This window comes from Rossellomorea aquimaris (assembly GCF_008180865.1).
Classification (GTDB): Bacteria; Bacillota; Bacilli; order Bacillales; family Bacillaceae_B; genus Rossellomorea; species Rossellomorea yichunensis.
Map to the genome: position 1 here is coordinate 347295 of NZ_VTEX01000003.1, position 115343 is coordinate 462637.

114 protein-coding genes and 3 riboswitches (1 of these 117 only partly in view) are annotated in these 115343 nt (G+C 42.8%); of the genes, 16 read left to right on the top strand and 98 right to left on the bottom strand.

What is annotated here, in order from left to right; genetic code table 11:
* The 23 genes from trxB to uvrB all read right to left on the bottom strand — a co-directional run.
* A protein-coding gene (trxB, locus tag FZC88_RS14350) for a thioredoxin-disulfide reductase (RefSeq protein ID WP_148995371.1) crosses the window boundary here: on the bottom strand, positions 1-754 show its 5' portion. Its footprint begins 194 nt before the window's first position; 754 of the gene's 948 nt are visible here — the first part of the coding sequence; its start codon is at positions 752-754; its stop codon lies beyond the left edge, outside the window.
* Between the two features lie 151 nt (positions 755-905).
* Entirely contained in the window at positions 906-2417 is a 1512-nt protein-coding gene (locus FZC88_RS14355) for a tetratricopeptide repeat protein (RefSeq protein WP_148995372.1), read from the bottom strand.
* A gap of 123 nt (positions 2418-2540) precedes the next feature.
* Complete coding sequence (gene hisIE, locus FZC88_RS14360; protein ID WP_148995373.1) at positions 2541-3170, bottom strand: bifunctional phosphoribosyl-AMP cyclohydrolase/phosphoribosyl-ATP diphosphatase HisIE; 630 nt, start codon at positions 3168-3170, stop codon at positions 2541-2543.
* Positions 3167-3925, bottom strand: a complete 759-nt coding sequence (hisF, locus tag FZC88_RS14365) for an imidazole glycerol phosphate synthase subunit HisF (RefSeq protein WP_148995374.1) — start codon at positions 3923-3925, stop codon at positions 3167-3169. Before hisF ends, hisIE begins: the two co-directional genes overlap by 4 nt.
* Entirely contained in the window at positions 3919-4653 is a 735-nt protein-coding gene (gene hisA, locus FZC88_RS14370) for a 1-(5-phosphoribosyl)-5-[(5-phosphoribosylamino)methylideneamino]imidazole-4-carboxamide isomerase (protein WP_148995375.1), read from the bottom strand. The genes hisF and hisA overlap by 7 nt, the downstream gene beginning before the upstream one ends.
* Positions 4650-5285, bottom strand: a complete 636-nt coding sequence (hisH, locus tag FZC88_RS14375) for an imidazole glycerol phosphate synthase subunit HisH (RefSeq protein ID WP_148995376.1) — start codon at positions 5283-5285, stop codon at positions 4650-4652. The genes hisA and hisH overlap by 4 nt, the downstream gene beginning before the upstream one ends.
* Positions 5286-5288: 3 nt before the next feature.
* Positions 5289-5876, bottom strand: a complete 588-nt coding sequence (gene hisB, locus FZC88_RS14380; RefSeq protein ID WP_148995377.1) for an imidazoleglycerol-phosphate dehydratase HisB — start codon at positions 5874-5876, stop codon at positions 5289-5291.
* A gap of 52 nt (positions 5877-5928) precedes the next feature.
* Entirely contained in the window at positions 5929-7203 is a 1275-nt protein-coding gene (gene hisD, locus FZC88_RS14385) for a histidinol dehydrogenase (protein ID WP_148995378.1), read from the bottom strand.
* A gap of 179 nt (positions 7204-7382) precedes the next feature.
* Entirely contained in the window at positions 7383-8006 is a 624-nt protein-coding gene (gene hisG, locus FZC88_RS14390; protein WP_148995379.1) for an ATP phosphoribosyltransferase, read from the bottom strand.
* Complete coding sequence (locus FZC88_RS14395; RefSeq protein WP_148995380.1) at positions 8003-9190, bottom strand: ATP phosphoribosyltransferase regulatory subunit; 1188 nt, start codon at positions 9188-9190, stop codon at positions 8003-8005. Before FZC88_RS14395 ends, hisG begins: the two co-directional genes overlap by 4 nt.
* Before the next feature lie 222 nt (positions 9191-9412).
* Positions 9413-9952, bottom strand: a complete 540-nt coding sequence (locus FZC88_RS14400) for an acyltransferase (protein ID WP_148995381.1) — start codon at positions 9950-9952, stop codon at positions 9413-9415.
* Positions 9949-10599: a pyrophosphatase PpaX gene (ppaX, locus tag FZC88_RS14405; protein WP_148995382.1), complete on the bottom strand. Its 651-nt coding sequence runs from the start codon at positions 10597-10599 to the stop codon at positions 9949-9951. The genes FZC88_RS14400 and ppaX overlap by 4 nt, the downstream gene beginning before the upstream one ends.
* Complete coding sequence (locus FZC88_RS14410) at positions 10571-11536, bottom strand: nucleoside recognition domain-containing protein (RefSeq protein WP_148995383.1); 966 nt, start codon at positions 11534-11536, stop codon at positions 10571-10573. The genes ppaX and FZC88_RS14410 overlap by 29 nt, the downstream gene beginning before the upstream one ends.
* A gap of 19 nt (positions 11537-11555) precedes the next feature.
* A complete protein-coding gene (lgt, locus tag FZC88_RS14415; RefSeq protein WP_148995384.1) occupies positions 11556-12392 on the bottom strand; it encodes a prolipoprotein diacylglyceryl transferase in 837 nt (278 codons plus the stop codon).
* 48 nt (positions 12393-12440) lie between these two features.
* Positions 12441-13376 carry an HPr(Ser) kinase/phosphatase gene (gene hprK / locus FZC88_RS14420; protein WP_148995385.1) on the bottom strand — a complete coding sequence of 312 codons (936 nt, stop codon included), beginning with the start codon at positions 13374-13376 and terminating at the stop codon, positions 12441-12443.
* A gap of 144 nt (positions 13377-13520) precedes the next feature.
* A complete protein-coding gene (locus FZC88_RS14425) occupies positions 13521-13853 on the bottom strand; it encodes a hypothetical protein (RefSeq protein ID WP_187443636.1) in 333 nt (110 codons plus the stop codon).
* Positions 13854-13893: 40 nt separating this feature from the next.
* Positions 13894-14172, bottom strand: a complete 279-nt coding sequence (locus FZC88_RS14430) for a hypothetical protein (protein WP_148995387.1) — start codon at positions 14170-14172, stop codon at positions 13894-13896.
* A gap of 104 nt (positions 14173-14276) precedes the next feature.
* On the bottom strand, positions 14277-14633 hold the full coding sequence (locus FZC88_RS14435; RefSeq protein ID WP_148995388.1) for a phage holin family protein: 357 nt from the start codon (positions 14631-14633) through the stop codon (positions 14277-14279).
* On the bottom strand, positions 14633-14836 hold the full coding sequence (locus FZC88_RS14440) for a PspC domain-containing protein (RefSeq protein ID WP_148995389.1): 204 nt from the start codon (positions 14834-14836) through the stop codon (positions 14633-14635). Before FZC88_RS14440 ends, FZC88_RS14435 begins: the two co-directional genes overlap by 1 nt.
* A 21-nt stretch (positions 14837-14857) precedes the next feature.
* Positions 14858-15991: a DUF4097 family beta strand repeat-containing protein gene (locus FZC88_RS14445; protein WP_148995390.1), complete on the bottom strand. Its 1134-nt coding sequence runs from the start codon at positions 15989-15991 to the stop codon at positions 14858-14860.
* Positions 15992-16013: 22 nt separating this feature from the next.
* Positions 16014-16328: a magnetosome magnetite crystal formation protein family gene (locus FZC88_RS14450; protein WP_113970834.1), complete on the bottom strand. Its 315-nt coding sequence runs from the start codon at positions 16326-16328 to the stop codon at positions 16014-16016.
* 217 nt (positions 16329-16545) lie between these two features.
* The gene (gene uvrA / locus FZC88_RS14455) at positions 16546-19419 is read right to left on the bottom strand and encodes an excinuclease ABC subunit UvrA (protein ID WP_148995391.1); all 2874 of its coding nucleotides are present in this window, start codon (positions 19417-19419) and stop codon (positions 16546-16548) included.
* Between the two features lie 7 nt (positions 19420-19426).
* The gene (gene uvrB, locus FZC88_RS14460; protein ID WP_148995392.1) at positions 19427-21409 is read right to left on the bottom strand and encodes an excinuclease ABC subunit UvrB; all 1983 of its coding nucleotides are present in this window, start codon (positions 21407-21409) and stop codon (positions 19427-19429) included.
* Between the two features lie 623 nt (positions 21410-22032).
* Here uvrB and FZC88_RS14465 point away from each other — a divergent pair.
* Entirely contained in the window at positions 22033-24030 is a 1998-nt protein-coding gene (locus FZC88_RS14465) for an N-acetylmuramoyl-L-alanine amidase (protein ID WP_262371871.1), read from the top strand.
* A gap of 73 nt (positions 24031-24103) precedes the next feature.
* Here FZC88_RS14465 and FZC88_RS14470 read toward each other — a convergent pair whose 3' ends face one another.
* The 7 genes from FZC88_RS14470 to FZC88_RS24095 form a co-directional block, all read right to left on the bottom strand.
* Complete coding sequence (locus tag FZC88_RS14470; protein WP_148995393.1) at positions 24104-24334, bottom strand: CsbA family protein; 231 nt, start codon at positions 24332-24334, stop codon at positions 24104-24106.
* Between the two features lie 72 nt (positions 24335-24406).
* Complete coding sequence (locus FZC88_RS14475) at positions 24407-25048, bottom strand: HD domain-containing protein (protein WP_148995394.1); 642 nt, start codon at positions 25046-25048, stop codon at positions 24407-24409.
* A gap of 77 nt (positions 25049-25125) precedes the next feature.
* A complete protein-coding gene (locus FZC88_RS14480; RefSeq protein ID WP_187443637.1) occupies positions 25126-25896 on the bottom strand; it encodes an alpha/beta fold hydrolase in 771 nt (256 codons plus the stop codon).
* 70 nt (positions 25897-25966) lie between these two features.
* A complete protein-coding gene (locus FZC88_RS14485) occupies positions 25967-27142 on the bottom strand; it encodes a phosphoglycerate dehydrogenase (RefSeq protein ID WP_148995396.1) in 1176 nt (391 codons plus the stop codon).
* A gap of 2 nt (positions 27143-27144) precedes the next feature.
* Complete coding sequence (gene serC, locus FZC88_RS14490) at positions 27145-28224, bottom strand: 3-phosphoserine/phosphohydroxythreonine transaminase (RefSeq protein ID WP_148995397.1); 1080 nt, start codon at positions 28222-28224, stop codon at positions 27145-27147.
* Between the two features lie 753 nt (positions 28225-28977).
* Positions 28978-30300, bottom strand: coding sequence for a TrkH family potassium uptake protein (locus tag FZC88_RS14495; protein WP_187443638.1), 1323 nt, complete (start codon positions 30298-30300; stop codon positions 28978-28980).
* A 3-nt stretch (positions 30301-30303) separates the two neighbouring features.
* Complete coding sequence (locus tag FZC88_RS24095) at positions 30304-30960, bottom strand: potassium channel family protein (protein WP_187443639.1); 657 nt, start codon at positions 30958-30960, stop codon at positions 30304-30306.
* A 240-nt stretch (positions 30961-31200) separates the two neighbouring features.
* A riboswitch (cyclic di-AMP (ydaO/yuaA leader) is annotated at positions 31201-31339 on the bottom strand.
* Between the two features lie 201 nt (positions 31340-31540).
* On the opposite strand from FZC88_RS24095, the gene FZC88_RS14500 reads away from it, so the two are divergent.
* Complete coding sequence (locus tag FZC88_RS14500) at positions 31541-32242, top strand: DUF1206 domain-containing protein (protein ID WP_262371872.1); 702 nt, start codon at positions 31541-31543, stop codon at positions 32240-32242.
* Complete coding sequence (locus FZC88_RS24525; protein ID WP_262371882.1) at positions 32223-32387, top strand: DUF1206 domain-containing protein; 165 nt, start codon at positions 32223-32225, stop codon at positions 32385-32387. Before FZC88_RS14500 ends, FZC88_RS24525 begins: the two co-directional genes overlap by 20 nt.
* A 52-nt stretch (positions 32388-32439) precedes the next feature.
* On the opposite strand, the gene FZC88_RS14505 is transcribed toward FZC88_RS24525, so the two are convergent.
* Complete coding sequence (locus FZC88_RS14505; protein WP_148995398.1) at positions 32440-33378, bottom strand: polysaccharide deacetylase family protein; 939 nt, start codon at positions 33376-33378, stop codon at positions 32440-32442.
* 169 nt (positions 33379-33547) lie between these two features.
* Here FZC88_RS14505 and FZC88_RS14510 point away from each other — a divergent pair, with 169 nt between their 5' ends.
* From FZC88_RS14510 to FZC88_RS14525, 4 genes are all read left to right on the top strand, one after another.
* A complete protein-coding gene (locus tag FZC88_RS14510; protein ID WP_148995399.1) occupies positions 33548-34780 on the top strand; it encodes a hypothetical protein in 1233 nt (410 codons plus the stop codon).
* Between the two features lie 23 nt (positions 34781-34803).
* Positions 34804-35496, top strand: coding sequence for a response regulator transcription factor (locus FZC88_RS14515; RefSeq protein ID WP_148995400.1), 693 nt, complete (start codon positions 34804-34806; stop codon positions 35494-35496).
* Positions 35477-36871: a sensor histidine kinase gene (locus FZC88_RS14520; RefSeq protein ID WP_187443640.1), complete on the top strand. Its 1395-nt coding sequence runs from the start codon at positions 35477-35479 to the stop codon at positions 36869-36871. Before FZC88_RS14515 ends, FZC88_RS14520 begins: the two co-directional genes overlap by 20 nt.
* A gap of 178 nt (positions 36872-37049) precedes the next feature.
* Positions 37050-38285 carry a dicarboxylate/amino acid:cation symporter gene (locus FZC88_RS14525; protein WP_148995402.1) on the top strand — a complete coding sequence of 412 codons (1236 nt, stop codon included), beginning with the start codon at positions 37050-37052 and terminating at the stop codon, positions 38283-38285.
* Between the two features lie 46 nt (positions 38286-38331).
* On the opposite strand, the gene cobD is transcribed toward FZC88_RS14525, so the two are convergent.
* From cobD to FZC88_RS14815, 58 genes are all read right to left on the bottom strand, one after another.
* Positions 38332-39408 carry a threonine-phosphate decarboxylase CobD gene (cobD, locus tag FZC88_RS14530; protein ID WP_148995403.1) on the bottom strand — a complete coding sequence of 359 codons (1077 nt, stop codon included), beginning with the start codon at positions 39406-39408 and terminating at the stop codon, positions 38332-38334.
* Positions 39365-40345 (bottom strand): adenosylcobinamide-phosphate synthase CbiB, encoded by a 981-nt coding sequence (cbiB, locus tag FZC88_RS14535; RefSeq protein ID WP_316247536.1) that lies wholly within the window; start codon positions 40343-40345, stop codon positions 39365-39367. The genes cobD and cbiB overlap by 44 nt, the downstream gene beginning before the upstream one ends.
* A complete protein-coding gene (locus FZC88_RS14540) occupies positions 40345-41025 on the bottom strand; it encodes an adenosylcobinamide amidohydrolase (RefSeq protein WP_148995405.1) in 681 nt (226 codons plus the stop codon). The genes cbiB and FZC88_RS14540 overlap by 1 nt, the downstream gene beginning before the upstream one ends.
* Before the next feature lie 158 nt (positions 41026-41183).
* Positions 41184-41717: a chromate transporter gene (locus FZC88_RS14545; protein ID WP_148995406.1), complete on the bottom strand. Its 534-nt coding sequence runs from the start codon at positions 41715-41717 to the stop codon at positions 41184-41186.
* Positions 41714-42274: a chromate transporter gene (locus tag FZC88_RS14550; RefSeq protein WP_148995407.1), complete on the bottom strand. Its 561-nt coding sequence runs from the start codon at positions 42272-42274 to the stop codon at positions 41714-41716. Before FZC88_RS14550 ends, FZC88_RS14545 begins: the two co-directional genes overlap by 4 nt.
* A gap of 38 nt (positions 42275-42312) precedes the next feature.
* Positions 42313-43926, bottom strand: coding sequence for a gamma-glutamyltransferase family protein (locus FZC88_RS14555; RefSeq protein WP_148995408.1), 1614 nt, complete (start codon positions 43924-43926; stop codon positions 42313-42315).
* Positions 43923-44924 carry an ABC transporter ATP-binding protein gene (locus tag FZC88_RS14560; RefSeq protein WP_148970241.1) on the bottom strand — a complete coding sequence of 334 codons (1002 nt, stop codon included), beginning with the start codon at positions 44922-44924 and terminating at the stop codon, positions 43923-43925. The genes FZC88_RS14555 and FZC88_RS14560 overlap by 4 nt, the downstream gene beginning before the upstream one ends.
* Positions 44890-45897 carry an ABC transporter ATP-binding protein gene (locus tag FZC88_RS14565; protein WP_148995409.1) on the bottom strand — a complete coding sequence of 336 codons (1008 nt, stop codon included), beginning with the start codon at positions 45895-45897 and terminating at the stop codon, positions 44890-44892. The genes FZC88_RS14560 and FZC88_RS14565 overlap by 35 nt, the downstream gene beginning before the upstream one ends.
* A gap of 8 nt (positions 45898-45905) precedes the next feature.
* Positions 45906-47438, bottom strand: a complete 1533-nt coding sequence (locus tag FZC88_RS14570) for a glutathione ABC transporter substrate-binding protein (protein WP_148995410.1) — start codon at positions 47436-47438, stop codon at positions 45906-45908.
* 19 nt (positions 47439-47457) lie between these two features.
* Entirely contained in the window at positions 47458-48363 is a 906-nt protein-coding gene (locus FZC88_RS14575) for an ABC transporter permease (RefSeq protein ID WP_148970244.1), read from the bottom strand.
* A gap of 20 nt (positions 48364-48383) precedes the next feature.
* Positions 48384-49325, bottom strand: a complete 942-nt coding sequence (nikB, locus tag FZC88_RS14580) for a nickel ABC transporter permease (RefSeq protein WP_148995411.1) — start codon at positions 49323-49325, stop codon at positions 48384-48386.
* Between the two features lie 238 nt (positions 49326-49563).
* Positions 49564-50013: an Lrp/AsnC family transcriptional regulator gene (locus tag FZC88_RS14585; protein ID WP_148970246.1), complete on the bottom strand. Its 450-nt coding sequence runs from the start codon at positions 50011-50013 to the stop codon at positions 49564-49566.
* A 250-nt stretch (positions 50014-50263) separates the two neighbouring features.
* The gene (locus FZC88_RS14590; protein WP_148995412.1) at positions 50264-51460 is read right to left on the bottom strand and encodes a PDZ domain-containing protein; all 1197 of its coding nucleotides are present in this window, start codon (positions 51458-51460) and stop codon (positions 50264-50266) included.
* A gap of 236 nt (positions 51461-51696) precedes the next feature.
* Positions 51697-53142 (bottom strand): S41 family peptidase, encoded by a 1446-nt coding sequence (locus FZC88_RS14595; protein ID WP_148995413.1) that lies wholly within the window; start codon positions 53140-53142, stop codon positions 51697-51699.
* A 174-nt stretch (positions 53143-53316) separates the two neighbouring features.
* Entirely contained in the window at positions 53317-54390 is a 1074-nt protein-coding gene (gene metX, locus FZC88_RS14600; RefSeq protein ID WP_148995414.1) for a homoserine O-acetyltransferase MetX, read from the bottom strand.
* 395 nt (positions 54391-54785) lie between these two features.
* Entirely contained in the window at positions 54786-56081 is a 1296-nt protein-coding gene (locus FZC88_RS14605) for a homocysteine synthase (protein WP_148995415.1), read from the bottom strand.
* Between the two features lie 310 nt (positions 56082-56391).
* Positions 56392-56511: riboswitch (SAM riboswitch) on the bottom strand.
* A gap of 95 nt (positions 56512-56606) precedes the next feature.
* Positions 56607-57746, bottom strand: a complete 1140-nt coding sequence (locus tag FZC88_RS14610) for a trans-sulfuration enzyme family protein (protein ID WP_148995416.1) — start codon at positions 57744-57746, stop codon at positions 56607-56609.
* Between the two features lie 123 nt (positions 57747-57869).
* The gene (locus FZC88_RS14615) at positions 57870-58253 is read right to left on the bottom strand and encodes a DUF302 domain-containing protein (RefSeq protein ID WP_148970252.1); all 384 of its coding nucleotides are present in this window, start codon (positions 58251-58253) and stop codon (positions 57870-57872) included.
* Positions 58254-58344: 91 nt separating this feature from the next.
* A complete protein-coding gene (locus FZC88_RS14620; RefSeq protein ID WP_148995417.1) occupies positions 58345-58926 on the bottom strand; it encodes a peroxiredoxin family protein in 582 nt (193 codons plus the stop codon).
* On the bottom strand, positions 58919-59536 hold the full coding sequence (locus FZC88_RS14625; protein ID WP_148995418.1) for a hypothetical protein: 618 nt from the start codon (positions 59534-59536) through the stop codon (positions 58919-58921). The genes FZC88_RS14620 and FZC88_RS14625 overlap by 8 nt, the downstream gene beginning before the upstream one ends.
* Positions 59537-59568: 32 nt before the next feature.
* Positions 59569-60144 (bottom strand): class I SAM-dependent methyltransferase, encoded by a 576-nt coding sequence (locus tag FZC88_RS14630; RefSeq protein WP_148995419.1) that lies wholly within the window; start codon positions 60142-60144, stop codon positions 59569-59571.
* Between the two features lie 325 nt (positions 60145-60469).
* Positions 60470-60844, bottom strand: coding sequence for a hypothetical protein (locus FZC88_RS14635; protein ID WP_148995420.1), 375 nt, complete (start codon positions 60842-60844; stop codon positions 60470-60472).
* Positions 60845-60904: 60 nt separating this feature from the next.
* Positions 60905-61150, bottom strand: coding sequence for a type B 50S ribosomal protein L31 (locus FZC88_RS14640; RefSeq protein ID WP_148995421.1), 246 nt, complete (start codon positions 61148-61150; stop codon positions 60905-60907).
* Positions 61151-61177: 27 nt separating this feature from the next.
* Positions 61178-61447, bottom strand: coding sequence for a 30S ribosomal protein S14 (gene rpsN, locus FZC88_RS14645; protein WP_148995422.1), 270 nt, complete (start codon positions 61445-61447; stop codon positions 61178-61180).
* A 182-nt stretch (positions 61448-61629) separates the two neighbouring features.
* Complete coding sequence (locus FZC88_RS14650) at positions 61630-61866, bottom strand: hypothetical protein (RefSeq protein WP_187443641.1); 237 nt, start codon at positions 61864-61866, stop codon at positions 61630-61632.
* 128 nt (positions 61867-61994) lie between these two features.
* A riboswitch (cyclic di-GMP riboswitch) is annotated at positions 61995-62086 on the bottom strand.
* A gap of 180 nt (positions 62087-62266) precedes the next feature.
* Positions 62267-63625, bottom strand: coding sequence for a murein hydrolase activator EnvC family protein (locus tag FZC88_RS14655; protein WP_148995424.1), 1359 nt, complete (start codon positions 63623-63625; stop codon positions 62267-62269).
* A 39-nt stretch (positions 63626-63664) separates the two neighbouring features.
* Positions 63665-64549: a permease-like cell division protein FtsX gene (gene ftsX / locus FZC88_RS14660; RefSeq protein ID WP_148995425.1), complete on the bottom strand. Its 885-nt coding sequence runs from the start codon at positions 64547-64549 to the stop codon at positions 63665-63667.
* Positions 64539-65225, bottom strand: a complete 687-nt coding sequence (ftsE, locus tag FZC88_RS14665; protein WP_148970263.1) for a cell division ATP-binding protein FtsE — start codon at positions 65223-65225, stop codon at positions 64539-64541. Before ftsE ends, ftsX begins: the two co-directional genes overlap by 11 nt.
* A 509-nt stretch (positions 65226-65734) precedes the next feature.
* Entirely contained in the window at positions 65735-66052 is a 318-nt protein-coding gene (gene cccB / locus FZC88_RS14670; protein ID WP_148970264.1) for a cytochrome c551, read from the bottom strand.
* A gap of 80 nt (positions 66053-66132) precedes the next feature.
* Positions 66133-67005, bottom strand: coding sequence for a YitT family protein (locus FZC88_RS14675; RefSeq protein WP_187443642.1), 873 nt, complete (start codon positions 67003-67005; stop codon positions 66133-66135).
* A gap of 561 nt (positions 67006-67566) precedes the next feature.
* A protein-coding gene (prfB, locus tag FZC88_RS14680; RefSeq protein ID WP_148995426.1) for a peptide chain release factor 2 occupies positions 67567-68668 on the bottom strand; the annotation gives its coding sequence in 2 pieces (ribosomal slippage) (positions 67567-68595 and positions 68597-68668; 1101 coding nt in all).
* A 311-nt stretch (positions 68669-68979) separates the two neighbouring features.
* Positions 68980-71490 (bottom strand): preprotein translocase subunit SecA, encoded by a 2511-nt coding sequence (gene secA, locus FZC88_RS14685; protein WP_148995427.1) that lies wholly within the window; start codon positions 71488-71490, stop codon positions 68980-68982.
* 499 nt (positions 71491-71989) lie between these two features.
* Positions 71990-73120, bottom strand: coding sequence for a YecA family protein (locus FZC88_RS14690; RefSeq protein ID WP_187443643.1), 1131 nt, complete (start codon positions 73118-73120; stop codon positions 71990-71992).
* A gap of 129 nt (positions 73121-73249) precedes the next feature.
* Positions 73250-74086, bottom strand: coding sequence for a DUF1028 domain-containing protein (locus FZC88_RS14695; protein WP_148995429.1), 837 nt, complete (start codon positions 74084-74086; stop codon positions 73250-73252).
* Between the two features lie 14 nt (positions 74087-74100).
* Entirely contained in the window at positions 74101-75210 is a 1110-nt protein-coding gene (locus tag FZC88_RS14700; RefSeq protein ID WP_148995430.1) for an aminopeptidase, read from the bottom strand.
* 110 nt (positions 75211-75320) lie between these two features.
* Entirely contained in the window at positions 75321-75899 is a 579-nt protein-coding gene (gene hpf / locus FZC88_RS14705; protein WP_113971339.1) for a ribosome hibernation-promoting factor, HPF/YfiA family, read from the bottom strand.
* Positions 75900-76406: 507 nt separating this feature from the next.
* Positions 76407-76955: an REP-associated tyrosine transposase gene (locus tag FZC88_RS14710; RefSeq protein ID WP_148995431.1), complete on the bottom strand. Its 549-nt coding sequence runs from the start codon at positions 76953-76955 to the stop codon at positions 76407-76409.
* A 220-nt stretch (positions 76956-77175) separates the two neighbouring features.
* The gene (locus FZC88_RS14715) at positions 77176-77931 is read right to left on the bottom strand and encodes an ABC transporter permease (protein WP_148995432.1); all 756 of its coding nucleotides are present in this window, start codon (positions 77929-77931) and stop codon (positions 77176-77178) included.
* Positions 77932-77937: 6 nt separating this feature from the next.
* Positions 77938-78282 carry an MmcQ/YjbR family DNA-binding protein gene (locus tag FZC88_RS14720; RefSeq protein ID WP_262371873.1) on the bottom strand — a complete coding sequence of 115 codons (345 nt, stop codon included), beginning with the start codon at positions 78280-78282 and terminating at the stop codon, positions 77938-77940.
* 79 nt (positions 78283-78361) lie between these two features.
* A complete protein-coding gene (locus tag FZC88_RS14725) occupies positions 78362-78751 on the bottom strand; it encodes a DUF8042 domain-containing protein (protein WP_148995434.1) in 390 nt (129 codons plus the stop codon).
* A gap of 8 nt (positions 78752-78759) precedes the next feature.
* Positions 78760-79107 (bottom strand): flagellar protein FliT, encoded by a 348-nt coding sequence (gene fliT / locus FZC88_RS14730; RefSeq protein WP_148995435.1) that lies wholly within the window; start codon positions 79105-79107, stop codon positions 78760-78762.
* Complete coding sequence (gene fliS / locus FZC88_RS14735) at positions 79107-79511, bottom strand: flagellar export chaperone FliS (protein WP_148970275.1); 405 nt, start codon at positions 79509-79511, stop codon at positions 79107-79109. The genes fliT and fliS overlap by 1 nt, the downstream gene beginning before the upstream one ends.
* Positions 79512-79533: 22 nt before the next feature.
* A complete protein-coding gene (locus FZC88_RS14740; RefSeq protein ID WP_148970276.1) occupies positions 79534-81057 on the bottom strand; it encodes a flagellar hook-associated protein 2 in 1524 nt (507 codons plus the stop codon).
* A 15-nt stretch (positions 81058-81072) separates the two neighbouring features.
* The gene (flaG, locus tag FZC88_RS14745) at positions 81073-81432 is read right to left on the bottom strand and encodes a flagellar protein FlaG (RefSeq protein WP_148970277.1); all 360 of its coding nucleotides are present in this window, start codon (positions 81430-81432) and stop codon (positions 81073-81075) included.
* A 503-nt stretch (positions 81433-81935) separates the two neighbouring features.
* Positions 81936-82115 carry a hypothetical protein gene (locus FZC88_RS14750; RefSeq protein ID WP_148995436.1) on the bottom strand — a complete coding sequence of 60 codons (180 nt, stop codon included), beginning with the start codon at positions 82113-82115 and terminating at the stop codon, positions 81936-81938.
* Between the two features lie 435 nt (positions 82116-82550).
* A complete protein-coding gene (locus FZC88_RS14755; RefSeq protein WP_148995437.1) occupies positions 82551-83375 on the bottom strand; it encodes a flagellin N-terminal helical domain-containing protein in 825 nt (274 codons plus the stop codon).
* Positions 83376-83531: 156 nt separating this feature from the next.
* Complete coding sequence (csrA, locus tag FZC88_RS14760; RefSeq protein ID WP_148995438.1) at positions 83532-83753, bottom strand: carbon storage regulator CsrA; 222 nt, start codon at positions 83751-83753, stop codon at positions 83532-83534.
* A gap of 4 nt (positions 83754-83757) precedes the next feature.
* A complete protein-coding gene (gene fliW, locus FZC88_RS14765) occupies positions 83758-84201 on the bottom strand; it encodes a flagellar assembly protein FliW (protein WP_148995439.1) in 444 nt (147 codons plus the stop codon).
* 18 nt (positions 84202-84219) lie between these two features.
* Positions 84220-84810 (bottom strand): DUF6470 family protein, encoded by a 591-nt coding sequence (locus tag FZC88_RS14770; protein WP_148995440.1) that lies wholly within the window; start codon positions 84808-84810, stop codon positions 84220-84222.
* Positions 84811-84883: 73 nt separating this feature from the next.
* Positions 84884-85789, bottom strand: a complete 906-nt coding sequence (flgL, locus tag FZC88_RS14775) for a flagellar hook-associated protein FlgL (RefSeq protein WP_148995441.1) — start codon at positions 85787-85789, stop codon at positions 84884-84886.
* A 14-nt stretch (positions 85790-85803) separates the two neighbouring features.
* Entirely contained in the window at positions 85804-87381 is a 1578-nt protein-coding gene (gene flgK, locus FZC88_RS14780; protein WP_148995442.1) for a flagellar hook-associated protein FlgK, read from the bottom strand.
* 29 nt (positions 87382-87410) lie between these two features.
* Complete coding sequence (locus tag FZC88_RS14785; protein WP_148995443.1) at positions 87411-87905, bottom strand: flagellar protein FlgN; 495 nt, start codon at positions 87903-87905, stop codon at positions 87411-87413.
* Between the two features lie 16 nt (positions 87906-87921).
* Positions 87922-88188, bottom strand: a complete 267-nt coding sequence (gene flgM, locus FZC88_RS14790) for a flagellar biosynthesis anti-sigma factor FlgM (RefSeq protein ID WP_148995541.1) — start codon at positions 88186-88188, stop codon at positions 87922-87924.
* A gap of 114 nt (positions 88189-88302) precedes the next feature.
* Complete coding sequence (locus FZC88_RS14795; protein ID WP_148995444.1) at positions 88303-88719, bottom strand: TIGR03826 family flagellar region protein; 417 nt, start codon at positions 88717-88719, stop codon at positions 88303-88305.
* Between the two features lie 60 nt (positions 88720-88779).
* Positions 88780-89481 carry a ComF family protein gene (locus FZC88_RS14800; protein WP_148995445.1) on the bottom strand — a complete coding sequence of 234 codons (702 nt, stop codon included), beginning with the start codon at positions 89479-89481 and terminating at the stop codon, positions 88780-88782.
* Positions 89474-90958, bottom strand: coding sequence for an ATP-dependent helicase ComFA (locus tag FZC88_RS14805; RefSeq protein ID WP_262371874.1), 1485 nt, complete (start codon positions 90956-90958; stop codon positions 89474-89476). The genes FZC88_RS14800 and FZC88_RS14805 overlap by 8 nt, the downstream gene beginning before the upstream one ends.
* Positions 90959-91150: 192 nt before the next feature.
* The gene (locus FZC88_RS14810; protein WP_148995447.1) at positions 91151-92002 is read right to left on the bottom strand and encodes a DegV family protein; all 852 of its coding nucleotides are present in this window, start codon (positions 92000-92002) and stop codon (positions 91151-91153) included.
* 215 nt (positions 92003-92217) lie between these two features.
* Positions 92218-93120, bottom strand: a complete 903-nt coding sequence (locus FZC88_RS14815) for a DMT family transporter (protein ID WP_148995448.1) — start codon at positions 93118-93120, stop codon at positions 92218-92220.
* A 281-nt stretch (positions 93121-93401) separates the two neighbouring features.
* On the opposite strand from FZC88_RS14815, the gene murB reads away from it, so the two are divergent.
* Positions 93402-94322: a UDP-N-acetylmuramate dehydrogenase gene (gene murB / locus FZC88_RS14820; protein WP_148970291.1), complete on the top strand. Its 921-nt coding sequence runs from the start codon at positions 93402-93404 to the stop codon at positions 94320-94322.
* 341 nt (positions 94323-94663) lie between these two features.
* Here murB and FZC88_RS14825 read toward each other — a convergent pair whose 3' ends face one another.
* From FZC88_RS14825 to FZC88_RS14845, 5 genes are all read right to left on the bottom strand, one after another.
* Entirely contained in the window at positions 94664-95125 is a 462-nt protein-coding gene (locus FZC88_RS14825; RefSeq protein WP_148995449.1) for a hypothetical protein, read from the bottom strand.
* Between the two features lie 66 nt (positions 95126-95191).
* Positions 95192-96079, bottom strand: coding sequence for a helix-turn-helix domain-containing protein (locus FZC88_RS14830; protein ID WP_187443644.1), 888 nt, complete (start codon positions 96077-96079; stop codon positions 95192-95194).
* A 40-nt stretch (positions 96080-96119) separates the two neighbouring features.
* Positions 96120-97022 carry a helix-turn-helix domain-containing protein gene (locus tag FZC88_RS14835; RefSeq protein ID WP_148995451.1) on the bottom strand — a complete coding sequence of 301 codons (903 nt, stop codon included), beginning with the start codon at positions 97020-97022 and terminating at the stop codon, positions 96120-96122.
* 415 nt (positions 97023-97437) lie between these two features.
* A complete protein-coding gene (gloA2, locus tag FZC88_RS14840; RefSeq protein ID WP_148995452.1) occupies positions 97438-97827 on the bottom strand; it encodes an SMU1112c/YaeR family gloxylase I-like metalloprotein in 390 nt (129 codons plus the stop codon).
* 77 nt (positions 97828-97904) lie between these two features.
* On the bottom strand, positions 97905-98831 hold the full coding sequence (locus tag FZC88_RS14845) for a manganese-dependent inorganic pyrophosphatase (RefSeq protein ID WP_148995453.1): 927 nt from the start codon (positions 98829-98831) through the stop codon (positions 97905-97907).
* A 176-nt stretch (positions 98832-99007) separates the two neighbouring features.
* On the opposite strand from FZC88_RS14845, the gene FZC88_RS14850 reads away from it, so the two are divergent.
* Positions 99008-99289, top strand: coding sequence for a hypothetical protein (locus tag FZC88_RS14850; RefSeq protein ID WP_187443645.1), 282 nt, complete (start codon positions 99008-99010; stop codon positions 99287-99289).
* A gap of 105 nt (positions 99290-99394) precedes the next feature.
* On the opposite strand, the gene FZC88_RS14855 is transcribed toward FZC88_RS14850, so the two are convergent.
* Positions 99395-100429, bottom strand: a complete 1035-nt coding sequence (locus FZC88_RS14855) for a DctP family TRAP transporter solute-binding subunit (RefSeq protein ID WP_148995455.1) — start codon at positions 100427-100429, stop codon at positions 99395-99397.
* Positions 100430-100504: 75 nt separating this feature from the next.
* On the opposite strand from FZC88_RS14855, the gene FZC88_RS14860 reads away from it, so the two are divergent.
* From FZC88_RS14860 to FZC88_RS14885, 6 genes are all read left to right on the top strand, one after another.
* Positions 100505-102115 (top strand): ATP-binding protein, encoded by a 1611-nt coding sequence (locus FZC88_RS14860; RefSeq protein WP_148995456.1) that lies wholly within the window; start codon positions 100505-100507, stop codon positions 102113-102115.
* Positions 102099-102788: a response regulator gene (locus tag FZC88_RS14865; protein WP_148995457.1), complete on the top strand. Its 690-nt coding sequence runs from the start codon at positions 102099-102101 to the stop codon at positions 102786-102788. Before FZC88_RS14860 ends, FZC88_RS14865 begins: the two co-directional genes overlap by 17 nt.
* Positions 102789-102940: 152 nt before the next feature.
* Positions 102941-103939 carry a TAXI family TRAP transporter solute-binding subunit gene (locus FZC88_RS14870; RefSeq protein ID WP_148995458.1) on the top strand — a complete coding sequence of 333 codons (999 nt, stop codon included), beginning with the start codon at positions 102941-102943 and terminating at the stop codon, positions 103937-103939.
* Positions 103940-103981: 42 nt separating this feature from the next.
* Positions 103982-104455: a DUF1850 domain-containing protein gene (locus FZC88_RS14875; protein WP_222928946.1), complete on the top strand. Its 474-nt coding sequence runs from the start codon at positions 103982-103984 to the stop codon at positions 104453-104455.
* 15 nt (positions 104456-104470) lie between these two features.
* Complete coding sequence (locus FZC88_RS14880; RefSeq protein WP_148995543.1) at positions 104471-106633, top strand: TRAP transporter permease; 2163 nt, start codon at positions 104471-104473, stop codon at positions 106631-106633.
* A 15-nt stretch (positions 106634-106648) separates the two neighbouring features.
* Complete coding sequence (locus tag FZC88_RS14885; RefSeq protein ID WP_148995459.1) at positions 106649-107440, top strand: SDR family oxidoreductase; 792 nt, start codon at positions 106649-106651, stop codon at positions 107438-107440.
* A gap of 48 nt (positions 107441-107488) precedes the next feature.
* Here FZC88_RS14885 and FZC88_RS14890 read toward each other — a convergent pair whose 3' ends face one another.
* On the bottom strand, positions 107489-108559 hold the full coding sequence (locus tag FZC88_RS14890; RefSeq protein ID WP_148995460.1) for an SDR family oxidoreductase: 1071 nt from the start codon (positions 108557-108559) through the stop codon (positions 107489-107491).
* Positions 108560-108760: 201 nt separating this feature from the next.
* Positions 108761-110764 (bottom strand): penicillin-binding transpeptidase domain-containing protein, encoded by a 2004-nt coding sequence (locus tag FZC88_RS14895; RefSeq protein WP_148995461.1) that lies wholly within the window; start codon positions 110762-110764, stop codon positions 108761-108763.
* 445 nt (positions 110765-111209) lie between these two features.
* Between FZC88_RS14895 and trhO the strand changes: the two genes are divergently transcribed.
* Positions 111210-112175, top strand: a complete 966-nt coding sequence (gene trhO / locus FZC88_RS14900; RefSeq protein WP_148995462.1) for an oxygen-dependent tRNA uridine(34) hydroxylase TrhO — start codon at positions 111210-111212, stop codon at positions 112173-112175.
* Positions 112176-112741: 566 nt separating this feature from the next.
* On the opposite strand, the gene FZC88_RS14905 is transcribed toward trhO, so the two are convergent.
* Complete coding sequence (locus tag FZC88_RS14905) at positions 112742-115195, bottom strand: cell wall-binding repeat-containing protein (protein WP_148995463.1); 2454 nt, start codon at positions 115193-115195, stop codon at positions 112742-112744.
* Between the last annotated feature and the right edge of the window lie 148 nt (positions 115196-115343).

Consider the following 115343-nt stretch of genomic DNA (forward strand, 5'->3'; position numbering starts at 1 on the left):
CAAGGTTAGCAAATGGCTTCGTTAGTGGAAGCATTCCGATGTAGATGAAGACACCATCAGCCTGGAAATCAGTTTCTTCTCCATTTTCAGTGGATACAAGCGTCACACTTCCCACTTTGCCATCTTTGTCGTTGATTTCTTTCACCGTATGGTTCCAGATGAAATCAACTTTTTCGTTATCAAAGGCACGCTGTTGCAGGATCTTTTGAGCACGAAGCTCATCGCGACGGTGAACGATCGTTACTTTGTTAGCGAATCTTGTCAGGTAAACCCCTTCTTCTACAGCAGAGTCTCCTCCACCTACAACAACAAGGTCTTTTCCTTTAAAGAATGCTCCGTCACATACTGCACAGTAAGAAACTCCGCGTCCGCCAAGCTCTTTTTCACCAGGTACACCGATTTTTTTGTACTCTGCACCCGTTGTGATGATCACGGCACGGGCTTTGAATTCTTTTGAACCGGTTTTGACAATTTTAAACTCTTCTCCATCAACGATCTCTTTAATGTCTCCGTATGCGTATTCCGCACCGAATTTCTTCGCATGATCGAACATTTTATTAGAAAGATCAGGTCCCAGAATATGGTCGAAGCCCGGGTAGTTCTCCACTTCTTCCGTATTCGCCATTTGTCCGCCCGGTACTCCTCTTTCAAGCATAAGCGTTGAAAGACTTGCACGTGACGTATAAACAGCTGCAGTCATTCCTGCAGGGCCTGCACCTGCAATGATTACATCATAAATTTTTTCTTCAGACATGATGACATTCTCCTTCCGAAACAGTCGTAAGCATAATCTTTATTAAAATACTATGGTTAGAGGTAGTAATGGTGCTTGAGCCTTCCACCCATAGTATTAACTTCCTACACCTATCCTATAAAAAACAAGGTCACATCGTCCAAAAATATGCTCACGGAAGGTAACTTTCAACGACTGAGATATATTTTGTCAGTGTACTTGCAGATAAATTGAATCGATCACAAAGCTGCTTCTTCGTGACCTTTTCATTTCGCAGCCGACTCCATACGAATTCTGTTGCCGCTGCAAAAGCTTTGGCATTCTTGAAGGTTTCCCGTTCTTTTATGCCTCTGTATGCGATCGTAAACCAAGTAAGGAACAATCCGGACTCCACGCTTGTGATCGGACGATGATCCCCATAAAGGTGCAGAGCCACTTGATGCATATTCTGAATCTCCTGGTTCACTTTAATCGAGCTGTTTCCGTTGCTGTTTAACACTTGTGCTAAATAAACCTTTTCGACAATGGACAGGTCCTCCACATCACAGAAGTCAGCATGAGTTAGGATTGCTCTCTGATTATCCGAAATAGACGTAAGAAACAGACCGAATAATTTCTCTTCCGTATATTCACTTTGAAGCTTCTTCAATATCGATGTGACGTGATTTTCGAATCCCTCATCCTGCTTTTTATCGTTCCAAGGCTCGAGTCCTTCTTTTTCAGGGTTGATCTCCAATACCCTCTTCCACGCATTACGGGCTGTATCCTCATGACCCGTTTCATAAGCAGAATACGACAGCCAATAATAGAAGCTCGCATCGCCCTCGAAGCCAATCTTCTGAAGGGACTTCAACCAATCATAAGCCCGCTTCGAATGACCAACAAGCGCAAACGTAGCCCCCAGCTTGTAACGATGCTCATGAAGTAAGGGACGGACCTTCTCAAGACCCTGGATCAATTCGTCCAGCTCGTCATGACGCTTCTGATAGAAATAAAAAACAGCCGTATTGCACAAGGCATGAAGATTTCCAGGGTTCTTCTCCAGTACCTCTTCCAACGTAGCAGCTGCTTGGTCCACTTCTCCTAAGTAGAAGTAGGCAAGTGCTAAATTATTGTAAGCTGACCAGAATTCCGGATAATCTTCAATTACCTTCTGTAAAGTTTCCACGGCTTTCTGAAAATGCCCGGACTCAAGAAGATCTCTTGCTTTCTCCTGTTGGACGATAAGCTCATCATGCTCGTATAAATCGTCCACAATCAGATCGGAATCAAGCTCCAGAAGCTCTAATAAGTCTTCTGCATCCTCAACGAATTCACCATATTCTTCTTTATCAAGATAAGATGAAACCTGTTCGTACGCCTCTTTAAATAAGCCTAAATGGGCATAATTGTTGGCCAGAAAATAATGACACTCTGCCATACGGGGATCCAGATCATCCAAAATTTGATGCAATAAATCATTGGAACGCTTGTATTCACCAAGCTCTGTATACACAATCGATAATTGACAGGCAATCATCGGTTCTACTGGTTCTAATTGAAATGCTCTATTTAAATATTTTAACGATTTCTTAAGCTCTCGACGTTGATAAGCCTTCATCCCTTTGTTGTAGTAATACTCGCCAGTCGGGACAAAAGACAACACTTTCGCTTGCTCACTAACTAATTTTGACCCTTTTCTCATCAAAGTCCTCCGAAACGTTCATAGTATAACTACAGTAGTATATCATACAAAACCCCTGTACTAAACTACCATATTTTGAGGGACGGACCTTTGCGCGTACGCGAAGGTCCGTCCCTCAGGGAGTTATTTATTATGACGTTCCACAAGGACTTCTAACACATCCTGGAGTGGAAGTTTTTGTTCTCTTAAAAGGACGAGGACATGGTAGAACAGGTCGGCGACTTCCCATTTCAGTTCCTCACTGTCCCTGTTTTTCGCAGCGATGATTACTTCTGACGCTTCTTCGCCTACTTTTTTAAGGATTTTATCTACACCTTCTTCAAAGAGGTAGGTAGTGTACGCTCCTTCCGGCCTCTCGATTTCACGGTTTTCAATGAGTTTCTCCAGAGTGAGAAGGATATTTTCTGTTGATGATTTCTCCTCACCATACACTCCTTCATGGAAACAGCTTTCTTCCCCTTTATGACAGGCAGGGCCTTTTTTATCGACGAGGACAAGGATGGCATCTTTATCACAATCCCACGTGATGTTTTTGACGGTTTGGGTGTTCCCGCTTGTCTCACCTTTATGCCACAGCTCCCGGCGTGAACGGGAGAAAAACCACGTTTCTCCTGTCTCAACCGTTTTCTTGAGAGACGTTTCATTCATGTAGGCCAGTGTTAAAACTTCTTTTGTCGAAGCGTCCTGGATGATTGCAGGTACCAATCCTTTATCATCATACTTCACGGATGCGATCCAATTTTCATTTGTCATCGTACATGCACCTCCTGCTCTCTTAAGTAGCTCTTTACTTCTTCAACGCTCGTTTCTTTATAGTGAAAGATGGAGGCTGCAAGGGCCGCATCCGCTTTGCCTTCGGTGAATACTTCTTTGAAGTGCCCGGCATTTCCTGCACCGCCTGAAGCAATCACCGGAATCGAAACCGCTTCGCTGACTGCCTTCGTCAGTGCCAGATTGAACCCCTGCTTCTCTCCATCGCTATCCATGCTCGTTAACAAGATTTCTCCCGCACCGAGTGATTCTACTTTCTTCGCCCATTCAACGGCATCCAGATCTTTCAGCTTTCTGCCTCCATGGGTATAAACTTTCCAACCTTTGCTCTCTTCATCAAATTTGGCATCGATGGCCACTACGATACATTGAGATCCAAAGTAATCTGCTCCTTCACGGACAAGACCAGGACGCAGGACGGCTGCTGTGTTAAGAGAAACCTTGTCAGCTCCTGCGCGAAGGATGGCTTTCATATCTTCTACTGAGTTAATCCCCCCACCTACTGTAAAAGGGATAGCCAATTCCGCAGCTACATGCTGAACGACTTCCACCATCGTTTTCCGACCTTCATGTGAGGCTGAAATATCCAGGAAGACGAGTTCATCGGCACCTTGCTCGTCGTACACTTTAGCAAGCTCAACAGGGTCTCCCGCATCTCTCAGCTCCACAAATTGGATGCCTTTTACCACTCGTCCATCCTTCACGTCCAGACACGGAACAATCCGTTTCGTTAACATGTCTTCACCTCGTTTATTGCCTCGCCCACCGTGAACTTTCCTGTATAAAGTGATTTTCCGCAAATCGCACCGGAGACGCCTTGGTTTTCGTATTGCTTTAATTTCTTCAGATCTTCAAGTGAGCTAATGCCTCCAGATGCAATCACTGATTTCCCCGTTTGTTTGGCAAGATCCACAACCGCTTCAACATTGGGACCAGATAGCATTCCGTCTGTGGCAATATCGGTGAAAATGAACGTCTCCGCGCCGGCTTCAGCCAATTCTCTTCCAAGATCCACCGCTCTAAGGGAGGAAGTTTCCAACCAGCCATGAGTTGCCACATAGCCATCCTTTGCATCGAGTCCGATGGCAATCTTATCACCATATTCCGCCAGCCATTCCTTTACTAATTCAGTATTGGAAACCGCTATACTGCCTATGATGACACGGTCGACTCCCCGGCTTAAATAGTGCTCGATATCCTCTTTGGAGCGGATACCTCCACCAATCTGCACCTTGGCATCCAGCTTTTCTGCAACGGCGATCACGAATTCATCATTGATTCGGGAGCCTTCCTTTGCCCCATCAAGATCTACCATGTGAATCCACTCGGCCCCTTCATCGGCGAATTTCTTCGCCATATCAAACGAAGAGTCTCCATAAACCGTTTCTTGATTATAGTCACCTTGAACAAGGCGAACGCACTTTCCGCCCCTCATATCGATGGCTGGATAAATCGTAAAACTCACGAGACCGCCTCCTTCACTCGTTTTGTAAAGTTTTCTAACAGTTTCATTCCAAGGTCTCCGCTTTTTTCAGGATGAAACTGCATTCCGTATATATTTCCCCGACTCACGACGGCAGGGATTTCAACTCCTGCATAGTCAGCACTTGCCGCTATCACGTCCTTGGATCCTTCGTGTACATAATAGGAGTGAACGAAATACACATAACCTTCTGATAACCCTTCTAAAAGAGGGGATTTCTTTTGGTAACGCAGAAGATTCCACCCCATGTGAGGGACTTTGAATGAGTTTCCTTGGCTGTCCTCTTTCGGGATGTGAAGCACCTCACCTGGTAGAAGAGCCAATCCTTTTGTTGACCCATTCTCTTTACTTTCTTCAAAAAGGAGCTGCATGCCCAAACAAATGCCTAAGAGCGGCTTTCCACTTTGGGCAAAAGTAAGGATGGTTTCTTTTAAATGAGTGGTTTCGAGAAGGTTCATAGCATCTTTAAATGCTCCCACTCCGGGCAATATCAACCCATCTGCGTTCAGTAATTTCTCTTGTTGATCACTGATAAAATAAGGAACGTTCAACCGTTCGAGTGCTTTACTGACGCTGAACAGATTCCCCATCCCATAATCTACAATACCGATCATGAATTATAACATTCCCTTCGTTGACGGAACCCCTTTTACCCGGGGATCGATCGTGCTTGCTTCATCCAGGGCACGTCCCAGTGCTTTAAAGATCGCTTCAATGATATGGTGGGTATTGTGGCCATAATGAACGATGACATGAAGATTCATCCGTGCTTCAAGAGCAAGCTTCCAAAGGAATTCATGAATCAGTTCCGTATCGAAGGTCCCGACTTTCTGACTTGGAAGTTCTGCACGGAACTCGAGGTGAGGACGATTACTCAGGTCCACCACGACTTGGGCAAGGGCCTCATCCATGGGAACCATGGCTGAGCCGTAACGCTTGATCCCTTTTTTGTCTCCCAGTGACTCAAGTAACGCCTGTCCCAAGCAAATGCCGATATCTTCAGTGGTGTGATGGTCATCCACTTCAATATCGCCATTGGCCTCGATCGTACAATCAAATTGTCCATGTTTTATGAACAAATCCAGCATATGACTCATGAATGGGACCCCTGTCTCTACTTTAGAGTTCCCCTCTCCATCGATTCCAAAATTCAAACGAATATCCGTTTCATTCGTCTTTCGCACAATCTCTGCCCTTCTCACCATGATGTCCTCCTTATTGGAGGGACGGACCTCTGCAGAGGTCCGTCCCTCTTCCCTATTTTTCTTTATTGAATCGAATCTCCACCGCCCTTGCATGGGCTTCAAGACCTTCCAAGCGGGCAAGTTTTGCGATTTTTTGATAATTTTGCTGCAGTGCTGTCTCACTATAGGAAATGACACTTGTCTTTTTCATAAATTCATCTACATTTAATGGACTTGAAAAACGTGCTGTCCCGTTCGTCGGGAGTACGTGATTCGGTCCTGCAAAGTAATCCCCTACAGGCTCGGAACTGTAACGGCCAAGGAAGATTGCTCCGGCATGACGGATTCTCGCCATCGTTTCAAACGGCTTCTCCGTTAATATCTCTAAATGCTCCGCTGCGAGTTGATTCACAACATCAATACCTTCTTCTATGTCTCTCGTCACATAGATGGCCCCGAAATCACTGATGGATTGACGGGCAATGTCTTCTCTTGGAAGGGAGGAAACCTGTCGTTCCACCTGTAAGGATACCTCTTCTGCCAATGCAGACGAATTCGTCACGAGAACGGCAGATGCAAACACATCATGTTCTGCCTGTGAAAGAAGGTCAGCGGCAATTTCATCTGCACGCTGATGCTCATCGGCCAGGATCACGATTTCACTCGGACCGGCGATCATATCAATATCCACATCGCCGAATACTTCGCGTTTTGCCAGGGCGACATAAATGTTCCCCGGTCCAGTTATTTTATCCACGGGAGTGATGGATTCAGTTCCATATGCAAGTGCGGCTACCGCTTGAGCACCGCCGACTTTAAAGATGTCTTCCACTCCGGCAATTTTCGCTGCAACCAACACGCCGGGAGAAAGCTTCCCATCCTTTCCAGGAGGAGAAACCATCGTGATTCGTTTGACTCCCGCGACTTTAGCAGGCAGCACATTCATCAATACAGAGGAAGGATATGCAGCCGTTCCACCCGGCACGTACACACCGACTGAATCAAGGGGAGTCAGCTTTTGGCCAAGCATGGTTCCATCCTCATTCGTTGTAAACCAGGAAGACCTTTTTTGTTTCTCATGAAAGTCACGGATATTATCCGCTGCTTCTTCAATGATGGAAATCATCTCAGAATCCAGAGAAGCGAAGGCTTCCTCGATTTCACTCTGCGAAACTTTGTAGTTCTCTAATTGAACCCTATCAAATTTCTCTGTATACTCACGGATTGCGAGGTCGCCATTTTTCTGCACCGAAGAAATAATCCCCTGAACCGCTCTTCGCTGCTCCTCTGTACCACTGTCGACCGAGCGCTTAATCGACGCCCCGCTTATATCCTTAACAATCTTCATACAATTCACCAGCCTTCGAGAGGGACGGACCTGCTTACGAAAGCAGATGTCGTAATCCCTATGTAATCTATATTTAGAGGGACGGACCTTGCCTGAATAAACAAGCTTCCGAACCTCAGAGTCTCTTTATTAGTGTTGAAATCCCTGTATTAACCTGCTCCAGGCAAGGTCCGTCCCTCTCACCCGATGATGCGTGTCAGCCGGGTGACGAGGTCTTCGATTTTTTCGTCTTTCATTCGGTAGCTGACGGGGTTGACGATGAGTCTGGAGGTGATGTTAACGATGGTTTCGTATTCAACCAGACCATTTTCCTTCAGGGTTCTTCCCGTTGAGACGATATCGACGATGCGGTCAGCAAGTCCGATTAATGGGGCAAGCTCAATGGAACCGTTTAGTTTAATGATTTCCACCTGCTCACCCTGCTCGCGGAAATAGGAAGACGCAACATTCGGATATTTAGTTGCAATTTTCGGTGCCACATCACTCATTTTTGTATCCGGCAGTCCTGCGACTGCCAAGTAACAGCCACTGATCCGCAAATCCAGGAGCTCATATACGTCCCGCTCTTCTTCCAGCATAACGTCCTTACCGGCAATCCCTAAATCAGCGACTCCATGCTCCACATACGTCGGAACATCCATGGGTTTTGCCAGGATAAATCGTAAATCTTCCTGTGGTACTTCGATGATCAGCTTCCTCGAATCATCGAATTCAGGCGGCAGATTGTAATCTGCCTTCCTTAATAGTTCCACGGCTTCTTCAAATATCCTGCCTTTAGGCATGGCAATGGTTAACGCACTCATGATGTTTCACCGCCTTTCGGATCCTGTCCCACTACGAAGTGCACATTGCTGAAGCCCTTCGTAAACTCGTCCACATCTCCTACACCCTTCCAGTTCTGCAGCACCACTTTAACTCCTTCGCTTCGCAGCTCATGGGCAAGGCCAATAGCCTCTTTCCTCCGCTCATCACTGAACAGCACACATTGCTGAAGGGTGGAAGTTAACTCAACCTGCATCGCTTCAAGCACATAATCGAGACGCAATCCAAAGCCTGTCGCACCGGAGTTCTTCCCGAATTTTTCAAGCAGCTTGTCGTAGCGGCCGCCATTTCCGATCGCAAATCCCACATTTTCTCCGTACACTTCAAATAAAATACCGGAATAATAACTCATGTGACTGACCAGACTCAAGTCGAACTTCACATACTGCTCCACTTCGTAATCTTTTAAAATACTCCACAGATCTTTCAGCTGTTTTAATGCGTTCAGTCCTTTTTCCCCTTCTAAAAGAGAGTGGGCTTCTCCCAGCACATTTTCTGAACCCCGCAATTGCAGGAAACGGAACAATCTCTGTTTATCGATGGATGAGAGAGCCAGCTCATTGACATGCTGACGATATCCAACATAATTCTTCTCATATAAATATCTTCTTAACGTATCCGCCCGTTCTTCTGTACCGACGATTTGAGTGAACAGTTCCTGAACAAATCCGATGTGGCCGATGGAAATCTTGAAATGTTCCAACCCTGCTTCTTTTAAAACCGATACCATCAGGGCAATTACCTCAGCATCGGCACTGACTGAATCATCACCGATACATTCGATTCCCACTTGTTCAAATTCTGCCGGACGCCCGCCTTCCCGCTGCTGGGCCCTGAACACAGAATTCGAGTATGCCAGTCGCAGTGGTGCTTCATCCTTTAATAATTTTGACGCGGCAATCCGGGCAATCGGTGCTGTCATATCAGGTCTTAACACAAGGGTATGACCCTGTTGATCCAGAAGCTTGAATAGCTGCTGATCTAATATCGCCGATGCCTCACCAACTGTTTCATAATATTCAAGGCTGGGAGTCTCGATGAACTTGTAACCCCACAGCTTCATCGCCTGTTCCATTTTTTTTTTCGTCTGATCTTTAATTTCATATAAATCAGGAAATGTATCTCTCATTCCCAATGGCTTCTCGAACATGAATAACTTAGTCATAAGAACCACCTTTGGCGTATTAATTCATCTATTTTTCCCCAGTTAAGGGATTGCTACTACTTCTCGATTATTCAGAAATCCTTTAGTTCGCTAATGTGCTAATAAAATAAAGTTATTTGTAGTGTAGCGTTTCTTATTTTATTCGTCAACCGTTTGATTGGTGGATTTTTTAATAAAATAAAAAAGGCAAAAATAGAACTCAGTCTATCTTTGCCTTTTCCCTTATTCTTCTCTTTTCAATCCGTAGATGGCATCTTCTCGCCAGCGTTCGGCAAGTTCCTCTTTGGTGTAGATGATCCGCATGGGATTTCCACCGACGAACGCTCCTGACGGGACGTCTTTATGTACGAGGGTACCTGCCGATACGATGGCTCCGTCGCCAATCTGAACACCCGGTAATATCGTGGTGTTGGCCCCGATCATCACTTCCGATCCGATTTCCACATCACCTAATCGGTATTCCTTGATCAGGTATTCATGGGCAAGGATCGTCGTATTGTACCCGATGACCGTATTACGCCCGACCGATATTTTCTCTGGAAACATCACGTCAAGCATCACCATGAGGGCAAATGACGTATGTTCACCGATCTTCATCCTCAAAAAAGTCTTGTACAACCAGTTTTTCATCCCCAAAAAGGGTGTGTACCTTGCCAGTTGAATCACGATGAAATTTTTGACGACCTTCCCGAAAGGAACGGTTTTGTAAACATGCCAGAGAGAATTTGCTCCTTCTACAGGGTATCGGGTCGTTCGTCTCATGCAGTCGGAACTCCAACAATCGGTAATAAGTCTTTCATATTATCCAGCATGAAATCCGGTTCGTAGTGAGCCAGATGCTCTCTTCCCTTTGCACTCCACGCGACACCTGCCGACAGCACTCCTGCATTTTTCCCGGCTAAAATGTCGTGGTGATTGTCCCCGATCATGATTGCTTCTTCAGGCGAGGACCCCAATGCCACGAGAGCTTTCTCAATCGGTTCAGGATGAGGCTTTGCGTTCTCTACTTCGTCCAGGGTGATGATGACTTCAAAGAACGGACGAAGATTCATAAGGTCCAATCCTTTTAACACAACGTCACGGACTTTCGTTGAGACAATCGCTAATTTGTATCCATTTTCGTAAAGGGCTTGAACGGTTTCATACACCCCTTCAAACTCAGTCACAAGTGAATCATGATGCTCATGATTATAAGCACGGTAATGAACACACATTTCCTCCATCCTGTCAGGATCCAGTCCTCCAAATGACTCTTCCAATGGTGGCCCCATAAAAGGATGAACGTCCTTTTCTTCGTACTGCCCTGGATAATAATGATTCAATGTATGCAAAAAGGAAGAAATGATTAAATCATTGGTATTGATCAATGTTCCGTCTAAGTCAAATAATATTGTTGTAATCCTGCTCATAATGTCTCTCCTTTTCTTTCTTTGCATCGACCCTGTTCCAAATGTAGGCAACCGCCATCGTTAACAATATCGCAGTGACCAGCCTGATGATCAGGAGGGGCAGTACAGGAATGCCGAGTGGAATAAAGATTAACGTATCCTCCACCACTGCGTGACATGCGACTAAAAAGATAAAGGCGATTGTGACATCCTTCTTACTCACTCCATCTTCTTTTACTGCCTGGATCATGACTCCTGCTCCGTATGCCAGCCCGATGACGAGTCCCGCTACCATCGTGGAAGATGTATTTGCGTTCATGCCAAGTGCCCGTGTCGCAGGGGACATCCAGCGTGAAAAAACATCCATCCATTTCAGATCTTTCATTACTTGAATAATCATCATAAGAGGAATGACGATAAGAGCTAATTGGAGGACACCAAACCCTGCTTTTTCAAGTCCCAGGAGAATGATTTCTCCCCATCCGTCCGGCTCGGCTTGTTGCGGAGGCATCATTCCGTACTTGGCGATTTCAGATCCACCCTTCCAAACGAGATTGATGACAACCGCAGATATCAGGGCCAACCCGACCCTTACAGCGACTATCAGCCAAATCTTCACGCCCACCTTTGCGGCTACCGTTGATTCAATGAACAAATTATGAGAGAAGGAAAGCATCACGGCAATGATGAATACTTCTTTCACCGTTAAATCAAGGGATAGGATTCCTCCGATACCTGCGTACAAGTTAAGAAAATTGCCCAATACAAGAGGAATGGCCGCATCACCTGAAAGCCCGATAAGCTTCATGAACGGAGAAATCTTCTCCATGACCCAAGGAAGGACAGGTGTATATTGAAGCAAAAACACGATCAGCGTGATCGGAAAGATGACTTTTCCCAGTGACCACGTTGTTTTCAAACCTGTAAGTCCGCCATTCTTCAAAGATGACATCCACATACGCCCTACTCTCCTTTTGTTAAGCGTTTACGCTATCCGTCTTTTCATCATATGCCTTCTTCGCAAGGCCGGCTTTTCTTCTGTAAAAGAACACACCGATCGCTCCAATGATAAGAACAATCGAAATCACTTGTGCGAATCGTAAAGACCCCATCATCAGACTGTCCGTTCTCAATCCTTCAACAAAGAATCGACCGATGGAATACCAAATCACATATGTTAAGAACAGTTCTCCACGACGAAGACTGCTTGCTTTTCTTCTCAGGACAAGAAGAAGAATCAATCCGGCAAAACTCCATAGAGATTCGTACAGGAATGTAGGGTGATAGTACACTCCATTAATATACATTTGATTAATGATGAAATCAGGAAGCATCAGACTTTCAAGAAACGCACGGGACACTTCTCCACCATGGGCCTCCTGGTTTACAAAGTTCCCCCAGCGACCGATTGCCTGACCTAAAATAATGCTCGGTGCCGCAATATCAACTAGCTTCCAGAACGACAGCCCTTTGATTTTGGCAAATACAATCGTGGTGAGGACAGAACCGATCAACGCACCATGGATGGCGATTCCACCATTCCAGACTTTAATGATATCCCCGGGGTGATCGGCATAATAGTTATCCCATTCAAAGATGACATAATAAGCACGGGCACAAATGATGGCGATGGGAATCGCCCAAACGAGCAAATCGATGAATGTATCGGGGTGAAGACCCAGTCTTTTGCTCTCACGAATGACTAAATAGAGTCCTAATGCGATCCCAAGTCCGATGATGACACCGTACCAATGTACTTGGATCGGACCGAGTGAAATGGCAATGGAATCTATTGGCGTAATGTTCTCGTTCATTTTGTCTCTCCTTTTTTTCCATTAAGTTGGCTTATGAATGTTATCGGATCAGATATCTTCATTCTCTCCATCTTCAATCACATCAGACAACCGGTTTGTAAATTGCTCTGCTGCATTTACGCCCATTCGTTTCAGACGGAAGTTCATGGCAGCCACCTCGATGATAACCGCGAGATTTCGTCCGGGACGAACAGGTACGGTGTATTTAGTGATATCCGTATCGATGATTTTCATCGTCTCTTCTTCCAGTCCAAGACGGTCGTACTGTTTCGTTTTATCCCATAGCTCAAGATTGATGCAAAGGGTAATGCGCTTATGGCTGCGGACCGCTCCTGCACCAAATAACGTCATGACATTGATGATCCCCAAACCGCGAATTTCCAACAGATGTTCAATCAATTCAGGAGAGCTGCCGATCAGCGTATCCATGTCTTCCTGGCGAATTTCGACACAATCATCCGCTACAAGACGATGGCCTCTTTTCACTAGTTCAAGAGCGGTTTCACTTTTACCGACACCGCTTTTTCCTGTGATCAATACTCCGACTCCATAAATATCAACTAGTACACCATGAATCGCCGTTGTTGGGGCAAGCTTACTTTCCAGATAGTTAGTCAGCCTCGAAGAGAATCGGGTAGTTTTCATGGATGAACGCATGACAGGAACATCATAACGATTCGATGCTTCCACCAGCTCAGGCGGGATCTCCAGGTCTCTGGAAATGATGATACCAGGCGTAATATCTGTACAAAGCGCTTCCATTCTGCGCTTACGTTCTGCTTCATCTAATAACTCCAGAAAAGATAACTCGGTTTTTCCCAATAGTTGTATCCGTTCTGCAGGATAGTAGTTGAAATAACCGGCCATCTCCAAGCCTGGACGGGAAATGTCACTCGTTGTAATTGGTCTATGTAAGCCTTCTTCTCCACCGACAAGCTCTAATTTAAACTTCTCGACGATATCTTTAGTGCGGACCTTTGCCACATGCAGCTCCTCCTTCACGTTACACTCGCTTCATATTTATAAACGATTCTTACTCTAACCTATTTTAGCAATTATAGAAAAAAGCGCAAGGCAGCTTACTTGGTGAAGAAGCACTGAAACAAACGAATAGAAGCGCAGCCTTGGCTACGCTTCTATAAATGCTTTGATGTTCGTCAAGATCTGTTTATGAATAGAAATGGAATCCAGGACATGAAAATCATGTTCAAGGCTGTGGTTGGCCCCTTTAATGAGATGCATGTGCAGGCGGTGGTTCGACTTTAATTCATTAAATCGAGCTTCTTCATAGTGACGGTCCGCATCCCCAATAATATAGAGACCTTCCTGCTCACTACCCAGCATCGCTTGAAATACCTCATCTTCTTTAAGTAACGGAGTTAACCAGATGAGCTTTGCATTTTGAAAAGACTTTCTTGCTAATTCATTACTTAATGCAATGGTACCGAATGACTTAGCCACCATGTGAATATGCGGATAGTTCTTTCCTCGTAAAACCTGATCAAATTTCCTTCACATCGTGCTTTAAAGCATCATCTACTTCATCTATAGAAAATCCTTCATAGTCTGGCGTGGCATATTGATAGTTAATATGTAGCACGTCATATCCTTTATGTAAGTAGATTCCCGTTGAATAGTGAAGCAAAGGTGCCTGCACGGTGTACCCCAATCCTGGCAGGATGATGGCGATTCCTTCCGCCTCTTCTCCTTGGGACATTAATAATGTGTAAGGCACTTCGATGTCGCGATACCCCTTAATTGCATCCGATGTAACTTTCATGATTCAACCCTCCCATTCCCAAGTATTTCTATATCAATATAAAAATCCCCTTTTTTCCCACAAAAAAACTCCGGCTCAACAATCAAGCCGGAGTCTTTTCCTATTTACTTCTCTTCCATCGGATCCATGACGGCTTTTTGAATCACCAGATTGGCAAGGGACAAAATGATCGATGCCAGAAAAGCCATGCCAAAACCGGATAACTCAAAGCTGCTTCCCATCAGTCCATCAGTCAGCAGTAACGTAATGGCGTTAATGACGAAGAGAAACAGCCCCAGAGATAAAATCGTCACCGGCAGAGTCAGGATAATCAAAATCGGTTTCACCAGAACATTCAGTATCGATAGAATAAAGCTGGCTCCTACCGCTGCCCCGAACCCGGATACTTCAAATCCTTCAAAAAATCCTGCCAATGCAATAAAGATTACTGCATTGATTAAAATTCCAATAATCCATCTCATTATTTGATGGCTTCCTCCTCATTTGGCAGCACGAAGGCCAATAAACCGTATACGACAGCCAGAGGGAAGAATCCCGTCGGAATGAGCAGGATGATGAAAATCACCCTTAGAATCGTTGCATCGATCCTTACATAACGGGACAAACCCCCAAGCACCCCGGCAAGCTTTCTGTCAGACCTTGATCGTGCTAATTGTTTTCTCATCGTTATTCCTTCTTTCTCATCTTATGCGTTGTCCTTATTAACATTCTTCTGTTCATGCTTTTTTATGAGGACAGATCCTGCTTTTGTTTCCGCAAAAAGATGAAGCTTATCGTCTGAATCGGTTTTACGACTGAAACGAATCGACTTTTGGACCACTTCATTTTTTTCTTCCAATACATCAATACCCTGCAGTTCAAGCTTAAAACCACCGAAGTTTGATTTTGCCTCTCCGGAAATGTTGATGTTTTCAGGAACGAATAAATCGATGTTGCCCGTTACCGTTTTTGCGTGAAGCGTGTCGGCTTTCTCCCCGGTCAAGGCACAAACCACGTTTCCGTTCAGGGATTGCACATCTGAGATTGAGATATCCCCTTCGACATGGACCTTTCCGTTTATGGATTCTGCTTCAACATGGTGGGCTTTCGCGTTCAGGATTGAAATCGCACCGTTGGATGTTTCCACTTCTGCTTTTTTCGCTGTCAGGTGATCGATATGAATCTTTCCATTAGCAGCCTTGGCACGAAGATCCTGGACATCTAAATGTTTTGCCTTTAATCCCCCATTAAATAAACGGACAGAAATCCTTTTATATTGATGTTTCGGAATGTAGAGTTTAGAGTCCACTTTCATCCACTTTAATTGCGTGGAGTAATACAGTGTATCCCCGTCTACAGCAAAGGACGTATTCTCCATGAACTGCTTTCTTGCTTCTTCATGATCTTCCGTACGATACACCTTGGCCTCACACTCCACCCGGACTTCCTCACCATCCCAGGGGATCAGTTCCACCTTTCCATTGGCCACATCTACATCGATTTTCTCGAAGTCTGTATCGGGCTGTTGAAACACATGAGACAGCTCCACCGATTGATTCCACTGAAAATCGAAATCAAAATTCTTAATCTTGTTCAAAGCGCTATTCATGAAATCAAGAAGCTTATCTTTCGGATTTCCCGAATGAGTAGAGTGCTCTTTCTCACCCTTTTTATCCTCTTGAAAGATGGACACAAATTCATCAAGGAAATCTTTTTCCTTTGGCTTTTCCTTTGATGGTTTTGGCTTTTGGTCCAATGCTTCCAATAATGCCACTGCTTCCTGTGCCGAAATCGTCCCATTTTCCAACATATCCAAAATGCGTTTGCGTTCTTCATTCATACTCTTTCATCCCCTTTGTTGATTATAAAAGTACTTTAATGCCTTTATATACATTCCAAATGACCACGACAACACTAAGTAATATGGCTAAACCGATCATGATGACGGTGAATATCGGCAATCCCGCACCGCTCGCGAAAACCCCCATATCCAAAAACAAGCCTGCAATCACAAGGGGCACCGCAACGACCGGTAATAAGTGAGATAAAAATGCTGCTTTTGCATCCTTTTTCACATAAGGATTATCTGATACAAAATAAACGATCAGCGGAAAAAGGAAGCCTGCAAAAAATATACTGAAATAGCACAGGGCTGATAATACCTTATTGGTCTCCATCTTATCTTCATCATCTCCTCTACTATTATTTACGATACGTGAAGCAAAAGGTTTCAATGCATTTGTTTGTAATCTTATTTTCACATAGTGGGAATGTTCTTCACTCCAACCTGAGGCTGATTTTAGGTAGGTATGGAGTTGTGGTTTTTGTTGAGGGATTGACGACGGGGATGGTTTTTAGTTAAAAAGAGAGATGCACTTCGCATCTCTCCCATCATCAATTCGTCACTTCTTCTTTTTCCCTAATCTTCTTCTTCATTCGTTCACGGTCGCGCTCAAGCACAGGTTTCAGGTATTTTCCTGTATAGGAACCTTGTACTTCAGCCACTTTTTCAGGGGTTCCGCTTGCAACAATCGTACCACCTTTGTCCCCACCTTCAGGACCAAGATCTACAAGGTAATCGGCTGCTTTAATGACATCGAGATTATGTTCGATGACGAGGACCGTATCTCCGTTTTCAACAAGGCGTTGAAGAACAACTAAGAGTCTCGCGATGTCATCCACATGAAGTCCGGTTGTCGGCTCATCCAGAATGTATAGAGAGCGGCCGGTAGAACGACGATGCAATTCTGAAGCAAGCTTCACACGTTGGGCTTCTCCCCCTGATAACGTAGTGGCGGGTTGACCTAATGTGATGTAGCCAAGTCCTACATCAAAGATGGTTTGCAGCTTACGTTTGATCTTCGGGATGTTTTCGAAGAATTTCACTGCGTCTTCGACTGTCATCTCAAGTACATCAGAAATATTTTTATCTTTGTATTTCACTTCAAGTGTTTCCCGGTTGTATCGTTTCCCGTGGCAAACTTCACATGGAACGTACACATCAGGAAGGAAGTGCATTTCGATCTTGATGATCCCGTCTCCGCGACATGCTTCACAACGCCCGCCTTTAACATTAAAGCTGAAACGGCCCTTTTTATAGCCACGAACTTTCGCTTCATTGGTTGTGGCAAATACATCCCGGATATCATCGAATACCCCGGTATAAGTAGCCGGGTTGGATCTTGGGGTACGACCGATTGGTGATTGATCGATATCAATGACCTTATCAAGGTGTTCCATCCCCTTCACTTCTTTATGCTCACCAGGTTTTGATTTTGCATTATGAAGCTTTTGAGCCAGTGACTTATGCAGGATTTCATTGATCAAAGTACTTTTACCGGATCCCGATACTCCAGTCACAGCTGTGAATATGCCTAATGGCAGCTTCACTTTGACGTTGTTCAGGTTATTTTCTTTCGCTCCCACAATCTCTAAGTACCGGCCATCCGGTTTACGTCTCTCCTGTGGAAGAGGGATGAACTTCTTCCCTGAAAGGTACTGACCCGTTAATGAGTTCGGGTCATCCATCACTTCCTGTGGTGTTCCAGCAGACACCACTTCTCCCCCATGAACACCCGCTCCGGGTCCGATATCGATGAGGTAGTCAGCTGCCATCATCGTATCTTCATCATGCTCTACTACGATCAAGGTGTTTCCTATTTCCCTCATGTTCTTTAAGGTGTCGATCAGTCGGTCATTGTCCCGCTGGTGCAATCCGATGGACGGCTCATCAAGAATGTAGAGGACCCCCGTCAGACGGGAACCGATTTGAGTCGCTAAACGAATCCGTTGAGCTTCTCCTCCCGATAGCGTTCCTGCTGCCCGGCTTAATGTGAGGTACTCAAGTCCGACATTGACCAGGAATCCGAGGCGCTCACGGATCTCCCTCAAAATAAGATTGGCAATCTTCATATCTTTTTCCGATAGCTCGAGCTTAAGGAAAAACTCCTCTGCTTCTTCAATCGAAAATGCCGTTACTTCCCCTATATGAAGAGAATCTACTTTTACTGCTAAACTCTCTTCTTTTAAACGGTGGCCTTTACAAGTTGGGCAATCCTGCTGCGCCATGTATTTCTCCATCTGTTCACGGATATAATCAGAGCTTGTTTCGCGGTAACGGCGCTCAACATTCGGTATGACTCCCTCGAAACGAAGATAGTTTTCACGAACCTGGCCGAAATCGTTCTCGTAACGGAAGTAAATCTCATCCTTGCCGGATCCATATAGGATCTTATCCATTTGTTGTTTCGGAATGTCCTTTACTGGCATATCCATCGGAATTTCATAGTGATCACATACAGCCTTAAGAAGAGACGGATAGTATTGGGAGCTTGTCGGTTCCCACGGAGCAATCGCATGCTCGTTCAAAGAGCGATCCCAATTCGGGATTATCAACTCCTTATCAACCTCAAGCTTCGTTCCCAATCCGTCACAGCTTGTGCAGGCACCGTATGGACTATTGAAGGAAAACATTCTTGGCTCAAGCTCTGTGATAGAGAAACCACAGTATGGACAGGCGTGATGCTCACTGAATAAAAGTTCATCTTCATCTATTACATCAATGATTACTTGACCGTCTGCCAGTCTCAGTGCAGTTTCAAGGGAGTCAGACAGACGAGCCGCCACACCATCTTTCACGACGATTCGGTCAATGATCACTTCGATGGAGTGCTTTTTATTTTTTTCCAGGGAGATTTCTTCTCCTAGGTCCTGGACTTCTCCGTTGATACGAACTCGAACAAACCCTTGCTTCTTGATTTCTTCAAGGGTCTTCACATGAGTTCCTTTACGGCCTGATACAACTGGTGCGAGTACTTGAAGCTTAGTTCTTTCCGGGTATTCAAGAATACGGTCGACCATTTGTTCAATGGTTTGGGAGGAGATTTCGATCCCGTGATTTGGACAAATCGGTTTTCCTACTCTTGCAAACAACAGTCTTAGATAGTCGTAAATTTCGGTTACCGTTCCTACAGTCGAACGTGGATTACGACTCGTTGTTTTCTGATCGATGGAAATAGCCGGGGACAATCCTTCGATGGCATCGACATCAGGCTTATCCATTTGACCTAAAAATTGACGGGCATAGGCAGAAAGGGATTCGACATAACGTCTTTGTCCTTCTGCATAAATAGTATCAAAGGCAAGGGATGACTTACCTGAACCTGAAAGCCCCGTTAAAACGACCAGTTTATCCCGGGGGATTTTAATATCTATATTCTTTAAATTGTGAGCTCTAGCTCCTTGTACGATTATTTGATCTCGCGCCATAGTTCGTTCATCCTTCCGCCTTGAGCTCAAGAATGGTATCACGAAGCTGTGCAGCTCGCTCAAAGTCCAATGCCTTGGCTGCTTCCTTCATTTCCACTTCTAAGCTAGCAATAAGTTTTTGTCGCTCCGGTTTAGACATATTCGAAACTTTTGTCTGTTCTCCTTCATAAACCCCTGCTTCTTCTGCGGCATGAGTTGCCCTGATGACATCACGGATTTCTTTTTGTATGGTCGTCGGGGTAACGCCGTGTTTTTCATTATATTCTTCCTGTATCGTCCGACGACGTTCTGTTTCATCCAGTGCTTTTTGCATAGAGTCGGTAATTTTGTCCGCGTACATGATGACCTTACCGTTACTATTACGAGCTGCACGGCCAATCGTCTGGATAAGGGAACGTTCAGAACGCAGGAACCCTTCCTTATCGGCATCCAATATGGTGACGAGCGATACTTCGGGAATGTCCAATCCTTCACGGAGCAGGTTGATTCCCACTAATACATCATATTTACCTAAACGGAGGTCGCGAATAATTTCAATCCGTTCCAAGGTTTTGATTTCTGAATGCAGATATTGAACTTTAATACCCATTTCCTTTAAGTATGCCGAGAGATCCTCAGACATTTTCTTCGTAAGGGTAGTCACAAGGACACGTTCATTTTTCTCGATACGTTCGTTGATTTCACCCAGAAGGTCATCGATTTGTCCTTCGATGGGACGTACTTCGATGATCGGATCCAGCAGTCCTGTTGGACGAATGATCTGCTCGACCATCTCAGGACTATGCTCCAACTCATATGGTCCTGGAGTTGCCGAAACATAGAGGAGCTGCTGGGTTTTCTTCTCAAACTCTTCAAAGCGCAGGGGACGATTGTCCATGGCTGAAGGCAGACGGAAGCCGTGATCCACAAGCACCTTTTTACGGGCCTGGTCCCCGTTAAACATCCCCCTGATTTGAGGTAACGTCACATGGGACTCGTCGACCACAATTAAGAAATCGTCTGGAAAATAGTCCAGAAGAGTATACGGAGTCGATCCTGACGGCCTTAGTGTCAGGTGACGGGAGTAGTTTTCAATCCCCGAGCAAAAGCCCATCTCCCTCATCATTTCTAGATCATAACGTGTCCGCTGCTCCAGACGCTGAGCCTCGAGCAGTTTATTTTCTTCTTTCATGATGACTAATTGCTCTTCAAGTTCTTTTTCAATATTTTTGATGGCTACCTGCAATTTTTCTTCACGGGTTACGAAGTGGGAAGCCGGGAAAATCGCGATATGGTCTCGTTCGCCCATGATTTCACCTGTCAGGGCATCCACTTCACGAATCCGGTCAATTTCATCTCCGAAAAACTCTACACGCATACAGTGTTCATCCCGGGAAGCCGGGAAAATTTCCACTACGTCGCCTCGCACACGGAAAGTTCCACGCTGAAAATCGATGTCGTTTCGTTCATATTGGATATCCACAAGCTTACGCAGCAATTGATTTCGTTCGATTTCCATTCCTGTACGCAGGGAAAGAACGAGCTCCCGGTATTCCTCCGGGTTACCTAAACCGTAAATACAGGATACGCTGGCAATGATGATGACATCTTTTCGCTCAAACAAGGAAGATGTGGCGGAGTGTCTGAGTTTATCGATTTCATCATTGATGCTTGCATCCTTCTCGATAAACGTATCCGTCTGAGGAACGTATGCCTCCGGCTGATAATAGTCATAGTAACTGACAAAATATTCAACGGCGTTATCAGGGAAAAACTCTTTAAATTCACTGTAGAGCTGCCCCGCCAATGTTTTATTATGAGCAATGATGAGGGTCGGCTTTTCAACCTGCTTGATCACATTGGAGACAGTGAATGTTTTTCCTGTCCCTGTAGCTCCAAGTAAGGTTTGATGACGTTTCCCTTCATTTATGCCTTGAACTAATTTTTCAATTGCCAGGGGCTGATCTCCCTCTGGTTTATATTTAGACTTGAGCTCGAATTGATCTTTCACCGTGAAACCTCCTATTATAAAGGACTGCTACCTTGTATTTACCTACTTATATCCATCTTAAACACTGTCCATTCTTCTATACACATTCTACCACATTTCCTACAGTATTAACCAACAATAAGCGAACAAAAGTTCGTTTTTTTTATTTTTGTATAGTTCACATCATCCTGCTTGTGGATAACTTTTGAAGAAGAAAACGTTTAGAGGCTTGAATCATGATTTCGACATTTTACGGGAGGGAGCAAGGAGCATATAAGAAATTTTCGACATAATCCGAGCATTTCTATACACACCCTGTGCACAACTATGTGTATAAGTCGATATCCGTTGTGGAAAATCCCTAAACTTATTCACAATTCGTCAAATTTCTTGTGCACAATGTTGATGAATGCGGATTCAATTTGTGAATAACATGTCCACCCCCTTACTTATTCACACTATTCTTTATTTATCCACAATTAAGACATTTCTATCTGAAATGATTTCTATCACCTCATTAAGCTTTTCCCGACACAATTATTCATCTAGGCATATATCTAATAATTGATTGACTATTCTGTCTTATTTCCAATAAGCTTTCTTATAAGTTCTACAAAAAAATACATATTGTTTAGGAGGAATGTATGAAAAAATCTAAATGGCTACAAGTCGCCGGTTCCCTTAGTTTAACTGGATTCCTGCTGAGTTCCACAATCACCCCGATGTCACCATCGATCGCCTCTCATGGAGTGGCACAAGCTGAAGTTGTCGATTCACTCGAGTTGCAAAAGGCGTTCCAACAAGCAGCGCGGGAATTCAATGTCCCTGTTGAAATTCTACTTGCAGTGGGTTATAACGTATCACTGTGGGAGCATCATAACGGAAAGCCAAGTGCTTCCGGAGGCTACGGATTGATGCATCTTACGGATGTTAATACTGATAGTTTAGAAGATACCCACAGCGATGAACCCGCTCATATGTTTTTATCCGGTAAAGAGGACGCAGACACTCAACCGTTGGAAAATTCAGCCCTGAAAATAGAATCTACATTAGACATCAATGATTCAAAACTTCACACTCTGAATACCGCAGCTGAACTACTCTCTCTTCAACCAGAAACGTTAAAAGAAAATAAGAAGCAAAATATCCGCGGTGCTGCAGCAATTCTGGCACAGTATGCCAAAGATACCGCTGGAGGGACACCTTCTGATGTAAATGAATGGTACGGGGCAGTCGCTAAATACAGCGGTTCATCCGACTATACGGGAGCAAAGGACTTTGCGGACCGTGTATACGAGACAATCAACGCTGGAGTAACTAAACAAACAGAGGATGGCTCCTCCTTAACTTTAGCCGCAAAACAAACCAAACCGAATAAAGAATCATTCCAATCATTAAACTTAAAGATGGACACTGAAGAATCCGAAGCCGATTGTCCGAATGGCCTCGCATGTCATTACGTTCCGGCAGCTTACAAGAAAATTGACTGGGGTGGCGGGACCTACTATGAAACTTCATACGGCAATTACGACATTGCAAACCGTCCACATGACAATCAGGAAATCAAGTACATCGTCCTCCACGACACAGAAATCAGCTATGACTTAACCAAAACTGTGTTCCAGCGGGAATGGACTCAAGCTTCCGCTCATTATGTGATCCGTTCTTCCGACGGTGATATCACCCAAATGGTGGACAATAAAGATGTAGCCTGGCATGCTGGCAACTGGTATTTCAACTCCAAGAGCATTGGTATCGAGCACGAAGGTATCGCCATTGAAGGGGCAGCCTGGTATAACGAACAGCTGTATCATGCATCAGCCCGATTAGTAAAGCATCTTTCTAAAAAGTTCAATATTCCATTGGACCGCGATCATATCATTGCCCATGATGAGATACCCGGGACGACAGCTGCAAGACAACCTGCTATGCACTGGGATCCAGGTCCATTCTGGGATTGGGCACATTATATGCAAATCCTTGGAGCTCCCCTGGAGTCAGGAAAAGGACAAAAAGGCATCGTCCAAATCCGACCGAATTTCAAAACAAACAAACCGATCCTTCAGACTCCATCAGGAGAACCTGTACCTGAACAATCGGCAAATTTTGTGTATTTGTATACAGCTCCAAGCTTTGATGCTCCGTTAATCAAAGACGCTGCCCTACCGAACGCCCACCCACTCGATGCGTCCAATTGGGGCAACAAGGCGGTTACAGGGCAAACCTTTTACAAGGCAGAAAAACAAGATGACTGGACAGCGATTTGGTACGCAGGACAAAAAGCGTGGTTTTATAACCCTAAAGGAACGAATACAACAAAAGGATCAGGCATTGTGATCACACCTAAGGAAGGAACTTCGGGCATCCCTGTTTATGGACTGGCCTATCCAGAAGAAGAAGCTTTTCCTGATGGCATCCCGGTAAGAGGAATGTCTCCTCTTCAGTACACGCTTACTTCTGATCAAAAGTATGTAGCAACCGAGAAAGTAAAAGGAAGCTACTACAGTGCACCTGTTTACACGTACAACCCAGAGACGACTCATAAAATCGTCTGGGGGAATGATGAATTCTATCTTATTCACTTAAACCACCGCCTGGCCTTTGTAAGAGCCAGCGATGTAGATGTTGTAGCTACTCCATAAAAAAAACATGGGCTGTCTTTTTAAAAAAGACAGCCCATGTTTTTCAAGAACTTCTATACACCTGTCACCAAAATCATGCACTTCTCTTCGCTTTTTTCATCATCCGGTCGCTGTACCAGAATCCGACTGTCAACGAAGCCGCGTCGACGACAATAAGGAACCATGAATCTGTATAACCCTTTGAAACCGAGGCCGCAATGAGGGCTACGGTCAAGATCAATCCGACATAGTGATTATACGTCACCCGTGTGAACAGAACGACAAGCAATCCTGGTAAAAATAAACCTAAAATGATTTTAGACACGTTCAACTCTCCTTAAAGATAAGGGAATAACACATATTCTACCGAAGTTTTCCCTATCTGGAAAGGGTTTTCCTACTCCTCACCCTGCTGAATTAACCTCTGGGTCCTTTCCTTCAACTCACTATGAGGGATGAATTTTTCAGAAAGCATATCAGGCAGGATGTATTCCAAGAAGTATTGTACACACTCCAGGTCCTTGTATTTCACAATCGTCGACAGGGCTTCTTGATAAATTTCAATAAATAGAGGTTCCGGATTCCCTTTTTGAATTTCTCCAAAGGATTCATACAGAAGATCGATTTTGTCTGCGACAGATAAGACCCTTCCTTCTAGGGTTTCGTCTTTTCCCTCTTTAAACCGTTCTCTGTACACTTCTTGAAATTGCGGGGGAAATTCTGTAGTAATGAATTTATTGACCATCTGATCTTCTACCTGACTGAAGAGCTCACGCAACTCTCCCGATGCATACTTTACAGGGGTCTTGATATCACCTGTGAAAAGTTCGGCGTAGTCATGATTCAAGGCTTTTTCATACAGTGCTTTCCAGTCAATTTCTTTCCCGTTCTGTTCTTCCACCGTTCCTAAAAACTGTGCAATTTTGGTCACCTTAAACGAGTGGCTGGCTACGTTATGCTCGTGATACTTAAATCGCCCAGGACAGCGAATGAGGGTTTCAAGGTCGGATAAGCTTTTAAAATAGTGATGAATTCCCATTGTATTCTCCTCTCATTGATCGACTTTACTTTATGAAAATAGTATCAAGTAGAAGGAATAAGAGCAAAGATAATCCATTATACCTCAGCTTCCAACCCTTCTATTTCTCCTAACAGTATATTATTTAGAGCATCGTGATAACGTGTGGGAATTTGATGAGAGGCTCCTGGTATCACATATATTTTCTTAGGATAGCAATCGTTATACAGTTTAAGATGAGAATTGATCCAATCCGATCTTTCTCCATAAATCAAGAGTAGCGGGATGGGAAGCTTCTCTACCTGCTTTATTCCATCATAATGAAGTGATTGCTCGTAGAACTTATACCAAATATGGGGGTTCGCCTTATTCATATGACCCCTGAGCTTCTCACGCTCAAGCTTGTCCTTGAAATGCGCTCTGGAAATAATCCCGGATAGGCGGGCAGGGTGGTCACGAACCATTTTCATGCCCATATGGTGCATCCATTTCAGCTTGGGATTCGTGACTTTCGGATATCCCCCAACCAGGATGAGGGAGGACACCCGATCTTCATAGGTACAGGCGAATGTTTGCCCTACTATTCCTCCTGCAGAATATCCAAGCATCACACAGTCAGAAATATTCAGGTGGTCGAGGATCGCCTTTATGTCCTCTACAAACTCAGCGATACATATATTCTGATCCAAGGTAAAGGAGTCTCCATGTCCTGTTAAGTCCGGAATGATGAGGCGGAAGTGCCTGGAAAGTACATGCTGCTTAATGAAGGTCATCCTTCCCATGCCCGGGGGATGGATCAAGACCAGGGGAGTCCCCATTCCTAAATCGTCAAAATAAAGATCTCTATCCTTTAAATGAATCATCGCCATAAAAATAAATCCTCCCTCAACCGCTTTACTACACATTGTTCTCGGGTTAAGGGAGTTCTAGTCACTTTATTTAAATGAGGCGGACGGAAACAACACCGTGTATTTCTTTCATCCTGCTTTTCACTTGATGTTGTTCTTCTTCGAGGAGTTTCTGATCCAAATCAATCATGGTATAGGCCCACGTATGTTTACTGCGGTTGATCATATCTGCGATGTTGACCGCACACCCGGAGAGAACATTGGCGATTTGACTGACCATATTCGGGATGTTTTGGTGCATGACTGTCACACGCATTTTCCCGCTATAAGGCAGCTCCACGTCAGGCAGGTTCACAGCATGCTTAATATTACCCGTTTCAAGATATGTTTTCAGCTGCTTTGTCGCCATGATGGCACAGTTTTCCTCCGATTCTACGGTAGATGCGCCCAGGTGAGGAACAGGGACGACGTTTTTCATGTTCAATACCTTTTTATTAGGGAAATCCGTCACATATTTACGGACAATTCCTGCTTCAAGGGCCTTTTCCAGAGCATCTTCTTCCACAAGCTCACCTCTTGAAAAGTTCAAGATCGTCATACCCTTTTTCATCTTCGTGAAGCCTTCTTCACTCACAAAGCTTGCCGTTTTGTCTGTTAGTGGAATGTGTAACGTCACAAAATCACACTCTGCCCATACCTCTTCAATATGATGAGCGCGCTTCACATCCTGGGATAAACGCCACGCTGCGTCCACTGATATAAATGGATCATAGGCGACCACATCCATCCCAAGGGACAGGGCATCATTTGCGACAAGGACGCCAATCGCTCCCAAGCCTACGACACCAAGCTTCTTCCCTTTAATTTCACTTCCTACGAATTCTTTTTTCTTTGCTTCTACGACACTTGGTACATCTTCCTCTGTTTCTCTTAAAGTGTTTGTCCAGCCGACAGCAGAATATAAGTTACGTGAAGAAGCGATCAAATTAGCCAGTACGAGCTCTTTCACGGCGTTTGCATTGGCACCGGGAGTATTAAAGACAACAATTCCTTTTTCCGTACAGTAATCAATCGGGATATTATTGACTCCTGCTCCTGCCCGGGCAATGGCTTTGACTGAAGCCGGAAAAGAGTAATCATGCAAATTCTTTGATCTGACCAGGATTCCATCGGGATCCCCATTCCCATTCAGATGGTAGTTCAGGTCATCCTCGATCAGTGAAAGTCCGCTTTGACTTATGGCATTGTACGTATTGATTGAAATCATGTTCATACTCCCCCTTGCTCAGACTCAAATTTTTTCATGAAACCGATCAGTGCTTCCACACCTTCAAGCGGCATGGCATTATATAAACTTGCTCGCATTCCGCCCACGGAACGATGTCCTTTTAAAAATTCAAACCCTTCTGCCTTGGCTTCTTTTAGAAACCTGGCATCCAGCTCCTCATCACGTGTTGAAAAAGGGATGTTCATTAAGGAACGATTCTTTTCCGGGACAGGGTTATGGAATAAAGATGATTCATCTATACAGGTGTATAAAAGACCTGCCTTCCTCTCATTATCAGCCTGCATCCCTTCGACTCCTCCATTTTCTTTCACCCACTCCAGTACAAGTTTTAAAACATAAATAGAGAAGGTCGGGGGCGTGTTAAAGAGTGAATCATGCTTTACATATGTTTCGTAATTCAGCATCGTTGGACATGTATTAGATGCTTGACCGACCAGGCTGTCATGAATGATCGCCACCGTTACACCCGAAGGACCCAGATTCTTCTGAGCACCTGCATAGATCATCCCAAAGGAGGAAACGTCTATTTTCTCAGAAAGGATATGAGATGACATATCGGCTATAAGTGGAATGCCTCCGGTTTCAGGCCACTTATGATAACGCGTTCCTTCAATAGTATTGTTGGAGGTAATATGTACATAGCTTGACTGTGGTGAAAAATCTTCTGGTGTATAAGCAGGTATCTCAAACTTCTCATGGGGTGATAAAGTTCGGGCATTCCCAACCTTCTCCGCTTCTTTGACAGCTTTCTTCGACCAGCTGCCGGTCAGGACATAATCAGCTTCTTGATCTGAACCCAGTAAGTTTAGTGGAATCATGGAAAACTGCAGGGATGCCCCTCCTTGCATAAATACGACATGGTAATCATCCGGGATCGAGAGCAGTTCACGCAATAAACTCTGAGCTTCTTCTATTATATTTTGGAAAGGAGCAGATCGATGACTCAATTCCATCACAGACATACCCGTTTCCTGATAGTTCAATAATTCGCCTTGAACCTTTTTCAGAACAGGCTCAGGTAACACCGCAGGACCAGCAGAAAAATTATACACACGCTTCAACAACAGCACCGCCTAAAGTTCAGAATTTTTCAACAGTATAATCGGGCACAGTGGTTTAGTCAATATCAAAAACCAATGATGAAAACGCTTAACAAAACCGTTTTTAGACTCATGCGTGGTTATGGATTGATTCTTTGTCGTTTTTGAAAAAAGCTCATTTCATAAACATTGTGGCATTACATAACTTCCCAAAAGTGAATTTTTGTTTTGGATGAGTGGTAGTGCGAAAACATGGACCGTTCCTTTCCGCTCCACTCTGTGCTTCTCCTAATGATGTATAGCCAATACAAAAAGCTCCTATTATAGGAATATTGAGCGTTTTTTTTATAAAATATCTATATAGGAGTAAAAGAAAATTTTATGTTTACTCATGAATCGAGGGATCATTAAATTATCTTTCAAATGAACTAAACAATGCTCCCACCGTAAGTAACTTCATTTAAAGAGAGTAGTAGCCGTATTCTATATTAAGCTTTGCCATGAATTTTTTTATAGATGGTAAGTGGAACTGCGAAGACTATTGCGGATTTCCGGCGTGCCCAGACCCCGTTCTGCTAAGCTTAGGAGGCTCACCCGAACGCTATCTGCAAGCTGAGCGGTTCCCCTTATCATCTAGCAAACATTTATTGACAGAGCCCTGGCAGATTCAATTTTATTTATCACAAGCTTTACGAAAAGAGCCTAAAAAAATAAAAAAACAGCTCCCCCACTTACCCGCAGAGGGCAAAATGAAGAGAGCCGGTTGGTTGAGCATTAACCTGTTAAAATATCTTCTTTTGGATAGCGGATCTTTTCTTTGTCTGGTCTGGATAGGGAGAAGGCCAGTGTGAGGGGGCCAAGTTTCCCGACAAACATCACGATGATAATGATCCATTTACCTATCGCTGTCAAGGATCCTGTAATCCCCATGGACAACCCCACCGTTCCAAAAGCTGATACCACTTCAAAGAGAATAGCCAGGAAAGAAGCATTCTTTTCCGTCATATCAAGGAAAAACAGGGCCGTAAAAACAAGGAGGACACTGATCATCGACACAGCCAAAGCTTTAAAAATATAGTTTTGATCGATCGTACGACGAAAAATACGAATTTCTCTTTTCTCCTTTAAGAAAGCAAACACACTCAATGAAATCACAACAAAGGTGGTCAGCTTGATTCCTCCACCTGTTGAAGCACTTCCGGCCCCGATGAACATCAAAAGAATCGTAAGCAGCAATGTGGAGCGTTCCATGCTGCCATAATCAAGCGAGTTAAAACCGGCCGTACGGGGGGTGACCGCTTGAAAATAGGAAGCGAATAGTTTATCAAGGAATGGTAACTGAGCCAGTGTATTCGGGTTATTATACTCCAGGATGAAAATCATCATAAAAGCGAATACATTGATGACAAATGTCCCTACTACCATGATTTTCGTATGAAGTGAAAGTTTGCGAATCGTTTTCGATTTCCATAGGTCCACTAAAACAGTGAATCCGATCCCTCCTACAATAAACAGAAACGAAATTGTGATGTTGACGATGGGATTTCCCACGTACCCCATTAAACTATCGGACCACAGAGAGAATCCTGCATTATTAAATGCGGAAATCGAATGAAATATACTGACGTAAAGCCCTCTTCTCCAACCGAATTCAGGAACCCATTCAGACGCCAGTAATAGGACGGCAAATCCTTCAACAAGGAAGGAAAAGATAAATAAATATTTTACAAGCTTGATGACCCCTCCTACAGACGTCTGATTTAATGCCTGTTGAAGAAGAAGCCGTTCTTTAAACCCGATTTTCTTACCGAGCATCATAAAGATCAAGACGGCAAAGGACATGATGCCAAGTCCCCCGATTTGGATCAGACTCATAATGACCACTTCTCCAAAGAGGGTGAAGGCATCTCCTGTATCAACGACCGCAAGCCCTGTAACCGTCATGGCGGAAGTCGTCGTGAACAAGGCATCAAGCCATGTAATCGATTCTGTGGTGGCAAACGGCAGCTTAAGCAAACCCATTCCTACTATGATGAAGAATAGAAATGTCACAACGAGAAGTTGAGGAGGGCTTAACCGGATCACCTTATGTTTCATAGGTTATACACCTTCTTTTTCAAATCGATTGATATCCCTGTTATGTCCAATGACGATCAATAGATCTTCCATTTTTATGACTTCATCGGCAGAAGGAGATACAATGACTTCCTCCCCGCGGTGAATGGCAATGATATTACAACCGAATTTCGCCCGGACATCCAGATCAATTAACGTTTTGCCCGCCACCTTTTTAGAGGCACGCACTTCAACTATACTGTGCTCTTTGGATAGTTCGATATAATCAATGATCTTTTCTGACGTAATGTGATGGGCAATTCTTCGCGCCATGTCACGTTCAGGATGAATGACTTTATCGGCCCCGATACGGTCCAATACCTTCTGATGATAAGAGTTCGAAGCTTTGACCCATACTTCTTTAACCCCTAATTCTTTTAAAAGTAAGGTGGTAAGAATACTTGCTTCTATATTATCCCCAAAGGACACGATCACGTGATCAAAGTTTCTGAGTCCAAGGGATTTCAATACAGATTCATCCATGGCATTCGCCTGCACGGCATGCGTGGCAATGTCTACATAATGCTGGACGACATCATGATGAATATCAATGGCTAACACTTCAACATCCAGATCAGCCAATTCCTGAACCAGATTCCCTCCAAATCTCCCTAATCCAATAACCGCAAATTGCTTTTTCATGATGAAATCCTCCAAAACCTTTTTAATAGCTTAACCATCTAGTACTTCTTCATTACAACAAAAGCCCAAGTGACTTCAAAAGAAGCGATAACATAAGGCGAACCTGGCGGGGCTTCCTGTGCCTTTATGGCAGGTTTGACTCATGACTTCTCGCCTCCAGCCTCCTGAGCCGGGCTTCTAAACAACGCAAAAAGACCAGCAGGAACTAAGCCTGTGGTCATCCATAATCGATCACAAGTATCATCCTCTCCCATTACGCTTACGAGGTTAGCTGACGGATTCGGGTTATGGAAGTAGCCCTACCTTTCAAAAGAAAGGATTCACCCCTTTAAAATACTCGGGTCCCCCGCTTCAAAAATGAATTAAGCGATAAAGAATATTCATTTGATGATAGATATATTACTCCTCTCCTAATTCGTTGTAAATAGGTTTTATGTAAAAATTTTTTAAATGAAAAACAGGCAAAATTATCTCAATCCATCCAGCATTTACAGTTCGTTAAAAAGGTTTCTCTTTTCTGTATCAGGGGAATAGCATACATAAGTATTACGAAAATAGAACCAGAAGGGAAGAAGTGTATATGGCCGGAGTTTCATCCATTACAACATCAAGAAGTTCATCTGTTTCATCAAATGATATAAAACCTTGGATTAGAGGGTTTGCACGGATTGGATTCATTTCAAGAGGGATTGTTTATATACTGATTGGCACATTGGCCGTTATGGCCTCACTCGGGATAGGAGGAAGCACTTCAGACTCGAGTGGTGCCTTTGCAGCAGTGGCGAGCAAACCTTTTGGGGAAGTCCTTCTATGGATATTAGGTCTCGGCCTGATCGGAATTGTTCTTTGGCACCTCATTCAAGTGGTAAAAGATCCGGAACATGTGAGAAATGACGGGAAATCAATGTTTAGAAGACTCGCTAATCTGATCACCGGGTTTGCTTACGGTTCTTTGACTTATAATGCTTTCGCTATTGCGATGCATGCCAAAAGCTCCGGTTCGGGATCGAAACAAACCTTATCTGCTAAGTTATTATCTCAGCCCTTTGGTCAATGGGTTGTAGGAATTGTCGGACTTATCATTATTGGATATGCACTCTATGAAATTCATAATGCTTATACAGAAAAATACACAAACAAATTTAAACGGCATGAAATGTCCGAGAAAGAATGGGAATTGGGAAGAAAAACCGGAAAGCTCGGGTTATATTCCCGAGGCACCGTTTTTTTTACTGATCGGTTATTTCTTTATTCAAACGGCGATCACAGCCGATCCGGATAAAACACAAGGATTGGATGGAGCACTTTCCAAGATAGCTCAACAACCTTATGGTCAATGGCTGCTGGGAATTGTAGCCGCAGGATTGATCCTTTATGGCGTGTTTCAAATTTTAACAGGTAAAAACCGTCATATGAGCATTTATTAAGAATGAAAAGGAGCAGCCAAAGGGCAGCTCCTTTTTTCTTCTGGCAACATTGTTAAAATGTAACTGGATCCATTTCTTCTGTTAAAGCCTTCATATTATATCCTTGATCAGTCAACTTCTTAAGTAAAGAATCTAAATAAGCGAGTGTCGTAGGTTTTTCATGAATAAGAATGACTTTTGGCTGGTTTTCAAATGAATAAGAAGCTAACTGATCCATGACATTCTGAACATACTCCCCACTATGATATTTCCAATCTTCACTATCCACATTCCAATCCCATAAACTAAATCCTTCTCTCTTTACTGCTTTCAAATATTCCGGCTTCATATTGGGTACGGACCCATAAGGAACGCGAATCAACTCGCTTCGAATACCTGTAATGGACTCTAACGTAAATTGGGCCGTCAGCATCTCCCCTACAACCGATTCACTAGATTGGTAGATTTCTGATACATCATGGGTGACACCATGCAACCCGACACTATGCCCTTCTTCCACTATCTGTCGAACGGCCTCACTATGTTTTTTCATATTCGGTTCCAGCATAAAGAAGCTCGCTTTTGCCCCATACTGATTTAGCACTTTAAGAATCGCTCCCGTATTTACATTCGGACCATCATCGAATGTAATGTAAACCGTCTTTTCATCCTGGAAATTCCCTTGTTCATTGGACGAATGGTCTTCTATTTCCACTTCCTCATAGTAATTGTCGTCTTTCACACTCTCCTCTTCACTGAAATTAGCTTCTTGTTCCTCTTCTTGAGTATCTCTGTCATCCCCTACTACAGGTTGTCCCGATTTGCCCTCCTCTTTTTCAGAGGGTTCTTCCTGGACTGTATTTTGTTGAGTCGTTGTTTCCTTTGAAATCTTCGCTTCCCCAATGTCCAATACCCACGAAGTTGAAAGAATGAGTAACAGTACGATCACTCCTGCCAATCCACCCAACTCAATGGGTTTGATCCATTTTCTTTTTTTCCTTTGTCTCCCCATCTCGATCACCTTTCTGCGTTCTTGTTACGTTTAATGATAGGATCATGGGCGATGAAAAGGGTTACTTCCCGGTTACAAAGTAAGGGCGACTTTTGTAACTTTTTTGTTACTTTTGTCGATTGAGTTTACACTATACTAGTGAAAGCTATAGGCAGGATGTGATGATCAATTGAAGAAGATTTTGTTCCTTATGGGTTGTCTTTTGATGTGTACGGGTTGCTCTTTATTCCAATCCAACACTTCATTACTGAAGCCGCCTGAACTTCCGGTTAAACAGCAGGAAGTGAAACAAGCGATCGGAAAATATGTTCCGTCACAGGCAGAATGGGTTTCACCGATTGAGGACAAACAAGCAAACAAAATGATTGAAGCAGATTTGGATCACGATCAAACTAACGAATTGATCGTATTTTATAGACTACCTGATCAAACCTCTCAAATGGAAGCCATTGTTCTAAAGGAAGAAAAAGGGGAATGGAAGGAAAAAATGAAATTGAAGGACCTTGGAAGGGAGCTTCATAAAGTGGAATTCCTGGACTTTAACCAGGATGGATACAAAGAAATACTGGTTGGGTTCTCTTTCTCAGAAGACGCCTCAGACAAAGCACTGATCGTGTACGACCTGACTAAAGGTAAGCCGCAGAAGCTGTTTGAATCCCAATATAGTGCGTTTTTTTCAGGGAACTTCACGAAAGATGATCAGGGGGAAATCCTCCTCGCGTCACTCGTACCAAACCAGTCTCATTCTGTTCGTCTTTATCAATTCAGCCATCATAAAATGAACGTGTTAGATGAGCTGAGATTAGATCCATATGTATACCCTTACTACCATTCCTTAGCCGGGTCCATCTCCCCTTCTTTAAAAGGAGCGATACTGGATGCAGGTGTAGGTGCTCATTCGTCTACGTCATTCATTGTTGGTGTAGAGGACGAGAAGTTGGTGAATGTTTTACCGGAAAACATGAAGGAGGAAGAGCTTTTCAGGGCATATGCCGTGAATAGTGAAGATTCGAACGGGGATGGAATCCTTGAATTCACTCTTCAAAAAGAGGCAGGCGATGATCATCTTGCCAATTCTGAGATGCCTTTCATCAATGAGTATTATCAGCTCAACGATCAAAAGCAAGCCGAGCTCATTCATCGATACTACGACAATGCAGCTTATTTATACAGGTTCGAGATCCCACAGGACTGGCCCTCTGTAAAAGTAGAGGAATCAGAAGACGGACGTTATGTGAAGTTTCTTTCCATGAAAGATGGCAGCGTGCTATTTGATGTATACGTGATTGACAAAGGTCAACCACTTCCAAAAGGGTGGAATCTATTATATGAAACCAATCAATTCACATACGTAACAAAATACTCACCGGCAATAGGTAAGCAACTCTTCCAGCCTATCTGATGAGAAAATGGAGGTGTAGTTGGATGAAGCACATTTTGATTATTGAAGATGAAGAATCCATCCGTGGCTTTATCGAGATTAACTTAATGCGATACGGATACGCTGTCTTTCAAGCTGGTAGCGCAGAGGAAGGAATCGACCTGGTCAAGAAAGCACACTCCCCAATCGATATTGTCTTACTTGATGTCATGCTCCCCGGCATGAACGGATTTGAAGCATGTAAAGAAATCAGAAATTGGAATCCATCCATTGGAATCATCATGTTAACGGCCAAAGTTCAGGAAATGGATAAGGTACACGGGTTGATGAACGGGGCAGATGATTATATTCCGAAACCATTCAGTCCGAATGAGCTCATCGCTCGAATTGAAGCGTTATTAAGAAGAATGAATGTTCATCGGGTCAAGGAGGATAGCCAATCCCCCATCACGCTAAACGAACAGAAGAGGCTACTATTCGTTCAAGGAAAGAAGATTGACCTTTCACCGATAGAGTATGAATTACTCAGCATCATTTTCAAGGCAAATGGAGAAGCGATCTCCCGCAATGATCTCTTGGATGAAGTATGGGGACTTCACTACGCAGGCGATCCGAAGATTGTGGATGTGAATATTCGACGAATCCGTCAAAAAATTGAAAAAGACCCTTCCCTTCCTCACTATATCCTGACGGTTTGGGGATATGGGTATCGCTGGAATGACGAAAATGGGAATTAAAAGAAGATTACTCATTCAGAACGTCTCCCTTATTACCTTAACCATTCTGTTATTTTTGGGCATTCTCGTTTCAGGAATCTATTCTTATTACTACAACGGTACAATAGATATGCTGAAGAATCATGCTGTCAATTCATCTCAGTTTGCCAATAAATATATGAACCTGCATTCCTTTACTCTGAGGAATGAATTGACTAATCTCCAAAATAATTTCTCCATCCCTCAAGCCGAAACACAAATTTTGAACGCGAGTGGAGACTTATTATCCTCTTCGACTGGTTTTATCCCGGATGAAAAGCCTGACTTCAAGGATATTGAGGAGGCATTTCGAAATGGTAGCGGAACTTGGATCGGCAATCACCCAATAACAGGTGAGCATATTTTGGCTGTGTCGGTACCATTAAAAGGAGAGAACAACACCATTGGTTTGATCCGGTTTATAACATCCCTGGAATCACTGGATAACAATTTCCGAACAATCTTGCTTTCTTTATTTTTAATTGGACTCGTTATTTTGCTTATCGTATTTATGGTGAGTACACTTTTTGCCCGTAATTTAACGAAACCTGTGATTGAACTGACCGAAGCATCACAGAAGCTTGCCAAAGGAGAATTGGAAACTAGAATTGTCGGACAGTATAAGGACGAATTCCAAACCTTGAGTACGTCCTTCAATGATATGGCGAGGGAACTCCTTAAAACCGAGAAAATGAAGAATGAGTTCATCTCCTCGGTTTCCCATGAACTTCGCACTCCCCTTACGAGTATTAAAGGATGGAGCGAAACTTTGCTGACGGGTGATTTACAAAATGTCCAGGAAAACAAAACGGGGTTGACCATCATTTCAAACGAAACGAATCGATTAATTGGACTGGTAGAGGAGCTATTGGACTTCTCCCGTTTTTCAAATGGATCATTTACGATTCACCCCAATACCTTTTCTTTCAATCGTACTCTCAATGAAGTCATTCTTCAGCTGGATCAAAAACGGAAAGAAAAAGGTATATCCATTATGTTGGAAAGCGATGAGATAGTGGATCTATTCGCCGATGAAAATCGTATCCGACAAGTATTGATCAATCTCTTAGATAACGCTATTAAGTACTCGGACCCGAATTCAACGGTTTTCATTCGTAATAACCAGGCGAATTCCTATTTTACCTTTGAAATAGAAGATGAGGGGCAGGGAATCGAACCGGAACACCTGCAACATATTGCCACCTTATTCTATAAGGAGAGGGAGAATTCAGATGGGGTAGGGTTAGGATTAGCGATCTGTAAAAATATCATTGAATTGCACCATGGAAAATTGTTTGTGAAAAGTGGTAAGGGTTCAGGTACAACTGCCGGTTTTACCATTCCCTTACGTTCTTAAAGAGTTTGGATTTTGAATCCAGGCTCTTTCTTTATAATGGAATAAGCATGAATTTTGACACTCCTTTCATTCTATTGTATCTTATGACAATAAATCCTCACTAAACCCATCAGAATTATGATAAATAGTTTTTTAGATATTTGGGGAAATCTACTACTAAATAGAAGGAGTGGCTACAATGAAATCTCTTTGGAGAGGTTATCTAGATACATCGCTTATTGTGAAAATAACCGTCGCTCTCGTATTGGGAATTGCGGTCGGATTGATATTCGGCAAAGATGCATCTGTCCTTTCTCCCCTGGGCGATATATTGATTCGCTTGCTGAAATTTCTTATCATCCCTCTTATCCTGTTTACATTGATGGTCGGCGTGAACCAGACCAATGTGAGCAAACTCGGACGAATGGGAGGAAAAACGTTCTTATATTATTTATTCTCTTCAGCATTAGCGATCATGGTAGGGATTGCTGTTGCAAGTATTTTCAACCCTGGAACGGGCATGACCCTCGATACGACGGAGAAATTTGAAGTACCGGAAAATCCAGGGGTGACCAGTGTACTCCTGAACATCATTCCGGAGAATATCGTCACGGCGTTCACGGAAATGAACCTTCTTGGAATCATCTTTACCGCCATTGTGTTTGGTATTGCCATTTCCTATTTAAGGTCATCATCGGAACATCATGAAATGGGTGAACAGGTGTATAAAGTCGTAAACGGGTTAAACGAAGCGACACTAGCCATCATGAAGGTGATCCTTCAATATGTGCCGGTCGGAATCTTTGCCATCATGGCTGATACAGTCGGAAAACAGGGATTAGATACATTGTTATCATTAGGAAATATGATTTTGGTGCTTTACATTGCATTGTTTGTCCAAATTGCCATCTATATTGTCGCCTTGCTCATATTCAAAATTAGTCCCGGCAGGTTCTTTGCCCAGGCACGGACACCGATGATCACAGCATTTGTGACCCAGAGCAGCTCAGGTACCCTGCCTCTAACATTAAACGCAGCAAAAAATCTTGGTCTGCCTAAAAGCTTATATGGATTCAGCTTACCACTTGGGGCCACGATCAATATGGATGGCGCTGCGATTCGGATCGCCGTATCAGCTGTTTTCGCTGCAAACGTAATCGGCAATCCATTAAGCCTGACTGATATGCAGGTCGTTGTCCTCGTAGGAACTCTGGCTTCAATCGGAACTGCCGGCGTTCCGGGAGCAGGCATTATTATGATTGCCACTGTATTCGCCCAGCTCGGGCTACCGATGGAGACCGTTGCCCTGCTGACGGCGATTGATGCCCTGGTTGGAATGGGTTGTACGGCTCTTAATGTGACGGGGGATTTGGTTGGTACGTCGATTATTGATAAGACGGAGAATGAAGACAATCAGAAATCCGCTTCCGTATAAATATCGAATAATAAAACAAGCTTGAGTTGCCTCAAGCTTGTTTTATTTAAGGACGGGATTTCCATTCCGTTAAGGCATCCATCAATTTTTCGTGCTCTTTTTTTCCCTTAATGGCAAACCTTAACCACCTTCCATCCAACCCTTTGAAATTATGGGTATGGCGGCTCACAATACCATTCTCCAACAGAAAACGAAATAACTCGGTTTGATCGTTAAGATCTGGATCCTTTAAGAGATAAAAGTTCGTCTGACTTGGTGAATAGTCAAATCGGGATTGGTCGAAAAATGCAAACAGCTTCTCCCTCTCCCTTTTCACCATGTATTTAGTATGATAAACGAAATCTGTTTCCTCCAAGAGTATTTCTCCTACTTTTTGAGCGATTCCGTTCACACTCCAATGAACTTGATAGTTTCCCAGTTCCTTCACGACTGTCTCACCAGCCATCAGAAAACCCAAGCGGATCCCGGGAATGCTAAACATTTTCGTCATGCTTCTTAACACCATTAGATTTGAGTATTCCTTTACCAGATGAGCTACCGTCACCTCTTCCAAAGGGAAATCATAAAATGCTTCATCCACAATCACATAACAATGTTCTTTATGAGCTTCCTTAACAATCTCTTTTATCTTTGAAGCTGAATATAACACACCAGTCGGATTGGTCGGATTACATATAAAGACAGCATCCACCTTTGAAAGATACGCTGCCAACTTCTTTGAACCAAGATCCCAATCGTCCTCTTCCAGAAGTAGATGATGAATGGTGCAGTCATTGATTTGACAAGCCTTCTCGTATTCTGAAAAGGTGGGATGAATGATGAGAACATTCGAATGGGCCAACCATCTCCCAATAAGATGGATCAGTTCAGCACCACCATTCCCTATGAGAATTTCTTCTTCCAACACCCCTTCTTTACGGGCAATTTTTCTTCGTAAAGATACAGAGTGAGGATCCGGATACGTCACGATTTCCTCTAACAGATCCTGCCAGTTCTTTTTTAAACGATCTGGAGGACCGCTGGAGTTAATATTTGCACTTAAGTCGACGATTTGATCAGGCATCGAAATATCCATTGCTCTATATGTATATTGCGGATTCGATCCATGTTCTGGTAATTTCAACAAATACTCCCCCTATCCAAAGAATCATGATAAAAATGAAACACGCTTTCTGCATACGGCTAATGGTTGCAGGGATATGATTCCGTTCTAATTCAAAAACCTTTCTTCCCATTTTTTCTCGCTGGGAAACCATCCCTTTATACTTGTTGAGGCCGCCCAGTTGAACCCCTAGACTCACCGCGACTGCCGCTTCCCCCCAGCCGCTGTTAGGACTAGGGTGTTTCTTGGCATCGTTCAATAGAATTCGAAATCCTTCTATGTAAGTGAAATATACAGGACGTATACAGAAAAATAAGATGAATCCTGTGATTCTACTCGGAATCCAGTTCAGGACGTCATCCAGCTTGGCTGATGCCCACCCAAAGTCTATGTACCTCTTATTCTTGTATCCCACCATGGAATCACACGTATTCACACATCTGTACACGATGGCAAGTGGGGCACCGCCAATCAATGCCCAAAACAAAGGAGCCGTTATCCCATCACTTGTATTTTCCGCAACGGTTTCAACAGTCCCTCTTACAATTTCACTTTCATTTAAGTTTTCTGTATCTCTGCCCACGATATATGAAAGCTTTTCCCTTGCTGTTTTCAGATTGTTTTCTTCAAGTGGTTGCAATACTTCTAAAGCAGCCAATCTAAGGCTCTTTTGGGAAATGGTCGTCGTGATGACGATGGCTTCTACCAAGATCCCTAAAATTGTATGCATAGAGTAACTTGCCCAAATGAGGCAAGAGGTAAGAATAAACGCCGCCACTACCAATATCGATACCATCACTATACCTTTCCTTTTTAGAAACCCTCCTTTATTCAACCTGCGATCTAAACGAGAAATCGCCTTTCCCATCCATTTAACAGGATGGGGCCAGTAGGGCGGGTCTCCAATCCATAGGTCCAGCAAATAGGCGATTGTTATAGCTAACAAGTGATGAATCATCAGGTCCCCACCCTTTTCTTATACTTGGAAATCGCGTGGATGGTGCACTCATAAACCCCTTTACTAATCCTTTTTCCCAAGGGGGTAATCGTTCCTGCATATTCCAGAAGGACTCCCTCTTCAGTGCTCGCGATTAATATACTGTCAGTAGAGGTACCCGTTGCTCCACTCCCTGTAACAGGGTCATTTACATTATGAGCTGCAAGTGCTTTCACCTTGGCTTCTGTTGCAGTCATAATCCCTTGGATGCTTGCGGCATCCGATACTCTCCCATTGATAAACACCCAGATGTTAATCGTGCCGGGTGAATGATCAAACGAGTGACAATCACTCATACTTGCATCAACGGCATTGCCGACTCCTGCTGTAACGACAATGAATACAGAAAATGATTCCTCCTCATAAAACCCCCAGCACGCATCTTCCAATTGAACAGCCGTCATCATGCCGACCGTTTCTTCTCTTTTTACACCTATTTGCTGGAGATAACCTTGCATCTCTTCATGATGGTTATCACTATTGTAGTTTTTCGATACATGGCGATTCACAAATGTTGTATACCAGCCTGTTCCGGCATTGGTGACGCCTGAGGATATGGTTTTGAGTGGGCGTGTTGATTGGAGGATGATTTGATTCTTGGAGCAGGTTAGTAAGTGGTGGTTGATGATTTCTCTCTTCATAGGCTACCTCTCCTTTAAACTAACTATACTATTATATCAATACTGTGATTTTCCTTCTAATACCAATCTCATAATTTGGACTTAATATGTTCTCCAATGAAAAACACGACAAAAAGAGCTAACTCTTTCATTCCGGAGTTAGCTCTTTCATCATCACATTATACACCAAGGAAAAATGCTCCATATAGCAATGCAGCACCTATTACGTATGCTGGACTCACTTTCCATTTTTCAAGTAGAAAATAGCTGCACACTGCAATCAATCCAGTTTGAACAATTCCGATTCCCTCATAAGCATTGGTAAAGAAACCAATCGTCATGATCCCTAACAATACTGCAATTGTCGGACGAACCAAATTTGTCATCTTTTTCACTCTGGGGGAATCCTTATATTTCATTAATAAACCAAGTAACATAATCATCAAGATCAATGAAGGGGCAACTGTTGCAAACACACCGACTATTGCCCCGGGCACCCCGCCTTGCTGGTAACCTATGTAACCCGCCATCTTTGTAGCTATAGGTCCCGGCAAAGCATTTCCTAACGCCAAAACTTCACTGAACTCACTTACTGTCAACCACTCGTAATGATCAACCACTTCATTTTCCACCAATGGTATTGATGCCGGCCCCCCTCCATATCCCAATACCCCCGGAATGAAGAAAGCCAAGAAAATTTGAATATATATCATGATGCTTTCACCTGCTTTTCCTGACCTGGATTTCGTGACAGAAGGGCAAACCCTAGTAAAGCACCAATCACGATAGCCGGGTGAACTCCTAAGACGGAAAGTGATAGAACACTCACTGCCAGCAGAATGATGGTTATTTTCCAGCCCATACTATTTTGAGACTTTTGGACAAACCCCCACGTTAAGACACCAAGCATAACGCCGACTACAGGAACTACTGCACTGGCCATACCCTGTACCCAATTCTTATCTTTATAAGTATTTAGAACGGTCAGCAATAAAACCATCAAAACAATAGTCGGAATGATGGTGGCCAACACGGCATTAATCATCCCTAAGTAGCCACCGACCCGAAATCCGATATACCCCGCCATCTTGGTTGCAATCGGACCAGGCAATGCATTCCCAAGAGCCAAAACATCGGAGAAATCATCATCGTTCATCCATTTATATTTTTCCACTACCTCTTTGTGAACGAGTGGGATGGAGGAAGGCCCCCCTCCAAACCCCAACATACCTACTCGAAAAAAAGCGAGAAATAAATGCCATTGTTTCATGATGTCACCCCCTCTTCCATTCGATCAATCACCATTCATCACCAAGCCGAAATAGCCCCATCAGTCCGTGACTCTGTACCTCCCATTAGAACTCCTGATGCTGGATTTCTCCAAATAATCTGGCCTCTTCCGAAAGATCCTTGATCTGTCGCTACTTGAATATGATGTCCCCTCCTAGCCAATGCCTGGGCAATGTGATTGGGGAAATTGGGCTCAACCAGTACATCTTTATCCTTTATCCATTGCCATCTTGGTGCATCCAAAGCTGCTTGTGGGTTTAAATGAAAATCAATCGTATTCATCACTACTTGGAAATGTCCCTGAGGTTGCATATATCCCCCCATCACACCGAACGGACCTATTGCCTCTTCTCCTCTTGTCAGAAATCCAGGAATGATCGTATGGTATGTTTTCTTTCCGGATTTGAGTGCATTGGGATGCTCAGGATCTAAAGAGAAATCATGCCCCCTGTTCTGCATGGAAATACCGGTACCCGGAATCACAATACCAGAACCAAATCCCATATAGTTACTTTGTATGAAGGAAACCATATTCCCTTCATCGTCAGCAGCAGCCAAGTAGACTGTTCCGCCTTTTTGGGGCTGATATTCTTTTGGAGTGATCGCGTCTTCTTCAATTATTTCACGTCTCGAGCGTGCATATCCTTCAGATAACAAGTGTTCCACAGAAACCGGCATTTCTTTTTCTTCTGTGATAAATGCTTTTCCATCGGTAAAGGCAAGCTTCATGGATTCGATTTGTTTGTGATATGTATCAACAGCGTCTTTTTCTGATAAATGGAAGCCCTGCACAATATTTAGTCCCATCAAGGTTACCAGCCCTTGGCCGTTAGGAGGAATTTCCCAAACATCGTAGCCTTTGTAGTTTGTTGAGATCGGGGTCACCCATTCCGCTTTATACTCTGAAAGATCTTCCTTGGATAAATAACCACCGCACCTCTCGACATAGGAAGAAATCTTTTCTGCGAGCTCTCCCCTATAGAAACTCTCTCCATTTGACTCTGCAATCAACCTGAGAGTGTCGGCGTGACCTGGTGATGACCATATCTCGCCTATAAGAGGGGCTCTCTGATTGGGGGCAAATGTATCAAACCAGGGCTGAAATTTTTTATCATCTTTAAATAATTCCCGGAATTTCTTATAGGCCAAGCCCCAATACTTTCCAAGTACAGGACTGATTGGATACCCTTCTTCAGCATATCGGATCGCTGGAGCCAGCACCTCATTTAATGGGAGCTTCCCAAATTTGCTTGAAAGCTCTGCCCATGCTGAAGGGGCACCTGGAACGGTGATAGGGATAGCTCCATGCACAGGCATCCCTTCATGCCCTTTCCGTTTAACATCTTCAATGGAAATACCTTTTGGAGAAGGTCCGCTTGCATTCAAACCATGAAGTTTCCCCTTTACCCAAACCAGGGCGAAGGCATCACCACCAATTCCATTGGACGTGGGTTCAACTACTGTCAGCGCAGCCGCAGTGGCAATCGCAGCATCTATCGCATTTCCGCCCTTTTGTAAGATCTCCAATCCAGCCTGAGATGCAAGTGGCTGGGAAGTAGCCACCATTCCTTTCTTCGCAAAAACGGTATTACGTATTGAAGAATACGGTTGATATAAATGATCCATCTTCATAATACTTCACTTCCTTTTTCGACATGATGACACGCTACATAATGTTGATCTCCCATATCACGCCAAACCGGCTTCTTTTGCTTGCATATCTCTGTAGCAATCGGACAGCGTGTATGGAATGTACATCCCGAAGGAGGATTTGCAGGATTTGGGATTTCCCCTTCCAACCGGATTCTCTTCCGATTCCTCTCGATCGAAGGACGGGGGATCGATGACAAGAGAGCCTTCGTATAAGGGTGCAATGGGTTTTCGTAAAGCTGTTTGGCAGATGCCAATTCAGCGGTGTTTCCTAAGTACATCACCATTACCCGATTACAAAAATAACGTACCACTCCCAGATCATGAGAGATGAATAGATAGGTTAAACCGTATTTTGACTGAAGAGTCTTTAACAGTTTCAGAACTTGTGCCTGCACGGATACATCGAGTGCAGAAACTGCTTCATCACAAATAATGACTGAAGGATTCAATGCTATGGCACGAGCGATTCCTATTCTTTGGCGCTGCCCCCCGCTGAACTCATGTGGATATCGGTCATAATGTTCTTCCTTTAGACCCACCTCATTAAGCAGGTCGATTACTTTCTCTCTTCTATCTTTACTGGACAGCTTGGTATGCATGATAAAAACTTCTTCAAGGGCATCTCCTATTCGCTGTCTTGGATTCAGTGAAGCATATGGATCCTGAAAAATCATTTGCATTTGTTTCTTGAATGGAAGTCGGTTACGATCGGATAAATGCTGAAGCTCCTGTCCCCGAAAGATCACTTTTCCTTCAGTCACAGATTCCAAGCCTAGTACGGCTCTGCCTAATGTAGATTTACCACACCCGGACTCCCCGACTACACCTAAACTCTCACCCTCAAACATTTCTAAACTGACATCCTCCACTGCTTTCACATGACCTTGAACTCTTTTGAGTAATCCCCCCTTGATGGGGTAGTATTTTTTCACTCTTTCTAACTTAAGTATGGACGATTTTTTGACGGTTGTCGGCACCTTCGTCTACCTCCTGTAGCCAGCATTTCACTCTGTGGTCTCCGTGCAATTCAAAATCATCTGGAGCTTGAACGACACACTTTTCCATTGCGTAAGGACACCGGGGATGAAAACGACACCCGTTGATTTCTTCATTAATATTTGGAAGTGAACCAGGTATTGCCTCAAGTTCAAAATCGGGTTCATCCAAATTGGGTACAGAATTCAACAACCCCTTGGTATAAGGGTGCTGGGGATTTTCAAAAATGGATTCTACTGACCCCTCCTCTACTTTTTCCCCTGCATACATGACCATTACTCGATCTGCCACTTCTGCCACAACCCCCATATCATGTGTGATCATCATAACCCCCATCCCAAGCTTATCTTTCAAATCTTGGATTAAATCAAGGATTTGAGCTTGAATGGTCACGTCCAAGGCAGTAGTCGGTTCATCCGCAATGAGTAATTGGGGGTGACAGGCGAGTGAAATGGCAATCATGACTCTCTGCCTCATTCCTCCACTTAACTCATGAGGGTACTGTTTCATTCTTTTTTCAGGATATGGGATGCCTACTTGCTTCAATAGTTCAATCCCTTGTTTATGAGCATTTGATTTATTTAGCTTATGATGTAAAATGAGCGGTTCTCTCAATTGATACCCGATTGTCAAAACCGGGTTCAGCGCCGTCATAGGCTCCTGGAAAATCATTGATATATCCTTACCGCGAATCTTTCTAAGTTCCTCTGAGGAGATTTGGGTTAAATTCAGACCCTTGAAATCAATACTGCCATCCTTGATGAATCCATTGCTTGGGAGCAGACCCATCACGGATAATGATGTAATGCTTTTTCCGCACCCTGACTCCCCTACGACACATAGGGTCTCTCCTTTTTTTATAGAGAACGATACTCCCCGGACAGCCGACACATCACCGTCTGCCGTCCGAAAAGCTGTAACTAAGTTCTTTACAGATAATAGATCTGTTGTCATCTTTACCCCTACTCTCTGTAAACGTTGTATAACGACCATTGTCCAGTCGGATCTAATTTAAGACCTTTTACAGATTGATCCGTTGCAGCCGTTACCACTCCATGATTCATGACGATGACCGGTGCATCCTTAACGAGTAATTTATTCGCTTCATCCAGTTTCTCGGCACGTACATTTTGATCAACATTTTCTCTCGATTCATTAACGAGCTTATCGAATTCAGGATTACTATATCGGACTCTATTGGACGAACCTACGTTATCTGAATGAAAGTTTGGATACAATAGCTCACTTCCATCTGACGTTGTATTAGACCAGCCAAGGAACGTCATATCATATTTTCCATCACGGGCTGTATCTAAGAACGTTCCCCATTCCATCGTCTCAATGGATACTTTTAAACCAGCTTCCTGCAACTGAGATTGAGCAATCTCTGCCATCAGCATATAACTATCACGATTCGCCACTAATATCGTAAGCTCTTTTTCTTCAAAGTTATTCTTTTTCACCAGTTCTTTCGCTTTTTCAAGATCGTGTTGATACCCTTCTTCGTTTGCTGACTCATCATATCCGAATACCTTCGGGCCGATTACACTGTTTCCTTCAATGCCAAGTCCATTCAACTTTTTCACGTAGGCTTCACGATTGAGTGCATATGCCACCGCTTGTCGAAACTCGGGGTTGTTCATCGGCTCTTTTTCCATATTGAATCCCATATAGTAAACAGGGGTCCCTTCCTGCTTTGATACCTCTACATTCTTTAGAGTCTCTACACGTTGTAATTGTTCGGTGGGAATGGCATCAATAAATTGGACCTTTCCTGTTTGAAGCATAGAAATCGCTGTCGTCACTTCTGGTACCACTTTGAAAACGACTTTTTTAAGCTTAGGTGCATCCTGCCAATAATCTTCATTTTTCTCGATTACAACCTGATCTCCCGGTGTCCAACTTACGAATGTAAAGGGTCCGGTTCCTACAGGTTCCTTCATTAAATCTTGAGATTCATCCGCTGCCGGACTGACAATTGATGAATTTGTATGGGACAATGCTGCCAATAATGGTCCATATGGATATTTCGTTTTAATTTCAACCGTATAGTCATCCACCACATTCACTGACTCAATAGGCTCCAATAGCGACGCACGGGGTGCAGCTGTCTCGGGGTCCATAAATTTATCGAACGTATATTTAACTGCTTCTGCATTAAAGTCCGTTCCATCATGAAATTTAATACCTTCTTTTAGTTTAATAACCCACGTTTTATCGTCTGGTGTTTCGTATGATTCAGCGAGTAAAGGCTCCATTTCCATCGTCTCTGGATTTCTCGTAAAAAGAGTTTCATAGACTTGTTCAATGACGTTAGAGGAAACCGAATCGTTTGTTAATATAGGTGAAAGCCCCACTACATCGGAAGTTGACGCATACGTTAACTCTTGGGAGACTTCCCCGCTACTTTTGTCCCCGCCTCCACTTGAACTGCTTGAACATGCCGTCATGAAAACTACCAATAATCCTACCAATACGATAAGCCACTTCTTCATCTTACATCCCCCTCTATTTTTATTGATTCAGATCCATGTTTGGATCAAGTGCATCCCTTAAACCATCTCCGACTACATTAAAAGCAAATACGATCAGCATGATGGCGATTCCCGGTACGATCGTCATATGTGGTGACGTCCACATGAAATTCTGTCCCTGGGCAATCATTGCCCCCCATTCGGGTGTCGGTGGCTGTGCCCCTAAACCAAGATAGCTAAGGGCAGCCGTTGATAGGATGGCTGTTGCCATTCTCATGGTCGCGAATACAATGATGGGGGCTATACAGTTAGGCAGAATATGTTTCACCAAGATCCGCAGATCACTGGCTCCAAGTGATTTCATTGCTTGAATGTACTCTTGCTTCTTTACGGATAATACAGATCCTCTTACGATACGTGCGCAAGTTGGGATGGACCAAATACTAATTGCAATCGCCACATTTACTAAACTCGTTCCAAGAACAGCAATGATCAGCATTGCTAGGAGGATACCCGGGAAAGCAAAAAGTAGATCCACAATCCTCATGATGAATCCATCCAGCTTACGATAATAACCTGACAGGAGACCGAGTGTAACTCCCCCAATCAGCCCCAGACTTACAGCAGTGATCCCCACTACAAGGGAGATTCTTGCTCCAAAGACAATCCTGCTCCACATATCGCGGCCATAGTTATCCGTTCCCAGCCAGTGTCCTTCCGAGAATAGAGGTAATTCACTTGCCGCTAAATCTTGTTTAAGCGGCCCGTGGCTAGTAATCAATGGTGCTGCTATAGCCAGAAAAATTTGGATGGTTATAATAATCAAGCCAATTACGGCTAATTTATTTTTCAATAAGCGTTTTACGGTCGTTATCAGATACTTTTCCTTTTTCTTCAATTGAGCGGAGCTTCTTACAGAGTTATTTGTCACCACTTCAGCTGCCATTTTGTCTTTCCTCCCTTCTATTAATCGTAGCTAATTCGTGGATCAATAAAGACATAAATAATATCAACCAATAAATTCACAAGAACAAAGAGTGTTGCCACTAATAAAACGGAACCTTGAACCATCGGGAAGTCCCTGGCTGCTATCGCATCAATCATTAACCTTCCCACACCGTTGATGGCGAAGACCTGCTCCGTGATAATCGTTCCGCCAAGGAGGAAACCGAAGTTCAATCCAATGACAGTTATGACAGGAATCATCGAATTTTTAAGGGCATGTATCCAAATGATGGTTTTCTCTTTTAATCCTTTTGCCCTGGCTGTACGTATGTAGTCTGCCCGAATGACTTCAAGCATTGAGGAACGGCTTATCCTTGCAATCATTGCGGCCGATCCTGTGCCCAATGTGATAGCTGGAAGAATCAACTGTTTCATCCCTTCTATTGTCCAAAAAGGAGCATCCAGCCCTCCGACTGGTAAGACCTGAAAATTTACCGCAAATACCAGAATCAGAATTGTTCCAAGCCAGAAGTTCGGTATGGAAATACCCGCTAAAGCCACAACCGTGCTCGAAACATCCAACCAGGAATTTTGTTTCAATGCTGAAATAATTCCAGCGATGAGTCCGATCACAACTGCTACGATCATGCTCGCAATAGCGAGATTCAACGTATTAGGGAACCTGACTGCAATCGCTTCAGATACGGATTGTTTTGTTTGATAGGAATAACCAAAATCACCTTGAAATACCCCTTTCAGATAATCCCAATATTGTACTAAGAATGGATCATTCAGGCCGAGATTATCGCGGATGGCTGCAATATCAGATTCTGAAGCAGTGGGTCCTCCGATAATGGATGCTGGATCTCCTGGTGCGATATGCATACTGCCGAAAACCAGGAACGAAATACCGATGAGTAAAAGTATAAGCTCTAAAAATCTACGTGTTATGAGTGCTGCCAAAATGTTCAACCTCCTTTTCCTTTAACCTGAAAGAAATTTACGTTTGTTAGGAAAAAGTTGATATTAACCTAACAAACGTAGTTAATTTTATGTTATTGACGATTATATCGGATACCGAAAGGAAAATCTACACATTTTTCTAAAAAATTTATTTATTTCGAATATTTAACTTTTCTTAATGTTTTTCAAAAAAAACCAAAAAAAAGAGCTTACCAAATTGATGGTTAAGCCCTTTTTCCTATAATTTAAGTCCACTTCTACTTTTGAACCTTCTTAGCAGAATGTGACTTTCTACTCTGGAAATGCCCTCCAGAGAATACAATTCATTATTAACAAATTTCTCTAACGCTGTAAAATCTTCGACAAGTACGTGCATATGTAATGTGCTTGGCCCTGTCATTTGATAGCAACTTGCTACACTTGGATTATCTGCTAAGGTTTGAGCGACCTCCACTAAATAAGCGGGCTCACAATCTACTTCAAAGAAAGCCGATACCTGCTTTCCTACCTTTTCAGAATTAATTACTACACTAAATCGCTCTATGACCCCATTTTCCATTAACTGATGTACCCTTTCCCGGACAGATACACGTGAAAGATTCAACTCTTTCCCAATATCAGCGTAAGAAAGTCGTCCATTTTCAGTTAACAACTGTAATATTTTACGATCAATGTCATCAATCTTCATCACATCACCTCACAAATCACACTTAAAGTATTTTAACAAAGTAAATTTATTATAACGATAAACCAGTTTTGAGAAAAGGGAATATCAGAATTCTCCGAAAAGATATGAAGGTATTTCATCCTGTTCCTTTAGTCCTTAATCATTAGAAAACAACAGATTGATTTCTTCTGAATAAACAGAAGGACCCCCTACTTAAGGACGTCCTTCTAATTATAGTATTATTCTCTAAGACGGAGTTTTCTTGAAATTTTCAGGAAACCTGATGATGCTCCCAACCCGAGGATTCATCGGCAAAAATGATTCCAAGCTCGTGATGATCACCTTCGTACAACGCTCCCTGCGTAAAACGGTTTTCCCCGTTTGTCCCAAGTACCTCAAGCTTACAGTACGCCCCGTTCTTTTGAAGGGCTTCATAAAACGCTCTTTCCGTATTTACTTCGACCCCGTTCACTTTCAGGACGATTTCTCCTACTTCCAGTGTCAATTTCCTCGCTGGAGAAGCTGGCAATATTCCCAGGATCATGACTCCCTTAGGCTGTCTTTTGAAGAAATATGGTTTAGAATCCTCAGAGATTCTGTAGCGATACGCAATCCATGCCCGTCCACCAACTGCCACAACCACTGCTCCGATTGAAAACATAGGAGCCCAGAATCCTGCCACAGCGAGCGTTAATACAAATGCTCCAAGCCAGAAAACCCTATAACCTGTATGTTTAATCGCAACTTCAGGCAAGGTACTTTTAACAAGCTGCTGAAAACCAATGAGGAATGGCACACAAAGGAGAGAATACGTCTCTGTCCCCAGAGCAAACACAGGCCACCATTCAAATGGAAGCGTCAATGCCCCGGTAGGAATCGGCACAAACATCGGCACAAGCCACAGTTTCTTCCCTTGATGGGCACCTACTTTCAGTCCACGTGCACTTTTAAGTAGACGGGGTGAAGTATGCTTCCACCCGTTCAATCGAATCAAGCTTCCTTCAATCATCGTCAACACACCAAGAAGCACGACGATGGAGCTCAGCAGCCCTACATCCAAGTTTTCTACATATGTATTCACATATGGGATTTCCCACTGAAAATAATCCAACGCAACCAGGATAAAATAAGAAAACCCTACCGTCATGGTCGCAGACATGAGGTGAAAACGACTCGTCAATGCAAACAGGATGGACACCAATCCTATCAGTATGATTCCGGCGAAAGGAATCACAACCCCTGCTCCAACAGTTACGACAGAAAACAGCAATCCAAGTACAATTCCATATGATAATAAAACCCGTGTATCATGATATCCGTCCAGCAATCTCGTATTAAAGTCTCTTCGTTCACTTTTAACACGATAATAGCCCGTCATGATAGCGAAAAACACAGACAAATATAATACAGGATGAAGAAATAACTTTCCAAATCCCTTCACTACCTCCAGCAACCAAAGCTCAACCAATGATCCGTCACCACCTTTTTAAGAAAATTTGCATTATCTACTATTTTATCAAAAGACTCCCCTAAAACCTATTGCAATTTTATATGATAGTTTTACGATTCGATTTCATTTCCGACAGTATTCTGCATATTTTCCCGGGAAATGATGTCGGATAGACAGGAAAAACAAGTGATTATGTGTGATTTTCAAAATAAAAATAGAGCCAACCATCATCATGATGGTCGGCCCCTAAATTATTAACGCTGTGCTGTTCTTTCAATATATTCTAAAGCGGCCTGCAGCTGCAGGTCATTCTTCTCATTCTTTACGGCTTCAAAGATTTCCTCCTGTAATTTTTCCGCTGTTACAGTATCAATGATCCCTGTCACGTCAATGCTCTCCTGACTTTGGAAATCCTTTACAGCCTTTTCAGTTTCTTTACTGAAATATCCATCCACGCGGTCAATGGAGAATCCAAGTCCTTGAAGCATTTCCTGGGCGTTTTGAATCTGTTCATTGTTCATCCCTTCTTTAAGGGGCTTTTCGACTTGAAGCGGGTGGGCATAGAAATAGGATGGCTGTCTAACAGGGATATCCGGTTTGATCCCCTTTTTATGAATCCAGTTTCCATTCGGTGTCAGCCACTTGAACATCGTCAGCTTGATATTGCTTCCATCTCCCATCGGAACGGCTTGTTGCACGGTGCCTTTCCCAAAACTCTTCGTTCCGATAAGTGGATACCCTTCCGCTTCTTTTAGTGCTCCAGCCAGGATTTCAGAAGCTGAGGCACTTCCTTCATCTATCAACACCACAACAGGATAAGCCTTTCTTGCTTTACTGTTTGAGAAGGACTTCATCACTTCTCCACTTCGCTCTTGAATTTGCACATACGGCTTTTTCTCCGTTACAAATTCTTTGAGAATTTCTTCTACACTTGAAAGTAGACCTCCTGGATTCCCTCTCACATCAAGGACCAATCCTTCTACTTTTTTCTTTTCAAGTTCTTCTAATTGCTTTTTAAAATCAACGGCCGTATTTTCTGAGAAAGTAGTGATCTGGATGTATCCTGTTTTCTTCCCATTGACTTCCTTCACATCAGAGATGACCGTCTCGACAGGAATCTCATCACGTTTCACAGATACTTTGATCGGATCCGTCAGTCCTTCCCGCGTAATTTCCAATTGAACCTCCGTACCCTTTTTCCCTCTGATTTTCAAAGTAGCTTCGTACAGGTCAAGTCCTTCGATGCTATTTCCGTCTACTTTAATGATACGGTCATTCGGTTTCAATCCCGCTTCTTCCGCAGGAGAATTTTTAAATGGAGCAACAATGATCAGCTTTCCGTCCATGATCGTGACTTCTGCTCCAATTCCTTCGAATGAAGAATCCAATGCGTCATTGAATTGGGAGGCAGTCTCGGCATTCATGTAAACCGAGTATGGATCATCGAGGGTCTTCAACATCCCTTGAATGGCTCCTTCCACAAGCTGCCCCTTGTCCACATCCTGAAAAAACTTGTCACTGATCAGATCATAAGCCACTTCCACTTTGTGCAGCTTGTCATTGAGCTCGCCTTTTCCGTCAAACTGAGCAAGCTCTTCCCCATCCTTGCCCGTCCATTCCAAGCCGCCATACATTCCTCCGGCACCGATCAGCATACTGATGATGATTGTGATGATGAGCTTTCTGCCCGTCCACTCCATATATTCCCCTCCAGCTTGTTGTTGGTCTTTGTATAGATAAGAGTGGTGCGACTAAGGACGCCAGCCTTTCTTATCCAACGAAAAAGACACCACACAAAAACGCGCTAAGGCGGTGCGATGTCTTTGCTTATCTAACTATATGCCGGAGGGGGACGAGTTATGATAAGAGAGCTCTTATTTTGAACCTGTAAAAACTCTTTGTACGTGATGGTTTTTGAGATGAGAAGCAATGATTCCTCCCCACTTTTCAAATTCCACCAGGAATCCGTCATGACCAAAGGAAGTGGAGATAAAGTAGTGTTCACTCTTTGGTACAAGCTGAGTAAACTCCTTTAGATACCCAGGTGAATAAATTAAATCTCCTTCATAACTGATCGAAATCAGTTCGCACTGATAGTTCTTCGCTACTTCTTCTGTTCCTCCTCTTCCTCTTCCGATATCATGTGAGTTCATCGCTTTCAGCAGGATAAGGTAACTGTTAGGGTCAAACCGCTTTCCTAATTTCTTTCCTTGGTAATCGAGATAGCTTTCGACATTGAACAGTTCGTTTTGCTTTTCACGTTGGAAACGATGATCGAACAACTCCTGAGTCCGGTATGTGACCATTCCAACCATTCTGGCAATCTCCAACCCTTTCAAAATGGAGCCTGGTGGATAATGGCCTTTTTGAAAGTCGGGGTCCTCTTCAATCGCTGTGATTCCGATGTGATTAAAGGCGAGACCGTAATCATTTAAGGCAGGGGTGACGGCAAGGGCGAATACTTTATTAATATAGGCAGGATAAAGGACTCCCCATTCCAAGGCCTGCATCCCTCCCAGGGAGCCTCCAATGACCGCTTCGATGTGGTCGATTGAAAGTTGTTGGAGAGCTTTATATTGGGCATGGACCATGTCCCTTATCGTAATACCCGGGAAGTCCGGACCGTAACGCTCTCCCGTTTCTTGATTGGTGGACGCCGGTCCCGTGCTTCCTTCACATCCTCCTAATACATTAAAGGCAATCACATTAAAATGGTCGGTATCAATATACGAGCCCGGACCGATCAGTCCGTCCCACCAGCCGCGGTCTTCACTCGTCCCCTTTACGATATGGGTCCCGGTGAGGGCATGGCAAACCAGGATGGCCGGTCCTTCTTTGTTTCCTGTTCGTTCATACGTAAGATCTACATTTTTCAACGTGGTGCCTGACTCTAATGTTAGGGATGGGATGGTAATGGAGCTAACTTCATATGTGTATGGTTTCTCCACTCCTCCACCTCCTTTTTTTGGTGTTGTGGCGGGGGTGATCAGGTTCCCCCCGTGTGTAAAACAGTTGATTATGGACTCGGTTTTTGAGTATTTGGCATTATGGGCGTTGAGAATTTGTCGTTAGGGCTATCGTCAATAATTCTGATTATCATTCGAGGTGACGGCGTGCATCCTGTTTGCTGATAAAATTCCGATTTCGCTGATATATTGGGAATTTCGCTGATAAATGGTCCGTTATCGCTGATATATTCGAAATTTCGCTGATAAAATCAGATTTTCGCTGATATCTCCCCTAAGTAGACCCCGGATACCCTATAAATAGTATCCAAAATCCACTTTTTCACCCTGTAAAGTGATTTCAATTACGTTTTTAGGGTTAAATCCCCCAGTTTCCATTATACCCGTGATGTTTCCAACGCCACTTCAATGGCATGATCCAAGTCCTCGATGAGGTCCTTCGCAGACTCTAATCCAACAGAAAGTCTCACAAGATCCTCGGTTACCCCTGTCGCACGGATTTCCTGGTCGTTTAATTGCTGATGGGTCGTGGAAGCCGGGTGGATGATCAGTGATTTTGCATCCCCTACGTTGGCAACGTGAGACCAAAGGGAGATGTTATCGACAACTTTCCGTCCGGAATCTCTACCACCTTTAATCCCAAAGACGACGATGGATCCCGCTCCGTTTTTCAAATATTTCTGAGCAAGTTTATGTGACGGATGCTGAGGCAACCCAGGGTAGGATACCCAAGCGACACCATTATGCTGATCTAAATGCTCCGCAATCTTCAAAGCATTTTCCGTATGACGCTCGATGCGAAGATGCAGGGTTTCTAATCCTTGCAACAGAAGGAATGCGTTCTGTGGACTTAAGCACGCCCCTAAGTCACGAAGCAGCTGCACTCTTAATTTTGTAATAAAGGCTGCCGGTCCCACATCCTGTGCATAGCGCAGTCCGTTATAGCTCCGGTCCTCTTCCGTGAAGCCCGGGAATTTTTCATGATCCCAATCGAACTTCCCACCGTCAATGACGACTCCCCCGATTGCTGTACCATGACCGCCGATCCATTTTGTTGCAGAGTGGATGACGATATCGGCTCCATAATCGATCGGCTTACATACATATGGAGTGGCAAAGGTATTATCGATGATCAATGGGATGTGATGGTCATGAGCCACTTTTGCTACCGCTTCAATATCAAGCACATGTAGACTTGGATTTCCGATTGTCTCAGCGAATACGGCTTTCGTTTTAGGAGTGATTGCTTTGCGGAAATTTTCAGGGTCGGTCGGATCTACAAAATGAACCTTGATTCCGTATTTCGGAAGTGTGGTCGAAAATAAATTATAGGTCCCGCCGTAAAGATTGGTGGCCGCTACAATTTCATCTCCTGCTCCGGCGATATTTAAGATTGATAGAGAGATGGCAGCCATTCCGGATGAAACACCGAGTGCTCCGATTCCCCCTTCTAAAAGAGCAAGGCGTTTTTCCAACACGTCTACTGTCGGGTTCATGATACGGGTATAAATGTTTCCCGGCTCTTCAAGGGCAAATAATTTTGCTGCATGATCACTGTTATCAAAAACGTAGGATGTCGTTTGATAAATCGGCACTGCCCTTGAACCTGTGGATGGGTCGGGCTCCTGGCCGCCGTGAAGTAGTAGTGTGTCGAAATCGAATGATTTTGTCATAGAAAATTCCTCCTAAATGGTTTTGTGTTTGGGTTTCCGTTTTGCGATTGGATGTTTTGGACGTTTGCCTGTTAAAGTTTGTTGGAATTTTGACTGTTGAATTTAAGTAATAATTTGACTGTTGATTTCGGAATGATATTTGACTGTTAATATAATGCATTTTTTTAACAGTTAAATACCGACCAGGCCAAATCCCCCTGTTGAACTCAGAAACTGAAAAATCGAAGAAGTTTATTTTCCTAAGAAGATAGAAGAGGAAAAAATAAAAAACCCTCTTCCTAAGAAGAGGGTCTAATTTAATAGGGTCCTCCTCTTATCTTTCAGGCAGATCGCCTGCAGGAATTAGCACCTTTTCATGTGACGCATTACTGCGTACATGAAGGTTGCCGGGTTTCATCGGGCCTAGTCCCTCCACCTCTCTGGATAAGAGCATGTAGTTGTCAATGTGAAAATTCTTGCGTTGAGATGAATTATAAGGGGTAAACGACCTCAACGTCAAGAGTATTTTTAGAATTTTTACATTATTTAATTTTTAGCAGATGCTGCAATCGCTTCGTTAAATTGAGCGACGATGTCTTCCCCGTCTTCAATACCTATCGATATGCGGACGACATGTGTATTTATTCCGAGTTTTTCCTGCGCATCCTTCGGTAGAGCACGATGAGACGTTCCTAATGGGTAAGAAACCGTTGTCTCTACACCTGCAAGGGAAGGGATGATTTTAATCCATCCAAGTGATTTGAAGAATGTGCTTATATCACATGTGTTGGATAGCTCGATTGTTACGATTGCGCCATTCCCTTTATCCGATAAATCGGTTGGGTAATAGACTCCTTTCACATAATCATTTGATCGAAGGTCTGCCGCAAGAACTTCGGCATTTCTTGCTTGGGTTTCCATTCGAAGAGCCAGCGTTTTCGCTCCACGGCAAGTCAGCCACGCTTCAAATGGGCTTAAGTTCGAACCGATGTTGACGACTTTTTCTCTCGCTTTTTGAACAAGCTCTTCTTTTCCAACTACGACTCCTGCTGTGATATCACTGTGTCCACCGATATACTTCGTGGCACTGTGTGCGACCAGGTCTACCCCTTCTAAGAAAGGCTGGCGCAGAAAAGGTGTGGCAAACGTGTTATCAATCATTGTTTTCAGGTTGTGTTTCTCAGCAAGTTCAACCATTCTTGATATATCTTCTACTCGCATAAATGGGTTCGTCACCGTCTCACTGTATAGGAGTTTCGTTTGTGGTGTCAGTGCCTCCTCGATTTCTTCAACACTCGTAAAATCAACAAATGAAGACGAAATGCCGAATGTCTTAAGCTCTTCTTTCAACATATGAAACGTACCGCCGTATAAATCTTCTGCGGCGATGATATGATCGCCTGATTGCACTACAGCGAGGATTCCTACAAGGATGGCCGATAATCCAGAGGAAGTCGCGACACCCGCTGGAGCTCCTTCCAAGTCCGCCACCATCTTACCAAGCTCGTCTGTATTTGGATTTCCCGTTCTCGTATAGAGATAAGGGGATTTCCCTTCATAGAAACCCTCCAACTCTTCTAAAGATGTAAAAGAAAAGGCGGATGTTTGATAAATCGGAGTCGTCTTACTGCGGATTTCCTCAGTTCCTTTTAACTGACTATGTACGACCTTTGTTGTGAATTTCATCTCTGTCATCCTTCCTGAATCTATGTATTTTTAAAAGTGTATCATATTCAGAAGATTGTGAGGAGTAGGATGTATTGCAAGAAATAAAAAAACACCTGCCCAATTGCAACAGGTGCCTTCCGTTTATTGAACGTTATCTAAACATCCGATCAGACGATTTTCAATATCCAATGCCAGGCTTTTTAGTTTATCGTTATCCACCATTTCGATCAGCTTGCTTGGTTTTGCCATGCCGATCTTGGTTGTATCGCCTTCTGTGTATACCGTGACTTTACATGGGAGGAAGTAGCTTACGAGCATGCTTTCTTCCAGTACTTTTTTGGCTTCATGAGGATTACATACCTCTAATACGACTACTTCTTCATTGAAATCAAGGCCTTTGTCCTGCAGTTTCTGAGCAAGATCGAGATTCCATAGTACACCGAAGCTTTCATCTTTAAGGTTGGATTCTACCGCTTCCACAGCTTCTTTCACAGTCATCGAGACTTCTTTAGTGTAATGAAACATGTTCACATCTCCTCCTTTTTTTATCACATTCATTTAATACCTCATAGCGTATAACGTCAAACATCGATATTCAGAGGTCCGTCCCTCTCCATTATTCCATTCCTTCGACCATTTTACCCATCATGTCTTCGTTCATGGGGCCGACGATTTTGTGTTGAATGATGCCTTTGGTGTCGATCATGTAGGTGGTCGGGATGGTGAACGCCCGGTATTCGTCTCCGACTTCACCCTTTTCATCCATTGGGATGGGGAAGGTAAGTTCGTAGCCGTCGATGAATTCCTGGACAGCCTTTTCCCCATCGTCCATGGAAGTCAGGTTGACGGCGAGGATTTCAACGTTTTCTTTCTCTGCATTCTCTTCGTAGTAGCTCTGCATATGGGGCATTTCGGCTTTACATGGCGGACACCAGGTAGCCCAGAAGTTCAGGATCACTTTCTTACCTTGATAATCTGAAAGCTTTACGGCTTTATCATCTAAGGTGGTTAATTCAAAATCCGGAGCGCGGTCCCCTTTTGCAAGCCCCTGCGCTGCATTAGACAGATCCATGGATTCATTGGCTAATTGAGCGGCCTCTTCCCTAGCTTTCTTTTCCTGCTGATCCTGAAAGAAGTTCGCTAAGAAAATGCCAATCAGAAGCGCAACGATCGCCAAAGCAAAATTTCGTTTATTCATTGTGTTTCCTCCTTACGTTTAAAAGAAAGATGAGATAAGTCATCATGATCAGATACGTCCAGGCAGTGACGGTCAATTCAAATCCGCCAATGAAGGCACTTAGAAATAACTGGACTAAAGTAAACATAACCAATAATTGTCCTGCCCAGATATCGGCGCCTGGATCACTGGTTTTTTTAATAAAAAAGACAAGGATCAATAGATTGAATAGCACTTGAATACCAGCTAGAAGATAGTGGTGATGAAGCATATGAAGGACAGCTTCAAAGACAAGAACCGTGACCATCCATGAAATGATGACAGTAGCCGGATGATCTACTTTTTTAACAAATATGTAGGCAAGGGCTGCTATCAGTCCTAACCAGTACCCAATGACTCCACCGTGAAAATAGAGGATCGTAATGGGATGCTCCATAACCGTTTGAAAATCAACTACAATCAAACTCAGCTTCCAGACGAGTAAAAAAGTAAAAATACTATTCGAATACCAGTCGCTCGCCTTTCTATTCCAGAAGTAGAGGACCAGGAAAGTGAGTATGAACGAAATGATAATAGCTGCCCATGAAGCCGGAAATGTGAAGGAGCCTATAGTGTACCATTGTTCAGTCATAGGCATTCCCCTCCCTTCAGATACTTTCTGGCTTATCTAATATTTTTTCTGACAACAATGTAATAAACCGATGGATGCAAGTGACCTATAATTGTATGGAATCCGGATGATTGGAGCTGTCGATCGAGATCACTGGAAGAAATCCGATGATCTAATGGCGGTCCCATTTCTGATTCTACCTTTTCCCAATCCAGGATCAGCCATATTCCATCTTCCTTCAGCATATCGTGTAAATCCTGAAATACTTTGATCAAGTCGGGAACTTCGTGTAAGACGAATGCGGATACGATTTTATCCAAAGTACCTTTGTTGAAGCTGAGGTATTCAAGGGAAGATTTCTCATAAATAATATTATCTACACTCTCTTCAGTGGCACGGTGTTTCAAATACTCCAGCATTTCCTGTTGCAGATCTACCGCCTGAACCTTTGTTTCAACCATTTTGGCAATTGGAAGAGTCAGGTAGCCATTGCCACAGCCTAAATCAGCGACGATATCGTCTTTATTAAGTTTGAGAAGTTTGAGTACTTTGTCCACTGGCACGAGCTCTTGACGTTTTGGATCGAGGAGCTTTGAAGCTTTGTGATGTTCATATAAATCTCCGGTCATCGGGGTTCCTCCGTTCAGCGATAATACCCTATTATGTATTAGTATCTTAAATTTTAAATGTACAAGCAAGTTATTTAACTCATAGTGTAACCTATATAAAAATTATTACAGATAGCGTGGAGTAATGGGTGTCAAAAATATGAACAATAAAAGGACTCTCCTTGATGGGAGAGTCCTTTGTTCCTTCATTTGGGTTTAGGAGGATTTTTTCTCTTTTCATTAACAAAATTATAATAAAACCACTTGCTCATTGATAATCGGCATTATCACTAAGTAAGTTCTTTACAACGTAATGATTACGATTTAAACTCTATACTTCTACTTTTTATTTAGTATAAGCATGATCCATGGAGAAGAAGAAGTAGCTTGTATTTATTGCTCCTGATCCTTTCATCGACCGTATGGTGTCCGTATAATCAATCCATGTAGCGTGCTTCAGCTTCTGATCTAATTTCGTATTAATCTCTTGCTCAATATCCCTCATCCGTTTCATCAACTCTCCAAAGCTCATGTTAAAATGAGAAGCAGCCTGCTGATGAGGAGCATACCTCACAAGTAATGCCATGAATTCCTCTGAAGTCTCCGACCGGCTCGCCAATTCATCTTCAAGATCGACCACATATTGATAGATGTCCCTTTTTTCCTTTGGCAAGCCCTCAACAATATCCCTTGCGACAATTTCCATTAAGTGTTCGTTCATCATAGTCACCTCTGCATGGGTCTATACCATAAAATATTCCTACTGACAGCCACACATGCACTAATTCATGTTGTATTTTTTCAAGAAGCGTTCTGCACGGCCTCCACGATCAGAGAACTTCTGTCGTCCTGTATAAAAAGGATGCGTGTCTGAACTTACTTCCACTTTTAATAAGGGATATGTGTTCCCGTCTTCCCACTCAATCGTTTCATTGGATGTTTTAGTAGATCCTGTTAAAAAGGAAAAACCGCTGTTCGTGTCCATAAATACCACCTGTTGATATTCTGGATGAAGTTCTTTTTTCATTCTTATTCCTCCTTATCGTTTTGTGGATTACCAGCTTGATTTTTTGACACCTGGTATTTGCCCTTTATGAGCAAACTCCCTAAAAGCGATACGGGACATTTTAAATTTGCGGAGATACCCGCTCGGTCTCCCTGTCACTTCACAGCGACTGTTTAATCGTGTCGGTGAGGAATCTCTCGGCAGCTTTCTTAACTCTTCATAATCACCCTTCTCCTTTAACTCCCTGCGCAAATCTGCATATTTCTGAACAAGTTCCTGACGCTTCTTCTCTTTTACTACCTTTGATTTCTTAGCCAATATGATTCACTCCTTATGTTAATCGTAATGATTACGTTTTAAAAAGCATATGGTTATTAAACCATACTTTTTTTCTTTTTGCAACGATATTTGCCTATAACCTATGGGAGAGAACCCAATCCTTTTAAAAGATAAATAAAACCGAATGCCATTTAAGACCGGCATTCGGTTTTTATGTATTCTTATGCTGCTTTCAGTCCCTCTAAAATAAGCATAAAATATTTAACTGTATCTCCCCTGCGGCTATTGATTATATCAATATCAGCTAGAATTCTCTTAACTTCTTCAGCACCCAGATTCCGGATAAGCATTTCACTTATTTCTTCCGCTGAAAGTTCCCCAACATGCGTATACTTTAATGCGGTACGGTTCCTTCTGCAAAAACTTCTTAATTCCCTTTTTAATTCAGTCAATTCCAACATCATCATCCTTACTACAGATTCAAATCCTACTATACTGGACATATAGATTAAAAAACCCCACCAAAATGGCAGGTAAAATGATACTAATAAAACGTCCTAATTAGTATTCATTGTAATCCATTGTTTTCGGTAACCCGGCGATCATTATTTTCTTATAAAAAATAGAAGACCCGTGGTTTTGCGTCCTAATCTTTCAATTAGTTTGCCTTTTCGAAGGACTATACAAATCATTTGTTTTAATATTTAGGTAATATAGTTGTCATTATACTAGAAGGAAAAAGATAAGAAAACAGGCAGGAGAATAATATTCCATTCCATTTCCTTACATCTTAATGTAATGAAGATTAAATAATAGATTTCCAATAAAAGAAACCCCGCACATGGCGGGGTTTTCTAATTAAAAGTTGATATATTGACGCGGGTTTACAGCATTTGATTTAGATGCATTCCAAGAACCTGCATGTAATTCAAAGTGTAAATGCTGTCCGAAAGAGTATCCTGTGTTACCCATGTAACCGATTCTGTCACCTTTGTTCACTGCTTGTCCCTGACTCACTGATGAAGAAGACATGTGGGCATAAACCGTTGTGAACGTTTGACCATTGATTGAGTGAGTGATGTATACTACATTTCCATAGCTTGAGCTATAGTGGCTTTTGATGACATATCCATCAGCTGCTGCTGAGATCGGAACACTGCCTCTTGCCGCGATATCCGTACCATAGTGGAAACGTTTCTTACCGTTTAATACATCCCAGCCAAAGTTCGTTGTAATCGTTCCAGAAGCTGGGGCTGTCCAAGCACCGGCACTCACTGGTGCACTTGGAGCTGTATCAGTAGGCGTCGATGAAGAACCGCCGCTGCTATTGCTGCTCGTTGTTGCTTGTTGTTGTGCTGCTGCACGTTTTGCCGCTTCAGCTTCCGCTTGACGCTTGCGTTCGATTTCACGCTGGCGTGCAAGTTCTGCTAAACGTGCTTGTTCAGCCTGGATTTCACCTTCAAGCTGGTGTTCCATTTTAGAAAGCTCATCTGATTCTTGTTGAAGGTCTTTTTTCTCCACTTCAAGAGAAGCCTGCTGTGCTTCTAATTGCTTGAATAAATCCGCTTTTTTAGCTTTTTGGCTATCAAGATCTTTTTTCAGAGACTCTAAACTTGCTTTAGTAGATTCTAAATCTGCAAGCTTGCCTTCTACTTCTTCTTGTTTCATTTCTAATTCAGCCTGATCACGTTTTTGTTCGTCCATGATCTTCTTATCTGCACTTACGATTGTATTAACTGCTGTTACACGGTTGATGAAGTCACCGAAACTGTCCGCGCCAAGTAGTACATCAAGATAATTTGCAGAGCCGCCTTTTTCCTGGATCGCACGGGCACGTTCTTTTAATAATTCGTTACGCTCTTCTATCTTTTGCTTTAGAACTTCAATTTCTTCTTTAAGTTTATTGATTTCTGCAGTTGTTTCGTCAATCTCTTTTGTTTTCTCGGTAATCTTTGTTTCAGTATCTTTTAATTTTGTACTGATTTCAGCAATTTGTGATTGGATTTCTTGTTGTTTATTGATATTTTGATTGATTTGAGATTTTTTTTCATCAATCTTGCCATTGATCTCCTCTTTTTTAGAAGAAATGTCTTCTTGCTGCTTTTGTAATTCCTCCACAGAATGGGAATGAGCGTTAGCAGTTGTTCCTAACGTTGGTAGACTCCCGATTGTTAATGCTGCTGCAATTGATAATGATACGAAATACTTCTTGTTCAAGCGGCATGCTCCTTTCAGCTTCTATCAACCTATCAAATTTTACACTTTTAAGAATTTACGAACAGACATAAAGCTTCCCCAAGCCCCGATTAAGCAACCCATTAATAGAATCAATCCGTTTACTTGATAGATAAAGGGGGTAAAATCTAATATCTGAATAAAATGGTTTTGTAGTTTTGGTTTAATAAATTCATAAGCATAGTAGTAACCTGTTGTGACAAGAGCGATCGGGATAATAGAACCTAAAATTCCAAGCCATAATCCTTCTAGAATGAATGGCCAGCGTACAAACCAGTTGGTTGCACCCACGAGTTTCATTATCTCGATTTCCCTTCTTCTGGCGACAATGGTGATTTTAATTGTATTTGAGATGAGGAACATGGCGGTAAACAATAGACCGATGATTAACACTAATCCAACGTTACGACTCATTTCCAGTACATTAAATAATCTTTCAATCTTCGCTTCACCATAAAGTGCTTCGTTCACACCTTCATACTTGCTGACTTCAGCAGCGATTTTCCCAGTATCACGGGGATCTTCCGCTTTTACGATAAATACATCGTATAATGGATTATCCTGTTCGAATAACCTGAAATCGTCTCCTAAATCCTTTACCAGATTCTGAAGTTCTTCTTCTTTAGAAGAATATTCTACGGATTCCACTCCACTTAATTGGTTAATCTTCTTATCTATTTCTTCTACTTGAGCTTTTTCAGTACCGATCTCAAGTAGTACGCGTACTTCAACGTCCTTCTCAATATCGGTTGCAACCTTGTTCATGTTTAGCATAAGTACCATAAACACACCAACAAGTAGCAGGGTTACAGTAACGGCACTCACGGATGCGAATGTCATCCAGCCATTACGTCCGATACTTTTGAAGCTTTCTCTTAGATGTCGACCATACGTCCTAGCTTTCATAACCGTAATCACCTCGCTGTTCGTCACGAACAATTCGGCCATTCTCGATGGCAATTACCCGATGCTTGATGGTATTTACGATTTCACGATTATGAGTAGCCATGATCACCGTTGTTCCACGATTGCTGATATCTTCTAAGATGTTCATGATATCCCAGGATGTTTCCGGATCGAGGTTACCCGTAGGCTCGTCGGCAATCACAAGTTTCGGCGTATTCACGATGGATCGTGCGATCGATACACGCTGCTGCTCTCCGCCTGACAATTCATTCGGAAGCATTCTTGCTTTATGCTTCAACCCTACCAGATCCAGTACTTCCATGACTCTCTTCTTTATTTGCTTTGGATGTTCTTCTATTACTTCAAGTGCAAAGGCAATGTTTTCATAGATTGTAAGAGTTGGTAACAACTTAAAATCCTGAAACACGACTCCAACGTTTCTTCTTAAGTATGGAACTCTACTATTTTTTAATTTTGCAAGATTAATACCATTTACGATGATATCACCTTTAGAAGGCTTCTCTTCACGGTACATCATCTTGATGAATGTAGATTTCCCGGCGCCACTTGGACCCACAACATACACAAACTCACCTTGCTTAATGTGGACGTTAAAGCCATTGGCAGCCATGACACCGTTGCTGTACTGCTTATACACGTCTTTCATTTCTATCATTTTAAAATCACCTAATTTGTATTATGTAGTTACCCTCTTGGCTGTTATCGACATATGTACATGGTTTGAACACAACGACGTCTTTACCATAATTAGACATGAAATGGCGAAAAACCTCGAATTGCTCTCCCGAAAATTATTATAACATCACTTTGTATGTTGTTAAGGAAAAAAATTATTACATTTACGTTTCAAAGATTGAAATAATGTGTATATTTTACCTTTTTTATTGTCAGTTATACCTATTTTCCGTTATAAACATAGGTATTTTTATCTATTACCTGGTACTATAAGCAAGTAAAAAAGTTTGATAATAAGAGGAGGGTAAACCTTAGGGGGGGGCTAATCTTAGTAAGTTACTAGGTTATAATTATTTGCGGTTCAATTGCTGATTTCTTAATATATTTATTAGATTGGCTTTTGTAACATATTTTTAAAGAAGGGAAAGGAGAAAGCTTGAAGATAAATCAAAAAAGAAGAATCCTCAGTTCCGGATTCTTCTTCCTTACTTACTTTTTATTCGCCAACCATTCTGCCACGGCTTCTGCTTCTTCACCTTTTATGAGTCCTGCAGGCATTTGACCTTTACCATTTTGAATGACTTCCAAGATTTGATCTTTGTTTAATTCAGCACCGATTTTATTAAGTGCTGGCCCCATTCCGCCTTCAAGGTTTCCACCATGACAGCTGGTGCATTTATTGTTTACGATTTTTTCAGGGTCTACTCCGCCGGAGCTTGTTTCTGTACTTTCTTCACCGCCGCCACCACCGCAGGCTGCAAGTACCAATGAAGCGCCAAATACAATACCAAGTAGCTTTTTCTTCATTTTTTATCCCCCTAGGAAAACATTTTAAGAGTAACGGGATGTATCGAGGTCCGTCCCTCTATTACTTAATTATACCAAGGTTAAACCCGTTTGAAACCTTCACCTAACACCTCTGAAGCGTCCATTGTGACGACGAAAGCAGAGGGGTCAATGGTTTTGACCAGTTGTTTCAGTTTTGTGAATTCTGTTTGATCGACCACACACATAAGGATCGGGCGCTCATCGTCCGTATAACCACCGTATGCAGATAGTTTTGTCACACCACGATCAATTTTATTCAGGATTCCTTCACGAACTTCTTCCTGTCTGTTTGTAATGATCAGTGCCATTTTTGAACGGCTGATGCCGACCTGGACTAAATCAATCGTTTTACTTGTCACATAGAGGCCGATGAGTGCATATAAACCACGTTCGATGTCAAACACGATCGCAGCAGAAAGAACAATCATTCCATCGATAAGCGCGACACATGTTCCCAGGGACAATCCGGTGAATTTGTTTACAATCTGGGCTGCAAGGTCCGTCCCTCCTGTAGATGCTTTACCTCGAAAGACGATTCCCAATCCCAGTCCTACACCAATCCCACCGAATAAAGCACCCAGCAGGGGATCTTCCGTCCACGGCTTCCAGTCTTCTGTTAAAAATACTACCAGCGGCAGGAAAACCGTACCGATGGCTGTTTTCACACCAAATTGAAGGCCCAGAAAAATTAATCCTGCAATGAACAACGGAATATTAAATGCCCACTGAACAAAGGCAGGCTTCCAATCAAACAGACCTTTCAGGATGGTTGATATCCCGCTCACCCCTCCTGAAGCCACCTCATTCGGCAGTAAAAACACATTAAACGCAAGGGCAACGATCGTTGACCCAATCACAACAAACAAATACTCTAACAACTTCTCTTTCCGCGGATTAAGTGCCTGCCCACGACGTCTCTCTTTCAAACCCATCTAGTACGACTCCTTTTACCTATGTATTTATAGTATGAGTACAACCTCTTCCATTCATGCAGAATATGCAGAGGGACAGTATGAAGAGGGACGGACCTCTAATTGGTCACGTCTTGAACCCCTGAAGATGAAAATTGTACATAAATTTCACTTGATATAGTTGTAAAGCATATGTTTGAATCAGGTTCAAATTTACTTCTCCACCCTTCAAACACGCTCTATATCAACCTTTGAGAGTATAGCATGGGTACTTGGAGGTGTAAATAACACTTCAATAACGTGGTAAAGCATTAATATGTTGGGGTGTTGTTGTGCTGAGGGACGGACCTTGATTAATGAGAGGCTTTACAACTGAATATGGGATTTCTGCAACGGCAAATTTTGATTCTGCTGCTGCAATAACTGATATTACCGGTAATCGGCGTTTGTTTGTGAGTGTTTTACATGTTCAAACCACGTTCATATTTATACATATAATGGAAGAAACTCATCTCTTTTAAGGTCCGTCCCTCAAAAAAAGCTGGATCCTCCAATTGAATGGAGGATCCAGCTTGAGTATGATTATTGAATTTTGGAACGCAGATAAGCATTGATGAATGGGTCAATGTCTCCGTCCATGACGCCTTGTACGTTTCCTGATTCTGTGTTTGTTCTGTGGTCTTTGACCATGGAGTATGGATGGAAGACGTAGGAACGGATCTGGCTTCCCCACCCGATTTCCTTTTGCTCTCCACGAATTTCGGCGAGTTCCTGTTCCTGCTCTTCGATTCGCTTTTGGTAGAGCTTCGCTTTCAACATCTTCATGGCTGACTCACGGTTCTTGATCTGAGAACGTTCAGATTGGCACGTTACCACTACATTCGTCGGTAAGTGAGTGATACGGACAGCCGAGTCCGTCGTATTGATATGCTGTCCACCGGCTCCACTTGCACGGTACGTATCAATTTTCAGGTCTTCCGTACGGATCTCAATTTCGATTTCTTCATTAAACTCAGGCATGACTTCACAGGACACGAAGGAAGTGTGACGACGTCCTGAAGAATCGAATGGTGAAATACGAACAAGACGGTGTACGCCTTTTTCAGCTTTTAAGTAACCGTACGCATTATGCCCTTTAATGGCAAGAGTCACACTCTTGATTCCCGCTTCATCGCCAGGAAGATAATCAAGGGTTTCCACCTTGAATCCACGTTTTTCACCCCAACGCGTGTACATGCGAAGAAGCATGGAACCCCAATCCTGTGACTCCGTTCCACCTGCCCCGGGATGCAGCTCAAGTATCGCATTGTTTTTATCATGTTCTTCACTTAGAAGAAGCTGTAGTTCGTAGTCATTTAATCGTGTGACCAAATCACCCAGCTCTTCTTCAAGATCTTTTTGAAGTTCTTCGTCGGGTTCTTCTTTGATAAGTTCAAGGGTAAGCTCAAGGGTTTCATGGGATTCAAGCAATGATTTGTATTCATTTACAAGATCCTTCAAACCGTTTCCTTCATTGATTAATCCTTGAGCTTTTTGCTGGTCATCCCAGAAGTCGGGTTGAACCATGATTTCGTCAAGTTCCTGGATTCTTGCCTCTTTGTTTTCTAAGTCAAAGAGACCCCCTGAAGTCCGCTAATGTTTTAGCTGATTTTTCTAACTCTGCTCTGATTTCTGATAGTTCCATGTGTGGTCACCTCTATAGTTATTTGGGTTGTTGAATTTATTTTGTATTGATGATAGCTGGAATAGAGTGGCCGTGTTTTATTAGACAGTAGTGGTTGATTTCCGCTCCAGGTGCTCGCTTTCCGCGGGGCGTGAGTTGAGCACCTTCCGCTCCAATCAAATTTAAAGTTATGCTATTACATAACATACTTTAAAAACACTATTACAAGAAAAATCCAATTATTAGTAAACCCTATTCCAGTCACCCATAAAAAACGGAAAAGTACCTGGCACTTATTTTATCAAAATAAGCACCAGGTAGCATCTCTTTATTTATCCAGTTATGCCGTGGCAGTGTTTGTACTTTTTGCCGCTTCCGCATGGGCATGGGTCGTTGCGCCCTACGTCTTCTTGCTTGCGGACAGGTTGTTTCTTAGCCTTACCGCCTTCTTCTTTCGGGTTCACCGCTTGACCTTTGGCTACTTCCTGACGTTCAAGATTGCTGCGGATTTCAGCTTTCATGACGTATTTTGCCACGTCTTCTTCGATTGCAAGTACCATGCTTTCGAACATGGCAAATCCTTCATGCTGGTATTCGCGCAGTGGGTCGGTTTGACCGTAGGCACGAAGGTGGATACCTTGACGCAATTGATCCATGGCATCGATATGGTCGATCCATTTTGTATCAACAGCGCGAAGCAGGATGACTTTTTCAAACTCGCGCATTTGCTCCGGCGTAAGCTCTTCTTCTTTTTCATTGTAACGGTGTTTCACATCTTCATAGATCAGATCCATCATTTCTTCCGGCTCTTTTCCACGAAGATCATCAACTGTTACGTCGTTTTCAGGAAGAAGATTCGCATTCACGTAATCAACGATACCTTGAAGGTTCCAGTTTTCCATGTCTTCTTCAGCAGTATGGGCTGCTACCTGACGTTCGATCGCTGATTTGATCATACCCTCAACAATTTCACGAAGGTTTTCAGAATCGATTACTTCATAACGCTGTTTATAGATGATTTCACGCTGTTGACGTAAAACATCATCGTATTGCAGAAGCTGTTTACGAGCATCGAAGTTGTTTCCTTCCACTCGTTTCTGAGCCGATTCTACAGCACGGCTAACCATTTTACTTTGGATTGGCTGAGTGTCATCCATCCCAAGGCGCTCCATCATGCTCTTCATATTGTCAGAACCAAATCGGCGCATCAATTCATCTTCCATTGAAAGATAGAACTGAGTCACACCAGGATCCCCCTGACGTCCGGAACGTCCACGAAGCTGATTATCGATACGGCGTGATTCATGACGCTCGGTACCAATAACGGCTAGACCGCCGCGTTCGATGACGCCTTCTCCAAGCTTGATATCCGTACCACGGCCGGCCATGTTTGTCGCGATGGTCACGGCACCAGGCTGACCTGCTTCCAAAATGATTTCCGCTTCGCGTCCATGGTTTTTCGCATTCAATACATTGTGGCGAACGCCTTTTTTCGTCAATAGTTTAGAGATAAGCTCTGACGTTTCAACGGCAACCGTACCAACCAGTACAGGCTGTCCTTTTTCATGACGCTCTTTGATATCCTCGACTACAGCAAGGAATTTCCCTTCTATAGAAGCATAGATCAGATCGGCGCGGTCATCACGAACGATTGGCTTATTCGTTGGGATTACGATGACGTTCATATTGTAGATGTTACGGAACTCTTCTTCTTCCGTTTTCGCCGTACCTGTCATACCGGAAAGCTTTTCGTACATACGGAAGTAGTTCTGGAACGTAATCGTTGCCATCGTCATACTTTCATTCTGGATTTCAAGACCTTCTTTTGCCTCGATTGATTGGTGAAGTCCGTCACTGTAACGGCGACCTTTCATCAGACGCCCTGTGAAAGAGTCAACGATGACGATTTCTCCTTCCTGAACCACATAATCCACATCACGGTGCATGCTGACGTGAGCCTTTAACGCTTGATTGATATGGTGGTTAAGGGTTACGTGTGAAATATCGAACAGGTTATCAATGTGGAACGCTCTTTCCACTTTGCTTATCCCATCTTCCGTTAATTGAACACCTTTTGTTTTTTCATCATATGTGTAATCTTCATCTTTTTTCAGGGTACGTACAACAGCGTTTGCCTGAATGTAAAGCTGAGGTGTACGCTGAGCGTTACCGGAAATGATCAGAGGTGTACGTGCTTCATCGATTAAAATCGAGTCAACCTCATCGATTACGGCAAAATGAAGAGGACGCTGCACCATTTGATCTTTGTACAGGACCATATTGTCACGAAGGTAGTCGAATCCGAATTCGTTATTCGTACCATACGTGATATCCGCTTTGTATGCTTCACGTTTTTCGTCTTTGGACATCGAGTTTAAGTTCAGTCCTACAGTGAGCCCAAGGAAATTGTATAGCTTGCCCATTTCCTCAGCATCACGGCTGGCCAGGTATTCGTTGACTGTGATAACGTGAACGCCTTTTCCAGTGATGGCGTTCAAGTACACAGGCATAGTCGCTGTCAGCGTTTTACCTTCACCGGTTTTCATCTCGGAGATATTACCGCCATGAAGGGAGGCACCACCCATAAGCTGAACGCGGTATGGATATAAACCAAGTACGCGGCGAGCAGCTTCCCGCACGACAGCAAAAGCCTCAATCATCATATCTTCAAGTTCTTCACCCTTTTGATAGCGCTCCTTGAATCGTTCTGTTCTTTCACGGATTTCATCATCCGTCAATCGCTCCATATCGGGGCCTAATTCTTCTATTTGATCAGCCAGTTTTTCAAGCCTCTTTAATTCTCTTTTATTCGCATCGAACACTTTGTTTAATAGACCAAGCATGTATAAACGCTCCTTTATCTGTGTTTAAATGAGAGCCGAACGTCACTAGAATAACGAAAGAAAATGAAATTCAAATGAGAAACATGAAAAATCCATGTAAAAAGTCACCTATATCCGTTTCCAATCACTCTACTTAAAATTCGCTACAAAATCCAAATATCCTCCCACAAAAACACGATATATTCCCTTCCAATCTTACCACTATCCTATATGGGTTACAACTCAAGGAGGGACGGACCTCTCAATCACAGAGCTTTCAAAGGTTGGATGCTTTACTATCACGCGGTATTCCTGGATTGCTCATGAGACGCGATATTCGTCACGTCTAGAAATAGCATCGATTCAGGTTTAGGGACGGACCTCACATAATATATTTATCAGTCTAGGTTTGGCGACTTTACAGCATTCCCTCATATATTGGGTAAAATCCGAGGTCCGTCCCTCAAAAACAAAAAAGCCGACTATGCAGACGACTTTTAGGTGTTGTGTATGTGAATGATCAGGCTTTGGTAGCTTTCAGTAGCTCGTTGACGGTGTCCTGGTAGCTTTCCCAGATTTGTTTGCTTCGTCTAGAGATGCTGTTGGCGGAGACATCGAAGTATTCAGCCAGTTCTTTTTGGACGTGGCGGATACTGATTTCGTCGATGTTTTTCGCCATGTCCACCAGTGCTCCCGAGTAGATTTTCGGATTGCGGATCGTTGGGCGCTCTGTGTAGAAGTATTTTTCCAATACGGCTACCAGCAGCTCACTTTCTTTTTTGTCTTCCCCTTTTTCAGTCAGGAAGCTTTGAAGGGAAGTGATCGCTTCACCGTATTCCGGCGTTTTCCAGATTTCTACTCCTTCGATTGCTTCTTCTGATTTCTCATCCGAATCCTTGGAAGTTTCTGTTTCATCCGTGGCTCTAGTAGATGCTGCTGCTTTTCCGGCCTTTTTCTTCTCAGCACTATAAAGGACGAATCCTACATCTGCTATTTCCAAGTACTGTCCTGATAAGTAGTCATGTAGATTTCCAAACTCACCTTGTTCAAATCGGATCTTCACCAGTTCCATCGCTGCTTTCTCAATCGCAGGGTAAATGAAGTACTGAGCGAAGGGAAGATACTTCTCCCCATTCGGGAGCAATAGCCCCAAGAAGAAACTATTCTCTTCTAATTTACCGAACTTTTCCGTTACAATCTGCACATCACCGGTGATGGCTTCTTCCACACGTAGCGTATTGTCATCCAGCTTCTCTACAGTTCCTGCCGTCACACGCACGTTTTTCCATGACTCTAATACTTCAGCTGTCTGAGGACGAGTCACCGTGCTCAACTGCTTATCAACAAAACGTTCGATCAAACGAACACCGTCAGCATCCTTTTGAGTCGCTCCGTACCAGCTGACAAATGCCATTTCATAAATATCCGGATCAGCCTGCATCAGATCCATTTTTGCTAAGTAGTGGTGATAGGATTCTTCCATCTCTGTAGACTGGGCCGTAGCAATATAATCATAGAGCTGCGCCTGAAGCACATCAAGCTCCTGACTCACCAGCGTATCTATATTCACAACATTTTCTTTTTCACAGCATTTCTTATATTTTTTCCCACTGCCGCAAGGGCATGGTTCATTTCTACCGACTGTACTCATGTTTGTATTTACCTCCAACTTCTTGAGTCCCGTACACAAATGTTCATTATATAACATTTGTGGCGTTCCTTAAACTGTTTTAGAACAAGAAAAAAGAACCAATCGCTTTTGGATTGGTTCTCATGAGATCTATCGTCCTTGCTTTTTCATATAATCCAACACGTCAAGATCAAAATAGTTCTCATCCTGCTCCCGCATTTCAAAGTTTTCTGTATGGAGATAGTCTTTCAAGCTCTGATGAAGAGACTGTCTTTCTTTTGCATAACCAAGACGGGTAAGTTCCCGCTCCACTTCTTCAAGGATTTCACCTTCCAGCAATACGACTCTACCAGGCTCTGACTCTTTAAAATAGAGCTGATGCATCAAGTAGATTCGCTTCAGTTCCTTAATGGGAGACGCGTGATCATCCACCCTGAGATCGATATACCGATCATTGAAGCCACCATATCCACCGTTTTCCTTCACTACTAGAAGTGCAGCAGACTGCATTCCCCGGGAATCACCACCAGCGTCCTGCCCGGCATCGAGTGCATGGAGTAATCGTTCAGCAAGAGATCCGGTTGTCGACTCAAATGTCTCTGCCATCGCTTTTACGGTATTTTCATCTACTAAAATATTACCTTGAGCAGCAAAGTGTTTACCAGTTTGTCCACCGGCCCAGTCATAGCATCCTTCCCCTGTAAAAGTGGCGGGATTTCCACCAGCATCAATCAATCCCACCTGTCGTAATGGACGCTCGGGATCATCCTTTGTGATGATATCCAGCGCTTCCTCTGCCGTCTTTCCTTCTTCCATTAATTGAAGTGCATGAGGCCCGTACGAGGTATTCGCGTAAGACTGAGTCGCTACGGCTCCCACTCCCGCTTTCGCAAAAGGTACGACAGAACCAACACCGAGGAATTTGGATTGTACCGCAATCCCCCACTCTTTCTCTTCCGGGTCATAACCTACAATGGAATACGTCATGATGAAGTCCTCCTTTAAATTAAAGCGTCAGGATTTAATCCTTTTAGCTCTTCTACTACAAATAACCCATCTTTCCGAATTAAAACATCATCGAAGTAAATTTCTCCTCCGCCATATTCCGGACGCTGGATGCAGACCATATCCCAATGCACATTCGAACGGTTTCCATTATCCGCCCCTTCATAGGCCTGTCCTGGCGTGAAATGGAAGCTTCCGTTTATTTTTTCGTCAAATAAGATATCGAGCATCGGTTCATTGATCTTCGGATTCACACCAAGTGCAAACTCCCCAATGAAACGGGCACCTTCATCTGTATCCAGAATATCGTTCAGTTCCTTCGTTTTATCTGCCGTTGCTTTCACGATCTTCCCGTTTTCAAACGTCAAAGAAACGTTGTCAAAAGAAAATCCGCGATACAGTGTCGGTGTATTGTATGTTATCGTCCCATTTACACTATCCTTCACGGGAGCCGTATACACTTCCCCGTCCGGAATATTTCGCTCTCCAAAGCACATGACAGAGGGAATATCTTTAATGGAGAAAGTGAGGTCCGTCCCTTCACCTGTAATCCGTACTTTATCGGTTTTATCCATCAGTTCTTTAAGATGCTTCTGGGCTTCTTCCATCTGCTTGTAGTCCACGGTACAGACTTCCAGAAGATAGTCGAAGAACGTGTCATAACTCATCTTTGCTTTCTGGGCAAGTGACGGGTTTGGATAGTTTAATAGAACCCATTTCTTATTTTGAATGAGATAGTCATTGGATTCTTTCATATGGGGCATGAGGAGCTGCCACTGTTCGGCCGGAACTTCACTCATCTCCGCATCATTTGCTTCGCTTGAAATATTGAGAAACGCGTCGATATCCTGATATTTTTCCATATTCCATTTATTTTGCAGAATCATTTGTTCCGGTTTCGCATGAGTGGCCATGATACGCAGTAACTCCTGATCGCCGAGCTCATAGTATGGAATCACCCCCATCTCATACGCTTTCTGGAGAACCTCCTTTACAAGCGGTTTAGTCGAATGCTCTCCCATTATATAGAGCTTCTCCCCTTCTATTAATTTCAAGGAATGGGTCAGCAGTACCTCTGCCAGCCTCTCTAGTCTTAGATCTCTCACTTGGTATCCCCCTAAATTTTGTCTACCTTCAAACTTCGACAAAAAATGGAAAAAACCTCCTTGGAAATTAAAAAATCCTGCGGTCACAGTGACCACAGGATTTAAGGGTATTAGTTTGTTTCGATCAAGCCATACTTCCCGTCACGACGCTTGTACACGATATTCGTCGCATTTGTCTCTGCGTCCGTGAAGATGAAGAATGTGTGACCCAGCATATTCATTTGCAGGATCGCCTCTTCGCTGTCCATCGGTTTAAGATTGAACTGCTTCGTTCTTACTACTTCCGTATCGTCCTCTTCCTCCAGTTCAACCGCAGCTGCACCATTTGGAGAAACGTGATTCAGATCTTCCTGAGCCGCGAAAAACTCCTTTGGGCTGCCCTTCTCACGCATTTTACGGTTCACTCTTGTTTTATGTTTGCGAATTTGACGCTCCAATTTATCTACAATCAGATCAATGGCCGCATACATATCCGTGTTGCGTTCCTCTGCACGTAACACTAATTGCGGCATTGGAATAGTCACTTCAGTTTTCGTATTTTTATCAGGATACACTTTTAAATTAACATGTACATTTGCATCAGGAGTTTCATTAAAGTAACGGTCTAACTTGCCAATCTTCTTCTCCACGTGTTCGCGAATCGCTGGAGTTACCTCAATGTTCTCGCCTCGAATGTTGTAATTCAACATGTAAACTCCTCCTTTTAAAAATAAAGCTATGTTTATATATTCTCCATTCCCTTAATTATTCCTTCTTAAACTTTCTAAATTTTTTGTCAATTTTTCGTAAAGTTTGTATTATGGTGTCGTGAAAGTTGATGGATCTGGGATTGGAGAATGAAAGAGTGAGGTGAGGGTTGCGAGCATGTAGGGTTCACCTTTCACTCTTTATATTATTATTTTCTCACTTTTTGAGGAGATTAAACGGTGGGAATTTGGAGGATTTGTGAATGGTTTGGGGCGGATTTGTGAAAGGGGGTTATAAGTTTAACTGTTAAAAATAGCGGTGGATTTGTCAGTTGAATTTTGTTCTTTTTTTGCCTGTTAAATATCTCAATAAGTTTGCCTGTTAAATAATATTAGAATTTCAACTGTTAAATTTCCAGTCATATTTAACAGGCAAATTAAAAGTTGTTTTCATCTGTTAAGGCCAAAACGTAGAAACACCTGCAGAACTCAGTAGGTGTTTTCTTATCCTCAGTTATTAAATTGCTTCAACCTAATTTCCACATAAAATTTATAATGATTTTTCGAACCATTATTCATAAATGAAAGTATTTTTCTTGTATCAACATGCTTATTCTCTCTATTAGTAATAAAGGATCGATAACTGGACCATTGATATTTTTCGGGTTCAGTTGCAATACCGGCTCTTACAGGATTTAAGTGAATATAGCAGCTTGTGTCAACCATTTGCTTGTTGTTCCGTATAATGACTGATTTAAAACGTCCTTGAAAAAGATGGCCTTCAAACCCATTTCTCTTATTAAAATAACGGGCATAACGGTAATGGATATATTGTATGATCTTGCCTGGAGGGTCATCGATGGTTTCAATCAGGAGATGAACGTGATTGGTCATGAGGCAATAGGAGTGAAGAATAAAGGGGAACTTTTCTTTTGCATCTTCTACAATTTCTAAATACTTTAAACGATCTTCCTTGTTACGAAAAATGGTATATCTCCGATTTCCTCTTGCCGTAATATGATAGATATAACCAGGGAACCACTCTCTTTTATTTGCCATGTCAACATCCTTTCTACTTTTGGTATCTCTTTCTTCGACATACTTATACAAAATTCCTGCTAAGCGTGGAGTTTGCCTGTTGAATTAGCTCTAAAATTTAACAGGTAAATAATCCAGAACATTTGCCTGTTAAAAAACCTGTGATATTTAACAGGCAAAATCACCTTAAACTTAACAGACAAACAAAAAAAGACCTGCTCTCTAATACAGAACAGATCCACTAAACATCCACATCCTGCCGTCCAAAAAACCACCCCGCCAATCCACCAAACCCAATCAAATACACTGCAATCACCCCAACAGAAAACAAAAACGTCATCCCTTCAAAAGGTGGAGTTCCGAAGAAATACTGCTGTAAATCGGTATTGGCAAACAACAAATACCTCCCCCATTCCATTCCCCGCTCATTCATGACAATCAATAACGTTCCTGCGGAAAACGTCAGAAAAAGAGTCGTTCCAATGGCAAAGGAACTGCTTCTCGTCAGCACAGACAGAGTGAAAGCCACAGAACAGATGGCGATCAGTTCAAGAAATCTCAGGACATAAGCGCCCGCTACCAGGAAAAAGTTTACGTTGAATTCAAAGAAGCTGTCGTAGAACCACAGAGCGCCCAGTACGGCAGAAAATAAAAAATGGGCAGAAGTAAGAATGGTTGCTATGACGATAACGGCTAAGTATTTAGAGAGCAGTATTTTCACACGGTTGACCGGACGTATGAGTAGCAGCTTGATGGTACCTGACGAAAACTCATTGGATACGATGTCACCTGCTATGATGAGGCAGAAGACTTGTAGGACGATGATAAGGTTTGAGCTGATTCGCATATACTCCCAGAAGGAGAATTGGATTCCTTCGAATAGCATGTAGACGAATAGGGATGCGATGGAGTTGATGAATACGATGATCCCAAGGGAAATCCACATGCGGGGACGGGAAAGTTGTTTTAAAAGTTCATTGGTGACTAGGTTAATCATGTGTCTTCATCCGTTTCGTACTTGATTTGCCAGTTTTTTGGGAGACACTCTCAAATAACCTTCGTGAATCAAGGCTTCAATTGCTTGCCATCCTACTTCCTCTGTCTCTACTAACACCCAGCCATGTCTTCCAATGTAGGGGGCTTTAGTGTAGCCTTGCTGCTCGAGTAAGATTTCTTGAGTGGTGGGGAGCGTTTTTATAGATAGGGAGAGATTATTCTCCTCTCCTATTATCACAAATGGCTTGTCCTTCACCCGGAAAGAAGTGTGTCCAAAGCCGTCTATATGTTCATGAACTTCAGGGTAGGTTCCGCAAAGACTTCTGATTTCATCTACCAGACTATTTTTCATCAAGTCTTCCTCCAGCATTTTTCTATTATTATAGCATGAGTGTATTTGGAAAAAGAAAAAAGCCTCGAAGATTCGAGACTTAGTGTGTTAGATAAGGATTTAGTTCTTTATCAATAGATGCTTTCCATGTGGAAAAGGCTGGTGACAGTTTTTCCTGCACGATACTTTGTTTGACCTCATTGTTATCTAGCTGTCCGTCCAGTTTCCATGCCTGATCCGTCACCGTTTCAAATTGGGTTAGAGCTTGCTGAATGCCTTCCCGCCCATCAAACATTTCTTTCAACAAGCCATTGCTTTCTGAAATCTGACCGATAGCCACGAAGACATCCGAAAGGACCCGGTCCCCTTCTGTTTTACTTAAATCTGTGAAGCTTGCTTCCACATATTTAAGTGCTTCTTCGATTGTGTCGAGCATTCCGACGTATTGGTTGACCAATTCGTACTGTTTTTCGTCTAATTTCGTTGTCAAAGAACCACCTATTTCTTTTTATCGTAGAACATTCCATCATATTGCAGGTATTCATATGGGTTTGAATACTTTTGAACGGAAGTTTTTTTCTTCGTCAACCCATTCATATCTCGCTTGATTTCCAAACGCAGTTGAGCCAACTGCCGATCAATCTGCTGGTTCCAGGCAATCATCTGCTTGCCGAGCTCCTGCTCATCCTGAGTATAAGGAGGGTTGATGGTCCCAAGTACACTCTGTCTTTTTTCTAAAAGAGATTCCACTTCCTCAATCGTAGATTCCCTGTTTTCATCAGTCGCCTGTTCCAATGCTTGTTTCAATTGCTTTGTGATCGTATAGCACAAAAGGACCGAACTCATTACGCCTGTCCACCTTGTCCGGCATGCTGCTTCTGACGATTCAGTTGAATGACTTGTTTCCATGTGTCACGAAAATCAGTGATGAGACCCTCTACTTCTTCCAAAATCGCCAAATCATTCTTGATATTGGCTTCTGTTAAGCGACGGTTGATGTAGTCGTAAAGGGACATAAGGTTTTGTGAAACTTCAAGATCGGTGTTCAACGTCACCATCAGCTCATTTACGATGGCTTGGGTCTTTTGGATATTAGTATTTTTCAGTTCAATATTCTTTTCTTCAATCGCTTTTTTAGCGATATGAATAAATTTCAGGCTTCCGTTATAGAGCATAAGGGTGAGTTCACCTGGTGATGCTGTGTTGACCGAGTTATTCTGGTATGCTGCATACGGGTTGTTGATGGCCATAGTGACACTCCTTTAGTTATGATTAGCCGCCGAATTGGTTCATGAGGAACATGGATTGTTCGTTGGAACGCTGGATGGCTTTTTCCATGGCGGTGAATTGGCGCCAGTAGCGGTCTTCGACTTGGATCAATCGGTCCTCAAAACGGTCCATTTGGCTGTCCATATTGTTTAGTAAACGGCCCAGAGTAAATGTATTATTGGTGCTCGAAGCTTTCCCTGCTTTTTGCTCAATGCTGTCCATTGTATCTTTCAACGTATCACGCAAACGTCGGGCGATTCCTTGTTCATTTGACGTCGCACCATCTTTAGCAAAAATTTCATAGATCGCGTTCGGGTCTTTTGAGATCGCTTCTTTCAGCTTGCTTTCATCAATAATCAGTTTTCCACGATCAAGGTAGTTACTTGATGTTTTGATCCCAATCTGGGCTAATTGGTCAATGCCTGATGTTCCACCTGAGATTGGTGTGTACATGTCGGTTCGCATTTTGTTTAGAGCAGAGGTTAGAACGGAATCGTTTCTCAGAGTACCATTGCGGGACTTTTCTTCCCATAAATCAATTTCTTTTTCCTCCATTGATTCTTTTTGTTCAGCAGTCAACGGCTGGAAATCACGGTATTTCTTTTCGTTTACTTCGCCGTTTACTTTTTCAATGAGTTTGTTGTATTCGTCGACGAATTTGACGATTTTTTCCAGGATTTTGTCGGTGTCGGGTTGTGAAGCGAAAGTTACATTTGTATTGGATGCGTTCTTCAGGGTCAGTTCAAAGCCGTTGATAGTAAACGTGTTGGATGACCGTTCAGTAGCCATTCCGTTGTATGTAAATTTGGCATTTTCACCAATGGAACCCCGATTATTAGCTAGGGCAACATCATTATCTGCATCCAATTTCAGGTGTGTGGTAAATAGATCACCCTGTAACTCGATCTCAGCCCCACTGGCATTACTTCCTGTATTTTTACTCATCACTGACATTTGCTTTGTATGCTGGTCATAAAACATCGTCACACCTGTTTGCGCATTGATCTTGGATATTAAACTGTCCAGTGTTTCATCTTCAGCATTAAATTTAATTTCAGTAAAATCAGACGCCATCGTTCCGTCTGCTTTGATTGCCTTTACTTTAATACTTTGCTCACCAGTCATTCCGAATGATTCACTCAATTTTTTCTTAGAATCAAATGCTCCACCGTCAGACTGAGTAATGCCTGAACTGTACATAGTAGCAGCAGTAGCCAGCTTCTCAACTTTTAATGTCCCGGTAAAATCGGTAGTTGAATTGATGTTTTTAACTGAAACTTCATTCGGATCTGAGACTGTAACTGACTTCTGCGTATACGTCCCCTGCTTCATCACCCCGTCAAAAATAAGATTACTAAAATCAAACATCATCTTATTCATATCTCGGTAATCATCACGCTGCCACTCAAGGTATTGCTTCTTTTGTTCCAGTTTATCTAAAGGGATTCTCTCCGCCTTCATTAAGTCCTTTATAATTTGATCCGTGTCCATACCACTGGCAAGGCCACCAATTCGCATATCAGCCATATGTATCTCCTTCCGTTAAACCTTCTTATCTACCATCAAACCAACAAATTCCGTCATTGCGGCATGCATATCAAGAATCTTCTTTGCTGGTATCTCTTTGACTATCTCTTGCGTACGATCATCAACAATGGTCACATAGTATTCTTTCAATTTATCATGAAATTCAAATTTGAGGTGTGTATTTGAAGTGGCCATAAACTCATTCATCCCATGAACGACATCTTCCAATTTTTCTTTGGTGACAGGTTCTTTGGTTGTGGTTTCTTCATGGTGTCGCTCCTGTGCTTGAATTTGTTTCACTTCTTCGCTTGTTTGGTTCTGTAATTTAGTAAATGATTGTATTCCTGAAACTCCGCCTGTCACTTTATCAATCATCTTTTGATCCTCCTGAGGGTTATATGGGTTATATCGGAGTTTTTTGGGGGAAGTTTAGGAAGAAAAAGTTTAAATTGTGTTATTAAAGAAGAACAAAAATATTAAAGGAAGCACGGTTCAACCCGAAAGAAATGACTTATTTTGATAGCTGTTAGATAATTCTTAGTGTCCAAACAAACATCAAAGAATCAAATCCCCCCATCTCCTAACAACTGCATTACCAATTGGTAGGCATCTTCTGGACTACGTACGCAGCTCTTCTTTTTAAGCATGCGCTATTTCTCTTCAAAAAAAGTCTTCCCTCTGGAGAGAGAAGCTCTGGTTTGATGTATATCAAGGTAATGTATGTTTAATATTATGGTATTCGCTTGTTATTCTGGTTGTTTCACCTAAACGTAGTTTCATAGATTTAGCGAAAATGGAATCTAAGAGAGATGTTAACGCCTTTTGACTGAATCCTCCAACTTTGATCCCCCCTATTTTCCAAGGACTAACAATAGCATCTACCTATTCATAATTATCTCCATCTTAGTTGCATTCTCACACCTCGCCTTTGCTTCTTCTAAAGTTTTTCCAGAACCATCAACATTGAGTGAACTAACAGCATTACCTTGTTCATACCTTACTTCTATACTTACAAGTCTACCTGATATTTCTTTATCATATTCTTCAACGATATTCATTTAATTCACCTCCTTTAAGCGGTAAAAGAGACCCTAGCAATGCCAGAGTCCCTTTCATATTTTCTAAAATTAACGAAGAAGTTGTAAAACCCCTTGTGGTTGTTGGTTCGCTTGCTTTGCGACTATGTCTTTCGATCATAGAATAGACTATATCTTCACCCTAGAAGGGGCTGGGCACTTCGAACAGGAATTCCTGCCCTACGAGATTCATAGTCATAGCTTTCGCTTTAGACCGTGTACTCTAGTCGTTGAACCTTCTCCAGAGTTTCCTCACAGGAGCTTGGCTGCTGATTATCCATTGTTTTATCTCTATCATTTTCAAACCGTTCCGCTTACCGTTTCCAGTTACGTTGTGGTTGATTGAGCTTTAGGAAGTTCCAGCAATTCACCCAGTTATACTCCAGCTCGTTACCAAACTGGACGCCCTCGAATCATTTATCTCAGAAGTTGTAAAACTCCTTGAGGCATTTGATTGGATTGAGCCAACATTGCTTGTGATGCTTGAGAAAGGATTGAATTCTTTGTTTGGTTCATCATTTCTTTTGCCATGTCTACGTCACGGATACGAGACTCAGCCGCTGTTAAGTTCTCAGAAGATGTACCTAGGTTGTTAATTGTATGCTCTAGTCTATTTTGCTTAGCACCTAGTTGAGAACGCTCATCTGATACTAATTTAATTGCTGCATCAATAGTTGCGATAGCTGTTGAAGAAGTAGAAGAATCTACACCTAAATCAATAGCATCTATTCCAAGCGCTGCCGCTTGCATGTCAGCAAAAGCTACGTCTAGTGTCTGTGAATCATTAGAACCAATTTGGAAAGTAAAAGTACCTGCTGTTCCTCCAGTAACATCCAAAAGGTTTTGACTGTTAAATTGAGTAGTTGTTGCAATACGGTCAACTTCCTCTATTAGATCTGTTATTTCTAATTGTATTTCTGCTCTATCGTCCGCAGTATTCGTATCATTAGAAGATTGAACAGCTAATTCACGCATACGTTGTAAGATAGCATGTGTTTCATTTAGAGCACCTTCACCTGTTTGGATCATAGAAATAGCATCCTGAGAGTTTCGTTGAGCTTGATCTAACCCACGAACTTGAGCACGCATCTTTTCAGAGATTGCAAGACCTGCTGCATCATCTCCAGCACGATTAATACGAAGACCAGAAGACAACTTCTCCATAGATTTCCCTTGTGCTCCATTTGCACTATTCAACTGACGATAAGTATTCAAAGCCGCAATATTATGATTAATTCTCATAACAATAATTTCCTCCTTGAAATTAAGTCCACATCCTTGTGAACTATCTAATTTTTAGTTTGCAACAAGCCACAAAGGTCGGCCGCCCTTCTCCTCATTGCTTACAATACTATTATCGGTCGTTTCTACTAGTGTTTAATAGTTTGAGAAAAATAATTAATCATTTTTCGGCAAAAGGTTAAACAGATTGTCGATTCCTTTCGAAGCTTCGGTGTTTTCTTCCTGAATTGAAAGGTAGATTTCTTTCCGATGGATATCCACGTTCTTTGGTGCGTTGATCCCCAGTTTCACCTGATCACCTTTAACAGAAATAACAGTTATCTCAATCTCATCCCCAATTTGAATGCTTTCTCCCGTCTTCCTTGTCAGCACTAACATCCCCTCACCCCTTCTTTCCTGCAGGCTGAGCAAAGATCAGATGCTTGGTTTGGTAGTCTGTGTTGGTTAAGATTACTTGTTTTCCTTTGCGATTTGCCAGGTTAAGAATGATAGGGGCCTGTAAATTAGCTGTAGATTCATTAAGCGTTTCTCGTACAGTAAGAATAGAAAGCACCTGCACATCTTTTTCAGAAGGTTTCCCTAGAGACTCCAAACTAGCCTCGTCTAACTCAAAATCATAATCTTTAAAAAATACAAACGGATCTGTCACTACAAACCCGAGCTGAGATGTTACCACCGATTGCAATATATGAAACCACTCATTTTCCGGAAGTGGCAACAGTACAAACTGTTTCTCTTCTCCAAATCCTGGGATTCCGTATTCAAATGTCAAAATGTCTTCTGACTTCACTTCGATATTTCCATGATATTTCGTATTGATTTTCATCCGTTTCATTCCTTCATTCTATATTTCTTGTTCGTAATTGAACCCTACGTGTTTTAAGTTCGCAAAATCAATTTGTAAGTCCGCATACCGTTTCAAACTGACATCCACTTGTGCAGGTGTATACTGTATATTAGGCTTTTGAGGACGAGAGTGATTCACGACTTTTTGAGGTTCAATGTTCACCTTCACACTTCCAGGGTCATAGCTGATTTTGACGCTCCCTGCAGATGGAATCCATCCTATATTGAACTCATACATCGGATCTTCACTGTTCCTTTTAGCCTGGGCAGCAATCGCACCACCGCCATTCTCGATCATCATCAGTTCATCACCGTCCTGGGCGACACGGGCAAGTCCCGCCAGCCAGTCTTCATATCCTTGTTGGGAATATTCTTCTATCCTGCGGCGCACTGATTTCAAGTCCATATCTGCCCTGGCCTCGGTTTGATCAATAGTCAGTTTGGAAGGCGTCCGCATAATGTCCATCTTTGCCTGGGGTTGCTGGATATCCAATTCTGCCGGTGGCTGTTCAATGTCCATACGGCCTGGAGTCGTCCGGATGCTCAGGGCAGCTGACGTGGACTGCAATCTTATTTGTGGAACGTTCACACATACTCACCTCCAAATAAAAAGGGACTGACCTAAGGTGACAATACACCTTAAAGGGTCAGTCCCCTTGCTTTTATCTTAGAAAATCCATTAATGTCGGCTGAATGATTCTGGCGCCAACGCTGAGTGCTGCGCGATGTACGCTTTCTTGGGTTTTCAAATCCGTGATGACACGTTCGATGTCGGCATCTTCGTTATCCGATAGGATTCGATTCGCTGTTACTTCCTGTTGCCCCAGTCGGTCGTCTACCATTTCAAGACGATTGTATCTGGCACCGAGTTCAGACCGTTCCGCTGATAATGTGTTCATTACGCTATCTAACTCCTCAAGCTGGCTGTCAAGCGCCGAATCATCTCCAGATTCCAATGCTATTTGGATATTGTGTACCGTATCAAACAGTTTCTGATTAAAGACTTTATTAGGATTAACGTTTGCTTTGAGAGAAACGCCTTGTGAAACCTCTACAGGATAAGTATCGATAGCATCGCTGCCTAAATTATCAGCGACCTGTGGAGCACTTCCATCTGCTGGATTCCCATCCTTAATCGGAGAATTCCCAACGTCCGTTCCATGAAAAATATATCTCCCCGCTACTTTCGTTTCAGCAACACTGACAAGGTCGTTTTTAATCTGTTCAATCTCAACAGCTACAGCTTTTCGGTCTTCCGGGCTTAACGTTCCATTTTTCCCTTGAAGCGTCAATTCACGTACACGCTGTAAACCTTGATTCGCCTGCTCGATTCCAGATTCGGAGTTTTCCATCCAGAGGTAAAGTTCCGATAAATTCCGCTTATACTGTTCAATCCCAGTCAGGTTCGAACGATAAAACATCCCTTTCATCGCTACAACTGGATCATCCGAAGGCTTCGTAATCTTCTTCCCTGTCGCTAACTGATCCTGCAACTGACCCATTCGTCCATATGAAGAACTAAGGTTTCTCATCGAGTTCGCTGTCAGCATACTTTGTGTTACGCGCATATTCATTCACCTACCTATCTTCCAACGGTTCCCATGCCGTTAATGATTTTATCAAGCATTTCGTCCTGTAGTGTGATCATTCTGGCAGAGGCGTTGTAGGCATGCTGGAATTTGATCATGTCTGTCATTTCTTCATCCAGTGACACACCGCTTACGGACATGCGGCGTTCGTCCACCGCTCCTCTTAATACATTAGAGTTGCTTGCGAGACGGACGGATTCTTGTGATTCTACGGCCATTTTCCCGATCACGGATTCAAAGTGCCCTTGGAATGAGGCTTCTTTTTCACCATAAGGCAGTTTAGTCGTAGTGATGATGTCGGCAAGCGCCAGAACGTTGGATGCATCTCCAAGGGTCGGATTATCTGCACCCGCTGTCGCGATGTTATCCAGGTTGCTCATTTCATCTGCCACCTGTATTCTTTGAGCGAATCCTGCTTTAGGCACACCGTCCAGATTTGCTGCGGCATTCATTGCATCCTGGAAGAACTTCTGTGTATCCGGAGTATCGTTGTCAGGATCAAAGTTTGGATCGTTCATTTGTTCAGGTGTGAAACCTTTTTGATGCTGGTCATTGAATGCTTTGGCAAATTCATACGCCATGCTGTCCAGTTCATCGAGCATGCTGATGTAGGAGCCTTCTGCTTCACCTTCTTTATTTTTGAAGCCGTATGTATCGACAAGGGCTCTCAATTTCCCTTCGCCTTGTGATAAGAAGTCTTTAATGTCGAGCGTCTGATTACCGATGGTTACGGAATCCACCGTATTTTGAGGGCCTTCATAGGTAAGCTTAAGTTCATTGACTCCACCTTGCCCGACCAGGTTGACGGCCAGGTTTCCATCCTTACCGACCAATGTGACAGTGACCGCACCTTCTGCGATAGGTGAAGACGCTCCTCCATTGGATTGGTAGCTCGTTTGAATGGAGACATGCTGTGAAAGTTCATCGATCAATCGGTCCCGTTCATCATATAGATCATTTGGAAGATAGCCATGTGGTTCAACATCATCTATTTGTTTATTGATGTTATCGATTTGTCTGGACAGGGAATTGATTTGCTTTTCACTGACAGACAGCTCATTTTTCAGGTCGCCCCTGACACTCGTTAAGGATGACGATAAGTAATTGAATGTTTCAGCAACGGCTTTTCCTCTTTCAACAACGACTGACCGTGCACCTGAGTTGGACGGATTAACGGCTAGATCCTGAAGGGACTGCCAGAACATATCCATCGTTTTAGATAAGCCTGAATCCGATGGTTCATTCATGACCTCTTCCATCTTCTTCATCGCTTCCATTTTTGTTTCCCAGTAGCCAAGCTTTTGGTTTTCACCTCTATACTGCATGTCGAGGAAAGAATCACGCACGCGTTGAATCGAACCGGCGTCAACTCCCGTTCCAATTTGACCTGGGATTTGCGGACGGTTCATGGAGGGGGCAGGATAGGGTGTCGTTTGTTCAAAATTGACTCGTTGACGGGTATATCCAGGGGTATTTGCGTTGGAGATATTGTGACCGGTTGTATAAAGGGCGCCCTGCTGGGTGTACATGCCTCGTTTCGCCGTTTCCAGGCCCATAAAAGTGGATCGCATGGTGTTGCCTCCGTTTCAATTAGTAAGTGCTATGCTTTCGAATCAAACATGGATCTTCCGGTTGGTGATTTCTTTTCACCGTTTGGTCGTGAATAAGTTGATTGATCAGGCTGCGGTTGCGTCATGGATAGATTCATATTCACGAATTGAAGAGATTGATAGACAAGCTTTTGATTCAGCTCATTTCGGACTTTCAACTCTCCGATGATGTCGACCAGTTTTTGCTGCCAATGGGCTAGCGTTTCTTGTTCATCAAGGGAACTGTACTCGATGCATTGAGATATTGTTGGCGCCTCGTTCAAATGTACTCCCCGTGATTGAAGATAGTGACTGGACTCACGTTGTCTCTCAGCTTCCACCGTATTGATGGCAGCCAAGTGCTTTTGTTCATCCTTCAGGACACGATCGAGTTCACTCATATCACCTTTTTTGATGACGTCCGTTTTATCCATTGAAAGATCGAACAAACTTTTATGCAGCTTATATAGTTTTTCAAGAGTTGTCGTTAGATTGGTTGCTGACATGTTTGTTCGCTCCTTTTTATTGTCCGTTATAGAAATTCTTCAATCCTTTAGCAATGGCTCTGGGATCAATGGTATAGTTCCCACTCTGAACCTGATCTTTTAAAGCTTCCACTCTGGCTTGGCGCTCTTTGCCGAGTTTTGAAACCTCCTGCATCTCTTTTGCAGTAGAAGAGATTTCGATTTTGTCGGATATCGTTTTCTCTGATTTGCCGACCTGGTCCATCTTGTTAAGATTGCGCTTATAAGGATTGATGTTCTGATTTCCGATATTGTTAATCTTCATCATTTTCTCCTCGCTTTCATCACGTCCATTGTTTCTACCTAGTATATCGGATAAAAACGTGGTTTGTTTAGCTTTAGGGCCTGGTTAGTTTTTCCTGATTTATGTACTGACCTTCTAGTTCTTCTCTCTCATGGTGTAATACGTTCTCTGACCGGAGTCCTTTGATTTATTCTTCCATTCCTGCTCCGTTTCGAACTTTTTCAAATCACTGGCAAGTTCAGAGGAACAATCACTGCAAATCCTACCCATCCCTATAATCTTCCCGCATTTATCACAAGGATAACCCATATTTGGAAACTGTCTCGTCTGAATGCGGCCTTTTTTCACCCATTTATATAGAAGTTCCTCATCTACACCCGTCACTTCAATGACACGCTCCATTGTCGCAGCTCGGTTATCCCGCTTTTTTAAAAATTGATAGACAGTTTCGTACATCGTTTCTTCTTTTTTATAGCATTTGTCACACACATCACGGAATTTATTTTTCATAAAAATCGCGTTACATCGTGGACAATTGATGATTTCTGACATGATTGGTTCCTCCCGATAAAGCTTCTCTTATCCGTTATATCGGCAGAAAAAGGGATTGTTTTAACCCCTGGCGAGAGTTAAGGAAGATACCTCTTCAGCCCCCGCTTCCCTCAAAAGCTTTGCCGCCTGCCTCAAGGTCGTTCCCGTCGTATAAATATCATCAAATAGTAAAATGGATTTACCATTCAGATCGGATCTAACCAACTGAAAAACCTGTTTCTGACGAAGACGGTCCTTCCTTGACTTTTTCGACTGTTTTTCAGAATGCAGTCGTGTGAGTATGTTGGAGGGACGGACCCCTGCTTCCTCCAATAGAGCGGTAGATTGGTTGAATCCTCTCTCATAAAGACGTTCATCACTTAGGGGAATGGGAATGATGAGGTCATATTCCATTTTAGTGAGATAGGTTTTAATAGTATGTGAGAAGGCTCTTGCCAACACGTAGTCCCCCCGATACTTATACTTTGCCAGATACTCTTTAAGAAAGTCATTATAACGATATAATGAAAAATTCTGATGTAAAATCCCTTTCCACTCAGGATCCACTTCCCATCGATGACAGTCCAGGCACACGTCGCCCTTAATTAATTGCGGAGCCAGATCATCTAATGACCGGGAGCACCCCAAACAACGCTTCCCTTCTATCTTCACCAGTTGTTTATCACACGCATAACACAGAAATTGAGGTTCCCTGTAAAACAACCCTCTCCAGGACATGATCTCGTCCAGTTTATCATCACAAATCAAACAGTTATTAACCATTAAGCAATCCTCTTTTCCCTGCTTCTTTATTCATCTGATCAATATGAAGAAGAGCTTTGATCATTTCACCCGTTCGACCGTAATGAAAATAGATAATGTCTCCTTTTGGATAGTCAGCACTGCGCCCTACTCTTCCAGCGATTTGCACGAGGGCGCTTTCCGTAAAAATCTTTTCTTCTGCCCCAAGGACGGCAACATCAATGTCCGGAATCGTCACACCCCGCTCTAAAATGGTGGTGGTTAATAGAATCGGAGTCTCTTTGTTTCTCATTTTCAATACCTTCTCTTTTCGGTCAGGATCTTCAGCATGGACAGACTCGATAAGAGGATTCATTTCTTGAAATAACGGCAGGGCTTTTTCCATAAGTTCGACAGTCGGGAAGAATATGAGGGCTTGTTTGGATTGCTGGAGTTTTGATAATGTCCATTTTTTCAAAGGATGTGGGATTCGATTTTTCTTCAAAGACTTTTTCCAAAGACCACACCATACAAACTTCGGGAGAGGGATGGGATGGCGGTGGAAACGGGCCGGGATCTGGATAAAGGAGCGCTTTCCTGCTGCACATTGCTTCTGTGTATTTCGATCAGGAGTAGCTGTAAGGTAGATAATCGAGGACTGAGACTTACGAGCTTTTTCCACTGCCCATTGCAGGGAAGAATCATAGGAGTAAGGAAAGGCGTCGACTTCATCAATGATCATTACATCGAAGGCGTCATGGAATCGGTACAATTGGTGGGTGGTGGATAGAACAAGCTGGCCATAGGTGTTCCGTTCTTCCGAGCCTCCATAAAGGGTTGTCACCCCAGTTTCAGGGAACACCTTTTTAATCCGTGGAGACAATTCAAGGATGACATCCGTTCGAGGTGCGGCAATGCACACCCGTTTATTCTCACTGAGAGCTTCATGAATTCCCTCAAAGAGGATCTCTGTCTTTCCAGCCCCGCACACCGCCCAAACAAGCAAGTCATTCCTCTCTTTAACAGCCAAAACCATTTGCTCTGAAGCTGTCTTTTGTGCTTCTGATAGAGTGCCGGACCAATTGAAAGTGGAAGTCACTTCTGACGCTGGCGCGGGTCCTTTCCATGTTATGAGTGGTGTGCACTCCGATACCCTGCCCATCATGATGCAGTTACGGCAGTAGGTGCACGGGGTGTGGCATCTGGAGCAGGAAAATGAAGCGAATAGATGGGGGCTGGTATTTCCACAACGGTGGCAACAGCTTTTTTCCACACCTTTTTGATAGGATACAAAGCCATTCACGTAGTGATCTTGAAGGGTGTCGATTGAAAACGGGAGCTCGTCCAGTAGCAATGAACGTCCGCTAAGAAAGGATTGAAGCTCTGGAGAAAAACGAAATGACAGGTTGAGAGGTTGAGGTGGAAGGAAAGGGAATGCTGATATCCTTTGTAGAACGGGGGTTTCATGTTCTATAAGGGGTTCTGGTATTAACCCATTATCTGCAAAAGCAAAGCGCAAAAACATCACTCCTTATCTCGGATAGTGATGTATTCTACATAAAGGGATGAAAATCCTGCCTAATAAAAATGGTGCCCGGCACAAAAACGTTGTTTTGTGCCGGGCACCGGGGAGTTAGGGATTGTACCTGATACATGATGACCAAATTGTACCTGGTACAAATCGTGGGAAATGTACCAGGTACAATCAAAACTATCGACTCATCTTCCGAGCCCATCCCATCCCCATCGATCCCTCACCTAAATGAGTACCGATCACAGGACCGAAAATACTAACATTGAACTCCACATTCGGATACTTCTCTTGAAGCTCGTTCTTCCACTCAATCGCATCTTCTTCACGATTCGCATGGATAATCGAAGCTTGAAACTCTTCTCCTGAAGCGACTGCTTCTTCAAGCAAAGACTCCACCCGCTTCAACGCTTTCTTCTTCGTACGGATTTTTTCAAACGGAACAATCACTTTATCAACAAAATGAAGCAATGGTTTCACCTGCAAAAGGCTTCCGATGATCGCCTGAGCTTGCGATAGCCTTCCTCCGCGCTGCAAGTGAGCAAGGTCATCAACCATGAAGTATGCCTGTACCGATTGCTTCATTTCATCCAATAGCGCAACGATTTCTTCAGCCGTTTTCCCTTCACGGCCAAGTTTGGCCCCTTCAATGGCATAGAAGCCCTGGATCATGCAGCTGATTTCCGAGTCATAGGGGTACACTTTAATACCCTCGACCATTTCCCCAGCTTGTACGGCACCTTGATACGTTCCGCTGATTCCACTGGATAGATGGATGGAAATGACGGCGTCGTAGTCCTTTGAAAGCTTATCGAATAGCTCGACGAACTTTCCGACTGGAGGCTGTGAAGTGGTTGGAAGCTTTTCCTGTGTGCTGACCTCTTCATAAAATTCACTTGCCGTAATATCAACTTCTTCTTGATAGGTTTCTCCTCCGAAAATGACGCTGAGAGGGATCATATGTATGTTCAGTTGATCACGCAATTCTTTCGGGATGTAGGCGGTACTATCCGTTACAATTGCCGTTTTCATAGAATTACCATCCTTATTGTTTATTTTTATAGCCCGTGCTGCGAGCTTGTCTAGTCTACCTTATGTATCCTTTTCATTTTATATGAAAACAAGTTGGTTTGCATTAGTTTCTCGGGAGTTTCGGCTCATCAAAACGAAACAAACGTTTGTTTAAGACTCTGAGCCCATATGGTACAAGGGGTCCCATGTCCTAATCAAACGTTTGTTTAAAGGTCTTACCTCGTGCCAACAGGCAATGAGGAGACAATTTTTTTCGATTTTCTTGACGATAGGAATACTCCTGCAAAAATGATGAGTAATCCTAATATCAGGTTATGCGTGACAGGTTCCCTCAGAAGAACGAACCCCCAAATCATCGCAGTACCCGGGATCAAGTACGTCACTGTCGAAGCAAATTCCGGACTTCCATTCGTCATGATATAGAAATAAAGAAGCGTTGCTACTCCTGATCCTAAACAGCCTAACCCTACTATCCCCAGGAGGACCTCTCCTGTTAACAAATCTCCAATTGAGATCGGATTGGTCAACATCATTCCCACAAAACCTACCGCTGCACCTATCAACAGTTGGAATGTAGAAATGACAACCACACTCGTTCCCGCCAGAAATTTTTTCGTGAACTGCGAAGCAAAAGCGTAGCTCATCGTCGCAAGCACCATCGTCCCCACCCCTACAAAATCAGAAGTAAAGATCCCGCTCACCTCGAAATTCATCAGGACAAGTATTCCTATAAACCCAACGACAATTCCAATCCATTGAAACCCGGTCAGTATGACAGAGAAAAATAAAAATCCTGCCAGCCCCGTCCAAATCGGTGTGGTCGCATTTAAAATGGAGGCCGTATTACTATTAATCTGTGTTTCACTTAGCGCGATCAGGGTCCAGGGTAACGCGGCATTACCAATCCCGACAACAAACAGCTTCCACATGGGGAGGGATTTCCTCTCCCCTTTTTTTCTCTGTATGAAAAAGATGGGAAGAAGCACAAGCGCCCCGGCTAAACAGCGTAAGAAGACCGTTCCCCACACACCAACTGGATCAACCAGCCACTTGATAAAAACGAACGACATCCCCCAAATGAGACTTAAGCCAATTAATGCTATATATAATCTGGCCAATTTGCTTCCTCCTCCCTAAATTGTATACTTTAATAGTTAAATAGACGTTATAGCATATTTTGTTAGTTCTATCCTAACTTACTTTGCTTAAGATGGGAACATTCTTTTTTTCATATTTTTGACCTATAATAAAGCATTCTTTTCCAATTAATGAGGTTCATTCGAAGGGGATTCACATCTGCCAACTGAAACCATTTAACTTTCATGGGTTTTCGTCATATAATGGTGGGGTAGGATTTAACTTAGAGAAGACGAAAATTACTTTATAGGACTGATATAGAATGTACAATAAGGAAAAAGTGTTTGAAGAATTATCAAAGGTGATGCATTCTGACAATATCAAACGTGATGAATTGTTACGAGAGCATCTGTACACGAAGTTAGGCGGAAGAGCTGATTTCTTCTTAACGCCAACCACTTATGAAGAAGTTCAAAATATCGTGAAGCTGTCAAATGAAGTGGATGTCCCATTTACCTTGTTAGGTAACGGATCGAATTTGATTGTAAAAGATGGTGGAATTCGTGGAATTGTTCTTCATCTGAAAAACTTTAAAGACATCAAAACGACGGATCAACTGATTGTCGCTCAAAGTGGTGCAGCCATCATTGATGTATCGAGACGCGCGTTAGCTGAGAAATTATCAGGACTTGAATTCGCCTGTGGGATTCCAGGTACCGTTGGTGGCGCACTATTCATGAATGCAGGGGCTTATGGCGGAGAAATTAAAGATGTACTGGATTATTGCCATGTCGTCGACCGGGAAGGGAACCTGGTAAAACGTACAGCCGCAGAATTAGAGCTTGATTACCGTCACAGCAATATTTCTGAAAAAGGCGATATTGTACTGGAAGCGACCTTCAGTTTAAAGCCTGGCGACTACGAAGAGATCAAGGCCGTTATGGATGATCTCACAGATAAACGGGAATCGAAGCAGCCACTAGAATACCCATCTTGCGGAAGTGTCTTCAAACGACCACCCGGATATTTCGCAGGTAAGCTTATTCAGGACAGTGAGCTTCAAGGAACGAACTTTGGCGGCGCTGAAGTCTCCACGAAGCATGCCGGTTTCATCGTGAATAAAGACAATGCGACAGCCTCTGATTATATTTCACTCATTGAACACGTTCAAAAAACAGTGAAAGAAAAATTTGATGTGGAGCTTGAACGGGAAGTTCGCATCATCGGAGAAGATCTGGAATAAAAAGTCAGGAATCATTGGATTCCTGACTTTTTTATAGGTTAATTTAAACATAAAAAAACAGTCTAAATAAATTTAGACTGAGCAGAGACTAAATTTCCATTTTTTTAAGGAACCATTAGCTATCTTTTTTTGGCAACAGGGGCGGGCTTGGTTCTGCGAAACTCTCTCAATCTTGTGATTTGGGATTGAGATACCTTCGCATCCAGTTCATAAGCTTCTCGAGCCTTAAAATAGAGTAGCGACACAACTAATGCCCTCCTTTGAAAAATATTAGTTTCTTTTTACCCGAAAAATTCTAGATAAAACCAAATTCAGTGAAAAATTTCATATTAATCATCACATTAGAAATTATAGTTCCATAGTACCCTCCATTCTCCTTCTTCTATGGCTACAAAACAGGTTTGTGTGATCATCATTTCACCAAACTGACTATCAAAATACAAGTTCACTTCCGCTTTTCGGACATTTTTAAATTGAAGCCCTTCTTCGTTAAACGTAAACTCCTTCTCCTTTTCAATACTGCCGACCTCCACCTCAAACTCATCGACCCCCATATGTCCCATGAATACATGGTTTTTCGTCTGGATATATGAGGATTTGGGGAACTTATTTTGCATTTCTGAATGGAACAACTCCCATGCGTTACCGAAGTCACCGTCTTTTTCAAAATTGTAAAATTCTTCGATCACTTCTTCGGGTGTATCAGGTTCCTTGGTTTTTCCAATAAACATAAACAGAGCCACAACAAGCAAAATGACAACAATTGCTCCGATAAATAGAGGAACCGGGCTTTTCCTTCTCATACATCCAACACTCCTCATCTATAATCATGCTTATGAAGGACATGTTAAATGTATGAAACAGAAATATTATGACAGCGTCTTGAGGTATAATTGCTCTTTCTTATCAGTCAGAAAAGTCTTATGTTCATCATTTCCAAGCATCTCAAACATCATGATTGATTTTTCTATATAAGAAAATGCTTGTTCGTAGTTCTCTTTCAGCTCGAAATTGTAGCTTAAATGATAATGTAGTTGTGCTAAACCATATAAGTGTTCCTCTTCAATGCACCACTTGATTGCTTCCCTGCAATGTTCAATCGACTCTCTGTACTTCCCTAATCTTGTCAATACCCTTGCTTTATTATAAAGCAATCGGGTTTTAATTGATTTATCGCTTAGTTGTCCAGTAGTATGGATAGCATCCCTAACTTGATCATAATATTGAAGAGCTTTGACATAATCTTCTGTCCCTACATAAAAACCTCCGATGGTTAGGAGAATCTCCATTTCCCTTTCCGAAAGCGCTTTTTTACTGTCTCCCGTAAGAGAAAAGGCTTCATTTAACAGTTGAACGGCTTCATCCTGATTATTTTCAATCTCAAATATATAGATTCCCTTGTGCCAATAAAGGAGTTGAAGGTTTTCCCTTTCTTTAAAAAGTGGATTGTTTTCTTCTGCTCTCACCAATTCGATCATTTCTTTATATCTGTGTTTTTTTCTTAAGTGACGCAATTGGCGCTCAACTTCCTTTATGTAGTCCAGACGGGGGGTTGTTCCTATCTCAAAGAAATAATTCACATCCACGCCCAGCTTTTTGGAAATTTGATAAAGTGAAGTGGCATTGGGATAGATGTCTCCCTTTTCAATCCGACTGATAAGTGCCTGTGTACATATCCCTTCTCCTAATTCTCCTTGAGTTATACCAACAACCTGACGTAGCTCCTTTATCTTTTTACCAATGATGGAGTAATCCACGAGCCCTGCCTCCCTAGAAGTACTATTAGTAAGAAAGTGATTAAGCCTGAAATTCATTTTCGATCTTTTCTTTTATTTTTTCTATATTCCCTTTGATGAAATTGGATAACTTCAGGTTGTATTGTATATCAAAAAGCATCGCTGCTTTATCTAGATAAGGCAACGCTTCCTGATATCTCTCTTGCAACTCCAGGTTATACCCAATATGATAATTTAATTGCGCGAATCCATATAAAGTTTCTTCTTGAATAATCCACCGAATACCTTCTTCACAATACTGGATAGACTCATGATAGTTTCCGAGCCTCGTCAATACCCTGGCGATGTTATATAAGAGCCTCGTTTTAATGGACTTGTCGTGAAGTTGGTCGTTATATGTTAAAGCATCATTTACACCTTGATAAATTTCTATTGCCCGATCATAATTATGACGACTGAATTCCAGTATCCCCATACTGATAAAAATATTCATTTCACGCTCAGACATGGCCTTTTTCTTATTATATGTCAGGGAGAGTGCCTTCTCTAAAATACTCAAGGCTTCCTCTTTGTTTTGATCGACCTCATTCACATATATTCCCCTATGCCAGTAGAGAAGCTGAAGGTTTGTTTCATCTTTTAGAAATAAAGGATTCTTCTCTTCTGTTTGAACGATCTCGATGATTTCATCATATTTCAATTTCACTCTTAACTTCTTTAGTTGACGTTCAACTTCTTTTACATATTCAAGGCGGGGAGTCGTACCAATCTCGAAAAAGTAATTCACATCGACACCAAGTTTCTTGGAAATTTGAAATAGAGACGTAGCACTCGGATAAATATCCCCTTTTTCTATTCGACTAATCAGGGCTTGAGTACAAATTCCGTCTGCCAGTTCACCCTGAGTCAAACCCACGACTTTCCTCAACTCTTTGATCTTTTTACCGATGACAGAATAGTCCAAAAACCCACCTCCGAAAAATATTAATATTTTTATATTTTAACAGGAAACATGCAAATTTTTTAGGTATATCCGCTTATATTTCATCTTAAGGTTAATAATCGCCAATACATGCATTTAAAATCTATGTTTTAATATATTTAACGACAAATTACAATACCTTTTGATGGCACTTCTCCTTGTGGGAAGTGCTCTTTTTTTTTAGACACTTAGCGACAAGCAAAAATATTAATATTTTTATATTAATATAGAAAAAGAAGATATTCGTAAGAAACTCCTCCATTTTTCAAGGAGAATCGTTCTACATCCATAATTCAAAGTTATTCTATTTATGTTTTAATTATCTTAACGACAAATTACAATACCTTTGGACAGCACTTCTCTTTATGGGAAGTGCTCTTTTTTTAGGGACGGACCTCTACTTTCTTTCATAGAGTTCTAAGGGGAGACCATCCGGATCTTCGAAAAAAGTGAATCGTTTATGAGTGTAAGGGTCTATTCGTATCTCCTCCGTTTCAATACCTTCTTTTTTAAGAAGTCTTACAGTCTCTTCAATATCCTCTACTTCCAATGCTAAATGACGCAACCCTCGTGCTTCTGGATAACTTGGACGTGCTGGAGCAGCGGGAAAGGAGAATAGCTCGATAACATATTCCCCATTCAACGCGAGGTCCATCTTGTAAGAATTCCTCTCTTCTCTGTAAACCTCTTGTATGACCTCAAAGCCCAGTTTGTTGACATAGAAGTTTTTTGATCTATTATAATCAGAGCAGATGATAGCAATGTGATGTATTTTTCTAAAGTTCATATGGTGACAGGCACCTCCTGTATTTTATTAAAAAGAAAAAGAAGCAGTTACATAAACTGCTTCTTTCCGACAACCAATTATTTCATCGCATCCGTCAAGACAGGTACGATCTGTTTCTTACGTGATACAACGCCTTTTAACAGCGCTGTATTGTTTTCAAGTGTAACATTAAATGCTTTTTCCACTTCAGCAGCTTTACTTCCTAGAGCCAATGCCGTTGAGTCATTTTCCAGGATGTCAGTCACAACAAGCAGGAAAAGATCAAGTCCTTTTTCTTTGATCAGCGTTTCCATGGCAGCTTCGACTTCTGCCTGACGTCCGAATACGTCATTCACATCGACGACGTTGATTTGTGCTACTTCTACCTTCGCGTTACCCATTGAGAATTCTTTCGCATCAAGGGTTACAAGCTCCGCCACTGATTTGGTGCTCATGTTCGCACCGGCTTTCAACATTTCCAATCCGTACACTTGAGCATCAACTCCAGCAATTTCAGCCAATTCGTTCGCTGCTGCTACGTCCTCGTCCGTGCAAGTTGGGGATTTGAATAATAGAGAGTCAGAAATGATTGCTGAAAGCATTAATCCAGCCATTTCCTTCGTTACCTCTACTCCCTTTTCCTTGTAGATCTTGTTTAAGATTGTCGCTGTACATCCAACCGGCTCTGCACGGTAGTATAAAGGATCTGCCGTTTCGAAGTTGGCGATACGGTGGTGGTCGATCACTTCAAGAACGCGTACTTCTTCGATATCTTCCGCACTCTGCTGGCGCTCGTTGTGGTCAACAAGGATAACCGTATCCGTTTCACCGGCAACCTTTTCAACCAAACGAGGTGCGTCAACGTTAAAATAATCAAGGGCATATTGTGTTTCACCGTTCACGTCACCTAGGCGTACTGGCTCCACGTCCATACCGATTTTTGTCTTCAAATCAGCATATACAAGTGCTGATGTAATCGTATCTGTATCTGGATTTTTGTGTCCGAAAATAAGTGTTTTACTCATCATCATTCTCCTAACTCTATGTAATGGTGATCATTGATTTCTCTCTATACATTTTCTTATATTACCATATTTAAAAGCAAAACCGTATCCGTTGGGAAAGATTTTTTCCAATGATTATGAAGGCAATATTCCCAAATTCTGTGTTATACTATGGGGACAAGGAGGTGATAAATAGTATGGATCAGGTATTACAAGCCATAAGAGAGTTGCAAGGGCAAATGACACGGTTTGAAGAAAATATGAATGCACGTATGACGAAATTAGAAACTCGGATGGATAAGCTTGAAAGCCGAATGGGTGGGCTAGAAACACGCATGGACAAGCTCGAATCCAGAATGACCCTCCTCGAAGAAAATCAGCAAGATACCCTGGATAACATCACGATTCTGGTAAAGGAAAACTGGGATCACAAAAAAGATCTCCCTAAAGTAAAACGACGGGTGGGGATGGAGCAATAACCTCAGAACCTTTCACTCCCACTCTTTCCTCATGGATAAACTCCATCATTAATCGCCAACTGTAAAAAAATATATATCGGGCACCACCATATACCTGACCACTTTTCAATCAATCTCCCTCATTAATTCCTTCCCAATTTCATCTTCATATTCCTCATACAGAGGATTAAGCTTCTTCAACCATTCTTCTTTTTCCGAATTCAACAGAATGTGGATATCCAAATCAGTATTTCTCTTTAATTCACGCATATGGTCATCGTTGATTTCAATCGAATGCCTGCGAATCCACTCCGTCGTTTGCTTCATCGCTTCTTCAATTTCTACCCGGTACTCTTCAGGTAACTCATCCCAAAATTCTTCGTTCATTAATACAACATAGCCTAAGTAAGTATGGTTGCTGACTGTAAGATACGATTGATGGTCATAAAGCTTTTTTGAGTAAATATTCGAAATGGTATTTTCCTGTCCATCTATAAATCCTACTTCTAAGTTCTCGTATGTTTTATTAAAAGGCAGGTGACTTACAGCAGCCCCCATCCTTTGATATTGATCTTTTATCACTTCACCCGGCATTGTTCGGAAGTGGATCCGATTGAAATCACCCGGTCTGATCAAAGGTCGCTGGCTATTGGTGATTTGTTTAAATCCGTTATACCAAAAGGTAATTCCTTTCACGTTTTCTTGTTTTTCTACCTTTTTAAGTAATACCTCTCCTATATTCCCCTCGAATGCCCGTTGAACATCGTCATAACTATTAAACGCAAAGGGTAAATCGAACACACTATACGCTGGAACATAGGCAGAGACTTTAGACGTGGCAGGGATAATCATTTGAACATTATTATTTTTAAGGGCATTCCATTCACTGATATCCGAATAGAGCGAGCCGTTCGGGTAGATTTCAACCTTCACTTTTCCCTTGGTATTCTTTTCTACCAGTGCTTTAAAACGCCTGATTGCTTTTCCTTTCGGTGTGTTCTCAGAAACAACATGACTGACTTTAATGACGATAGCATCTTTCAGCTTTTCTTGATCGTCATCATATTCCGGGGAAAAGCCGGCCTGAGAATGAAAGCCAACAAAATAGGCTGTAGCAATTCCTGTTAAAATGAACAACCCTATAATGAAAAATGTTCTCATTAATTGGACCTCCCCTCTCTCCGTTCTACTAAAAATGGTACAATAACTTTGAATGAAGAGGAAGGAATATTCAGAATGAATCGAAAACAAATGCCCATCCGGTGGAAAATGACGATATTGTCCTTTGGTGTAGTCCTGTTTGCGCTCATCATTGGATTTATAATATTTGTAGGAAAAGCGATTGAAATGAAGAAAGAAGAGTTAGGAAATCAGGCACTTATTACGGCCAGAACAGTAGCGAACCTGCCTACCGTTCAAAGCCATTTAGAAGAACTTCGGGGATGGGGTGAAATCCAGCCCATTGTAGAAAATATCAGGACTGTAAATGGCTCTGACTACATCGTCGTCCTCAATATGAACCGGATCCGATACTCACACCCGTCCGATGAGCAGCTTGGAACCATCTCTGCAGGAAAGGATGAAGGCCCTGCTTTTGCCGAGCATAGTTATGTGACGACAGCTAAGGGGGAAATCGGTACGGCGGTCAGGGGATTCGTTCCGATCATGAACAATCAGCACCAACAAATCGGTGTGGTCATTGTAGGCATACTGCTCCCCTCTACACTCGATATAATGAGGAATCTTCAAAATGAACTTATCATTATAGGTGCGATCACTCTCCTGTTCGGCATCATAGGTTCATGGTTATTAGCAAGACAAATAAAGAAAGATACCTTTCAGTTGGAACCTTATGAAATTGGAAAACTCCTGGTGGAAAGGACCGCTACTTTTCAAGCCATGAATGAAGGCATCATTGCCATTGATAATCAAAGAAGGATCACTGTCTTTAATGAGAAAGCCAAAGACATATTGGTGTTAAATGGAGACCCCACCGGAAAATCCATTCAAGAGGTACTTCCTTCTTCAAAATTACCGGACGTGTTACACAAGAAGGAACCGATTTATCATGAAGAAATGAGATTAGAGAACAAAATTGTACTAAGCACCAGGGTCCCCATCTTGGTAAACGGAAGCATTGTCGGGGCCGTCGCCGTGTTTCAGGATCGAACGGAGATGACTCAACTGGCAGAAGAGCTGACTGGAGTGAAGGAGTTCGTTGAGGCATTGAGGGTCCAAAACCATGAACACCAGAATAAATTACATACCGTTGCCGGTCTGATTCAATTAGAAGAAGGAGAGAAAGCCCTCAATTATATCTTTCAATCCTCTCAAGAAGAGGAACACCTTACCGCCACCCTGACCCGGCAAATCAAGCTTGATAGTTTGACAGGATTACTATTGGGCAAGATCAGGAGAGGAAATGAAATGGGGATAGAAGTAAAGATAGACCCCGACAGCTACCTTGAATCCCTCCCCCCTCTTCTCGATGAACATGATTTTGTCATCATCTTGGGTAACCTGATTGAAAATAGCTTTTATGCCCTGAAAGATTCGGGAGAATGTACCAAATTCATTCATATCTACTTAAAAGAAGACCCGGACACTTTTCATATTGAAATAGAAGATAATGGGGCAGGAATGACAGAAGAACAGCTTCCCCACTTATTTCAAAAAGGATACACTACCAAAGGAAAAGATGGCTCAGGCATCGGCCTCTACTTGATTCATAGCATTATAGAGAAAGCAGATGGTCATATTAAAGTGGATTCAACCCCGGGTGAAGGGACGATATTCCAACTCACTTTACCAATGGATGGAGGGAACATTCATGAAGGAACCGATTAACGTATTACTTATTGAAGACGATCCAATGGTTCAGGAAGTCAATCGAATGTTCATAGAACGTGTACCCGGCTTTACAGTGTGTGCCATAGCGGGGAATGGACAGGAAGGGGCGGAGAAGGTTTCTTTCTATCAGCCCGACCTTGTCCTCCTGGATAACTTTATGCCTAAACAAAATGGTCTTGAAACGTTACAAGCTTTCCGAAGTCATGATACAGACGTGGATGTGATTGTCATATCTGCTGCACAGGATAAAGAAACCATCAAAACGATGATGAGATTAGGAGTATTCGATTATATCATTAAGCCTTTTAAGTTTGAACGATTGAAACAAGCTCTTGAAAAGTACCAAATGTTCAAACAGCAAATGGCTGGAGAGGGATCCGTGGGGCAGCAGGAATTAGATCAGCTTCAGGGTGTTCCCTCTCCCATTGAATCCCCTTCAGTTAAGGAAGAATTACCTAAGGGATTGAACCAGCAAACGTTACAGCAGATCATACAATTTATAAAAGACCAGAAAAGCCCCTTATCAGCAGAAGAAACCGCTGAAGGAATCGGCATTGCCCGTGTAACAGCCCGAAGATATTTAGACTACTTACAGAAATCAGGACAGGTTCAAATCATGATTGAGTACGGCGGCATTGGACGCCCGATCAATCGATATCAATGGCAGTAAGTGAGAATGAGGACACTCCTCATTCTTTTTTTGTTTTCCTCAACTGCAATCCCGGACCAAAAAGACCAAAACGTCCTTTAAGTTCTAAATATTCTCATTTTTATATGTAAGCGTTACCATATTTAATAGGTAACTTAAAGGAGGACGAAACGATGAAAAGATTAAAATGGATTTCGATGGTAGCCATCATTTCATTACTATTGGCGGCATGTGGCAGTGATGGCGCAAACGGCGGCGATTCAAGCAGTGGCGATGATTCTTCCAGCCAATCAATCGTATTTGGTACAGGTGGGACGTCCGGAGCTTATTATGCGATTGGCGGATCATTAAAACCGATTTTCGAGGAAAGTGAATCGATCGGGAATGTAACAGTAGAATCGACAGGAGCTTCTGTAGCCAATATCCAGAACATTACAGACGGTCTTAATCAAATGGCAATTGTCATGAGCGATGTTGCATATGATGCCGTAGAAGGAAAGGGGCAGTTCGAAGCCAATAAGGTAGAGGTTCAGGCTCTTGCAGGCATGTACCAAAACGTTGTACAGGTAGTCGCTATGTCTGATAGCGGAATTAAGAGTATTGAAGATTTAAAGGGTAAGAAAGTGGGAGTCGGTCAGGTAGGTTCCGGCGTGGAACAAAGCGCGAAGAAAGTATTGGAAGCGGCCGGTTTATCGTATGATGACCTTGAAAAAGTCACCCACACAGGGTACGCGGATTCTGTTCAGGAAATGAAAAATGGCACACTTGATGCTGCATTCTTCACTTCAGGTGTACCGAACAGTAATATTACAGACCTTATGCAGCAAAATGATGTATCGTTTGTTGAAATCAAAGGAGATCTTGCTGATAAGCTAATGGAGAAATATCCCTTCTATAAAACATTTACGATTGAGTCAGGAGACGAAGCAAAATATAACCTGGATTCAAAGGTTGAAACCGTCGGGATTCAAAATATGCTGGTTGTATCGAAGGATGTAAGTGAAGACACAGTATACGACTTAACAAAACGTTATTACGACTACTTAGGAACAGACGCAGTTGCGGTTGCACCGCTTAAAGAAGTGAACCGGGATGAAATGGCGAAGGGCCTCATTGCTCCCCTGCACCCGGGGGCGAAGAAGTTTTATGAAGAAAAAGGATTACTGGAATAATAGAGAAAGGGCATCAATCCTGGTGCCCTTTTCATTCTATCTATGAGAAAAAGAATTCTGGGCTTCTCCGCCCTGCTCCTTCTTACCCTTCTCGCCATTGTCCCGATGAACACGATCGTCTTATCCTATGAGAATAAAAATATAGTAGTGCAGCCTGTTTTCAACCAAAAGGAAGTTTCCATCCGCTGGACACATTCTGTTGAAAAAGAAGATTGGGAAGAATTTTTCCACATTAAAGATAATACCATCAACTTGACCTCCACCCGTTTCAAAACGTTTGGTGCCGGTGTCCCGGATAACGCAGGCGAAGACACCTATATCAAAGATGGCTGGGTGTATATGACGAATATCCATCAACCGACTGGAACCTCATTGCGCTTCCAGACAGGTAAGAATACGAATCATCGAATTTCATTAAATGCACGAACTCTAGTACTTGATTCTCAGCGGTCCTACCAATTATCCGTGGGGTCCGTCCCTATGTATGAACTGATTTATATGATTGTTAAAGATTAAGCGAGGTGACTCATGATGAGAAAACAAAAGAACACATCTGTGGAAGAGTTGGACCGGGAGGGAAATACGAGAAGCCAGTACCCCAAGGTGATCGGTCTATTTATTTTAGTAGTGGCAGCCGGGATTGCACTCTTCCACTTATACACGTCTTATGCAGGGGCATTAGTTGATGTAAAGCAGCGAAGCATCCACTTATATGGCTTAATGGCCATTGGATTTATCCTGTACCCTTTTATTAGTAAAAAGAAAGGCCTCCCTGTTCCATTTTATGACTATATCTTAAGCGCGTTGTCCTTATTCGTTGGCATTTATATGTTATTCAGTGCGGAGCGCATCATTAAAATGGGGGGACAAATCAACGATACCGATTTCATCGTCGGAATACTCGTCATTGTTCTTCTTCTCGAACTGACAAGGCGTGTGACAGGCTGGGGCTTGACCCTCCTTGCCCTTGGATTTTTAATCTATGGCCTCTATGTAAAGCTGGCCATCTATCCGGAATTGAATTCTCAAATCACATTGACTGTGACAAAGAAAATGATTTCCCAGCTTGTTTACATCACGGAAGGGATCCTCGGTACAGCGATCGGCGTATCGGCAAGCTACATCATTCTCTTTATCTTGTTTGGAGCATTCCTTAGCCGCTCCGGCATGGGCAAATTATTTAATGACCTGGCACTGGCAGTTGCAGGACACACAAAAGGCGGTCCTGCTAAAGTTGCCGTGATCGCCAGTGGCTTTCTCGGTTCCATTAATGGTTCGGCTGTTGCCAATGTCGTGACAACCGGGGCTTTCACCATTCCATTGATGAAAAAAATCGGCTATAAGAAAGAATTTGCAGGGGCGGTCGAATCAGCGGCAAGTGTCGGCGGTCAGATCCTTCCTCCAATCATGGGCGCAGCCGCCTTCATTATGGCAGAGAATCTGAATATTCCTTATACCAAAGTGATCATGGCAGGTATCATCCCTGCACTGCTATTCTACATCGGCATCCTGCTTCAGGTGCACTTTAGAGCTTCCAAGCGCGGATTGCACGGAGTACCGAAGTCAGAGTTGCCGTCCGTGAAAGCAGTGCTTGCCGAAAGAGGACATTTAATCATCCCGATGGTGATTCTCCTGTACTTATTATTCTCAGGAAAAACACCATTCTACGCTGCTTTCTGGTCGATTTTGGCAACGATTATCATTTCCGGTTCGAAGCAGGTTCTGACGTTATCAACCGTGCTAGGAGTATTTTTCATTTTCCAACCACAGGTCAATGGCCTCCTTTCAGGAGAAGGCATCCCTCCCCTGAAAAACGGATGGTGGGAACTTCTGTTGATTGTGGTGATTCCATTAGTCATCAATCTCGTTAGGAAAACAAAAAACCTGGAAGCCGAAGAAATAGGGTTAAAGGATTGCGTACAAGCATTGGAAGAAGGAGCGAAAACGACGATTCCGGTTGCAGTCGCCTGCGGTGCTGTTGGAATTGTTGTCGGAGTTGCTTCACTGACTGGAGTTGCACTGGAGCTCGCAAACAGTATTGTCGGTATTGGTGAAATGATCGACAGCCCGCTCCTTCAGCTCGTCATTACGTTACTGCTGACAATGGTTACTTCCATCGTGCTTGGAATGGGCTTACCAAGTATCCCAACCTATATCATCACGAGCACCATGGCAGCACCGATCCTTTTACAGCTGCCACTGTTCCGTGAATTGGCCGGGTCGACGGAAACGGCCGTGTTTGTTGCTCATATGTTTGTATTCTACTTTGGAATCTTTGCGAATATCACGCCGCCTGTCGCCCTGGCAGCCTTTGCCGGAGCAGGCATCAGTGGCGGTGATCCGACTAAGACCGGATTCCAGGCGATGAGACTTGCCATTGCAGGATTTATCGTTCCGTTCATGTTTGTGTTTTCCCACGAAATGCTTATGGTGGACGCATCTGTTACTAGTATTCTTGTCCTGACCGTTACATCTGTTATCGGAGTGTTCCTGTTGTCGGTTTCCATCGAGGGCTATTTCAAGAAGAAAATCCCTGTCAGTATGCGCTTGATAAGTGCAGCAGCCGCTTTTCTCCTGATCTATCCTGGCTGGATGACGGATATCATTGGCTTCACCGTCTTCGTCTTTGTTCTGTTTTGGAATTACCAAGGAAAGGGTAAACCGATGAATAAGGAGATCGATATTCCCAATTAAACGAGGTGGATTTTAATGGATTTTGGTTTAAAAAATAAAGCAGTGATCGTCACTGCTTCCAGTAAAGGATTAGGAAAAGCAACGGCACTCGAGCTTGCAAAAGAAGGAGCTCACGTGCTTATTTCCAGCCGAAATGAAGAAGAGCTTCAATCTACTGCAAAAGAGATCATTAAACTGTCAGGGAATCACCAAGTCTATTTTGCAACATGTGACATGACGAAACCAGCAGACATTCAAGCACTCGTTGAAACAGCGGTAAATAAACTCGGAGGAGTTGACATTCTCGTCAACAACACAGGAGGTCCACCTGCAGGGGGCTTCCAGCAATTCGATGATGAAGACTGGCAATATGCCTTTGAGCTTAACCTGCTTAGCTATATCCGTACCATCAGAGAGGTTATTCCCCATATGAAAAAGAATAAGGGCGGACGGATCGTCAATATCGCTTCTTCCTCCACGAAGCAGGCAATTGATGGTCTGATTCTATCCAACACCTTCAGAACGGGAATCGTCGGGTTATCAAAGAGCTTATCAAGGGAACTGGCCCAGGATCACATTCTCATCAACACGGTAGGTCCTGGTAGGATCGCAACAGAACGAGTGGCTCAGTTGGATCAATTAAACGCAGATAAACAAAATATTTCTATTGAGGAATTTAAGAAGCAAAGTGAAAAAGCTATTCCGATGGGAAGGTACGGCGAGCCTGAAGAATTTGCCCGGGCCATTACCTTCTTAGTTTCAGACGCCAACACTTATTTAACCGGTCAATCCCTTGTCGTTGATGGCGGATTGGTTACCGCACTATAAAAAACAAAGCCCCAATGGCTATTACCATTGGGGCTTTGCTTATTCTATTTATACAGTGACTTTCCCACCGTTAGGCTCGCAACCCGTCCGTATGATCATCTCAATGGTCTCATTCGACATATCCAAATGGGATACCCCGGTACCTTCCATCAGGTCTTGAGTATTGCGATCATCAAACGTCAACGCCCCTGCCAGATACACCTTGAACACATCAATCAAGCTATTAAGCTTTACTTCCTCTTCATCTAACTCATACTCACCCGTGTTTTCAACGACCGATAAGTTCTCAAATTGAAGTGCTTCTTTTAACATCTTCAAAAGCTCGATGTTCTCAGGAGGGTTCGAATTCGTAATATGATAGATTTTGTTCGCTTGGGCTTTTTCTGGTGCCAGGCTTAGAATGTCCGCCACATAATCCACGGGAACAAGATTGGAAGTACCGTTTTTCGCCGCCACGAGTCTGTAGGTCCGTTCTTCCCCCCGGCGTCTTGCAGTCTTACGTTTAAACACACCGAGAGCACGCATGAATCCGTATAGTGTGAATTGAGAGTCCGCTTCCCCCGTTTTAGAATCTCCTACAATAATAGCCGGGCGGAAAATGGACACATCCATTTTGTCTCGATAAGAAAAAACAAGATGCTCCGATTTCACTTTGCTTTCCTCGTATGGGTTATGGAATTCTCCCTCTGCCGGATAAAGCTCCTCCACCCCTTCTGCAAGCTTTCCGACCGTGTAAGCCGTACTCACATAATAAAACTTTTTCACTTGCAGAATGGAAGCCAATTCAAGGATATGCTTGGTCCCATCGTAATTAGCAGCAAACAGTTCATCACGCAATTCCAAATCAAATTTCACCAGGGCAGCGAGGTGATAAACCGCATCGATCTTCCCCGTTAACCACTCAAGATCATCCTTACTCAAGCCGGCATTTGGAATGGTGATATCCCCTTGGAAAATATGAATTCTCTTTTGCTCATCCATTTGAAAGGAGTCTCTTAATCTTTTAGCCTTCTCTACATTTCTTACTAGAATATAGACTTCGTTACGTTTATGTTGTAAAAGGTTCTTGATGAGCCTCCCACCAAGAAAACCTGTCGATCCCGTTAAAAACAAATTCAAATTGATCACTCCTGTTGAATTTCAACCTCTAGGGCCATTTTGTCTATCATAGCACATATTGAAAGCGGAATCGTGGTTAATGAGAGAGTTGGAACATGATGTCAAAATGAAACGGAGGGACGGACCTTCTATTCCAGATCCAGAGGTCCGTCCCTCTCAAATAAAAAAACGGTGAGCATATTCCTGCTCACCGTTTTTGGACTACCAGCTATCATAAAATCTTTTCGTCACTTCTACCGTATGCGTACTGCCTCCCGCTTCTTCTACGTCTTCAAGAAGCATAGCAAGCACCATTGTCGGGTCATTCTGGTCATAGGATACAAATAATCCATTTTCAGTCCCAGTTGTTCCCTGTTCGGCCTTGATCTCTGCCGTACCGGTTTTTCCGGCAATGGCTTTCCCTTTTACACTCGCTTTTCCGGCAATTCCTTCAGTGACTACTTTTCGCAGATCGGTCTTGAGCATATCTGCTTGCTCTTTCGACAGCAATTTTTCTTTCCACACTTCATGTTCCTCGTCCATTAAGAGTCTCGGCTGCATCATGTTTCCATCGTTGATGATTCCGCCATAGGCGCTGGCCAGGTGAACGATGCTCATGAGAACTTCCCCTTGACCAAAGGCTGAATCAGCCAGTTGGACTTCTTTTGAGATGGTTCCGTCGTTGGAGATTTGCGATTTATAAATTGGATAAGAAGATGGAATTTCCTCCCCAAAACCAAAGTCCTTCAAACCGGCAATAAAGGTTTCTGCCCCCATTTCCAACCCGACTCTTGCGAAATAAATATTATCCGAGAATTTCAACGCGCTTTCCAAGTCCACCTTACTCTCATTATCAAAGACACGGACGACTCGGTAATTTCCCCATGAGTCATCCTTTTGCCACTTCTTCCCCGTAATATCATAGATCTTATTGGGATCTAACTTTCCGGATTTCAATCCAACGGAAGCAGTAATGCCCTTCATGGTTGAACCAGGTGAATACGCAATGGGAAAACGATTTCGTAATGGCTTTTTAGGATCGTCCGCCAACTTTTTGTACTTTTCAGAGGACATGCCCAATACAAAATCATTCGGATCATAGGCTGGTGTACTGACCAGTGCCAATGCTTCACCGGTTTGAGGATTGAGGGCTGCCGCTGTCCCAGCTTCACTCATCATTTGTGCATAAAGCTTCTTTTGCATTTCGGCGTCGATGGTCAAAGTGATGTTTTTACCATCTTCCACCGGTTGTTCTGCAACGGTCACTACTTCCTCAGATTCTTCTTTCTTCAAGTAAATGCGCTGTCCGTCGTTTCCTTTTAATTGGTCCTCATATACTTCTTCAGCACCGCTGAGCCCCATCAATGATTGAGCTGTATAGCCTTCAGCTTTTAGTTTCTCCAGCTTTTCTGCTGTAAGTTTCCCTATATAACCAGTCAGGTGGGCGGTCGCTTCCCCATATGGGTATTCCCTTGCAGGCACCCGTTTAGAGTACAGACCTCCTAATTCAATAACTTCCAGAGCTAAAGGTCGTTCGCTGATAGCAATCTTTTTAATCGGCACAAAAAATTCCGGTTTCACCCAGCTCTGATCAAGCTTACCCTGAATCGATTCCGCTGACATATCAAGCAGGGATGAAAGCTTCTTTAAGTCACTCCCGTTAAACTCTTTCGGTACGATCCCCAATTCAAATGCTTCTCCATTCATCGCAAGGGGCTGTTGATTCCGGTCAAGTATATCCCCGCGCTTAGCGGCTATACTTTCCACTCCTACTTTATCTCCCTTTTCCATTTCCGGCAGGATAAAAGAAGGCTCCCAGTCTACAAACCAATTTTCATCTTCACCTTGTTTTTCTTTGGTTAAAGTGATTTCTTTATCATAGGACACCTTACCAGCCAAAGTGTTGAATGTGATTTTCAAAGGAAATCCCGCTTTTGTTTCCTTGTCCCAGTCCACTTCTTTTTCCGGCTTTTTAAAAGATACCTTTACATCCTTCACTTCTAAATCTTCATAGATGTCCTTGTATCTCGTGACGAAATCTTCTTTCTTAAACGACTCCTTAGTTGAAGAGTTTAGATACTCGTTGAACATACTTTCAAATTTTTCTTTATTCCAAAGATCCACGTATTCCTGCAAGCGATCATCAGGCTTTGGCTTCTCTTGACATCCGGCAACCAACAGACTGAAAGTGACAAAGAGACAAACCAGAATGACTTTTCTATACATATGTACCGACAACCCCTATATTAGACTTTTCATCTCACTTCTAATTCTTTCAAAAATAACAAATATTTTCAAATTTATTGTATCTATATGCTTGTATTTCTTAGTTATGATGATGACCTGAAAGGCAGCGGAATTTGTCGTAATTTGAATAGTGGCAGATATATTTGATATTTGGCAGATAAATTCATAAAATGGCACGCAAATCCGAAACACGGCAGATAAATCTCAAATATGGCATATTAGACTCCGCCAAAGTCGGTATGAGTACCAATCTCCCAGCCTAGAACCCAAAATCCACCACCTTTTCCTCACAATCCCCAGCTTTTCTCACCCATACATAATGCATTTCTTTAAAAATTTGTTATAATAGTACATCGTAAGAGTAATAAGGAACAGAATCCTAAGATTATATCTTGCAAATATATATCGATAGGTGGAAATAAACATGAAAAATTATCGAGTACTACTGTATTACAACTATGTAGCCATTGAGAATCCCGAGGAGGTTACGGCCCAGCATAAAGAATTGTGCGAGGAGCTTGGCCTTATGGGACGTATCCTGATTTCATCTGAAGGAATCAACGGAACATGTTCCGGCACGATTGAACAGACAGATGCTTATATGGAAGCGATGAGAAAGGATCCTCACTTCTCGGACACTGTGTTCAAAATTGACGAAACTGATGGTCATGCCTTCAAGAAATTGAAAGTGAAGCACCGTCCAGAGTTAGTGACACTTCGTCTTGAAGATGATGTAAATCCGAATGAACTCACAGGTAAATACCTTGACCCAAAGGATTTCTTTGAACAAATCCAGCAGGAAGATACGATTCTTCTTGATGCACGAAATGACTACGAATATGAATTGGGACACTTCAGAGGAGCCGTGAAGCCGGATATCAAAAACTTCCGCGATCTTCCGAATTGGGTCCGTGATAATAAAGATAAACTGGAAGGCAAGAAAATCATCACGTATTGTACGGGTGGTATCCGCTGTGAAAAATTCTCAGGCTGGTTAGTGAAAGAAGGCTTTGAGGATGTAGCACAGCTTCATGGCGGAATCGTCACTTACGGGCAAGACCCTGAAGTGAAAGGTCAGCTATGGGACGGTCAGCTTTATGTATTCGACGAGCGTATCGGCGTTCCAGTCAACCAGACAGAGCATGTCGTTGTCGGGAAAGACTACTACACAGGTGAACCTTGTGAGCGCTATGTAAACTGTGCGCACCCGCCTTGTAACCGAAAAATTCTTTGCTCTGAAGAAAACGAGCATAAGTATATGAGAAGCTGCTCTGATGAATGCCGCAAGAGCTCTGAAAACCGCTACATTAAAGAGCATGGTTTGACGGAGGAAGAAGTGGCAGAGCGTTTGGCTGTGATTGAGAACGAGAAAGAAACTGCGACGATCTAAATGTATACCTGATAAGAACTGGCTGAAATCAGCCAGTTTTTTTATTTGCATTTCATCCACTATGTGTTCTTTAGGAAAGTAACCTGATTTATTGATTGACCGCCGTATCTAAAATGAAATATTGTGAAATTTCAAGTACATCATATCTACATCAAGCAATCTGTCTTTGAGAAACAAAGTTGTGCGATTTCAGTAAAGAGCCCAAAAGCGACTGAAAGAATAATTCCACTAGAACCTTTCCAGCTAGTAAGGGGAATTATGAATGCAAGAAAGTAAAAGGCGATGCAATACCCTGACTTTTGGCATAAATAAGTTTGGCTATGAAATGGATATGATTGAAAATCAAAGAATCTCATACTATCCGTATCAGAAGAGATGGTCCCTCAACGTTAAGTTTGGTGATATTCTGAGTACAAGTCAGGATAAATACAAAACTAGAATAGATTAATGCCAATAATAGACTCAACGCTAATCACTCCTTTTGTGTTTAGCGAAGATCATCTAAATCTGTTTTTATGAAAAAGAAAAAGCCATCGGATATATCGATGGCTCTTCTCTTGATAAAATTATTTCATTAATTTTTCTGCTACTGTCTCACTTACAGCATTTTCACCGCCAAGAATATGGAAATCCTTCGCTTTTAATTCATTAATTGCATCAGAAGTGACAGAAGGCAGGTCATTAGGATGTACTAATAGCATAGAAGCATTTTCTTTTGCCGCAAGTACAGAACCGGCTAATGCATCTGCGAAATTCTTTCCAGTTGCCACGTATACTTGTGTAGATGGATTAAGGTCTGTCGCGATTTTCGCTGCCGTGCCGTAACGGTCTTGACCGAAGTAACGTGTCGCTTCAGGAAGTGATTCCAATACGTCCTTGCTTACTACAGCTTCTCCACCGACTACAATCGTACTGCCGATTCCTTTTAAAGCTTTATTTGTTTCAGCTGGAAGTTTATCAGAGTCCGTCAATAGGATCGGGTATCCATTGCTCGCTGCATAAGAAGCGATGGCGAGAGCGTCAGGGAAGTTCTTGCCGTTTGCTACTACTGCTTTCTCCGGGGATCCCCCAAGACTAGCAGCGATGTTCACAGCCGTTTCCCAGCGATCATCTCCGCCGATACGATCAACATCAAGTCCCATTCCTTCAAGCTGATATTTCACATAGTTACTCACAGCACCTTTTCCACCTAGAATAATGACATTCTTTGCACCAAGGCGCTGGATTTCTGCTTTTGCAGCTGCATTTAATGTCCCATTTTCAGTTAACAAAATCGGCGCATCATGTTTATAGGCAAGAGGTGCTCCTGCAAGGGCATCAGGGAATGAATCGCCGCGGGCAAGGATAACTGTATCTGACGTTTCCCAACCTTTTTTCGAAATTTCAACGGCTGTCTCGTATCGAGTATCACCAGTAAGACGTGTTACTTCCGGTGCTTCTTCTTGTACGATTCGATCTTCAACAGCTGGTGAAATAGGGTTGTTCTTTTCAAGGTAAGAAGTGAACACCTCAAAATCGACCACGAATAATTCTGTCATGCGGCCATCTTCTTTCGCTTCCTTGAACATTGTATAACCGTCTCCACCATCTGCAGTAAAGGCGTTTGTTGCCACAGAGTACATCATTTCAGGGTCAATCTCTTCAAATCCGTTGTCTGTCTTCACTTCTACGGACCATACTCGCTCCCCGGCAGGCTTGCTTACATCATACTTGAAGTTAATCCCTGAAACTTGAAGGAATTCACCTGGTGCGTCTTCCCCTTCAACTCTGGATACACTGTGCTCAAGGGCATCCATAATTTCTTGTCCCGTTAAATCAAGAGTGACCAGGTTGTTTCCAAATGGCATAGTGGTCAATACTTCCCCAAGAGTGATTTCACCGGCATCGATTGAAGCACGGATCCCGCCACCATTTTGAAGACCGATATGCGTTTCCACGAATTCATTCGCTTTCGCAACCATACCGTCCGCGATTAAGTTTCCTAGGTTTGTTTCTTTTCGACGTACATCGGCACGTTCTCCATCAAGAGCTACCTTCGTGTTCCCAACAACTTCTTTTTTCAAATCATCAAGAGGCGCTTTGAACTCTTCAACCTTCGCGAGTGCGTCTGCATCTTCTTCATAGCTTTCAAGGTCCAGCACTTCTCCGTCATGGCTAGTTACTACACCTTCATCATCAAATGTTACATCCAATAATCCAAGCAGGTTCAAGTATTCGCCAGCTTGAACAATCAGTGTCGGCTCTTCCTTCTCAATAACCACAGGCTCGTCAAGAACAGTATGAGAATGACCACCAACGATTACATCAATTCCCTCTACTTCCTCGGCTAACTCTAAGTCATTCGAGTATCCCAGGTGAGAAAGGACGATGATTTTATTGACTCCTTTTTCTTTAAGCATCGCAATTGTAGCCTTTGATTTTTCAACTGCATCTTCAAATACGACATTTTCACCAGGGTTAGAGATGAATTCTGTATCTGGAGTCGTTAATCCGTAGATTCCCACTTTCTCTCCATCTACTTCTTTGATCATTGCAGGGTAGACGTTACCACCATCGCCTGGCTGACCGATTTCGCCTTTGAAAAGTGGCTCTAAATCCTTGTCACCTGTAACAGTCACATTGGATGAAACCATCGGGAATTCCATATTTTTAATGAAGTCTGCAAGAGTTTTGGAATCTTTATCGAATTCATGATTACCAAGTGTCATTGCATCGTATTTAAGCTCATTCATAAAGTGAAGGTCTGCCTGTCCAAGGTATTGTCGGAAATACAGAGTCCCTGAGAATACATCACCGGCGTCTAAAAGTAAAGAGTTCGCTTTTTCAGTGCGCAGCTCATTTACTGCCGTCACTAAACGTGGATAGCCTTCCACATGAGCATGCGTATCGTTGGTATGCATAATCGTTAAATCAAACTCTTCCCCTTCTGCTGAAGCTGAAGTTGCAGGAGATACTGCAAAAATCGCAGCGGCCAGAGCTGCAGTTGATAATACACCGTATAAAGGTTTTTTAATATTCATTTTGGTTAATCCCTTCCCGTTCTTTTGTAGGTTTTTGTCGGAACCTCATCCACAAAGCCCATTATATAGTAATTTTATGAAAAAATGTGATAATTTTACTAAATATTAAAACAAATCTGGTTCTTTTTACATATGAGGGCAGGGCAGG

Bases quoted from the DNA above. Each gene is read 5' to 3' on its own strand.
- FZC88_RS14875 (WP_222928946.1), top strand. From the start codon at position 103,982: ATGAGAAAAAGAATTCTGGGCTTCTCCGCCCTGCTCCTTCTTACCCTT.
- FZC88_RS14880 (WP_148995543.1), top strand. From the start codon at position 104,471: ATGAGAAAACAAAAGAACACATCTGTGGAAGAGTTGGACCGGGAGGGA.
- FZC88_RS14435 (WP_148995388.1), bottom strand. From the start codon at position 14,633: ATGAGATGGATTATTGGAATTTTAATCAATGCAGTAATCTTTATTGCA.
- FZC88_RS14570 (WP_148995410.1), bottom strand. From the start codon at position 47,438: ATGAAGAAGTGGCTTATCGTATTGGTAGGATTATTGGTAGTTTTCATG.
- FZC88_RS14695 (WP_148995429.1), bottom strand. From the start codon at position 74,086: ATGACGTATTCCATTGTAGGTTATGACCCGGAAGAGAAAGAGTGGGGG.
- FZC88_RS14710 (WP_148995431.1), bottom strand. From the start codon at position 76,955: ATGGCAAATAAAAGAGAGTGGTTCCCTGGTTATATCTATCATATTACG.
- FZC88_RS14445 (WP_148995390.1), bottom strand. From the start codon at position 15,991: ATGAATGAAGAACGCAAACGCATTTTGGATATGTTGGAAAATGGGACG.
- FZC88_RS14465 (WP_262371871.1), top strand. From the start codon at position 22,033: ATGAAAAAATCTAAATGGCTACAAGTCGCCGGTTCCCTTAGTTTAACT.
- FZC88_RS14575 (WP_148970244.1), bottom strand. From the start codon at position 48,363: ATGGCAGCTGAAGTGGTGACAAATAACTCTGTAAGAAGCTCCGCTCAA.
- flgL (WP_148995441.1), bottom strand. From the start codon at position 85,789: ATGCGCGTAACACAAAGTATGCTGACAGCGAACTCGATGAGAAACCTT.
- FZC88_RS14595 (WP_148995413.1), bottom strand. From the start codon at position 53,142: ATGGAGTGGACGGGCAGAAAGCTCATCATCACAATCATCATCAGTATG.
- ppaX (WP_148995382.1), bottom strand. From the start codon at position 10,599: ATGAGCAGGATTACAACAATATTATTTGACTTAGACGGAACATTGATC.
- FZC88_RS14505 (WP_148995398.1), bottom strand. From the start codon at position 33,378: ATGGGGAGACAAAGGAAAAAAAGAAAATGGATCAAACCCATTGAGTTG.
- FZC88_RS14825 (WP_148995449.1), bottom strand. From the start codon at position 95,125: ATGAGAAGGAAAAGCCCGGTTCCTCTATTTATCGGAGCAATTGTTGTC.
- FZC88_RS14515 (WP_148995400.1), top strand. From the start codon at position 34,804: ATGAAGCACATTTTGATTATTGAAGATGAAGAATCCATCCGTGGCTTT.
- hisG (WP_148995379.1), bottom strand. From the start codon at position 8,006: ATGAGTGCGTTAACCATTGCCATGCCTAAAGGCAGGATATTTGAAGAA.
- FZC88_RS14485 (WP_148995396.1), bottom strand. From the start codon at position 27,142: ATGATTTCAATCAATACGTACAATGCCATAAGTCAAAGCGGACTTTCA.
- FZC88_RS14550 (WP_148995407.1), bottom strand. From the start codon at position 42,274: ATGAAACAATGGCATTTATTTCTCGCTTTTTTTCGAGTAGGTATGTTG.
- ftsX (WP_148995425.1), bottom strand. From the start codon at position 64,549: ATGAAAGCTAGGACGTATGGTCGACATCTAAGAGAAAGCTTCAAAAGT.
- FZC88_RS14640 (WP_148995421.1), bottom strand. From the start codon at position 61,150: ATGAAAAAAGAACTTCATCCAGAATATCAACAGGTGGTATTTATGGAC.
- FZC88_RS14400 (WP_148995381.1), bottom strand. From the start codon at position 9,952: ATGAGACGAACGACCCGATACCCTGTAGAAGGAGCAAATTCTCTCTGG.
- hisB (WP_148995377.1), bottom strand. From the start codon at position 5,876: ATGGTGAGAAGGGCAGAGATTGTGCGAAAGACGAATGAAACGGATATT.
- cbiB (WP_316247536.1), bottom strand. From the start codon at position 40,345: ATGATTCATCACTTGTTAGCTATAACAATCGCCTATTTGCTGGACCTA.
- FZC88_RS14870 (WP_148995458.1), top strand. From the start codon at position 102,941: ATGAAAAGATTAAAATGGATTTCGATGGTAGCCATCATTTCATTACTA.
- FZC88_RS14865 (WP_148995457.1), top strand. From the start codon at position 102,099: ATGAAGGAACCGATTAACGTATTACTTATTGAAGACGATCCAATGGTT.
- FZC88_RS14355 (WP_148995372.1), bottom strand. From the start codon at position 2,417: ATGAGAAAAGGGTCAAAATTAGTTAGTGAGCAAGCGAAAGTGTTGTCT.
- gloA2 (WP_148995452.1), bottom strand. From the start codon at position 97,827: ATGAACTTTAGAAAAATACATCACATTGCTATCATCTGCTCTGATTAT.
- FZC88_RS14795 (WP_148995444.1), bottom strand. From the start codon at position 88,719: ATGTCAGAAATCATCAATTGTCCACGATGTAACGCGATTTTTATGAAA.
- FZC88_RS14605 (WP_148995415.1), bottom strand. From the start codon at position 56,081: ATGACAAAATCATTCGATTTCGACACACTACTACTTCACGGCGGCCAG.
- secA (WP_148995427.1), bottom strand. From the start codon at position 71,490: ATGCTTGGTCTATTAAACAAAGTGTTCGATGCGAATAAAAGAGAATTA.
- uvrA (WP_148995391.1), bottom strand. From the start codon at position 19,419: ATGGCGCGAGATCAAATAATCGTACAAGGAGCTAGAGCTCACAATTTA.
- flgK (WP_148995442.1), bottom strand. From the start codon at position 87,381: ATGCGATCCACTTTTATGGGCCTGGAAACGGCGAAACGAGGCATGTAC.
- FZC88_RS14810 (WP_148995447.1), bottom strand. From the start codon at position 92,002: ATGAAAACGGCAATTGTAACGGATAGTACCGCCTACATCCCGAAAGAA.
- FZC88_RS14520 (WP_187443640.1), top strand. From the start codon at position 35,477: ATGACGAAAATGGGAATTAAAAGAAGATTACTCATTCAGAACGTCTCC.
- hisIE (WP_148995373.1), bottom strand. From the start codon at position 3,170: ATGACAAATGAAAATTGGATCGCATCCGTGAAGTATGATGATAAAGGA.
- hpf (WP_113971339.1), bottom strand. From the start codon at position 75,899: ATGTTGAATTACAACATTCGAGGCGAGAACATTGAGGTAACTCCAGCG.
- FZC88_RS14500 (WP_262371872.1), top strand. From the start codon at position 31,541: ATGGCCGGAGTTTCATCCATTACAACATCAAGAAGTTCATCTGTTTCA.
- fliW (WP_148995439.1), bottom strand. From the start codon at position 84,201: ATGAAAATCAATACGAAATATCATGGAAATATCGAAGTGAAGTCAGAA.
- FZC88_RS14715 (WP_148995432.1), bottom strand. From the start codon at position 77,931: ATGATTAACCTAGTCACCAATGAACTTTTAAAACAACTTTCCCGTCCC.
- fliS (WP_148970275.1), bottom strand. From the start codon at position 79,511: ATGGCCATCAACAACCCGTATGCAGCATACCAGAATAACTCGGTCAAC.
- FZC88_RS14440 (WP_148995389.1), bottom strand. From the start codon at position 14,836: ATGAGAAAACAATTAGCACGATCAAGGTCTGACAGAAAGCTTGCCGGG.
- FZC88_RS14630 (WP_148995419.1), bottom strand. From the start codon at position 60,144: ATGACCGGAGATTTATATGAACATCACAAAGCTTCAAAGCTCCTCGAT.
- trhO (WP_148995462.1), top strand. From the start codon at position 111,210: ATGAAAAATTATCGAGTACTACTGTATTACAACTATGTAGCCATTGAG.
- fliT (WP_148995435.1), bottom strand. From the start codon at position 79,107: ATGAGTTCGGTCCTTTTGTGCTATACGATCACAAAGCAATTGAAACAA.
- FZC88_RS14845 (WP_148995453.1), bottom strand. From the start codon at position 98,831: ATGAGTAAAACACTTATTTTCGGACACAAAAATCCAGATACAGATACG.
- FZC88_RS14690 (WP_187443643.1), bottom strand. From the start codon at position 73,120: ATGAGTACAGTCGGTAGAAATGAACCATGCCCTTGCGGCAGTGGGAAA.
- FZC88_RS14555 (WP_148995408.1), bottom strand. From the start codon at position 43,926: ATGAAGATGGATCATTTATATCAACCGTATTCTTCAATACGTAATACC.
- hisD (WP_148995378.1), bottom strand. From the start codon at position 7,203: ATGAAGATTGTTAAGGATATAAGCGGGGCGTCGATTAAGCGCTCGGTC.
- FZC88_RS14895 (WP_148995461.1), bottom strand. From the start codon at position 110,764: ATGTATAGAAAAGTCATTCTGGTTTGTCTCTTTGTCACTTTCAGTCTG.
- FZC88_RS14720 (WP_262371873.1), bottom strand. From the start codon at position 78,282: ATGAAAAATAGTCTGGTAGATGAAATCAGAAGTCTTTGCGGAACCTAC.
- FZC88_RS14450 (WP_113970834.1), bottom strand. From the start codon at position 16,328: ATGGAGACCAATAAGGTATTATCAGCCCTGTGCTATTTCAGTATATTT.
- FZC88_RS14860 (WP_148995456.1), top strand. From the start codon at position 100,505: ATGAATCGAAAACAAATGCCCATCCGGTGGAAAATGACGATATTGTCC.
- FZC88_RS14740 (WP_148970276.1), bottom strand. From the start codon at position 81,057: ATGGCTGATATGCGAATTGGTGGCCTTGCCAGTGGTATGGACACGGAT.
- FZC88_RS14855 (WP_148995455.1), bottom strand. From the start codon at position 100,429: ATGAGAACATTTTTCATTATAGGGTTGTTCATTTTAACAGGAATTGCT.
- FZC88_RS24095 (WP_187443639.1), bottom strand. From the start codon at position 30,960: ATGAAAAAGCAATTTGCGGTTATTGGATTAGGGAGATTTGGAGGGAAT.
- FZC88_RS14635 (WP_148995420.1), bottom strand. From the start codon at position 60,844: ATGAACGAACACTTAATGGAAATTGTCGCAAGGGATATTGTTGAGGGC.
- FZC88_RS14585 (WP_148970246.1), bottom strand. From the start codon at position 50,013: ATGAAGATTGATGACATTGATCGTAAAATATTACAGTTGTTAACTGAA.
- FZC88_RS14615 (WP_148970252.1), bottom strand. From the start codon at position 58,253: ATGTTTCATTACACTAAAGAAGTCTCGATGACTGTGAAAGAAGCTGTG.
- cccB (WP_148970264.1), bottom strand. From the start codon at position 66,052: ATGAAGAAAAAGCTACTTGGTATTGTATTTGGCGCTTCATTGGTACTT.
- FZC88_RS14480 (WP_187443637.1), bottom strand. From the start codon at position 25,896: ATGGCGATGATTCATTTAAAGGATAGAGATCTTTATTTTGACGATTTA.
- flgM (WP_148995541.1), bottom strand. From the start codon at position 88,188: ATGAAGATTAACAATATCGGAAATCAGAACATCAATCCTTATAAGCGC.
- FZC88_RS14620 (WP_148995417.1), bottom strand. From the start codon at position 58,926: ATGAATAAACGAAATTTTGCTTTGGCGATCGTTGCGCTTCTGATTGGC.
- FZC88_RS14885 (WP_148995459.1), top strand. From the start codon at position 106,649: ATGGATTTTGGTTTAAAAAATAAAGCAGTGATCGTCACTGCTTCCAGT.
- hisH (WP_148995376.1), bottom strand. From the start codon at position 5,285: ATGATCGGTATTGTAGATTATGGGATGGGGAATCTGTTCAGCGTCAGT.
- FZC88_RS14565 (WP_148995409.1), bottom strand. From the start codon at position 45,897: ATGACAACAGATCTATTATCTGTAAAGAACTTAGTTACAGCTTTTCGG.
- csrA (WP_148995438.1), bottom strand. From the start codon at position 83,753: ATGTTAGTGCTGACAAGGAAGACGGGAGAAAGCATTCAAATTGGGGAT.
- hisF (WP_148995374.1), bottom strand. From the start codon at position 3,925: ATGTTAACGAAACGGATTGTTCCGTGTCTGGACGTGAAGGATGGACGA.
- FZC88_RS14850 (WP_187443645.1), top strand. From the start codon at position 99,008: ATGGATCAGGTATTACAAGCCATAAGAGAGTTGCAAGGGCAAATGACA.
- FZC88_RS14410 (WP_148995383.1), bottom strand. From the start codon at position 11,536: ATGTGGATGTCATCTTTGAAGAATGGCGGACTTACAGGTTTGAAAACA.
- FZC88_RS14755 (WP_148995437.1), bottom strand. From the start codon at position 83,375: ATGAGAATTAATCATAATATTGCGGCTTTGAATACTTATCGTCAGTTG.
- lgt (WP_148995384.1), bottom strand. From the start codon at position 12,392: ATGAACGAGAACATTACGCCAATAGATTCCATTGCCATTTCACTCGGT.
- FZC88_RS14395 (WP_148995380.1), bottom strand. From the start codon at position 9,190: ATGACTAAGTTATTCATGTTCGAGAAGCCATTGGGAATGAGAGATACA.
- FZC88_RS14430 (WP_148995387.1), bottom strand. From the start codon at position 14,172: ATGAAAGTTACATCGGATGCAATTAAGGGGTATCGCGACATCGAAGTG.
- FZC88_RS14625 (WP_148995418.1), bottom strand. From the start codon at position 59,536: ATGACTGAACAATGGTACACTATAGGCTCCTTCACATTTCCGGCTTCA.
- FZC88_RS14545 (WP_148995406.1), bottom strand. From the start codon at position 41,717: ATGATATATATTCAAATTTTCTTGGCTTTCTTCATTCCGGGGGTATTG.
- FZC88_RS14495 (WP_187443638.1), bottom strand. From the start codon at position 30,300: ATGAAACATAAGGTGATCCGGTTAAGCCCTCCTCAACTTCTCGTTGTG.
- FZC88_RS14750 (WP_148995436.1), bottom strand. From the start codon at position 82,115: ATGAATATCGTTGAAGAATATGATAAAGAAATATCAGGTAGACTTGTA.
- FZC88_RS14540 (WP_148995405.1), bottom strand. From the start codon at position 41,025: ATGAAGAGAGAAATCATCAACCACCACTTACTAACCTGCTCCAAGAAT.
- FZC88_RS14610 (WP_148995416.1), bottom strand. From the start codon at position 57,746: ATGAAATTCACAACAAAGGTCGTACATAGTCAGTTAAAAGGAACTGAG.
- FZC88_RS14800 (WP_148995445.1), bottom strand. From the start codon at position 89,481: ATGGTTAATAACTGTTTGATTTGTGATGATAAACTGGACGAGATCATG.
- FZC88_RS14905 (WP_148995463.1), bottom strand. From the start codon at position 115,195: ATGAATATTAAAAAACCTTTATACGGTGTATTATCAACTGCAGCTCTG.
- murB (WP_148970291.1), top strand. From the start codon at position 93,402: ATGTACAATAAGGAAAAAGTGTTTGAAGAATTATCAAAGGTGATGCAT.
- flaG (WP_148970277.1), bottom strand. From the start codon at position 81,432: ATGATTGATAAAGTGACAGGCGGAGTTTCAGGAATACAATCATTTACT.
- ftsE (WP_148970263.1), bottom strand. From the start codon at position 65,225: ATGATAGAAATGAAAGACGTGTATAAGCAGTACAGCAACGGTGTCATG.
- FZC88_RS14525 (WP_148995402.1), top strand. From the start codon at position 37,050: ATGAAATCTCTTTGGAGAGGTTATCTAGATACATCGCTTATTGTGAAA.
- FZC88_RS14475 (WP_148995394.1), bottom strand. From the start codon at position 25,048: ATGGGAATTCATCACTATTTTAAAAGCTTATCCGACCTTGAAACCCTC.
- FZC88_RS14675 (WP_187443642.1), bottom strand. From the start codon at position 67,005: ATGGGTTTGAAAGAGAGACGTCGTGGGCAGGCACTTAATCCGCGGAAA.
- FZC88_RS14785 (WP_148995443.1), bottom strand. From the start codon at position 87,905: ATGTCAGCAACCAATCTAACGACAACTCTTGAAAAACTATATAAGCTG.